This is a genomic window from Micromonospora sp. NBC_01740 (genome assembly GCF_035920365.1).
Taxonomy (GTDB): domain Bacteria; phylum Actinomycetota; class Actinomycetes; order Mycobacteriales; family Micromonosporaceae; genus Micromonospora; species Micromonospora reichwaldensis.
The window spans coordinates 3,404,106-3,517,019 of the sequence record NZ_CP109150.1; the positions used below are offsets into that span (position 1 = coordinate 3,404,106).

A 112,914-nucleotide genomic window follows, 5' to 3' on the forward strand; every position below is an offset into this window, starting at 1 on the left:
CAACTGTTCGACGTCCTGCCGGACGCCGGGCAGCGCGGTGAGCTTCGAGGCGGCGTCATAGGTCGCCGTGCCGAGCACCAGGGCATGCCGACCCATCAGCGGGAATGCTCGATCGCGTCACGGACGAGGTCGATCAGCTGGGTGGTCTCCGCCTTGGTCGCCTGGTCGATGGTCAGCTCGACGGCACCGATCCTCAGGTGTGCCCGGCGACCCTGGTTGCGGTTGAGGAAGCCCACCACCAGGTCCACGAGTGCCTGCGCGTAGCCAGGGTCGGCGCCGGCGACCACGGCCACGGTGGCCAGCACCACCTCACCGACGCCCTTGCTGTCAGGACCGGCGGGCGACTCGAGCCGCCGCACCTCGCCGATGTCGCCCAGGTCCTCCACGAGCTCGTCAGTCAGCTGGTCGAGGACGAAATCGTCGTCCTCCGGCAGCGGCGTGAAACTGACCTCAACGACGACCTCGGACACCCGTGCCTCCCCCAGACCCAATCCGAAAGCACCCGGAACGCTACGGAATGACGGCGCGGCGAGGGAGGACGTGTCGGGTTCCCGACGGGACGCCGTGGGCGGTCCTGCCCTGTCGTCCGCCGTCCACTTCGGATCGGTGTTGTCGGGCCGGGGTTCTGCCGTGGGCAGATCCGCTGACCGTGAACACGGGACCGGGGCGCTGCCCGGAGCGGGCACAGTGGAGCGCATGAGGCTGCTGGTGCTGGGCGGAACGGGATTCGTGGGCGGCGCGACGGTCGCCGAGGGCGTACGGCGGGGTTGGGCGGTGACCGTGTTCAACCGGGGGCTGCACGGCGCGACGCCGGAAGGCGTACACCGGTTGCGGGGTGACCGGACCGCGCCCGGCGGCCTGGCGGCGCTCGCGGACGGCGAGTGGGACCTGGTGGTCGACACCTGGGACGGCGCGCCCCGCGCGGCGCGCGACGCCGCCCGCGCGCTGGTCGACCGGGTCGGCCGGTACGTCTACGTCTCCAGCGGCTCCGTCTACGCGCGGCCCGTCGCAACCGGGGTGGGCGAGGACGCTCCGGTGGTGGACGCGGAGCCGGACGCCGACGAGGGCGGCTACCCGGCCAACAAGGCCGGCGCCGAGCGGGCCGTACGGAGGACGTTCGGCGAGCGGGCGCTGATCGCCCGGGCCGGGTTGATCCTCGGGCCGGGGGAGGACATCGGCCGGCTGCCCTGGTGGCTGACGCGCATCGCGCGGGGCGGGGACGTGCTGGCGCCGGGTCCGGTCGACCTGCCGGTGCAGTACGTCGACGTGCGGGACCTGGCGGGCTGGATGCTGGACCTGGGCGCGGCGGGCCCGGGCGGGACGTTCAACGCGGTGAGCCGCCCCGGGCACGCGACGATGGGGGAGCTGCTCGACGCCTGCGTCGCGGCCACCGGCGCCGACGCCCGGCTGCGCTGGACCGACCCGGGGCCGATTCTGGCCGCCGGCGTGGAGCCGTGGAACGACCTGCCGATCTGGGTCCCGGCCGGGCACGAGTACCGCTGGGTGCAGGAGCGCGGCGTCGAGCGCGCGTACGCGGCCGGGCTGACCTGCCGCCCGGTGGCCGAGACGGTCGCCGATACCTGGGCTTGGCTGCGGGAGGTGGGCTCCGTCCCGCCTCGGGCGGGCCGACCGCAGCGCGCCCCCGTCGGGCTCGACCCCGACCGGGAGGCGGCGCTGCTCTCTGCGGCGGACTGCTGAAGCGGCCTCAACACGGGAGGAAAGCCCGGTCCTCCAACGCCCGTCGCCCATCCGACGCAACCACTGCCAGCTCGTTACCGAACGCATATGTTCGAACACCATGAGTCGTTGGGTGCGGGCCGGTATTCCGTCGGCCGCACCCGTCAACGCCCCCCGACGGGCTCGTCAAAGGGAAGGGTGCATGGCGATGATGCGATCTACAGACAGGACGCGACGGCGGTGGCGCGCGATCGGCGCAACCCTCGGCGCGGCGACGGTGGGCATGGCGGGAGTGCTGGTCGCGCCGACCGGCGCACAGGCTGCCAGCGACCGGGTCGCGGTGGTCGACCAGCGGTACGGGGTCAGGATCTTCAGCGCCGGCGTCAGTCGGTGGACGGCGGGTTCGGCCCAGTGGTCGTGGAAGCGACCCGCCGGTAGTGGCTGGAAGAACCTTTCCGACGTCAAGTTCCGCAAGCAGGGCTCGCGGTACGTGGTCCTGGTGGCCGCTTCGGGCGGCCGGGCCGGGATCGTCGACTACGCCACCCGCAAGGTGCGCTACCAGGTCACGCCGGGCGGCAACCCGCACGCCATCGAGTTGCTGCCCAACGGCGCTGTCGTGGTCGCCTCCTCCGACCCCGGCAAGCTCACCCTCTACGGCAAGGGCCGGACCAGCCCGGCCGCCACGAAGGCGTTCGCCAAGGCCCACGCCGTCTACTGGGACAGCGCCATCAAGCGCCTCTGGGCCGCCGGCGGCACCCGGCTGTGCAGCTACAAGGTGAGCGGCGCGGCCACCGCTCCCAAACTCACCAACGCCGCCTGCCGGAAGGTCACCGGGAACGTGCATGACCTGTCACCGGTCTACGGCACCCCCGCCAACCTGTGGATGAGCAACACCAGCCACGTCTACCGGTACGACATCAACCGCAACCGATTCCAACGGGCACCCGGGTATATCGACACAAGCAAGATTAAGAGTGTCGGTAACCACTCAGGCGGACTGGTCGTCACCACCAAGGTCAGCGGCGCGAACGGCGACGGCACCTACGGCAACGGCAACGTCTGGCTGTATCGGCTGAACGGTTCCTACGTCGGCAACCGCTACCTCTCCGGGGCGGCGATCTACAAGGCCCGGCCGGTGGTCTGGAGCTACCGGTAGTCACGCCCCCGGGGCTGGTGGCGGGTGCGCCCGCCTCCGGCCCCGGTGTGCCCCCTCACAGATCAACTGCCTCCCGGCGCGGGCAGTACTGCGCCTCCGGTCGCTCGGTATGCACGGCATGCTCGCAGGCGGGTGTTACCGAATCCGCGCGGCCCTGCCCGTTCCGCGTCCCGAATGCCAGCGGCCGGATGGAGCCACTGACGTTGCGGCAGACCCGGTCGACCACCGCACATGCCAGCTTGAACAGGCGTCTACGAGCCCTGTCGGTCAGCCCGGCGGGGACTTGTGGACACCGGCGCACAGAAGCGTGCTGTCGAGCCGGCGTCCGGCACCGTGTGTTGTTCAGACTTGGGAAACAGGCAGGTCGAGCACCTCGCCCACGTCGCGGCGTGGGGTCGGCCAGCCCGGCTGGCCGTAGCCGACGCGCAGCACCATCTGCGGCGTGCCGAAGCGCCCCAGCGACAGCCGCAGCTGCTCGCGCGCCGACGGCACCTCGATCGGCTGGGACAGCATCGACGCCGCCAGCCCCGAGTCCGTAGCGGTCAGCAGTACCCGCTGCAACGCCTGCCCGGCGACGACCTGGTCGACGGCCGTGTTGCCGGGCGAGCCGAGCACCGCCACCAGCGGCTCGGGTTCGAAGTCCCGCCCGGGCGCCCGGTCGAGGCCGCCGAAGCCCCGCGACGGCAGCAGGTCCTGCGGCTCGCCCTGCGGGCCGCCGGACGCGGCCGGAATGCCGTCCGGGGCGGGCGCGGAGCGTACCCACTCCTGGCGTTCGGCCCGGTACTGCGGGCTCCGCTCCAGCACCCGGTGGGAGCTGCGGGCGAGTTCGCCGAACGCGTTCACCGCGCTGACGCCGACCACCAGTTCCAGCCAGCACTGCTCGGCGCGGGCCGCCTCCGTGAGGCGCCAGCGGGCGTCGGCGGGCACCGGGTCGGGCCAGAACGGCGCGCGGTTGCTGAACCGGCGGGGGATGGCGGCGTGCAGGGCCTGCTCGCCGGGGGTGGGGCGGCGTGGCACGTCCGGCACCAGCCGGGCCACCACGTCCGGCTCGGCCGGGTAGGGGCGCAGCCGTACCGTCGCCGGGGTGCCGGCAACGGCCAGGGCGAGCCGCAGGTTGAACAGCGCCGCCCCGCAGGCGATCCGCACGCCCCAGCCGGTGGGGTCGGTGGCCGGCAGCCGCCGGTCCGGGTCGACCAGCACCTCGATGCCGCCGTCGCGCAGCCGGAACCGCCACGGCTGGGTGTTGTGCAGCGACGGGGCGCGTACGGCGTCGGTGGCGGCGGCCCGTAGCTGCTCGACGGTGAAGCGGGTGTCCATGGTCGTGCTCCTTCCGTGGCAGATCGTGCGCCGGCGGGTGGTGCGTCTCCACGGTGTGTCACCGGGGCGTGGCCCGGGCAGGGCCGGACGTCCCGTCCCGCCGGGCCCGACCGGCCCGCCGCACGTGCGGGACTTCGGCCCCGACCTGCACTGCCGCCGGTCGGGGACCTGTTGCCGGTTCGGGACCTTCGGCCCGTGCGGGAAGCGGTGGGAAGCGGGTAGAAACGAGGGATGATCCGCGTGTTCCTGCTCGACGACCACGAGGTCGTCCGCCGTGGCCTGGCCGACCTGCTGGAAAGCAGCGGGGACATCGAGGTGGTCGGCGAGTCCGGCCTCGCCCAAGAGGCGGCCCGGCGTATCCCGGCGCTGCGGCCGGACGTGGCGATCCTCGACGCGCGGCTGCCCGACGGCAACGGCATCGACGTGTGCCGGGACGTCCGGGCCGTGGACTCCTCGATCAAGGGCCTGATCCTCACCTCGTACGAGGACGACGAGGCGCTCTTCGCGGCGATCATGGCCGGCGCGTCCGGCTACGTGCTGAAGCAGATCCGCGGCACCGACCTCGTCGACGCGGTGCGGCGGGTGGCGGCCGGGCAGTCGCTGCTCGACCCGGCGATCACCACCCGGGTGCTGGAGCGCATCCGCAGCGGCGTCGAGCAGCCGCGCGAGCTGAAGTCGCTCACCGAGCAGGAGCGGCGGATCCTGGAGTACGTGGCCGAGGGCCTCACCAACCGGGAGATCGCCGGGAAGATGTTCCTGGCCGAGAAGACCGTGAAGAACTACGTCTCCAGCGTGCTGGCCAAGCTGGGCCTGGAGCGCCGCACCCAGGCGGCCGTCCTCGCCACCCGCCTCCTCGGCAAGTCCCACTGACGCCTGCGGGCCAGTCGCGCAGCCGCACCGCCTGCGGGCCCAGCAGTCCAGCACCGCCCGCGGGTCCAGTCGCCCAGCGGCACCGCCTGCGGGCCCAGTCGCGCAGCGGCACCGCCTGCGGACTCAGTCGCGCAGCGGCACCGACCAGCACACCTCGGTGCCCCGGGGCACCGCCCGGCGTACCACGAACTCGCCGTCGTGGCGCTCGGCGCGCTCGCGCAGGTTGACCAGGCCACCCCGCGCGGCGGCCGGGTCGCAGCCCACCCCGTCGTCGGTGACGGTCACGGTCACCCGGCCGGCGTCGACCCGCACCGCCACGGTCACGCGGTCGGCCTGCGCGTGCCGTACGGCGTTGGAGAGCGCCTCCCGCAGCACGGCGGTGAGGTCGGGGCGGACCGCGTCGGGGACGGCGCTGTCGATCGGCCCGCTCAGCTCAAGGCGGGGCCGATGGCCCAGCGACTCGGCGGCCACCTCGATCGCCTCCCGGATCTCGGTGCGCAGCGCCGCGCTCATCGGGGTGCGCAGCTCGAAGATGGTGCGGCGGATGTCCTTGATCGTGGCGTCCAGGTCGTCGACCGCCGCGTTGATCCGCCGGGCGACCTCCGGCTTCGTCGTCATCGGGGCGGCGCTCTGCAACTGCAGGCCGGTGGCGAAGAGGCGCTGGATGACGACGTCGTGCAGGTCGCGGGCGATGCGCTCGCGGTCCTCCAGGACCACCAGCAGCTCCCGTTCCTCCTGCCCGCGGGCCCGCTCCAGGGCCAGCGCGGCCTGCCCGGCGAAGCTGCCCAGCAGGGCCATGTCGTCGTCGTTGGCGACGGGCGCCCGGTCGGGCCGGTGCGCGATCACCAGCACCCCGTGCAGGGTGTCGGCGGTGGCCAGCGGCGCGATCATCGCCGGGCCGGTGCGCAGCAGCGCCGGCCAGGGCGCGGCGTGGGCCAGGTCCGCCACCTGGTCGTGCCGGCCCTCGATGACGGCGGCGGCGAAACTCGTCTCGGCCGCCGGCAGCGCGGTGCCGACCAGGGCGCCGGCCTGCTCGTCGGCCCCGTCGACCACCTCGACGGTGAACTTCTCGCCGTCGGGGTCGTAGAGCAGCACGAGGGCGACCTCCGCCTCGGCGACCTCGCGGGCGCGCCGCGCCACCAGCGTCAACGCGTCGGTACGGCGCACCTCGCCCAGCAGCACGGTGGTGATCTCGGCGGTCGCCGCGAGCCAGCGTTCCCGGCGGTGGGCCAGCGCGTAGAGGCGGGCGTTCTCGATCGCCACGCCGGCGGCGGCGGCGAGCGCGACGACGATCTCCTCGTCGTCCTCGGTGAACTGCGTGCCGCCCTGCTTCTCGGCCAGGTAGAGGTTGCCGAAGACATGGTCGCGGATGCGCACGGGAACGCCGAGGAAGCTGTGCATCGGCGGGTGGTGCGGCGGGAACCCGTAGGACTTCGGGTGCCGGGTGATGTCGGGCATCCGCAGCGGGCGGGGGTCGTCGATGAGCAGGCCGAGCACGCCCCGCCCGTGGGGCAGGTCACCGATCCTGGCGTGCAGCTCCGCGTCGATGCCGTAGGTGATGAAGTCGTGCAGCAGGCGGTCGTGGCCGATCACGCCGAGCGCGCCGTAGCGGGCGCCGACCAGCTCGCAGGCCGACTCCACGATCCGTTGCAGGGTGCTGCGCAGGTCCAGGTCGGTGCCGATGCCGACCACCGCGTCGAGCAGGGCGCGCAGCCGCTCCCGGCTGGTCACCACCTCGCCGACCCGGTCCAGCATCTCCTGGAGCAGCTCGTCGAGCCGTACCCGGGACAGCGGGCTGAGCCCCAGCGAGGGGGTCACGTGCGGTTCGGGGCGGGGACTCGGTTCGCTGGCGGCCACCGGGCGATGGTAGCCGCCCGGTGGCCGTGGTCCTGCCGCCCTACGCGTCGGGGGAGCGGACCGCCGAGGTGTCGACCACCTGCGCGGCCTCCATGCGCGGGGTGTGCGGCGGGCCCGCGTGCGCCGGGTCCGCGAGCCCCAGCCGGATCACGAGGTACGGGTAGCCGAGGCCGGCCAGCAGCCCGCGCAGCGTCTGCCGGGTGCCCGCGACCTCCACCACCCCGCTCAGCGGCACCACGGAGATCCCGAGCCGGGTCGCGGTCAGCCAGGCGGCCGAAAGCGCCTCGCCGGCGCGCAGCCAGCTGTCCGGCTCGTCCTCGTCGCCGTAGAGCAGCCCGTACACGGCGGCCCGGTCGTGCCCGGGACCGACCGGCAGGGTGCCGGGGCGGCCGAAGTCGCGCGCCGGCACGGTGGTCTGCGGCGCCTCCGCGGGCAGCACCTCCGGCGGCAGGCCGGTGCCGGTGCCGGCCCGGCTGGTCCAGTACTCCAACTCCTCGCGCAGCTGCGAGTCCTCCGCCTCGACCGAGGCGGCGCGGCTGGCGACCGCGGCCAGCTCCAGGACGTTGTCGCGGTCGAGGAACTGGAGCTGGCAGCCCTCGGCGGCGACCGCCGAGGCGATCTCCCCGAGAGCGGCGGTCGGCACCGGCTCCTCGCTGACCGGGCGCCGGTCGGTGTGCCGCACCTGCATGCACTGCACCAGGCGCATGGCCTCCGGGTCGGCCTCCGCGCGGGCCATTCCGGTCAGCCGGGCCAGCAGGTCCTCGTCGGTCGGGTCGGGCATCCGCTCCACGACGGCGGTCCAGCCCTCCGCGGTCAGCGCGACCCGCGCGTGGTGCAGCGCCGCCCCGCAGCTGTACGCCAGCAGGCGGCCCTCCGGGTCGGTCGCCGTCAGCTTCGGATCGCGGACCACCCGCAGCTCCAGCGCGTCCGGCAGCACCCGCCACCGCCACGGTTGGCTGTTGTGCACCGACGGGGCGTGCCCGGCCGTCGCGGCGGCCTCCGCGAGTGCGGTGGTCAGCGGACGCTCCGCCGCCGGTGTCTCGTGGCTCATGGTCACGACCTTTCCGTTTCTCCCCATCGTGCCCCAGCCCGAAGGTGCCCCGGGCGGGGTTGCCGCTCCATCCTGCGCCATCCCCTTTGCCGACGCACGGTACGCAGGTCCCCGCGTGGCAGGGCAGCTAGCCCCTGCCGGTTCGCGCGGATGCCCTCCCGGGCGCGGTGGGCGCTGAGACGATCCGCAGGTGGGAACGGAACCGCGGGAGTGCGTGCCGGAGCAGCCGGTACGGCGGGACCGCTCGCGCCTGCTGCTCTGGGCGCCCCTGGCCGGGGTGACGGTGCTGGTGCTGGCCGGGGCGGTGCTGTGGCTCGCCGGCCGCCGGGGCGCGGCCGAGGTGGTGTGGGCGTCCGCCACCGTGGCCGCCCTGCTGCCCGCCGCCTGGTCGGTGCTGCGGCAGCTGTGGCGCCGGCAGTTCGGGGTGGACGTGATCGCCGTGCTGGCCCTGGTCGGCGCGTTGGTGGTGCGGGAGTACCTGGCCGGGGCGGTGATCGCGGTGATGCTGGCCACGGGACGGGCGCTGGAGGCGTACGCCCAGGGGCGGGCGACCCGGGACCTGCGGTCGCTGCTCGCCCGCGCCCCCCGCACCGCCCGGCGGCGCGGCCCGGGCGGCAGCGTCGAGGAGGTGCCGCTGGACCGGGTGACAGCGGGCGACCGGCTGCTGGTCGGGCCGGGCGACGTGGTGCCGGTCGACGGGCAGGTCGACGAGCCGGTGACCCTCGACGAGTCGGTGGTGACGGGCGAGTCGCGGCTGGTGCGGCGCGCGGCCGGCGAGCAGGTCGCCAGCGGCGTGGTCAACGCCGGCGCAGGCTTCGGCATGCGCGCGACACGCGACGCGGCGGGAAGCACGTACGCGGGGATCGTCCGGCTCGCCGAGGAGGCGACCGCCCACAAGGCGCCGATGGTGCGCCTCGCCGACCGGTACGCCGCCGCGTTCGTGCCGTTCACCCTGGTCCTGGCGGGGCTGGGCTGGCTGCTCTCCGGGGAGTTCGTCCGGGCGGTGGCCGTGCTGGTGGTCGCCACCCCGTGCCCGCTGCTGCTGGCCACCCCCATCGCGATCGTGTCCGGGCTGTCCCGTACCGCCCGCCGTGGGGTGCTGGTCCGCGACGGCGGTTCGCTGGAGCTGCTCGGCCGGGCCCGCACCCTGCTGGTCGACAAGACCGGCACGCTGACGGCCGGCCGTCCCCGCGCCGCCGAGGTCGTGGCCGCCCCCGGCGGCGACCGCGACGAGGTGCTGCGTCTCGCCGCCTCGGTCGAGCAGCTCTCCCCGCACGTGCTGGCCCGCGCGCTGGTGGCGCAGGCGCGCGAGCGGGGCCTGTCGCTGACCGAGCCGGCGGGGGTGACCGAGGAGCCGGGCCGGGACGTACGCGGGTCGGTCGACGGGCGGCAGGTGCGGGTCGGCCAGCTCGACGGTGACCTGCCCGACTGGGCGGGGAGCGCCCGGTCCCGGGCCGAGCTGGCCGGCCGCTCGGTGGTCTGGGTCAGCGGCGAGCGGGACCCGCTCGGGGCGATCCTGCTGGAGGACCCGGTACGCCCCGACGCGCGCCGCACCGTGCGCCGGCTGCGCGAGGCGGGGTTGCGGCGCATCGTGATGGTCACCGGGGACCGGCCCGACGTCGCCGCCCAGGTGGCGGGGGTGGTGGGCGTGGACGACGTGGTGGCCAGGTGCGCGCCCGCGGAGAAGGCGACCCGCGTACGCGAGGAGGCGCGCCAGGCCGTCACCGTGATGGTCGGCGACGGGGTGAACGACGCCCCCGCCCTCGCCGAGGCGCACGTCGGCGTGGCCATGGGCGCCACCGGGGCGACCGCCTCGGCCGACGTCGCCGACGCGGTGCTCACCATCGACCGGCTGGACCGGCTCGCCGACGCGGTGGAGATCGCCCGGTACGCCCGCAGGATCGCGGTGCAGAGCGCCAGCGTGGGGATGGGCCTGGCGGTGCTGGCGATGCTGGCCGCGTCCCTGGGCTGGCTTCCGCCGGTCGCCGGGGCGTTCCTCCAGGAGGGCATCGACGTGCTGGTGATCCTCAACGCGCTGCGCGCCCTCGGGGGCGGGCTGCGCCGCCGAGACGTGCCGCCGGGCACCCGGGAGCTGCTCGACCGGTACGCGGCCGAACACGGCGGGATCCGCGACGTGCTCGCCGCGCTGGGGGACACCGCCGACCTGGTCGCCACCGCGCCGGACGCGCCGCAGTGCCTGCCGACGCTGCGCGAGACGCACCGCCGGCTGGTCGGCCAGGTGCTGCCGCACGAGGCGGCCGAGGAGCACCAGCTCTATCCGGCGCTGGCCGACCCGCTGGGCAGCGCCGAGGCGACGTCGACGATGAGCCGCGCCCACGTGGAGATCCGGCGGCTGGTGGACCGGATCGGCGCCCACCTCGCGCAGGCCGGCGACGGCCCGCTGCGCCGGGACCAGCTCACCGACCTGCTCGCCGCCCTCTACGGCCTGGCGGCCATCCTGCGGCTGCACCTCGCCCAGGAGGAGGAGGACTACTTCTCGCTCAGCCCGGCGGAACCGGCCGAGAGCCGGTGAACGCGCCCGCCGGCCGCTCAGCGTTCCCGGACCACCGCCACCGGGCAGTGCGCGTGCTGGATGAGCTGCTGGCTGACCGAGCCGAGCAGCATCCCCTTCAGGCCGCCCCGGCCCCGGGTGCCCACCACCACCAGGCACGCGTTGCGGCTCGCGTCCACCATCAGGGACGCCGGCCGGTCCTCCGCCACCTCGACGGTCACCGGTACGTCGGGAAACGTCGTGCTCCACCGCGCAACCGACTCGTCCAGCTCGGCCCGGTCGGCCGCCGTGGCCTCCCGCGCATCGGGGCCCGACGGCGGACGCTGGCCGGTGGGCGGTTGCCAGGCCCGCACCACGTGCAGGGGCGCCCGCCGGGCCTCGGCCTGCTCGAACGCGAAGCCCAGCGCCAGCAGCGAAGACTCGGACCCGTCGACGCCGACCGCCACGTGCCCGGTGCGCCCACCGGCGGCCGACTCGCCGCGGATCACCACGACCGGACAGTGCGCGTGGGCGGTGACGGCCACCGCGGTCGAGCCGACGAGCAGCCCACCGAAGCCGCCGTGTCCCCGGGTGCCCAGCACCAGCAGGTCCGCCTGCGCCGAACGTTCCTGAAGCACCAGCGCGGGCGGCCCATCGAACACCTCACCCGTGACGGTCAGTTCCGGGTGCGCGGCGGACGCGTCCGCCGCCGCCTTGCGAACCAGCTCCTCGACCTGCCGGCGGGCCGTCTCGTCCGGCCAGACGCCGGGAGCGACGCCGGGACCGATCCAGCCGGCCACGGTGAGCCATTCGAAGACGTACGCCAACCGCACCGGCCGTCCGCTGCGGCCGGCCTCCTCCAGCGCCCACTCCAGCGCGGCGGAGGCGTCGGCGGAGCCGTCGTAGCCGACCAGGATCTCGTTGCCGCTCATCGGGTCCACCTCTCGTTCGCGACTGCGGGGCTCGCAAGCTCACTCCTCGCGCTCACTGGTCCCCCCGGAGTCCCGGGTCCGTCTCGCGGACCCAGCGCCACTCCGCGACCCGGGGGTCGTCCTCGCCGTGTTCGCGGGTGTAGTCCCGGCAGGACTGGCGCGCGTCAACCATTTCCTGCCGCAGGTGGGCGGCCCGGTCGGCCAGCCCCGGCACCCGGTCGATGACGTCGATGACCAGGTGGAAGCGGTCCAGGTCGTTGAGCATCACCATGTCGAACGGCGTGGTGGTGGTGCCCTCCTCCTTGTAGCCGCGTACGTGCAGGTTCTCGTGGTTGGTCCGCCGGTAGGTCAGCCGGTGGATGAGCCACGGATAGCCGTGGTACGCGAAGATGACCTGCCTGTCCCGCGTGAAGATCGTGTCGAACTCCTTGTCCGACAGCCCGTGCGGGTGCTCCGTCGGGGGTTGCAGGCGCATCAGGTCGACCACGTTGACGACCCGTACCTTCAGCTCCGGCAGGTGCCGGTGCAGCAGGTCCGCGGCGGCCAGCGTCTCCAGCGTCGGCACGTCCCCGGCGCAGGCGAGCACCACGTCCGGTTCGCTGCCGGCGTCCGTGCTGGCCCAGTCCCAGATCCCGATGCCGCGCCGGCAGTGCTGCACGGCCTCGTCCATCGACAGCCAGTTCGGGGCGGGCTGCTTGCCGGCCACCACCACGTTGACGTAGTGCCGGCTGCGCAGGCAGTGGTCCATCGTGGAGAGCAGGGTGTTGGCGTCCGGCGGCAGGTAGACGCGTACCACCTCGGCCTTCTTGTTCATCACGTGGTCGATGAAGCCCGGGTCCTGGTGGGAGAAGCCGTTGTGGTCCTGGCGCCACACGTGGCTGGAGAGCAGGTAGTTCAGCGAGGCCACCGGACTGCGCCACGGGATGCCCCGGGTCACCTTCAACCACTTGGCGTGCTGGTTGACCATGGAGTCGACGATGTGGATGAACGCCTCGTAGCTGGTGAAGATGCCGTGCCGGCCGGTCAGCAGGTAGCCCTCCAGCCAGCCCTGGCAGAGATGCTCGGAGAGGACCTCCATCACCCGCCCGTCGGCGGAGAGGTGGTCGTCGCCGGGCACGGTGCCGGCCATCCAGGCCCGGCCGGTGACCTCGAACGCCGCGCCGAGCCGGTTCGAGGCCACCTCGTCCGGGCCGAAGAGGCGGAACGTCTGCGGGTTGGCGGTGATCACGTCGCGTACCCACGGGCCAAGGGCCCCGGTCGCGCCGGCCACGGTCTCGCCGGGCCGCTGCACGTCGACGGCGTACTCGCGGAAGTCCGGCAACGCCAGGTCACGCAGCACCGCCCCGCCGTTGGTGACCGGGTTCGCGCTCATCCGCCGCTCGCCCCGGGGCGGCAGCGCGGCCAACTCGGCGACCGGTGCGCCGGTGGCGTCGAAGAGCTCCTCCGGCCGGTAGCTGCGCAGCCAGCGCTCCAGCTCGGCCAGGTGCTCCGGGTTCTTGCGCACCTCGGACAGCGGCACCTGATGCGCGCGGTAGGTGCCCTCGACCTGCTTGCCGTCGACGTCCCGCGGACCGGTCCAGCCCTTCGGCGTACGCAGGACGATCATCGGCCAGCGGGGGCGCTCGACGGCGCCGCCCGAGCGGGCCCGCCGCTGGATGGCGGCGATCTCGTCCAGCGCCCGGTCCAGCGTGCCGGCGAGCGCCTGGTGCACCGTCGCCGGTTCGTCGCCGGCGACCACGTACGGCTGGTAGCCGAAGCCGCGCATCATGGCGAGGAGGTCGTCCTCGTCGATCCGGTCCAGCACCGTCGGATTCGCGATCTTGTAGCCATTGAGGTGCAGGATCGGCAGCACCGCGCCGTCGCGGGCCGGGTTGAGGAAGACGTTGGAGAGCCAGCTTCCCGCCAGCGGGCCGGTCTCCGCCTCCCCGTCGCCGATGACGCAGGCCACCAGCAGATCCGGGTTGTCGAACGCCGCGCCGTAGGCGTGGCTGAGCGCGTACCCCAGCTCGCCGCCCTCGTGGATCGAACCCGGCACCTCCGCCGCCACATGGCTGGGGATGCCGCCGGGAAACGAGAACTGGCGGAACAGACCGGCCATGCCGGCCTCGTCGCGGCCGATGTGGTGGTACAGCTCGCTGTAGGTGCCCTCCAGCCAGGTGTTCGCGACGATCGCCGGTCCGCCGTGACCGGGGCCGGTGACGAACAGGGCGGACAGGTCACGGGCGACGATGACCCGGTTGAGGTGGGCGTAGAGCAGGTTCAGGCCGGGACTGGTGCCCCAGTGGCCGAGCAGGCGCGGCTTGACGTGCTCGGGCGCCAGCGGCTCGCGCAGCAGCGGATTGTCCAGCAGGTAGATCTGCCCGACGGTCAGGTAGTTCGCCGCCCGCCAGTAGGCGTCCAGCCGGCGCAGCTCGTCATCGGTCAGGGGGCTGTGCAGGTCGAGAGCGGTGTCCATACTGCATGAGCCTCTCGCGGGTAGGGGAATCCTGCATCCTCGGAGCGCGGATTCGTCCGGGCCGGCCCCAGCATCGCCGGTCGACGCCGGTGTGGATCAGGGCCGTTGGTCCCGTGGGCGCTGGGCATCGCGCCCGTCCCCCGAAATCCCCGTCAGCCCGCGCACGACGATCACCGGCGCGGGGGAGTGGTAGAGCAGCGCCTGACTCACCGCACCGAGCATGCCCCGCCACGGCTCGTCGCCCCGGGCGGCGACCAGCACCACCTGCGCCGAACGGGACTGCTCCACCAGGACACCGCCGGGATCGCCGCGGATCGTGTGGCACTCCACGGCCACCGACGGAAACCGGCGCGCCGACCGCGCCACCAACCCGACGAGCAGCTCGGCATCCTCCGCGCCCTGCTCCGACTCGACGACGCGGACCGCCGACAGCCGCGCCTTCCGCCGGGCCGCGCACTCGAACGCCCACTCCAACGCGGCCTGCGAGCTGTCGGAGCCGTCCACCCCGACCAGCACCGGCCCCTGCGGGGGCGGCTCCCGGCGGACCACCAGCACCGGGCAGCCGGCGCGGGCGGCGAGCTGCACCGTGGGCGTTTCCACCGACACGCACTCGCCGCTGGTCGCCATGCCGCCGTCCCCGACGGCGAGCAGGAACGCCGTCTCCGACCGGCGGACCAGGGTGTCGACGAGGGCGCCTTCGACGATCTCGCCGCTCACCGGCAGCCCCGGCTCGACCTCGGCGACGATCTCCGAGGCCCGGGACATCAGCTCCTCGGCGTCCGCGCGTGGTCCCGCGACCGACGGCGCTTGCAGCGCGGCCGCCCAGTTGAACGCGTGCAGCAGGCACAGCGGGCGGTTGTGCGCGGCGGCCTCCTGCGCGGCCAGCCTGACCACAGGCAGGTTGCGCTCCGTGCCGAGCCCGACCAGCACCGCCGCGTCGGTGGGTGCGGCCATCCGAATCACCTCCGCAGGCGTCGCGCCCGGCCCTCCTGTCGAGGCTAGTCGCGCCGGTACCACGGTGGGGCGGGATCGCGGGCGACGGTGGGCGGGGGTTCGGAGCTGGGGTGTCCGCGGGATCGGGCCCGTGCTCGGGATGTGCGTCGGGTGGGTGTGGTGCGTCCGGTGATTGCGGTGCGTGAGCTGATCTGGGGTGCGTCGGGTGCTGCGGTGCGTCGGGTGGTTGCGGTGCGTGGGCTGATGTGGGGTACGTCGGGTGGCTGGGGTACGTCGGGTGGTTGTGGTGCGTCGTGGTGGGGGTGTGCCCGCCGTGCCCGGCTCCGGGCGGTCAGGCTTGATCCCTGCGCCGGGCACGGCGGGCCACACCCCGTCGGTGCCCACTCTCGCGTCCGTCCGCCGGGCTCCTGCCGGAGATCTTGGCAAGAAACGGCCCCTCCAGGGGCACTCTCGTACCAAGATCTCCACCGGGTGCCTCGGTGACCCGGTGTCCGAGGCGACTCCGGTGACCCCAGTGACCCGAGTGACCCCGGTGACCGAATGACCCCGGTGGCCCGAGTGACCCGATTGAGTGACCTGGGTGGCCCGAGTGACTCAAGTGACCTGAGGACCCGGCTCACCCGGGTCACTCGGATGAGCCCGATGAGCCACGTGAGCCGGATAAGCCCGGATAAGCCTTGATGAGCCGGATGAGCGCCAGGTGAGCCGGGTGAGTAGGGAGTCGGTGACCCGTGGACCCGGGTGTGACCGGGTGTCCGGTTTCGTGGTGGCTGTCGGGGGCGGGTTGAGCCGGTGAGTCGTCGGTGGGTGGCGTGACGGTGCCAAGTGTGCGGGTTGTGGGTGTGACCGGGGGCATCCCCTCGGCGTGGTCTTGCTCGGTCGTACGCAGGGTGTAACGACCCCGCCCCGGCCACGATTCCGCCCCCACCACGCCGCCCCGATGGGTTGGCGGGCCCGGGACCCCCGGAATGATGGCGGGCCGGCGGTGGTTGCACATGGTCCGGCCGACGTGAGGGCGTCCCCCGCCCCGCACGACAGCCCGGCCCCCCTCCGGCCCGCACGGGTCATCCGGCCGGCATGGCCGATCTGATCTTTCCTCCGGCTTGATCGTCGGAGATCCTCTCCAGGTTTCGCTGGAGATCCCCGTGAGTTCGTATGAGCGCCGACGGTGCTTGCATCCGCGTGAAGCCGATCCCCCTCGGTGTGGGTGCCAACCCCCGAATGGAGCGTTTCTGATGAACACGATCATTCGTAAGAGCGTTCTTGGTGTTGCTGGTCTCGCGTTCGCTGGTGGCGTGTTCGCCGGCCCGATGACCGACACCGCCCACACCAGTGCCCCGTCCGTGGACGCCACGGCGGTGGCGGTGGCCGTGCAGGCCGACAAGCCGTCGGTCGACAAGGCCAAGCTGATCCCGCACGGCGTGCAGGGCGCCCAGTCGCACGTTGACCTGTCGGACGAGCAGGTCGCCAACGTGAAGGCCATCATCGCGGCGACGAAGAAGGCCGGCATGGACGAGCGGGCCGCGGTGGTGTCGATCGCCACCGCCCTGCAGGAGTCGAAGTTGGAGAACCTGGGTCACCTCGGTGACCGCAACGACCACGACTCGCAGGGCCTGTTCCAGCAGCGTCCGTCCAGTGGGTGGGGCACGGTGGAGCAGATTACCGATCCGGAGTACTCGACGATGGCGTTTCTGAAGGGTCTGAAGCAGGTCGACGGGTGGCAGGACATGCCGCTGACGAAGGCCGCGCAGACGGTGCAGGTGTCGGCGTACCCGGACCATTACGCCCAGTGGGAGCAGCAGGCCGCTGACCTGGTGGCCGAGCACTGGAACAGCTGACAGCAGTAGCCGAATCGCCGCTGGCCGGCACCCCACCTCGGGGTGCCGGCCAGCGGCGTCTGCGGCGGGTGGACCCCTTCAGCGGGGGGCCGTGGCGTGGACCCTGACGATCACGGCGGTGGCGTTGTCGTCGCCGCCGGCTTCCAGGGTGCCGTGGAGCAGGTCCCGCACTGCCTCCTCCGGTCGCGGTGCCGCCAGGAGTTCCCGCATCAGGTGATAGTCGACCTGGTCGCTGACGCCGTCGGTGCAGAGCAGCCAGACGTCGCCGGGGCGCAGCGAAACCGCGAGCAGGTCCGCCTCCGGCTCGTCCGGATGGCCGGCGTAGCGGGTGAGCTGGTAGCGGGCGCGATCGGCGGCGGGGGAGCCGACCGGGTACCAGCCGTGCAGTACGCCCAGCCAGGCCGCAGTGTGGTCGACGGTGAGGAGTTCCAGCAGGCCGTCGCGCAGGCGGTAGGCGCGGGAGTCGCCGAGCTGGACGAGCCAGCCCTGCCCGCCGCCGGGCTCCACGAGCAGGGCGGTCAGGGTGCAGCCGGTCAGCTCCGCCAACTGTGCGCCGGCGGCGCGTACGGCTGACTGGACGTGGCCCACGGCGGCGCGTAACTGGCGCGCGTCGACCGCGGGCCAGGCGGCCCGGACCTGCGCGACGAAAGTGCTCATGGCCGTCGTGCCGGCCCGGCGGCTGCCCTCGCCGGCGCCCATGCCGTCGACCACCGCGGCGAAGGGCAGGGCGGGGTCGACGTGCAGCACGTCGAAGTTGGCCGGGTAGCGGTTGCCGACCACACTGCCGCCGGCAAACTCCAGCGTGACCTCGCCGAGCGGGAGACGGTGCACGTCACCGGGCACGGTGACCTCGGCGCGGCGGCCGGCGGAGGAGGGGCACCGGCGGATCGTACTGTGGGTTGCCGGCGCAGGTGGTCCGGGTTGCCACGTTCGCGGCCACTCAGTCGAGACAGAACTCGTTGCCCTCGACGTCCTGCATCACGAGGCACGACTCGTCGTAGCCGTCGGCAGTCAGTAGTCGCACGCGCACCGCGCCGAGCGCGACCAGTCGTGCGCATTCGGCCTCAAGCGCGGCCACGCGCTCCTCACCCACGAGCCCGGTGCCGACCCGCACGTCGAGGTGCAGCCGGTTCTTGACGACCTTGCCTTCGGGAACGCGCTGGAAGAACAGTCGCGGGCCCACGCCTGTGGGATCGCCGCATGCGAACGCGGAGCCCTGCCGCTCAGGCGGCAGCGCGCGATCGAAGTCGTCCCAGGTGGCAAACCCCTCAGGTGGAGGCGGTACGACGTATCCCAACGCCTCGCACCAGAAACGAGCGACGCGCTCAGGTTCTGCGCAGTCGAAGGTGACCTGGACCTGCTTGACCGACGCCATCGGACCACCATAGAGGCGGGATCTTCCGTCGTCTCCCCGGTTTCGCTGCGCACCCACGCCTGGCACCCGGTGCCCGGACGAAGTTGTCAACATGGGTTGACAGTGCGGCGATGTCAACGTAAGTTGACGACATGAGTCAGGCAACGGAACTCGCGGCGGCAGCCGGCAGCACCGACCCCCGGGTCGGGCTGCGCGCCGTCCGCGCGCTGCGCCGGTTGCTCGAACGGCTCGAGGTGGTCCAGGTGGACAACGCCCGTCGACAGGGCTGGTCCTGGCAGGAGATCGCCGACGAGCTCGAGGTCAGCCGGCAGGCGGTCCACAAGAAGCACGCCGGTCGTCCGGCGGTCGGATCTTCCTGGGAGGCGTGATGTTCGAACGGTTCACCGACCGGGCCCGCACGGTCGTGCGGTACGCCCGGGACGAGGCCCGGACCGAGGGCGAGCGGCCCGTCGGGACCGAGCACCTGCTGCTCGCCCTGCTCTCGGACGGCGACAACCTCGCCGCCCGGGTGCTCGCCGAGGCCGGCCTCCGCGCCGACGACCTGCGGGCCCGCGTCCGCCGGCACACCGTGCGGGGAGCCACCGGCCTCGCCGACGCCGACGCCGCGGCCCTGCACGAGATCGGCATCGACCTGGCCGCCATCGTGGCCCGGATCGAGGAGTCCTTCGGCCCGGACGCGCTGCGCGAGGCCGCGCCGGCGCCGCGCCGCCGCTGGGGTCGCCGACGGTACGCGGGCGGCCCCTTCTCCCCGCGCGCCAAGAAGGTGCTGGAGCTGGCGTTGCGTGAGGCGCTGCGACTGCACCACCGCCACATCGGCACGGAGCACATCCTGCTCGGCGTGCTCCGCGAGGGTCATGGGCTGGGCGCACGGGTGCTCACCGAGGCCGGCGCCGACCTCGACGACCTGCGCCGCCGCGTCGAGACCGCCCTCCGCACCCCCGCCTGACCAAACCCTCACCTCACCCACCCCACGTCCTGCCCACCCCACCCGCGGCTGGGCCCGGCCCACTCCGGCCGGCGCACCCTCGGCCCACCTCACCTCCGGCCCACCCCCACCCCCACCCACGGCCCGGCCCACTCCGGCGCACCTTCGGCCCGGCCCGGTGATCATGAGGTTGGCGGGGATGTCGATCTCAAGCGCCGCGGTCGACCTCATGATCGGCGGGCCGACGGCGGGGTGGAGAGGGGGTGCGGGTGGGGTGGGAGGTGGGGGACGGTCGGGGCGGGGGCAAACGCGTTTGCGCTGCGCGTAACATCACCGCGCCGCCGGGTCGCTGCCGTGCCGGATCTGCTGCACACTGGCGCCGTGGACCCTCGACAGGACAAGCGACGCGCGGCACCCGACGGCGGTGGCCTGCGCTCCGCCGTGGTGGTCAACCCGGTGAAGGTGGCCGACCTCGACGAACTGCGTCAGACGGTCCACGACGCCCTCGCGGCGGCCGGCTGGCCCGAGCCGCTGTGGTTCGAGACCACGGTCGAGGACCCGGGCCGCGGCCAGACGCAGGAGGCGGTGGAGGCCGGCGTGGACGTCGTCTTCGCCTGCGGCGGCGACGGCACCGTGATGGCCTGCGTCAGCGGCCTGGTCGGCACCGAGGTGGCGCTCGCCGTGCTGCCCCAGGGCACCGGCAACCTCCTCGCGGCCAACCTGGGCCTCTCGGGCGACCTGGCCGCCGGGCTGGAGGTCGCCGTCGAGCGTGGCCGCCGGCTGCTCGACGTCGGCGCGGTCGAGGACCACTACTTCACGGTGATGGCCGGCATGGGCTTCGACGCCCAGATGCTCGCCGACACCTCGGAGACCACCAAGAAGCGGATCGGCTGGCCGGCGTACGTCGTGGGGGCCGCCCGGCACCTGCGCGACCGACCGATGCGGGTCTCGATCCGCATCGATGACCAGCAGCCGATCCGCCGCCGGGCCCGCTCCGTCCTCGTCGCCAACGTCGGCCGCCTCCAGGGCGGGGTGCGGCTGCTCACCGACGCCGAACCGGACGACGGCTACCTCGACGTCGCGGTGCTCACCCCGCGCACGCTGCGGCAATGGCTGGCGCTCGGCTGGGCGGTCGTACGCCGGCAGGACCGCGTCCCCCGCATGGAGGTCTTCAAGGCCAGGCGGGTGGAGATCACCAGCAACCGGGCCCAGCCCCGGGAGCTCGACGGCGATCTCATCGAGCCGGGTCGCACCCTGAAGGCCGAGATCCGGCGGCGGGCGCTGTGGCTCTGCGTGCCGCAGCCGGCGCAGGATCCCGACCTGGCCGAGGACGCGCAGGCGGCCGCCGAGCGTGGTGAGCAGTTGATCGAGGAAGCCCGCCGTGAGTAGCACCCGGATCGTGCCGGAGACCCGGCTGATGTCCGACGAGGAACTCAACGCCGACGACGCCTGGCACACACTGCGCCGGCAGGGCGGCTGGCACCTGCTGCGCGACGCGTTCATCCGGTTCCGCTACGGCGACGGGTTCAGCCACTCGCGCGCCTTCGCGCTGCAACTCTGCCTCGCCGTGGTGCCGTTCCTGATCGCGCTGACCGGCCTGATCAGCGAACTCGGCGTGGAGGAGGGCGGCCGGGTGGTCGCCGACACGGTCCTGGCCCTCACCCCCGGGGCGAGCGAACCGATGGTGGCCGAGCTGCTCGGCGAGGGAGACCGCACCGAACGCGCCGGGGAGCTGGCGCTCGGCCTCGGCATGCTCACCGGCCTGGTCGCGCTGACCACCACCATGGCCCAGATCGAGCGCGGCGCCAACCGGATCTACGGCGTGGAGCGGGACCGGCCCGCGCTGTGGAAGTACGTCCGCGCCAGCGTCCTCGCCCTCACCGCCGGCGTACCGGCGCTCACCGGCTTCCTGATCCTCGTCGGCGGCGGCCCGATGGGCGACTCGGTGCAGCGACACTACGCCTGGGGCGAGTTCGCCAACGGCCTCTGGAACGTGGTGCGCTGGCCGCTCAGCCTGGGCCTGACCGTCCTCGCCGTCGCGGTGATCTTCCGGCACGCCCCCCGCCGCAAGCAGCCCGGCCTGTCCTGGCTCTTCTTCGGCGCCGGCATCGCCACCGCGCTGTGGTGGCTGGCCAGCCTGCTGCTCGCCGCGTACGTGCGGTTCAGCGGCGGGTTCGGCCAGACGTACGGGGCGTTGACCGGGATGATGGCGTTGCTGCTCTGGGCCAACCTGACCGGCATGGCGCTCTTCGGTGGACTCTCCTTCGCCGCCCAGCTGGAGGCGCTGCGCATCGGGGCGCGCGAGCCCGCCCAGCCCGACCTCTGGGAGCCCGAGGCCGAGCGCCAGGAGATCCACGACACGGGCGAGATGAGCTCCCTCTAGCTCCGCATCGGACATCCCTCGGTGTACGCGGAGCGCCGATCGGGTAATGCGGCACGCCAGAAGCGAGAGGGAGGCTGCCGTGGGCGCGGTCAAAGAGGCGTTACGACGACCCTTGGGTCACTTCACCGAACGTACGCTCGCCGGACTGGCGATCGTGCTCGGTGCCGGGGTCGGGTTCGGGATTCTCCTCGTCCTCGTCCGGACCCGGTGGTCCCCGCTCCACGACGTCGACCACGGCGTGGCCCAGTGGCTCAACGACCTGGTCGCCCCGCACGGGCCGCTGGTGACCGTGCTCAACGCGCTCACCGACCTCGGCGGGAGGGCGGTCATCATCTGGCTGGTGTCGGTCGCCGTGGTCGGCCTGCTGATCCGCAAGCAGGGCCGGCTGGCGGTGTTCCTGATCGTCACCGGCGTCGGCGCCCTCGTCCTCGACCCGGCGCTCAAGACGCTTGTCGACCGGCTGCGCCCCGAGGTGGACGTGCCCATCGGCACGTACGCCGGGGACAGCTTCCCCAGCGGCCACGCGCTCGGCTCGATGGTCGCGTACGGGGCGCTGCTGCTGGTCTTCCTGCCGGCCATGTCGCGCCGCTGGCGCAAGCCCGCGATCGCCCTGGTCGCCCTCGTCGTCTTCCTCATCGGACTGACCCGGATCGCGCTGGGCGTGCACTTCGTCTCGGACGTGCTGGGGGCCTGGCTGCTCGGCGCCGCCTGGCTCGGCGTCACCGCGTACGCCTTCCGGCTCTGGCGGTTGGAGCGCGGCCGGCCGGTCCCGGCGTTGACCGAGGGGCTGGAGCCGGAGGCCGCGCACGACGTGGCGCCCGCCCCCGACGAGGCGCACCTGCTGCCGCACCCCCGGGCCGCCGTGTTCGAGCTGATCGTCGGATGGGTCCTGATCCTCGGCGCGCTCTACGGCTTCGGCATGTTCGTCAGCTACCACGCCGGCGGCACCTTCTTCGCCACCCTGGACACGGACGTGCCGAGGTGGTTCGCCGAGCACCGCACCCCCGGCCGGGACGACTTCAGCTACTGGTGGAGCAAGGTCGGCGACACCCACGCCATCCTGCTCATCTCGCTGGTCTTCTGCCCGATCGTGCTGGCCGTGTGGCGGCGTTGGCGGCCGGTGCTCTTCGTGGCACTGACCATGTTCGGCGAGCTGAGCCTCTTCCTCGCCTCCGCCGCCGCGGTCGACCGGCCGCGACCGCCCGTCGGCAACCTCGACGGGCCGATGCCGACCTCCTCCTTCCCGTCCGGCCACATCGCCGCCACGCTCTGCGTCTGGGTGGCGATCGCGGTGATCGTCTTTCCGCGTACCGACCGGTGGTGGCGGTGGCTCTTCGTGGCGCTGGCGGTCGTGATGCCGACCGGGGTGGCGATCAGCCGGATGTACCGGGGGATGCACCACCCCACCGACTTCATGGGCGCGATCATCCTCACCACCCTCTGGATCGGGCTGCTCTACTGGGTGCTCCGCCCCAACGAGGACGTCCACGAGGGCAACCGGCCGAGCATCGAGTCCGAGGACGTGCACACCCTCGACGACGAGCTGGCCAAGGCCGGTCGGGCGGACTGACGCCGCCGATGCTGCGGGCGATGACCTGGAACATCCGGACCGGCGGACGGGACTCCGGCGGCGCCGACCGTCGGGACCTGCTGATCCGGGTCGTCGCCGACCAGCGGCCGGACGTGCTGGCGTTGCAGGAACTGCGGCACTTCGACTCCGGCGACGTGCTCGCCGACTTCGCGGGCCGGGTGGGGATGCGTCCCCACCTGGCCCGTTCCTGCTTCGGCCAGCCGGTGGCGGTGCTGCTGCGCCCGCCGCTGCGCGCTTTCACCGCGACCCGGGTACGCCGGCCGTTCCACCATGCCGCGCAGCGGGTCACCGTGGCGACCACCGCCGGCCCGCTGACGGTGCTGAGCGTCCACCTCGACCCGTACTCGGGGCTGCGGCGGCGCGTCGAGGCCGGCTGGGCCGCCGCCGCGCTGCGCCGCGCGCCGGGGGAGCTGGCGCTGCTGGCCGGTGACCTCAACACCCTCGACCCGGTCGCCGACCACACCGACCGCATCGCCCGGCTCCCGGCCGCGTACCGCCGCCGTCACCTGCGCCGGGACGGGCGGACGGTGGAGACCCGGGCGGTGGCCCGGCTGCTCGCCGCCGGCCTGGTCGATCTGTACGCGACGGCGGGGGCGCCCGGCGGCGGGCTGACCGCGCCCACCCGGCACGGCGGCGGGGCGGAGTTCTCCGGGATGCGGCTGGACTACCTGTTCGGCACGGCGGCGCTCGCCGGCCGGGTGCGCGACTGCCGGGTGCCGCGGGGCGGCGAGACCGAGTACGCCTCCGACCACTATCCGGTGGTGGCGGACCTGGACCTGGACCTCGACCCCGCCTGACCGCCCTGCCCCTGCCTACGCCCGGCCTGACCCTCTGCCCTCGCGTGCCCGCCCGGCCTGACTGCTCTGCCCGCGCCTGACCGCCCGGCCTGACCGCTCTGCCCGCGCCTGGCCGTCCGCGCTCACCGTCCGCCCCGCTCGCCCTCACCGCCCGCCCCGCCCGGCCTGACCGCCCGCCCCGCCCGCCCCGCCCGGCCTGGCCGCCCGCCCCGCCCGGCCTGGCAGGGCGACCCCGGTCCGCCCCCGAGGGCCGGGAGGGCGGCGCGTTGTCGGTGCTGACTACCGTGAGCCGGTGATCGACTCGCCGAGCGCGGACCCGGGGAACGCCGGGTCCCCACCCACCCCGTTGCTGGTCGCCGTCGTTCGGGGAATCGCGCTGGTCGTGGTGGTGCCCGTCCGGCTGGCCTGGGAGGTGGTCGCCGCCGTCGGCCGGTGGCTGCACCGCTGGCTGCTCGCGCCGCTCGGTCGGTTCCTGGACCGCTGGCTGCTGCGCCCGCTGGGCTGGCTGCTGCGGATCCTGGTGTGGGTGCCGCTGAGCTGGCTCGGCGGCGGCGTGGCCTGGCTGCTGCGGTGGCTCGGCCTTGGCCTGGCCTGGCTGCTGCGCACGCTGGTCTGGGTGCCGTTGGTGTGGCTCGCACGGGGGCTGGCCTGGCTGGCCCGGACGGTGGTGTGGATACCGCTGGCCTGGCTGGCGTACCACCTGATCTGGGTTCCGCTGCGCTGGCTGGCCCGGCTCCTCGCGCCGCTCGGACGCCTGCTGGTGGCGGGGCTCGCGGCGGTCGGGCGGTGGCTGGCGGCGGTGGGGCGGGTGCTGCTCGGCGCGCTCGGCTGGGCGTGGTGGGCCGCCGGCCGGCTGCTCTGGTGGTGCTACGCGCTCACGCTGCGGCCCTTCGTGCTCGGGGCGGGCTGGCTGTGGCGGCACGCTGTCCGCCCGGTGGGTCGGGCACTGGCGGCCGCGTGGCGGGCGACCGTGTCGCCGGCCGTCCGCTGGGTGCGCCACGCCGTCGTGGACCCGGTTCGCCAGGCGACCCGTGAGGCGCTGACCGCCCTCGGCCTGCGCGGCTGACCCGCCGACGCCGTGACGACGGCGGGGTACCCGATGAGCGCTGCCCGACGAGCGGTGCCCGAGCGAGATCTTGGCAAGAAACGGCCCCTCCAGGGGCACTCCCATACCAAGATCTCGGAGCCGGAGCCGGAGCCGGAGCCGGAGCCGGAGCCGGAGCCGGAGCCGGAGTCCGAGCCCGAGCCCGAGCCCGAGCCCGAGCGCGAGCCCCGGGCAGGGTTACAGGAGCAGGTTGAGCACCACGGTCAGGACGACCGAGGCGACGATCGAGAAGAGGATCATCAGCAGGCAGCCCAGGCCGCCGCCGGCCGGACGGATCTCCGTGTTGCCGATACGCATCTCGTCACCTGTTCGTGAGTGTGGGGGACAGCAGGGCGCGGACCGCGTCGGCGACCTGCGCCGGGGCGGTGGTCACGACGTTGTGCGCGGCGCCCGGCACGGTGACCGTACGGGCGTGCGGCACCAGCCGGCCCACCTGCGCGCGCCAGGACGGCGGCACGACCGGGTCCCGGGAGCCGGCCACGACCAGGGTGGGCGCGGCGATGCGGACCAGGTCCGCCTCGATGCCGTTGCGCACCGAGTGCGACAGCGTCGCGTGGACCCGCCAGGGGCGGGCGTCGAGGACGTCCCGGAGCAGGATCGGCGCCTGCAACGGCGCCTCCCGCAGGGTGTCCACCAGCCAGCGCCCGAACTGTCCCCGTCGGGACCGGGCGGCCGGGTCGCTGGTCGGGCCGGCGAGCACCACCGCCGCGACCGCGTCGGGGTGCCGGGCGGCGAGCGCCGCGACGACCTCCGCGCCGAACGAGTGCCCGAGCAGGCAGACGGGCGGCATCCGGTACGCGGCCAGCCAGGCGGCCAGGTGCGCGGCGTGCCGGGGCACGTCGTACGCGCGGCCGGGGCGCTCGGTCAGCCCGAAGCCGGGCAGGTCGGGCGCGTACACCGGGTGGGTGTCGGCCAGCGCGAGGGCGAGCGGGGTCAGGTAGCGGTGGGACACCGCCAGCCCGTGCACCAGCACGACCGGGGTGGCGGCGGTGCCGGGGTCGCCGGCGCGGCGGGTGTGCGTACGGATCCCGTCGACCAGCCGCCACTCGCTGGTCAGCCCGGCGGCCGGCTTCGGGGCGGCCAGCGCGAGGCGCAGCTCCGCCGGACCGAAGCGGCCCGGCGGGGTCACCCGGGGACGCCGGACCGGTGCCGCCCTCACAGCTCGCGCAGCCTCGGCAGGAGCTGCTCCTGCGCCCAGTCCAGGAACATCGGCTGCGTCTCGCCGCCCACCTGCACGATCGCCACGTGGGTGAAGCCGGCGTCGACGAACTTGCGGAACGCCTCGACGTGCCGGTCCACGTCGGGCCCGCAGGAGATCCCCTCGGCCACGTCCTCCTCGCGGACGAACTGGGTGGCGGCGGCGAACGACTCCGGCCCGGGCAGGTCGGCGTTGACCTTCCAGCCCATCCCGAACCAGCGGAACTGGTCGTGCACGATCTTGCGGCACTCCGCCTCGTCCGGGCCGTAGCAGATGGCCACCTGCCCGTAGCGGGGCTGCCCGGCGCCGCCGGCCTCGTCGTACATCTCGATGATGTGCGGGTCCGGTTCGGTCGCGACGAGGCCGTTGCCGTACTCGGCGGCGAGGGTGACCGACTGGCGGCCGGAGGCGGCGACGGCCATCGGCACCGGGCGGGCCGGCCGGTCCCACACGTAGGCGTCGGGCACGTCGTAGTGGTTGCCTGAGAAGGTCAGCGTCTCCCCGTTGAGCAGGGGCCGGATGATCTGGAGGGCCTCCTCGAACATCTCGTGCCGCTGCTGCACGTGCGGCCAGCCGCCGACCACGTGCTCGTTGAGGTTCTCGCCCGCGCCGAGGCCGAGGGTGAACCGGCCGTCCGAGAGGACCCCGATCGTGCTGGCCTTCTGCGCCACGACCGCCGGGTGGTAGCGGCGGATCGGGCAGGTGACGAAGGACATCAGCTCCGCCCGGCTGGTGGCGTGCGCGACCGCGCCGAGCACGGACCAGGCGTACGGGGAGTGGCCCTGGGAGTCCAGCCAGGGGTAGTAGTGGTCGGAGATGACGAGCTGGTCGAAGCCGGCCGCCTCCGCCCGCACCGCGTAGTCGACCAGTTGCTTCGGACCGGCCTGCTCGCACATCAGGGTGTAGCCGACCTTGACCATGGGTGTCTCCTTCCGACCCGGGCGGATCATCCCCGGATACCCCTGCCAGGTCGGGTCAACCCTCGCGTCCGGTGTCGGCGATCCGCTGCTTAACCGGTTCATTGCGTGACCGGCCCGACCGGCCTACGCTGATCCCTGCGCCGCCGGGAGCCGGGCGGCGGCTGTCGGGCTGCAGCCGCCATCCCCTGTGACGTCCCACCCCCACCTGGGCAGCGGGGGTCCTCCCTTTGAGGAAGGCCATGAAGAAGAGACTCTCCGCCGCCGGCGCGGCCCTGCTCGCGTTGCTGGTCGCCGTGTTGGCGTTCGGGCAGCCCGCGCGGGCCGCGACCGGCTTCTCCGTCGCCGACGGCAAGCTCTACGACGCCAACGGCAGCGAGTTCGTCATGCGTGGCGTGAACCACGCCCACACCTGGTACCAGCAGCAGACCAGCTCCTTCGCCAACATCAAGGCGCTCGGGGCGAACACGGTGCGGGTGGTGCTGGCCAGCGGCCAGCGGTGGGCGAAGAACGACACCGCCGACGTCGCCAACGTCATCTCGCTGTGCAAGGCCAACCGGCTGATCTGCGTACTGGAGGTGCACGACACCACCGGCTACGGCGAGCAGAGCGGGGCGGCCACCCTCGCTCAGGCGGTCGACTACTGGCTCAGCGTCTCCAGCGCCCTCGCCGGCCAGGAGAAGTACGTCATCGTCAACATCGGCAACGAGCCGTACGGCAACCAGGGCTACGGCACCTGGGCCACCGACACCGCCAACGCCATCAAGCGGCTGCGTACGGGCGGCCTGACGCACACCATCATGGTCGACGCCCCGAACTGGGGTCAGGACTGGTCGTTCACCATGCGCGACAACGCCGCGTCGGTGTTCGCGGCCGACCCGCAGAAGAACACGGTCTTCTCCATCCACATGTACGGCGTCTTCGACACCGCCGCCGAGATCAGCGACTACCTGGGCCGGTTCCGCGCCGCCAAGCTGCCGATCGTGGTCGGCGAGTTCGGCTTCGACCACTCCGACGGCAACCCCGACGAGGACACCATCCTCTCCTACAGCCAGGCCAACGGGATCGGTTACCTGGGCTGGTCGTGGAGCGGCAACGGCGGTGGCGTCGAGTACCTCGACATGGTCACCAACTTCAACCCCGCCGCACTGAGCACCTGGGGCCAGCGCATCTTCAACGGGGCGAACGGGATCAAGGCCACCGCGAAGGAGGCGACGGTCTTCGGCAGCACCCCGCCGCCGACCACCCCGCCGCCGACGACGCCCCCGCCCACCACCCCGCCGCCCACCACGCCCCCGCCCACGACCCCGCCGCCGAGCACCCCGCCGCCGGGCGGCTGCACGGCGACGTACACGGTGAGCAACCAGTGGCAGGGCGGCTTCCAGGGTGAGGTGAAGGTGACCGCCGGCTCGGCGGCGATCACCGGCTGGACGACGAAGTGGACGTTCGCCAACGGCCAGACCGTCAGCCAGTCCTGGAGCACCGTCCTGAGCAGCAGCGGGTCGACCGTCACGGCCCGCAACGCCGACTACAACGGCCGGCTGGGCGCCGGCGCCAGCACCAGCTTCGGCTTCATCGCCAGCTGGAACGGCACCAACGCCACGCCCGCGGTGACCTGCACCGCGAGCTGAGTTTCCCCGTACCACCGGTGGCCGGGCCCCGCGCGGGCCCGGCCACCTTTCTTCCTCGTGACATCGGCGAAGAGCCGGGGTGCCGCACGGGCGGTCGCAGGGCGCCGGACGGGTCGGGGCTGGCCGGCCCGATGCGCCGCCCCCGGAGGCCGCTGACCATAGGGGCGGATCGGAGACGACGCAAGACATCGACGATGTGGGATACCGCACCGTTGAGTGGGCAGCGGCCGAAGGCGGGAATGCCTACGGTGACCCTGCAATCGCCTTCTGGTGGTCGCGAGTCCGCAAGGGACACGGGGGTCCTTGTCGTGCATGATCGTTCGCGATCGTGCCCAGCCACACGGTTGGGCACGAGTCTGCATGGTGCCACGCCTGGCTGTACGCGCCGGCCGCTCATGAGAGCGTCGTCCGGCACACCATAGTCGCGCTTCGACGCCTGTCGTCGTCGCACTGTCGTACATCGCCCCCGCCAGTTGATCCGGAAGGGATCGTCTGTGCCATCGTCGTACCGTCGGCGGACAGCCCGGATTGCCGGCCTGCTCGCCACCGCCCTGCTGGCCGGGTTGCTCGGCGTCTCGCCGGCCCAGGCGGTCACCGGAGGTGCCGCCGTCAGCGACGGCTCCTTCGCGTTCGCCGCGAAGATCGAGGTGGGGCCAGGCCTCAAGGCCTGTAGCGGCGCGCTGGTCGACCCGTGGTGGGTGCTGACCGCCAAGAGCTGCTTCAGCGTCGACGGCCAGCCGGTCGTCGCCGGCACGCCCGCGAAGCCGGCCACCGTGACCGTGGGCCGCTCCGACCTCACCGCGTCGAGCGGCGCGGTCGTTCCGGTCTTCCGGATCGTGCCGCACCCCAACCGTGACGTGGTGCTCGTCCGGCTCGCCGCGCGGGTCGACGCGGCTCCGGTGCCGCTGGGCGCCGCCCCCACCGTGGGCGAGCAGCTCACCGTGGCCGGCTTCGGTCGCACCGCCACCACCTGGGTGCCGGACCAGCTGCACACCGGCACCTTCGCCGTGCAGGGCGTGAACGCCGGCACGCTGGCGATCCTGGGCAGCGGGCAGGCCGCCATCTGCCGCGGTGACCTCGGCGGGCCGACCGTCCGCATGGTCAACGGCCAGCCGCAGCTCGTGGCCCTGCACCACACGTCCTGGCAGGGCGGGTGCCTGGCCGAGACCGAGACGCGCCGCGAGGCGGTGGAGACCCGCGTCGACGACCTCGGTTCCTGGCTGACCGCGAACATCCCGCAGGGCCCGGCGCTCGACCAGTACGAGGACATCAACTTCCTCTACGTGTACGCCACCGGCGACGGCGCGCCGCAGACCTTCCCCGCGACCTCCACCGGCGCGTTCACCGCGCCGCTCGGCGAGTGGTCGGGCGGCAACGGGGCCTACAAGGAACAGGTCAAGGTCTTCAACGACGACTTCGACGGCGACGGCGTCAGGGACGTCGCCGTCATGTCGAAGCGCGCCGGGGGCAACTTCTACCTGGATACGTTCATCACCCGACCGGACGGCAAGTACAGCGCGCCGATCAGGTCCTGGACGGACGACAACTTCGGCCACATGGAAAACATGAAGATGGCCTCCGGTGACTTCAACGGCGACGGCCGGACCGACCTGACCGCCTTCTACGGATACGCCAACGGCGACGAGGGATGGTTCAACTGGATCGCCCGACCGGACGGGGGCTTCGAAGAACCGGTCGAGGTGTGGAAGGCGTCCAACTTCGGTAGCTGGACGACCACCTCGGTCTTCGCCGGTGACGTCAACGGCGACGGCCGGGACGACGCGAGCCTCTTCTACCGGTACAACAACAGCACGGCCATGGCGCTGATCACCTGGCCGGGCAAGGCTGACGGCACGTTCGGCACCGGTTACACCTCCTGGTCGACCCCGAACAGCGCACCGTTCACGTCGCTCACCTCGATGAAGGTCGTGGACGGCGACTTCAACGGGGACGGTCGCGACGACGTCGCCGTCCTGCTCAACGACAACGGCCTGCGCCTGTTCACCTGGATCGCCAAGGCGGACGGCAACTTCGAGGCGCCGCTGGCCTCCTGGACGTCGACCATCTTCGGCCAGTTCGCCAGGATCAAGATTGTCTCCGGCGACTACAACGGCGACAAACGCGACGACCTCGCCGTCCTCTACCAGTACCCCAGCGACGGCATCGGGTTGCACACGTTCACCGCGAAGACCGACGGCGGCTTCAACCCGCCGGTGCAGTCGTGGACCGTGGGACCCGCAGAGTACGGCTGGTGGCCGAGCATGAGGTTGCACGGCCAGTGACCCTCTCTGCCTGAGGTGTCCCCCTGCGCCTCACTGCGCAGGGGGACACCGTCCGTTGGCGTGCACGACAACCGCTGCCCGCGAACCGGCTCAGTCGGCGGCGGTGACCTCCAGCAGCAGGGTCTGCTCGGGATGCAGCGCCGGCAGTTGGAGCCCGACCGCCGCCAGCACCGCGCCGCCGAGCGTCACCCCACGGCCACTCGCCAGCCAACCCGGGGCGGCCCGCTGGAGGGTGGCGGGCTCCGGCACGCCCGCGACGGGCCGCACCGCGTACCGCCGGCGGGGGTCGAGACCGGGGAGTCGGACCGGCCCGGGCGCCTGGGTCACCGAGGTGGCCAGCTGCGACACGGCGTACACCGCGTGGGAACCGTCGTGGGCGATGACGCCGTGCGCCCAGACGGCCGGGTCCGGGTGGTCGACCCGGACCACCCGGCCGGCGTGCAGCAGCGGGCGGAGCCGCTTGTGCAGCGCGACCCAGGCGGCCAGTTCGCCGCGCTGTGCCGCGTCGATCGCGCCGATGTCCCACTCGATGCCGTGGTGGCCGAAGAGCGCCGTCGCCGCCCGGAAACCCAGGTCGTGCACGCGGTGGGTGGTGTGCGAGCGCTCTGGCCCGATGTGGCTGCCGACCAGCTCGGGCGGGAGCAGCAGCCCCGTCCAGCGCTGGATGGCCAGCCGCTCCAGGGCGTCGTTGCAGTCGCTGGCCCACACCCGGTCGGTCCGTCGCAGGATCTCCAGGTCCACCCGGGCTCCGCCGGACGCGCAGCTCTCGATCTCCACCCCCGGGTGTCGGCGGCGCAGCTCGTCGAGGAGCCGGTAGACCGCGAGGGTCTGCTCGCGCACCCCGGGGCGGCCCTGGTGCCCCGCCTCGGTCAGGTCCCGGTTGTGGTCCCACTTGAGATAGTCGATGCCGGGGTACGCGGTGAGCAGCGCGTCCAGCCGCTCCAGCAGGTAGGTGTACGCCGGCGCCTGGGCCAGGTCGAGCACCTGCTGGTGGCGCCAGGCGGGCGGCAGCCGGCCCGGTGCCGACAGCACCCACTCCGGGTGGGCCCGGAACACCTCGGAGTCGGGGTTGACCATCTCCGGTTCCACCCAGAGCCCGAACTGCATCCCGTGCCCGCGTACGTGGTCGACGAGCGGGTGCAGGCCGTCCGGCCAGACGGTGTCGTCGACGTACCAGTCGCCGAGGCCGGCGCGGTCGTGGCGGCGGCCCCGGAACCAGCCGTCGTCGAGCACGAAGCGTTCCACCCCGACCTCGGCCGCCTGGTCGGCCAGCGTGCGGAGCCGGTCCAGGTCGTGGTCGAAGTAGACGGCCTCCCAGACGTTGAGGGTGACCGGGCGGGGCGTGGCCGGGTGCTGCGGGCGGGCGCGCAGGTGGGTGTGCAGGACGTCGCTGAGCCCGTCCAGCCCGTCGGCGGAGAAGACCGCGTACAGCAGCGGGGTGGCGTACTCCCCGCCGGGGTCGAGCAGCACCTCGCCGGGGGTGAGCAGCTCGCCGCCGCCGAGGGTGGACTCGCCCGTCGGCCGCCGCTCGGCGACGGTCACGTGGTCACCGCTCCACGCGGTGTGCACCGCCCACACCTCGCCGTTGCCGAAGCCGAAACCCGCCGTGCCGGCGACCAGCAGCAGGGTGGCGTCGTGCCCGGTACGGCCGTGCCGGCCCTCGCGCACCCAGGCGCCCATCGGCCACGGGTGCCGCTGCGGGGACCGCTCCCGGCACCACCGGCCGGTCAGGTCGAGCAGTTCGGTGGCGACCGCCGGCACCGGCAGCACCGGCGTCAGCTCCCGCAGCTCGTACGCCGTGTCGCCGTCGTTGCGCAGCCGGTGCCGCAGCAGCACCAGGCCGGTCGGGTCGAGCGCGATCTCGACGGTCAGCGTCAGCCCGGCCCCGCCGTCGGACGCCCGGACGGTGACCCGGGCGGAGCCGGTGCCGTCGTCGGCGACGTCGAGACCGGTCAGCCGGAAGGCGGTGGACCAGTCCCGGCGCTCGCGGTGCCCGGCGAGCGCCGGCCGGCCGCCCCAGCCGGCGGACGCCTCGGGCAGCAAAGAAAGCACCGTCGGCGCGTCGAAGCTGCTGCGTACGACCGGCGCGACGGTGGCGTCGACCAGGGCGGGCAGGTCGCCGTCGGGGACGGGGCCGAGGTCGGCCCCCCAGTGCGCGACCCGGGGCAGCCCCGGGCCCCGCGCGTCGAGCACCAGGCTGGTCCGGGCACGGCGCAGGTGGACGATGGTCATCCCTTTGAAGCCCCCAGGGTCAGGCCCCGGACGAACTGCCTCTGCAGGAGGAAGAAGATCACCAGGGTCGGGATCGCGACCAGCACCGAGCCGGCCGAGACCAGGTTGTTGTCGGTGAAGAACTCACCGCGCAGGTTGTTGAGCGAACTCGTCACCGGGAACTTGTCCCCCGTACGCATCAGCACGGTAGCCCAGAAGAACTCGTTGTAGATCCAGGTCACCTCCAGGGTGGCCAGCGCGGCCAGGGCCGGCCGGCACAGCGGCAGGGTGACCTGCCAGTACTGCCGCCAGACGCTCGCCCCGTCGACCATCGCCGCCTCGTAGAGGTCGCGCGGGAGCGCCTTCATGTAGTTGCTGAGCACGAAGACGCAGAAGCCGCACTGGAAGGCGACGTTGACCAGGATCAGCCCCCAGTAGCTGTCGTAGAGCAGCTCCGAGTCGCTCATGAACGCCGGCAGCGGCACCTGCGTGAAGAGCCGGAACAGCGGGATGAGCAGGGCCTGCTGGGGCAGCAGGTTCGCCGCGGTGAACAGGCCGAGCAGGACGATGTTGGTCTTCCAGCTGAACCGGGCGATGACGAACGCCACGCACGAGGCGAGGAAGAGGGTCAGCAGCACCGCCGGCACGGTGATGTAGACGGAGTTGAGGAAGTGCTTGCCGAACTCGGCGGTCCGCCAGGCGGTGACGTAGTTGTCGAGGGTCCACCCGCCGAGCGAGACGTAGCCGTTGGTGGCCGTGTACTCGTAGGAGCGCAGCGAGGTCAGCACGGCCCAGAGGATCGGGAAGAGCCAACCGATCGCCACCGCCGCGAGGAACACGTGCAGCACCACCCGGGCCGGGCGCGGCGGCGGGCGGCGTTCGGCCGCGGGGGCGGTCCGGTCCTCCCGGGGCACGGTCGCGGTGCTCATCGGCGTCCCTCCCGCAGCACGGTCGCCAGGTAGACGGTGATGAAGACCAGCGAGACGACGAGCATGATGGTGGCCAGCGCCGAGCCGAAGCCGATGCGGCTCGCCTCGCCGACCACGTTCTGGGTGACCAGCGCCGAGATCAGTTCCAGGCCGTTGCGGCCCTTGTTGATGACCCAGACCAGGTCGAACGCGCGCAGCGACTCGATCACCGTCACCACCAGCACGATGATGTTGATGGGCCGCAGGACCGGGAAGATCACCTTGAAGAACGTCCGGCCCTCCGACGCGCCGTCCACGGCGGCGGCCTCACGCAGCGACGGGTCGACGCCCTTCAGCCCGGCCAGGTAGAGCAGCATGATGTAGCCGACGTGCCGCCAGCCGGCCGCCACCAGCACGGCCCAGATGTTGACGTCCGGGTCGCCGTACCAGTCGACGTCGGTGCCGAGGACGGCGTTGACCAGGCCCTGGTCGCGGGAGTAGAGCAGCTGCCAGACGAAGCCGATCAGCGCCAGGGAGAGCACCACCGGCAGGTAGAGCGCGGTCTGGTAGAAGCGGGTGCCGCGCAGCTCCTTGTCGAGCAGGACGGCCAGGAACATGCCGAACGGGGTGGCCACCACGAACAGCGCCGCCAGCCAGAGCATGTTGTTCTGCACGGCCGGCACGAACGGCGGGTAGTTCTGGACCACGTCGGCGTAGTTGCGGCCGCCGACCCACTCGATCTCGGAGACCGGGCCGATGCCGTCCCAGTCGGTGCCGGAGAGCAGCACGGTGGCGCCCGCCGGCAGCCAGACCAGGCCGACGACGAGCAGCAGCGGTACGGCCACCATGAGCGCGACGACCACGCGGTCGGTGCGGGACAGCAGCCGTACGCGCCGGCGGCGACCACCCGTGGAGGTGGCCGCGGCCGGCGGCGGCGCGGCGCGATCCGCTTGGATCAGGGGCAGGTCGGACACGGTGCCCTCACCCTCTCGCCGTCAGTCGGTGAAGATCGACTTCTTCTGGTTCTCGATGCTCGACGTCAGCCCGTCGATGTCCTTCGGGTCCTTGATGAACTGCTGGAGCGCCGGGATGATCACCGTGGAGGCGAAGTCCGGGCGGGTGTCGCGGTCCAGGAACTGGGCGATCTCGGTGGCTGAGCCGACCAGCTCGGCGGCCTTCTTCTGCAGGGCGCTGTAGCCGCTGGTGTCGGCCTCGCTGTTGGCGACCAGCGTGCTCGGGTCGCTCTTGACGGTGATGTCCGCGGCCGCCTTCGAGCCGACGTACTCCAGCAGCTTCCTGGCGTTGGCTTCCTGCTTCGGCTTGCGGGCCATCATGTAGCCGTCGATGGGCGCGTCCAGGGCCTTGGCGCCGATCGCCGGGTCGATCTCGGGGAAGGTGAAGAAGTCGAGGTCGGCCAGGTCGGCGCCGTCGAACTGCTGGCCGACGAAGAGGCCGAGCAGGTACATGCCGCTCTTCTTCTGCTGCAACGACTGGGCGGCCTCCTGCCAGGTCCGGCCGAGGCTGTCGGGCTGGTGCAGGGGCAGCAGGCCGCGCCAGGTGTCGAAGACCTTCTTCACCTTGTCGGAGGTCCAGGACTCCTTGCCGGCCATCAGGTCGATGTGGAACTGGTAGCCGTTGATCCGCAGGTTGAGGATGTCGAAGGTGCCCATCGCCGGCCAGCCGTCCTTGTCGGCGAAGGCGATCGGGGTGAGCCCGTCCTTCTTCATCTCCCCGGCGAGCGCGGTCAGGTCGTCGAGGGTCTTCGGCACCTGGTAGCCGTTCTGCTGCCAGACCGACTTGCGGTAGAAGACGGCCCACGGGTAGTACGACGACGGCACGAAGTACTGCTTGCCGTCGTCGCCGGTCGACGCCTTGCGGAACGCGTCGGACATCCCGGAGAGCTTGCCCCAGACGTCGCTGAGGTCACCGGCGAGGCCCCGGGCGGCGAAGAAGCGCATCCGGTAGCCGGCGAACCACATGAACACGTCGTCCGGCTTGCCCTGGAGATAGTTGTTGATGTTCTCCTGGAACGTGTTGTGGTCGACGGTGTTGACGGCGACCTCGAGGCCGGACGAGGTCCGGAAGCCGTCCATGACCTTCGCGATCACCTCCTTGGGCTTCGGGTCGGACTGGTTGGAACCCAGCGACACCGTCTTGGCGTCGGAGCCGCCGGAGTCGGAACCGCAGCCGGCGAGCAGGCCCGTGCCGAGCAGCGCGGTGGTGCCGGCCGCGCCGGCCAGCAGCGAACGACGGTTGAGGCCGGCCACTGAGGGGGGTACGAGCCGGGCGAGGTACTCGGCTCGGGTGCGGGGACGGGACATGGTGCCTCCTGCGGATGAAGAGGTGCCCGAGGGCCGTCGGTGGCGGTGTCCCGGCAATCGTGAACACACACCCGGTTCCATCGCGAATCGACATTGGCGAACACGAATTGCCAGTGGCGCCTCAAGCTACTCGTCCTCCGGGTGGTGTCAAGGGGGCGGCAATCTCCCGACAACCCCGTCACGACAAGGCTGTTGAGAGGTAAACGTTGTAAAGATGATCGATGTTGGAACGTGTTGACTTGGCCGCCTCGGCCGGGCACGCTCTGCATTCATGCGGCGATGGCAGGGTGACGACATCTGGTTCGGTGCCGACTACAACCCCGAGCAGTGGCCCGAGTCCACCTGGGCCGAGGACGTCGCGCTGATGCGCCGGGCCGGGGTCAACCTGGTGTCGGTGGGGATCTTCTCCTGGGCGCTGCTGGAGCCCGCCCCCGGCGCGTACGAGTTCGGCTGGCTGGACCGGGCGATCGACGTGCTGCACGGCGGCGGGATCTCGGTCGACCTGGCCACCGCCACCGCCAGCCCGCCCCCGTGGCTGGCCCACCGGCACCCGGAGACGCTGCCCCGGCGCGCCGACGGCGCGATCCTCTGGCCGGGCGGCCGGCAGGCGTACTGCCCCAGCTCGCCCGTGTTCCGCGAGCGGTCGCTGGCTCTGGTCGAGGCCCTCGCCAGCCGGTACGCCGACCACCCCGCCGTGGTCATGTGGCACGTCTCCAACGAGCTGGGCTGCCACAACGTGCACTGCTACTGCGACGTCAGCGCCGAGGCGTTCCGCCGCTGGCTGCGCGAGCGCTACGGCGACCTGGACGGGCTCAACCACGCCTGGGGCACCGCCTTCTGGAGCCAGCGCTACGGCGACTGGGCCGAGATCAACCCGCCGCGCACCGCGCCGACCTTCGCCAATCCCACCCAGCAACTCGACTTCCTGCGCTTCTCCTCAGACGAGCAGCGCGCCCAACTGCGCGCCGAGCGCGAGGTGCTCACGCGCCTGGTCCGCCAGCCGGTCACCACGAACTTCATGATCGGCACCGGCATCAAGTACCTCGACTACCACTCCTGGGCGTCCGACGTGGACGTCGTCGCCAACGACCACTACCTCACCGCCGCCGACCCGCGCGCCCACGTCGGGCTCGCCCTCGCGGCCGACCACACCCGGGGCGTCGCCGGCGGCGACCCGTGGCTGCTGATGGAGCACTCCACCAGCGCCGTCAACTGGCAGCCGCGCAACGTCGCCAAGGCCCCCGGCCAGTTGCGCCGCAACAGCCTGGCGCACGTGGCGCGCGGCGCGGACGGGGTGCTCTTCTTCCAGTGGCGGGCCTCCCGCGCCGGGGCGGAGAAGTTCCACTCCGCGCTGCTGCCGCACGCCGGCCCGGAGACCAAGGTGTTCCGCGAGGTGTGCCGGCTCGGCGCGGACCTGCGGGCCCTCGCCGAGGTACGCGGCAGCCGGGTCGACGCCGAGGTGGCGATCCTGTTCGACTACGAGGCGTGGTGGGGTGCCGAGCTCGACTCGCACCCCACCGTCGACGTCACGTACGCCGACCGCCTCGGCGCGCTGCACGACGCGCTGTGGCGGGCCGGGATCACCGCCGACGTCGTGCACCCGGCCACCGACCTGTCCCGCTACCGGCTGGTGCTGACACCCACCCTCTACCTGGTGCGCGACGCGCACGCCGCGGCGCTGTGCGCGTACGTCGAGGCCGGCGGGACCGCCCTGGTCACGTACTTCAGCGGCATCGTCGACGAGCACGACCACATCCGCCTCGGTGGCTACCCGGGGGCGTTCCGGGAACTGCTGGGCGTCCGCGTCGAGGAGTTCTTCCCGCTGCGGGCGGGGGCGCGGGTCACCCTCGACGACGGCTCGGTCGCCGACGTGTGGACGGAGTGGCTGCATCCCGAGGGCGCGCAGGTGCTCGCCGCGTACGCCGACGGGCCCCTGCCGGGCGTGCCGGCGCTGACCCGGCACCCGGTCGGCGCGGGCGCGGCCTGGTACGTCGGCACCCGGCTGGACGCGGCGGCGACGGACCGGCTGGTGGCCCGGCTGGTGGCCGAGTCGGGGGTACGCCCGGCGGCGCGGGTCCCCGCCGAGGTGGAGGTGGTCCGGCGGCGCGCCGGCGACCGCACCTGGCTCTTCGTCATCAACCACACCGACGCCGACGCCCGGCTCGACGCCACCGGCGTGGAACTGCTGACCGGCACGACCTGCGCCGGTGACCTGGTCGTGCCGGCCGGCGAGGTGGCCGTCATCCGCGAGGCGCCGACCGCCGCCGCGGCCCGCACGTCCGGCGATCCGGCCCCCACGTCCGTGGCGTGACGGCGCGAAGGAGGCCCTCCGGATGCTGGCCCGACAGCGACAGGCCGTGATCCTCGAGATGATCCGGCAGCGCGGCGGCGTGCGGGTCAGCCAGTTGGTGAGCCGGTTCGGCGTCTCGGACATGACGATCCGGCGCGACCTGGAGGTGCTGGCCGAGCGGGGGCTGGTCGACAAGGTCCACGGCGGCGCGACCCTGGTCGGCCCCGGACCCGGCGACGAGCCCGGCTTCGCCGCGAAGTCGCTGCGGCAGCGGGCCGAGAAGCGGGCCATCGCCGAACGGGCCGCCGCCCTGGTCGAGCCCGGCATGGCCGTCGCGCTCTCCGCCGGCACCACGACCGCCGCGCTGGCCACCCTGCTGGCCGACGTACGCGGCCTGACCGTGGTGACCAACTCCATCCCCGTCTCCGAGGCCCTGCACCAGCACCCGGGTGCCGACCAGACGGTCGTGCTGACCGGCGGGATCCGTACCCCGTCGGACGCCCTGACCGGGCCGGTGGCCGAGGCGGCGATCAGCGCCCTCAACGTCGACGTGCTCTTCCTCGGCGTGCACGGGATGAGCCCGCGCACCGGATTCACCACGCCGAACCTGCTGGAGGCGGGCACCGACCGGTGCCTGGTCGGCGCAGCCCGGCGCCTGGTGGTGCTGGCCGACCACACCAAGTGGGAGACGATCGGAATGGCCACCATCGCCCCGCTCTCCGAGGCCGACGTGCTCGTCACCGACGCCGGGCTGCCCGAGGAGGCGCGCGACCAGCTAGCGGGCCAGGTGGGCGAGCTGATCGTCGTCGGAATCGACTGACCGGCCCGAGCTCGTGGTCACGGCACGGCCTTGCGGTTCGCGCGCTCGATGCCGCGCCGGACGAGACCGCGCACACCCGGGAGGGTCATCGCCCGGATGGTCACGTCGCCCATCCACACGTGGAACCGGCTCGGCGGCGCGTACTGGAGCATTCCACGACGGGCGAGCGCCTGCCGTTTCACGGCTTCCGGGCGCAGTCCCGCCTCCCACTCGGTCAGTGCCGCCGGTACGTCGTCGTGCCGTCGTAGGGCGGCGCCGAGCTGGTTCGCGCCGGCGAGCGCGAGGGTCGCCCCGTGCCCGGCGAAGAGCGTGACGCACCAGGCCGCGTCCCCGAGCAGCACGATCCGGCCGGTGCTCCAGCGTGGCATCACCACCTGGCTGATCGCGTCGAAGTAGGCGCCGGCCGGGTCCTTCCCGAGGTGGCGGATCGCGTCGGGGACAGCCCCGCCGAGATCTCCGAACGCCGCGTCGAGCGCCTCCACCGCTCCGCGCCGCAGGTCGGCGGCCGGGTCCGCGCTGCGGTACGTGAAGAACGCCGACGATCGCCGCGCGCCCAGGTTGACGATCGCCGCCGTGCGTCCCGGGCCGATGAACGTGGTGGCTGAGGAGTCCGGCACGCCCGCCACCGGGTCGGCCAGGGGAAAGGCGCCCACGACGTACGGCAGATCGACCTGGAAGCCGGAGCCGAACGCGGCCGTCCGCGTGGCGGAGTGCACCCCGTCGGCGCCGACGAGCAGGTCGGCGTGTTCCGTGGTGCCGTCGCTCAGCACCACCCGCACCCGCTCGGTGTCCTGCTCCAGGGCCGTGACGGTGGTGCCGAAGCGGATGTCGGCGCGGTCGCGCACCGCCTCGTACAGCGTCGACTCCAGGTCGCCGCGGAACACCGACACGGCCCGGTTGCCGAGGGCGGCCTCGGCGAGGCTGGACGGCACTGTGAACTTGGGCCGTCCGTCGGTGCGGACGAGCACGGTGGTGAACAGACCCAGGTCGTACGCGGACAGCGCGGTGAGCAGGCCGAGGCGCTCGGCGGCGTCGTAGCCCGGGCCTATCAGATTGACCATGTAGCCGCTGCTGCGTCGGGCGGGGGCGCGTTCCACCACGACCGTGTGCCATCCGTCGCGTCCGAGTCGCAGCGCGGTGGCCAGCCCGGCTATGCCCGCTCCCACGATCACTGCACGTTTCATCCAGCACTCCCGAGTCAGAATGAGCGTTCGCTCAAACTAGTATGAGCGACTGTTCATACCGGGCGCAACGAGGGACGGCGTCACCGCCTAGACTTCGGACATGCCGCGTGGAGTAGCCATCCCGGAGATTCGGCAGCAGCTCTTCGCCGCCGTCGAGCGGCTGATCGTGCGAGACGGACCGAGCCGGCTCACCGGCAGGGCCGTGACGCGCGAGGCCGGCGTCGCCACCGGGCTGCTCTACGCGCACTTCGCGAACTTCGACGACTTCCTGGCCGGGTACTGGATCGACCGGTCCTTCGTGGTCTCCGGCGCGGTGGCCGGCCTCCCGGAGCGCGCCGGGTCCGGCACGGTCGCCGGCAACCTCAACCAGGCCATCCTGGCTACGCCGATGGAGACGCTGCTGGCACTGGCCCGGCTGATGGCCTTCCGGCCCGACCTGGTGACACAGGTCGAGACGGTGCTGGGCGGTGGGACCGCCGGCCTGCAGGCGGTCGAGCGTGCCGTCGCCGGCTACCTGGCCGCCGAGCGGCAACTCGGACGGGTGGCCGGCGACGCCGACGTGGCGGCGCTGGCCCTGGCGGTGGTCGGCGTGCTGCACCACGTCGCCCTCACGGGCGGCACCGATCCAGCGGCCCCGCTTCGAATCCAGCGGGCAGTGGCCGCACTCACCGGAGACCTTTCCGCCATCGCCGCCCCGAAGGCGTGATCCGCACCCTGACCGTTCCGCTCCTGCGGATGCGCGGGCTACCAGACGGCTCGGCGCTGTCGAGCTGAGCCGTCTACGACATCAGCGCGACGCGCTCCGCTTCCCGGGGAGCCGAATCAACGGGCCACGCCCGCGAGCAACCAGCGTCGTACGGGGATCTCCAGCAACACCCGGAAGCTCTCCGGGGCGACCGGCTCGCGGATGTCCCACCCTGCGTACTTGGTCGCGAAAGCCTTGACGATCGGGTCCGGGAAGTCGGTTCGGCGCACCCGGGCGAGACCCTCGGCCACGACGGGGGCTTCCCCGCCCTCCAGGGCCAGCGACACCCGTGGATCGGCCGCCACGTTGCGGGCCTTGACGCTCTCGCCCCCGCAACCGATCCACCACGTGTCATCGACGTAGACGAACCAGACCGGCGTCACGTGCGGCGAACCGTCGCGGCGCAGGGTGCACAGCCAGACTCTCAACTCCCGGACCAGGCGAGCCGCGACCTCCGGTGGGACCGCTGCCTGCGGCTCAGGCAGCCCGTACGCCCGACGCTCGCCCCCACGCCCGAAACCTCCACGCCCAACCCCCTGCCCAGATCTGCCGCATGCCCGAAAGGTGCCTGACCCCGACGGCGTCTCGTGGCACGGCTGTGGTGCCGCACCGCCGCCCACGGTCCGTCCAATGGTGATCAGGACGCCATGGACGTTATCCCGCCGTTTTAGGGTCCATGGCGTCCTGATCACCGGGAGGCTCGCGGGGATGCCGGTCCACCTGCGGTCTGCGCCGTCGTGGTGCACTCTCACAGGCACTTCACAGCGCTTCCGCGTAGTGTCCCGACGAGTCAGCGACCGGCTCCAGGGTGGAGTGCGGTGTCTTTGCACGGGAGTTCCGATGGTCTTCAAGAAGATGTTGAGCGCGTTCGGAGTGGGCGGGCCGAGCGTCGACACCGTCCTGACCAACCCGAACACCCGCCCCGGTCTGACCCTCGAGGGGCAGGTCAACCTGCAGGGCGGGGACGCCCCGGCCAACGTCGAGCAGGTCGTCGTCAGCCTGGTCACCCGGGTCGAGATCGAGGGCGGTGACACCGAGTACGCCGGCGTGATGGAGTTCCACCGGCTGCCGGTCAGCGGCGCGTTCCAGCTCGCCCCGAAGCAGCAGCTCTCCCTGCCGTTCCAGCTCCCGGTCCCGTGGGAGACGCCGATCACCGACGTCTACGGCCAGCGGCTGCGCGGCATGACGATGGGGCTGCGCACCGAGCTGGCCATCGCCCGGGCGGTCGACAAGGGCGACCTGGACCAGGTCAACGTGCACCCGCTGCCGGTGCACGAGCGGATCCTGGAGGCGTTCCAGCGGCTCGGCTTCCGGTTCAAGCACGCCGACCTGGAGCGCGGTCACATCCGTGGCACGCAGCAGACGCTGCCGTTCTACCAGGAGATCGAGTTCTTCGCCTCGCCCCAGTACGCGAGCACCATCAACGAGGTCGAGCTGACCTTCGTGACCAGCCCGCACGGCGTCGAGGTCATCCTGGAGTGCGACAAGCGCGGCGGGTTCCTGACCCCCGGGCACGACGCCTTCGGCCACTACCGGCTCTCGCACGCCGACGCCGACAAGACGGACTGGGTCCAGGTCGTCGACGGCTGGCTCCGGGAGACCACCTCCCGCTACGGCAGCCTGCGCGGCGCCCACGGCTTCGGCGGCCACGGTCACGGTCACGGGCACGGTCACGGCCGAGGCGTCGGCATGGGTGGCGTCGTCGCCGGTGCCGCGATGGGAGCCGTCGGGGGAATGATCGTCGGAGACATGATCGGCGACGCCTTCGAGGGCGACGGCGAGGACTTCGGCGGCTTCGAGGAGTAGGACCACTCACGACGGTGGCCCCCGGGACCGTAGTCCCGAGGGCCACCGTTGCCGTGGTGCGTCGCCCTGTCAGTGCCGGGCCTTGCGCTCCTCGCCACTGCGCCAGTTGCTGCCGGCCTTGGCCAGACCGCGGCTACCCAGGTAACCGATGGTCAGCAGCGTGATCATGAACCAGGCGTTGTCGGCCCGGAAGATGTCCACGCCGGTCGAGTTCTGGCCGACCAGCTGCGAGGCGGCCAGCACGCCGATCACGGCCGCGATGTAGACCCAGAACTCGGTCGTACGCAGCGACGGCTTGGTCTCCGTGCCGGGTGCCTGCATGGCCTCCCGGTGCCCGTCATGCATCATCGGCATCGGGCGGGTGGGCGTCTCCTGCATGGCCCGGTCCTGCATGGCCCGGTCCTGCATCGCCCGGTTGGGCGCGTCCTGCGTCGGCCGGTTCATCGGCCTGGTGGAAGCAGCCTGCGTGCTCATCTTGTCCTCCTCAGGATGCGATGAGTCGTACCTGCGTTCCCTCGCCCCGCTACCGCGTGTCGGCCACGGCACGGTTCGCGTGCATGGCGGGGGCACCCGCCGTCTACCCGACCTGACGGGGGCAGTAACACCCCCGGCACCCCGGATACCTGCCCCGCTCCCTGCACCCCACCCCCACCAAACCCACCCCCACCCCCGCCCCGCCCCGAAGCCGGCGTCGATCATGCGGTTGTGGTGGGGTGCAAATCGCCTGAATCGGTATCTGACGGGCACCACGACTGCATGATCGACGCCGGGTGCGGGCGGGACGGCGGGGCGACAGGTGGGGCGGGTTTGTCGGTGGGGGTGGCGGGCACGCAGGTCGGACCGACCACTCCTGTGAGGTGATGGACATGCGTGAGGACGACGTGCGACAGGACGCCGCCCGGCGGGCCGAGGAGCGGATCGCCGGTGGTGTGTACGGCGAGGGCGTTCTCGACGAGGTGACCGTGCCCCCTACCGACGTGCAGCGGGTCATCCAGGACGAGGACCCGGACGACCCGGCGCACGTTCCGGTCGACCCGGAGGTGCTGCGCGACGGCGGACCGACCCGGGGGCAGGGCGCCGTGACCACGACCGGCGGCACCGCCGGCCCGGCCAGCGTGCGCCGGGTGGCACGCCAGCCGGAGCGGCACCCGGGCAAGGTGGCCCCGACCACCACGGGCGACGCCACCACCGGCGGCCTGAGCACCCCGGCAGGCGGCTCCACCAGCGACCAGTCCGGCACCGCCAGCCAGGTCGGCGACTTCACCCCGGAGTGACCCGCCGACCAGGTCGTGACCCGCCGACCAGGTCGCAGGGAGCCGGCGGGCGCAACGGCGCCGGCGGGTCAGGCGGGGCGGAGGATGCCCAGGCGTTGGGTGGCGCGGGTGAGGGCGACGTAGAGGTCGCTGCGACCCCGGGGCGACTCCGCCACGATGCGGTCGGGGTCGACCAGGAGGACCGAGTCGAATTCGAGGCCCTTGGCCTGGCCGACGGTGAGCACCACCACGCGGCTCTCCAGCTCCGGGTCCTCGCCGATGGCCGCCTCGGGCAGGGCGGCGGTGAGCGCGGCGCCCAGCTCGTCGACCCGACCGGCCGGCACGATCACCCCGAGCCGGCCGTCGTCCAGTCCGGCGGCCTCCCCGGTGGTGGCGGCGACCAGCTCCGCCGCCAGGCGTTCCGGTGCCACCGCGCGGTCCCACGGCGGGACACCGCTGGAGCGTACGGAGCGGGGTGGGCGCAGCGCCGGGTCGATCTCGGTGAGCACGTCGGCGGCGACCGCCATGATCTCGGCCGGGGTGCGGTAGCTGACCGTCAGCTCCTCCAGCCGCCAGCGCTGCGCCACGTACGGCTCCAGCGCGTCGGCCCAGGACGGGGTGCCGGACAGCGCGCCGGTCTGCGCCACGTCGCCGACGATCGTCATCGAGCGGCTTGGGCAGCGGCGCATCAGCAGCCGCCAGGCCATGGGCGAGAGCTCCTGTGCCTCGTCGACGATCACGTGCCCGAACGCCCAGCCCCGGTCGGCCGCGGCCCGCTGGGCGGTGGTCAGCCGGTCCGCCTCCTCCTGCCGCTCCAGCAGCCGGTCGGCGTCGATCAGGTCGGTGACGCCGAGGATCTCACCGCCGTCGGCCTCGTCCTCCACGTCGATGGAGCGGGAGCCCCGGGCGATCTCCAGCACGCCCTCGGCGTACTCCCGTTGCAGGGCCCGGATCCGCTCCCGGCGGGCGGCGGCGGCCCGCTCGTCCTCGCCGAGCAGCTCGGCCGCCTCGTCGAGCAGCGGGACGTCGGCCGGCGTCCAGCCGCCCGGCTCGCGGTGCAGCATGGCCCGCTCGGCCTCGGTGAGCATGGGCGCGGCGACGGCGATCCGGTCGGGGGAGGCGTACAGGTCGGCGAGCAGGCGCTGCGGGGTGAGCACCGGCCAGAGCTGGTCCAGCACGGCCCGCACCTCGGGCTCCTCGCGCAGCTCGCGGCGGATCTCCGCCACGTCGGCCTCGTCGAGCAGGTTCTCCCCGCCCAGCGGGTCCGCGCCGATGCGCTCGGCGACCTGGGCCGCCAGGGCGTGGACGATCTCGACGTCGAAGAGCGCCCGGGCCAGGTTGTGGGGCCGCTCGGAGCGGCGGACCCGCTCCCGGGCGGCGCGGACGGTCTCCGGGTCGAGCAGCAGCACCTCCTGCTGCGGCAGCTCGATCTCCAGCGGCTCGTCGGGCACCCACTGCCGGTCCCGTACGGCGGCGGCCAGCACCTCGACCAGCACCGCGCGGCCCTTGAGCGCGGCGGTCGCGGCGGGCTCGGCCCGGCGGGCGCTGACCCCCGGGAAGAGGTCGCCCTGCGTCCGCAGGAGCACGCCCGTCTCGGCCAGCGCCGGGAGCACCTGGGAGATGTAGCGCAGGAACGTGGCGTTCGGGCCGACCATGAGCACGCCCCGGGTGGAGAGCTGCTCGCGGTGGGTGTAGAGCAGGTACGCCGCGCGGTGCAGCGCGACGGCGGTCTTGCCGGTGCCGGGGCCACCCTGCACGACCAGTACGCCCGGCAGGTCGGCGCGGATGATCCGGTCCTGCTCGCCCTGGATGGTCTCGACGATGTCGCGCATCCGGCCGGTGCGCCCGGCGTTGAGCGCGGCGAGCAGCGACGCCTCGCCGGTCAGCTCCTCGTGCGCGGTGGGGGAGGCGGTCTCCAGGTCCAGCACCTCGTCGTTGAGGGCGATCACCTTGCGTTCCCGGGTGCGCAGGTGCCGGCGGCGGCGCACTCCCTGGGAGTTGGCCGCGGTGGCGAGATAGAAGGCGCGGGCCGCCGGGGCACGCCAGTCCATCAGCAGCGGGTCGTAGTCGCCGCCGGTGTCGAAGATGCCGATCCGGCCGATGTAGTGCGGGCCGCCGTCGTCGGTGTCGAGCCGGCCGAAGCAGAGGCCGCTCTCGACGGCGGAGAGCTGCTCGACCTGGTCGGCGTACATCCGCACCGCGCTGTCGCGCTGGGAGCGGGCCTGGAGGGTGCCGCCGGTCGCCCGTAGCTCCTCGGTCAGCCGTCGGGACGCCTGCTCGCGCAGCTCGTCCAGCCGGCGGTAGAGCATCGAGACATATTCCTGTTCGCGGCCGATTTCGTCATCGGACTGCAATTCGGCGGAATCGGCGGAATGCCTTGACAAGCCGTCTCCCATTTGGTTAGCATCTCTCTCGGAACGGCTTTCGAGAGCCGTTCTTTTTTGTTGCCTGAACTGAGAAAGATACCGTGCGCCGGCCGTCGCGACCAAGCGCGCCGGGCCACGCCACAGGCCGCCCCGGAGAGACAGCGGGGGCCCGCCGCGTGGCGGGCCCCCGGACTGCCGGTCCTCAGCCCCTGGCGACCTCGTAGAGCCGCTCCGGCGTCACCGCTCCGGCGATGAGCCGGCCGTCGTCGGTGAGCAGCGCGCTGAACAGCTTCCCGGTCAGCAGCCGGCCGCTGCCCCAGTCGCCGCTGACCTTCGGCAGCTTGCCGAGCAGCGCCGCCGGGTCGCCGGTCGACTCGTTTCCGGTGGTCCCGGCCCGGTCGGCGGGCGCGCCGGCGCCGTCGAGCCGCGCGACCACCACCGTGGCCCAGCTCTCGCCGACGGTACGCACGTCCGGCCGCTCGCCGTGCGCCGGTCGCTTCCCGGGCGCGTCGGCGGGCTTGTTCCCGGCGGTCTCCTCGGTCACCTTCACCCCGGGCGGCGGGTTGAAGGTGAACTGCTCGGCGTCCGGCCGGGCGTACGACACCTGGGTGAAGGCCATCTCGAAGGCCGGCTTGTCGCTGCCGTCGGCGAAGACCTCGAAGCGCAGCGGCACGTGCTGGCGCGCGTCGATGGCGATGCGCACCTGGTGCACCAGCGAGGCGGCGTCGCGCGGGGCGAGCACCAGCTCGTACGCGTCCCGGCCGGCGACCGTGGCGGACCGGCCGACGCTCACCTCGGTGCTCGGGCTGATCGCCGCCAGGGCCCGGTCGGCCGCCTCCCCGGGGGTGACCGGCAACTCCGGGCTCCCGGTCCCGCCGGCGCCCTCGGGGAGCGTGCGGTGGGTGGCGGTGTTGGACCGGCTGTTCCAGGCCCACACGTCGCGGCCGTTGCGGATGACGTCCCGCTCGCCGAGCGTGTCCACGAGGGCGATGCGCTGCCGGTCGGGCCCGGAGTGCCAGACCCGCAGCGTGTGCGTGCCGGTCAGCAGGCCGGCCGGGCCGTCGCCGGCGACCAGGCCGGCCAGCGGCGGCAGGCCCAGGTCGGCGCGCTGCACGACCGTGCCGGAGAGCCCCTCCAGCCGGGAGGTCTGCAGGTCGACCAGGAGTTGGGCGGCGGTACGCGGCGGCAGGCTCGGCTCGGCCTGGGCGGCGAACGTGCCGAGCGCGGCACCCCCGCCGATGACGGTCACGACGGCGGTCACCGGGACCAGCCAGCGTAGGACGGGACGGCTCTTCAGGACGGACATGTGACACCTCCTGCCGGACATCCTGCCTCCCCGACGCTGTGAGGGCGCTGAGGACGACCGTACGACCGCCCGCACGGGTGGCACCCTTGACCCCGTGCGGTTGCTGGTGGTGGAGGACGAGTCGCGGCTGGCGTCCGCCCTGCAACGGGGTCTGCAGGCCGAGGGGTTCGCGGTGGACGTGGCGGCGACCGGCCCGGCGGGGCTCGACGCGGCCCGGCACGGCGGGTACGACGCGATGATCCTCGACGTGATGCTGCCCGGCCTCTCCGGCTACGAGCTGGTGCGCCGGCTGCGCGCCGAGGAGCACTGGCTCCCGGTGCTCATGCTCTCGGCGAAGGACGGCGAGTACGACCAGGCCGACGGGCTGGACTGCGGGGCCGACGACTACCTCACCAAGCCCTTCTCGTACGTCGTGCTGCTGGCCCGGCTGCGGGCCCTGTTGCGTCGCGGCGCCCCCGAACGCCCCACGGTCCTCGCGGTCGGCGACCTCCGGCTCGATCCGGCCCGGCGGCGGGTGACCCGGGCCGACGCCGAGGTCGCGCTGACCAGCCGCGAGTTCGCGCTGCTCGACTACCTGATGCGCCGCCCCGGCGAGGTGGTCTCCAAGACGGAGCTGCTCGACCACGTCTGGGACGCCAGCGTCGAGACGGCGCCCAACGCCGTCGAGGTCTACGTCGGGTACCTGCGGCGCAAGATCGGCCGGGAGCGTCTGGAGACGGTCCGGGGCGCCGGCTACCGGCTCGCCCCGTGACGAGGGGGGCGCGCGGGCGCCTGCGTGCCGCGCTCGGGCTGCGCGGGCGGCTGATGGTGGTCGGGGTGCTCGGGGTGTCGGGGGGACTGGCCGTCGGAGGGCTCGTCCTGCTCGCCGTGCTGGGCTGGGCCCTGCAACGCGCCGTGGACACCGAGGCGTTCCAGACCGCCGACGCGGTCGCGCTGCTCGCCGCCGAGGAGGTCCTGCCCGATCCGCTGCCGGTGGCCGGTGGACAGGTCCGGGTGCAGGTGATCGACGCCGAGGGCAGGGTGCGGGCCGCCTCGATCGACGCCGACCGGTTGGTGCCGATGGTGTCGCCGGAACGGATCGACGCCGGCGCGCGGCAGCGGCTGACGGTGTCGGGGGAGCGGGTCGGCCTGGCCGGGCCGGTGCGGGTGGTGACCGTACCGGCGGGCACCGCCGCCGACCCGCGCACCGTCCTGGTGGCCCGGTCGCTGGCGGACGTACGGCACAGCGCGCACGTCGTACGGACCATCCTGCTGGTGAGTTTCCCGCTGCTGGTGGCGGTGCTGGCCGCCGTGGCCTGGCGGGTGGTCGGCGCGACCCTGCGCCCGGTGGAGGCGCTGCGCCGAGGCGCCGAGGAGATCACCGGGCGGGACGGGGGCGGGCGGCTGCCCGTACCGGCGTCGCAGGACGAGATCCACCGGCTGGCGGTCACGCTCAACGGGATGCTGGGCCGGCTGGAGTCCGCCCGGGACCGGCAGCGGGCGTTCGTCGCCGACGCCGCCCACGAGCTGCGCAGCCCGCTGACGAACATCCGTACCGAGCTGGAGGTCGCCCGGCGGCTCGCCGACCGGACGGACTGGACGGAGGTGTCGGCGAACCTGCTCGCCGACACCGAGCGGCTCGGTCGGCTCGTCGACGACCTGCTCCTGCTGGCCCGGCTCGACGAGCGGCCGACGGCACGGGCCACCGGGCCGGTCGAGTTGGGGGCCCTGCTGGCGGCGGTGGCCGCCCGGTATCCGTCGCCGCCGGTGCGCCTCGACGCGCCGGCGATGCCGCTGTGGACCGAGGGCGACCCCGACGAGTTGCGCCGGATCCTCACCAACCTGGTCGACAACGCGGTCCGGCACGCCCACGGCGAGGTGGTGCTGACCGCCGGCCCGGGCATCGACGAGGCGGGCGGCGCCGGCGGGACGGCCGGTCGGGGAGCGGTGGACGGCGGGCTGCCCAGCCGGGGAGCGCCGGACGGCTGGACGGCCGGCCGGGGAGCGGTGGACGGCGGGACGGCCGGCCGGGGAGCGGCGGACGGCGGGGCCGCCGGCAGGGGGACGGGCGGCAGCGGCGCTGGCGACGGGGCGTACCACCTGGTGACGGTGACCGACGACGGGCCGGGGATCCCGGCCGCGGACCGGGAGCGGGTCTTCGGGCGGTTCACCCGGCTCGACGACGCCCGCGCCCGGGACGACGGCGGCGCCGGCCTCGGGCTGGCCATCGTGCGCGAGCTGGTCCGCCGGGCCGGCGGCGGCATCGTCCTGACCGACGCCCACCCCGGCCGGGACGGCGGTCCGGGGCTGCGGGTACGGCTGCTGCTGCCGGCCCTGCCCGACCCGGAGCGGCCCTGACGGACCGGGCCACGCCGGGCGATGGTCCGGCCGGACCGCCCGGCGCGCCCACGATCGGCGCCGCGCCACCCGGGACCCGCGGCGGCCCGTCAGCCGCGACGGGCCGTCAGCCGCGGCGGGTGCAGACCTGCTGGGCGCGGGCGATCGTGTCGGTCGACCACACGACCGCGACCGTGAAGCAGTAGTCGGTGCTGCGGTTCAGTCCGTAGACGACGAAGGCGGTGGTGCCGGCGGGCAGGTTGGCGAAGGCCGTCTGCGCCTGGCCGACCCGGCCGCCCGAGATGACCACCGGGCCCTCGCCGCCGGCCGGGTACGTCCAGCGCAGCGCCACGTTGTCACGGTTGTCCCGCAGCGTCACCGAGCCCGGCGGGCTGCCGGGGGAGGCCACGGCCCCGGCCGTGGGGCCGGCGGCCGACGGGGCGCCCGTGCCGGCCGGGTCCCCGGCCCGCGTGGAGGCCGGTGCGCCGGTGGCTGCCGGGGGCGCCGGGTCGGGGGCACCGTCCATCCCGGCCACCCCGGTGATCACCGCCACCGTGCCCAGCAGCACCACCGCGACGCCACCGACGGCGAGCGGCAGCAGCCGGTTGGTGCGCCGGGACGGCGCGCGGTGCACCGGCACCGGCAGCAGCCGCGACGGCTGGTAGGGCTCCTCGGGCGCGCCGGGCTGGCGGACCCGGTGCACCCCCTCGGCCTCGTCGGTGGCGCCGTTGGCCAGGGGGACGACCGCCAGCGGCACGGCGCTGTCGGCCGGCCCGTCCCCGGCGTCGGCCTCGGGGGGCCACCAGCCGGGCGGCGGGTCCTCCGTCGGCTGCCGGGGCGTCGGCACCACGTGCGGCGGCCCGGCGTACGGGTCCGGCTCCGCCGGGCGGTAGCCCGCCTGCGAGGGGTGCTGTGCCGTCGCCGGCCCGTCGCCCGGAGGCGGGGTGCGCGCGGATGGCACGATCGGACCGTCCCGGCCGACGGGTGCGGTGTCGGCGCAGACGTGGTCCGGGTTGGCCGCCGCCCTGGCCAGCCCCGCCACCTGCGTGGCCAGCGGGTCGTCCGCCGGCAGGTGCTGTCGGCACAGCTCCCGGGCCAGCGCCAGGTTGTCGTGCGCCTCGGCGAACTGCCCGCAGTCGCGCCGCATCGCCCCGAGCCGGGCCAGCATCTTGATGCCGCTGGGGTGCCCGTCGCCGTAGACCTCGCGGTGCAGCTCCCAGGCGTCCAGCAGCCGGTCGCGGGCCACCTGGCACTGGCCGCGCGCGTACTCCACGGTGGCGAGGTCGGCGTGGGCGGCGAGCACCCGCAGCGACTCGGGACCGTCGAGCGCGGTCAGCTCGATGATCACTTCCTGGTAGAGCCGGGCGGCGCGGGACCAGCTGCCGACCCGGTGCAGCACCGCCGCGAGGGTGGCCGCGGCGGCCACCGTGCGCTGGTCGGAGCGCCCGTGCAGCCGGGTCGCGGCCGCGTACGCGAAGGCGGCCCAGCCCCGGGCCGAGTGCGGCTCGCCGAGGGCGACCAGCACGCGGGCCTGGAGGCTGGCGGCCTCGGCCAGTTCGGGTGTGGCGTTGGCCGGACGCGGGTCGGCGTCGGTCAGCGCGTCCGCGAGCAGCCGTTGGGCACCGGCGAGGTCGCCGGAGGACACCAGGTGGTGCGCCTGGTCAGTCAGTTCACCGAAGCCGTAAGGCACGCCCCATCGTGCTCATCCGACGACGGTAAGTACAAGACCCGAGCGGGAGTGTATTGGTCAAGAACCGGTCAGGTGTGCGGCGAGCGTCTCGCTGATCCGACGCAACTGGTCCACCTGGGCCGGGCTCAACGCGTCGAAGAGGTGCCGGCGTACCCCCTCGACGTGGCCGGGTGCGGCGGCGGCGAGGGTGGCGAATCCCTCGTCGGTGAGGACGGCGATCTGCCCGCGCCGGTCGGTGGGGCACTCCTCGCGGCGGACCCAGCCGGCCGCCTCCAGCCGGGCCACGGCGTGCGAGAGCCGGCTGCGCGAGGAGCCGCTGGCCTCGGCGAGGTCGCTCATCCGCAGCCGCCGCTGCGGCGCCTCGGAGAGCCGGACCAGGATCTCGTAGTAGGCGTGCGGCATCCCGGCGTCGCGTTGCAGCTCCCGGTCCAGCGCCTCCATCAGCGCCCGGGAGGCGGTCAGGTACGCGCGCCAGGTGCGCTGCTCGTCGGGGTCCAGCCAGCGGGTCATGACGCCCATCATACGCCAGATAGTTGAACGTTCAACAAAACCGCGCTAGCGTCGGTGGCATGGGAATCCACCGTCTGAACCACGCCGTGCTCTACGTCAGTGACCTCGCCCGCAGCGTCGGCTTCTACCGCGACGTGCTGGGCTTCCGGCCGATCCCGATGACGCCGGACGGCTTCCGGGGCGCCGCCTTCCTCCAGGCGCCCGGCTCCACCAACGACCACGACCTCGGCCTGTTCGAGGCCGGCGCGGGCACCGGCCCCTCCACCGCCGGCCGCGGCACCGTCGGGCTCTACCACCTGGCCTGGGAGGTCGACACCCTCGACGAGCTGGAGGTGACCGCCCAGCGGCTCGCCGCCGCCGGCGCCCTGGGCGGCGCGTCCGACCACGGCACCACCAAGAGCCTCTACGGCCAGGACCCGGACGGGCTGGAGTTCGAGATCGTCTGGCTGGTGCCCGCCGACCGGCTCGACGACGCCGCCCTGGCCGCCCGCAAGCGGATCGGCCGGCTCGACCTGGACGCCGAGCGGCGGCGCTACGGCGGCCAGACCCGTGGCGGCGTCGGCGTCTCCGTCCCGGCCTGACCCGACCGGGATCCGACGGCGTCCCGTCCTGACCGGCTCGGGACGGGACGCCGCCCCGTCCGCGCGCCGCGCCGACCGCGCGCCGCGCCGACCGCGCGCCGCGCTGTCCGGCCCGGATGGGGGGAGCTGTGCCCGGCCCGGGGCGGGCGTGCGGTAGAACGGCAGCATGCCGACCGACGCCGTCCTGCGCGAGCTGCTCGTCCGACACCTGGAGACCTGGCTGCCGGGGGCGCTGCACCGCGCCCGGCGGGCCACCCTGGCCCTGGCGTACGCCGGCGGCGACGCCGGCTCCGCGGAGGCCGCGCTGCGGGTGGTCGCCCGGCACGCCGACCGGCTGCGGGGGCGCCAGCTCACCGTGCTGGTGCTCGCCGACGGCACCGAGGAGCTGCCGGCCCGGCTCGGCGCCGTGGAGGCGGAACTGCCGGCGGGCGTCGCCGTGCACCTCGTGCCCGGCGGACCGGCCCGGCTGCCGGTGGCGGTCAAGGCGGCCGGCGCGGCCGGCGCGCCCCTGCTGTCCGTCGTGGACGACGATGCCGCCGATCCCGCCGTGCTGACCGCTGCGGCGATCGGCAAGCCGGCGGACGTGCTGCTCGCCACCGCCGTCGGCACCCCCGCGCGCGCCGCCCTCGCCGACGCCGGGTTCCCGCTGACGACCGAGCTGGAACTGGTGCCCGCCGACGGGGCTCCGGCGCGGCTGCTCGCCTTCGCGACGGGGTCGGACAAGAGCCTGGAGGCGTTCAAGGAGGCGCTCTGGGCGGTCGACGGTGCCGCCGGCGTGCGCTACCGCGACCCGGCGGGGCGGCTGCTCGACGTCGTCGCGGCCCCGGAGCCCGGCCCGCTGCGCCGCGAGCTGCTGGCGGAGCTGGCGCGCTCCGGCCCGCGTACGGTCACCGAGCTGCGCCGGCACGCCCTCACGGCGACCGTCTACCGGTCGTCCGACGCCGTCCGGGCGCTGACCGGCCTGCTCGACGCGGGGGAGGCGACCCGCGACCCGGAGCACGGCCGGCTCGGCGGGGACGTGGTCGTCTCGGCGCGCGAGGACGGGCCGGCGTCCTGACGCGAACGTCGAGCGGGGTGCCGGTGGATCCACCGGCACCCCGCTCGACCTCGGGACCTCACGCCCGGGACTTGTCCTGCTTCCAGGACAGCGGACCCGGCAGGTCGACCCGGTGCGCCTTGGCCCGCGAGTTCCAGGACCAGCGACCGATCTTGATGCTCCAGGAGGAGAAGCCGTTCTCGGTGAAGTTCAGGATGATCGGACCGTACTTCTTGCGCTTGCGGAACATCAGACCCATCGTCGGACTCCCTTCGATTCCCTTCCCTGCCCTGTCGAACCCGAACATGCCCGGATCGCCGAATCGTGAAACCCCTGTCCGTCCGCTCTGGACGGCGTCGAGGGGCGGTGACGAATCCTGTGCGTCCGAGGGCGTCGAACCCCACCCGCCGGCATAGGGGTCCGGGGCGGTGTCGGCCGACGTCGATCCCGCCCCCGATAGGGGCATTGACCGGGGCCCCGGCCCCCGGCAGCATGGGGCGATGACGCAGCGGGACGATCTTCTCCACGCGGCTCGCCTGCCCGTCGACGGAGGGCTGCCCCGCACCTCCGGCGCCCACCCGACCCCGCAGCCGGCGTGACCACCGTGGAGTGGTCCAGGCAGGGCGATGCCGACCTGCTGCCGGTGGACCGGGACCTGTTCCGGGCGCTGCTGCGCCGGCAGGCCGCCACCGTCACCGTCGTCACCGCGGTCGCCCCGGCCCACCCGGACGCCTCCGGCGGGCCCGTACGGGCCGGCTTCACGGCCACGTCGTTCACGTCGGTCTCGCTGGACCCGCCGCTGGTCTCGTTCTGCCTCGGGACCGCCTCGTCGAGCTGGCCCGTCTTCGCCCGGGCCGAGCACGTCGCCGTGCACCTGCTCGGCGCCCACCAGCGGGAGGCCGCCCGGGTCTTCGCCACCGGCGGGATCGACCGGTTCGCCGCCTATCCGCACTGGACGACGGGGCCGTTCGACGTGCCGCTGCTGACCGGAGCGCTGGCCCGGCTGCTGTGCCGGGTCGTGCACCGGGTGCCGGTCGGCGACCACACCCTCTTCGTGGTCGAGCCGCTCGCGCTCGGCGGCGGCGAGGACGGGGACCCGCTGGTCCACCACCGGGGCGGCTACACCACGACGGGCCCGCTGGCGCGACCCTGACCAGGCCGTACCCCGCCCCACGGTGCGGCCGGCCGGCCCTGGTCAGGCGGGGGCGCGGTCGACGACGAGCACGCGGGTCACGCTGCCGTCGTCCTCGGCGATGTCACGTTCGTGGACGAAGCCGATCCTGCCCAGCAGCGACAGCGAGGCGTGGTTGGCGTCGGCGACCGTCGCGTACACGCGGGGCAGGCCGAGGGTGTCGAAGCCGTGGCGGACCAGGGCCCGGGCCAGCTCCGTGCCGAGACCGGCGCCCCAGGCCGGCTTCGCCAACGCGTAGATGATCTCGTGACCGTCGACCTGGTCCGTCCGCTTGATCTCGGCGTGCCCGACGTAGCGACCGTCCCGGCGCACCGCCCAGACGTCGAAGAGGTCCTCCGCGTAGACCTTCGTGAAGATCCGCCCGAAGAGGGCGCCGGCCGCCTCGGCGCTCAGCGGGCCGTCGCCCATGAACCGGCCCACCTCCGGGTCGGCGAGCAGGGACACGGCGTCCTCGGCGTCGTCCGGCCGGTAGGGCTCCAGCAGCAGGCGGTCGGTGTGCAGGACGGGGGTGGGCATCAGCGCGGCTCCCAGGCGTCGGGCAAAGCCGTCAACCTACGGACGTGGGCGGGCAGCCGGCCACTGATTATCTCCGCGAGGCTCACCTCGTCGACCACCCGTCGCACGGCGGCCCGCACCGCGACCCAGAGCCCGGGCAGGTTCTCCGCCGCGCCCTCGTAGCTGGTCTCCTCCGGGCGCAGCCCGCGCACCCCGGCCAGCGGACCCTCCACGGCGCGCAGCACCGCGCCGACGGTCACCTCGCGCGGCGGCCGGGCCAACGTGTAGCCGCCCTCGGCGCCGCGCTGCGCCCGGACGATGCCGGCCCGCCGCAGGTCGGCCAGGACGGCCTCCAGGAACTTGCGCGGCATGTCCTGCTCCGTGGCGATGGCCTGGGTGGACAGCAGCCGAGGGTACGCGGTGGCGAGGCTCAGGGCCGCCCGTACCGCGTAGTCGCCGCGCGCGGAGATCTGCACCCCGACATCATGCCCCGCGCGGTCGGCCGGTCGCGTCGGCGGGCGGGCGGGGCCGGACGACCGGCCCGGGTACCGGCTGCTCGCGGGCCGCGCGGAACGCGCCCGGGCTCACCCCGACCTCCCGGGTGAAGAACCGGCCGAAGTTCGTCGGCTCGGAGAAGCCCAGCCGCCGGCCGATGCGGGCGATCGGCTCGTCGGTGGCGGCCAGCAGCCGGCTCGCCTGGAGGGCCACCCGCTCGTCGACCACCTGCTTGGCGCTGCGCCCGGTCACCGCCAGGCAGGCCCGGGTGAGCGTACGCACCGAGCAGCCCAGCCGGGCGGCGTAGTCCTCGACCCGGCGGGTGTGCTGGTAGCCGCGTTCGACCTCGCGGCACAGCCGATGGAAGGTGGCGGCCTCCGCCCGGGTCGCCGGGTGGGCGCGTTCGGGCAGCATCGACAGCCGGAGCAGCAGCACGGCGAGCTGGTGGCGGAGCAGTCCGCGCGCGACGGCCAACCCCCGGTGCCGCTGGCAGTCCACCGCCAGCTGGCTCACCTCGTTGATCACCGCGTCCTCGTCCTCGCCGGCGAGCTGGAGCCAGGCCGGGACGGCGTCCGGGTCGACGTCGAGCCCGCGCAGCGCCGCCGGATCCCAGCGCACCACCGTCGCGTCGAGCTGCGGGCCGGCGCAGCGCAGCACCTGGCCGGCGCGCACCCGCAGCAGCGTCCCGGGGCGGCAGGGCAGGGCGCGGAAGTCCAGCTCGGCCGTGCCGTGTCCGCCCGTGGTCAGCACGAGCAGGTCCTTCTCCAGCAGCACCGGACGACGCCAGCGCGGCTCGGGGGCGAGGTCACCGAGGGCGACCGTGTCGATCTCGGCGGGGGCGGTCGCCGGGTTGCCGGGCGGAGCGGGGGAGAGCTGACCGGAAGAGACCATCGCCTGCGACGGTAGCCCGGAGCGACGGCCAATGCATCCCGGGAGCGCCTCCCAGGTAACGCGCGCGGCCGGTCGCACTGCGGGCCCGGCCCGCGGGCGCCCGCCGGCCGGCCGGTGGGCCGGGGCGGGCGGGCGGGCGGCGGGCCGGCCCCGGGCCGACCGACGGGGGTTGTCGAGGTCGTCGAAGGCGGGCTACGTTACCGAACGGTAGCGCCGTCCGGTGGAGGCATGGCCGGAGCCGGTCCGCACCGGACCGGACCGGGCCGCCCCCGCCCCGGCGGCCCCGGCCGACTCGCGATGGGATGGGCATGACGGATCTGTTCTCGGTCGAAGGCAAGACGGTCCTGGTCACCGGCGGCTCGCGGGGGATCGGCCTGATGATCGCCCAGGGCTTCGTCCGGGCCGGCGCACACGTGATCATCTCGTCCCGCAAGGCGGACGTCTGCGAGGCCGTGGCCAAGGAGCTCTCCGCCGAGGGGCGCTGCGAGGCCATCCCCGCCGACCTCGGCGACGACGCCGGCGCCGAGGGCCTGGCCGCCACCGTCCGGGAGCGGTTCGACCGGCTTGACGTGCTGGTCAACAACGCGGGCGCGACGTGGGGCGCGCCGCTGGAGTCGTACCCGGAGAGCGCGTTCGACAAGCTCTGGGCCGTCAACGTCAAGGCCGTCTTCCGGCTCACCACCGCGCTGCTGCCCGCGCTGCGCGCGTCGGCCAGCGCCGACGACCCGGCCCGCGTCATCAACATCGGGTCCATCGACGGCATCCGGGTGCCGATGATGGAGGTGTACGCGTACTCGGCGACCAAGGCCGCCGTGCACATGCTCACCCGCAGCCTGGCCCACCAGCTCGCCGGCGAGCAGATCACCGTCAACGCGATCGCGCCGGGGCCGTTCGAGAGCAAGATGATGGCGTTCGCGCTGGACGACCCCGCGTCCCGGGCCGCCATCGAGGGGCAGGTGCCGCTGGGTCGGATCGGCCGGCCGGAGGACATGGCCGGCACCGCGATCTACCTGTCGTCCCGCGCCGGCGCGTACCTCACGGGTGCGGTGATCCCGGTCGACGGCGGCATCACCACCCACGGCTGAGCTCGGCGAAGGGCGGGAGGCGGTGCGCGTACCCCCTGGTGGGCCGGAGCCGCGCGGACTCGGCAGATCCGCGCGGCCCCGGACGGCCGGTGTGGCCGGTGGTTCAGCGGCCGGCGAGCAGCCGGGTCACCGCGGTGTCGACGTCCAGGTGCTCGGCCTCGCGGCCGCGCGGGACGACGACGTAGGTCCGCCGCAGGAAGCGCACCAGGACGCTGCGCGGCACCTCGAACAGGGCGTTGCCGTCGGGCGACGACAGCGCCAGGGCGACGAAGTCCCCACGCGGGGTGGCCCAGGGCCAGACCCGCACGTCGCCGATGCCGGCCGGCTCGTCGAGGCCCGTGACCAGCAGCTCCCGGGCGAACGACCAGCTGACCGCCTCGCCGCCGGCGGATTCGGCGTGGAACAGGACATGGACCGCATACGGATCAGCAGGGTCGTAACGCAGACTGGCACGCACCGGCAAGGCGGTGGCGTCAGGTGCGACGAGCCTTAGCGACGTCTCGACCTCTACGGTCGTCGGTCGGATGACACTCATGGACGATCTCCCCCCGGCACCGCTGCGGAACGCGCGTGTCCCGCTTTTCCCATACTCAGGTGCTACTCCTGGCTACGCTCCGCCATACGCTGACTTCACCCAGTGGTGGGAAGGGGGTCGGAAAGGCCGCGTGAATGTGAATATTCATGTAGGATTTCCGGTTCTGCCCAGTGCGTGATCCCGCCCGGCATCGGGTGGTTCAGTCGTCGACTTACTCCGGTAACGTCCAGTCGGCCGTTGCAGTGACGGGCGCGAGCCACACTGGGGGAGGAAATGGTTACGAAACGATCCTCAGTGGATCCGATGGCAGTGCCGGGCCCGCCGAACGTCGCGGCCCGAGCAGCCGAAAGGCGGGGGGACGGGGTGCCGACGGAGCAGCACGACCGGCCCGGTCGGCCGACGACCGACCGGGATGGCGCAGGCGGCACGGCGCTGGCCGAGCGACGGCAGCGACCCCGCTGGCGGCAGCGGCTGAGCACCACCCTCGACCTGATCCGGGCCAACCCGACCGGACGGGTCACCCTCAAGATCTTCATCGCCATCGCCGGCGCCCTCGTCGTCACCATCGGCATCGCCCTCATCCCGCTGCCCGGGCCGGGCTGGCTGCTGGTGATCGCCGGGCTCGGCATCTGGGCCGTCGAGTTCCACTGGGCCCGCCGGCTGCTCGGCTTCACCCGTCGCCACGTGCACAACTGGACCCAGTGGGTGAAGGACCGCTCACTGGCCGTACGCTTCGTGCTCGGCTCCGTCGGCCTGGCCTTCGTCGGCTCGGTGGTCTGGCTGTCACTGAAGTACAGCTTCGGCATCGACGTGGTCGCCGAGGCGCTGCACTACCTGGCGACGCACTGACCCGGACCGACCCGGCGCTCCGCCGGGTCGACCGATCGCGGCGCGGCGCGCGGACCCCGGATTTCCGGTCCGGTCCCTCGATCAGGTAGAGTCAGCGGCGCTGAGGGCGATTAGCTCAGCGGGAGAGCGCTTCGTTCACACCGAAGAGGTCACTGGTTCGATCCCAGTATCGCCCACCATCGAAGTAACGCAGAAGAGCCACCCTCGGATGAGGGTGGCTCTTGCTGATTCCATCGTCAGTCGTCGTTGGGCGTCAGCGGATCGTCAGCGAACGCCTGGCGGATGCGTTGATCCCGCCCGTCAGAGCGGTGGGTGTAGAGGTTCAGGGTGGTCGACGGTTTCTCGTGGCCCATCACGCCCTGGACGTCGTTGACCGGGACGCCGCGCGACACCAGCTCCGTGGCGTACGAGTGCCGCAGGTCGTGGAAGCGGAGCCCGCCCGGCGCCATCTTCGCCACGTGCGCGACTGCTTCCCGCTCGGTGGTGAATTCCGCCGTCCACTCGACGCCTTCGAGGTCGAGCCAGGCCGCACGCCACTTGAAGTGCCCGAGCCGACTCACGTTCCCGAGTAGGCCGGCGCGGACCAGCGATGGCCGCCAGACGCGAGCGCGGAACAACGTCCGGCGTAGCGGACCGGCGGATGAGTTGGTGAAGACCTCACCGCGGGGACCGGCGGGGAAGACCTCGCGATGTGCCGTCAGCAGCTCGACCGCGAAGTCTGGCACCGGGACGGTACGCCGACCTGCCCGCGACTTCGGATAGGGCTTGCTGGTGACGGTGCCGGCGACCTCGACGGCGACCCGGACGACCTCGACCGTCTTCCTGGTCAGGTCGAGCGACTCCCAGCGGAGCCCGGTGCACTCGCCCCAACGCAGCCCGGTGCCGCCGGCAAGCGCGACCAGGGCGCGATAGCGGTCCGGTACGGCCGGCAGGAGTCTGGCGACCAGATCAGCGCGGGACAGGACGTGTCCGTCGGTGTCCTTCCTGCGGCGCGCTGGCACCTTGACGCCCTCGCACGGGTTGGTGCCGATGAGCCGATCACGGACGGCGGAGCGAAGGACAGTCGAGAGCAGTCGGAAGCACTCCGCGACTGTGGCGGGCGACCGCCGGGTGCCGAGTTCCGTCACCCAGGTCTGCACGGCAAGGTGATCGATCCGGTGCAATGGCACATCGGACCAGCGTGGGAGCACGTGAGTTCGCAGGATCGAGGCATCCCGCGCCTTCGTGGTGAGTTCGTCATTGCGCGACTCCCGCCACCGTTCCGCGTATTTCCCGAACGGCAGCCGACCGGCGTGAGGATCGACGTAACCGCCCCGCGCGATGGCAGTTTCCGTCTCAGCGAGAAAGGAAGCCGCCTGACGCCTGGTCGGAAAGGTCTTGGCCTTCTGCCGGCCGCTCCCGTCACGCCAGTTGGCGCGGAAGTTGCCAGCAGGGGTCTTGATGATGTGTCCCATCAGGCCCAGCCCTCCCGATCGTCGGCCGGCTGCTCGGTGCATTCGTCGAGCCAGGCGTGGAAGCGCTTCTTGGGGATGACCCAGCGTCCGCCGAGCTTGCGGGCGGGTATCTCACCCTCGCGAACCAGGGCGTAGGTGCTGCCGAGGGAGAGCGAGAGCAGCCGGGCGACCTCGCGGACGGAGTAGACGGCCCGGCTGTCGGCCATGTGGAGCAGGCGGCCGGGGGCATCAGGTTCTGTGGTGGAGGGACGGGGACGGTCGGTGAGGGAGACGACGGAGCGTTGCATCATTCCTCCGGTTCAGCGGGTGGCGGGACGGATGGCGCGTTGGTGTCGGTGGTGGCGGCACGGTCTCTGGCGGCGAGGAGGGCGGCTTTCCATTGGGCGCGTTGGGACAGCGCCCGCAGGAGTCGGTGTTGCAGGGGTGGGATGTCGGGGTCGTCCGGGCGGGCGAGTTCCCAGGCGTAGGCGGGTGCGTCGTCCTGGTCGACGGGGTCGGCGTCGTCGGCGCCGGTGCTGACGCCGAGGAGTTTGCGGACCCATGCACGGGCGTCGGCGCGGTGGTCAGCGAGGGTCTTGCCGGACCAGTCGCGGGAGACGAGGATGCGTCGTCCGCCGATGCCGAGGGTGGCGCGTTGGTGGACCTTGCCCTTGCAGCGTCCGGCTTGTAGGCGGCCGTGGGCCTTCTTGGGTTGGATGCCGTAGAGCAGCCAGTTGGCGCACCGTTCGTTGCACGGTGTGATGCGCAGTTGGTGCCAGAGCCGGTCGAGGTGGTCACGCTGCCGGTCCGTCTCTGCCTTGTGGCAGTCAGCCGCGCTCTTGGTGATGTACTTCGTGATGTAGCCGATGGTCCGGTCAGCGTGCACGGTGCCCGGAGTGACGCCCTCGGCGTGCACCTGTCGGCCAAAGCGGACGACGTGCACAGGCGTGGCGTCGGGGTCGGCGTCGAGCAGGTCCAGGGCGTCAGCCCACGTCGTCAGCGGCTCTCGGGTATCGGGGTCCACCCAGGCGTCAGCGTCGTTGTCCCACACCGGCAGCCGATCCAGCGAGTACATCAACTCATCAGCCGGGGGCCACCAGACCTGGTGGTAGGTGGCGGCGGCGACCTGGCGCAGCAGGGCGCGGGGGATGGTGCCGCGGATGGCGAAGTGCGCGTGCGGCGCCAACCGGCGCTGTGGCTCGACGCAGCCGGCGTACTGGACGTTCCAGCCGACGCACCGCCTGAGGTTCTGCCAGAACCGGTCGAGCAGCCGGGCGAAGTGCACGGCATCCCAGGCGGCCCGCCGGTAGTCGTACGAGCCGGGGTCAACGGGCGTGCCGTCAGGCAGGACCCGGCCGTAGGAATCGAGGGTGAGCGACAGCCACATCGACGGCCGGTGCTGGGTGCCGTCGGGGGCGGTGTAGACCTTCCCGACCGTGCGCGGTTCGACCTTCTTGCGCGGCAGGTCGGGGGCGTCCTGGCGCCGTTTGGTCGACCGCTTGCGCCGGCCACTGTCGGAGTCGTCGTCGTGGGGCGGGGCGACCTGCCCGCGCATCCCTTCGGCGGCGATGGCTTCCTCTACCTCGGCGATGGCCTGATCGATGCCGGGGACCTGGTCGAACTGTGCGGAGCGTTGTGCTTCGTCGCGGGCGAATTCGAGGTGTGCCCGCAGGAGGATGAGTTCGCGTTGGGCGTCGGTGGCGGGGTTGGCGTCGGTCGGGTTGGGTTCGTCGGTGCGGTGCCAGCCCTCGCGGATCTGGGTCTGGCGTAGCCGGCGGGCACGCTTCGCGCACGGGGAGCACTTGTCTTCCCGCGTCGTGCCGCAGGGCAGGTCGATCACTTCCGTCTGTCCGGTGTGCAGGTCGGTACGGCGCAGGGTGACCGGGCGCAGGCACACGCCGTACTCCGCGGCCATCTCCTTCAACACCTGCCGGGACATGGGCAGGGCGAGGCGGGCAGCACGCGATCCGGGCGCGGGCGGGGCAGCCGCGGCCGGGGTCGGTTCGGTGGTGGTGTCGGGGGTGAGGCCGGGCAGGGTCGGGGCGATCATCGGGTCACCTCCGGTAGGTCGAACAGGGCGGCTTGGGTGGAGCCGATCGGGGTGGTGCGGGTCGGGCCGAGGCGGCCGGCCCAGCGGTGGGCGGCGGCCTGGTGGCGGTGGCAGGCGGTTTCGGCGCGGTAGTGGCCGGTGCCTGGGTGGCCGGATTCGATGAGGGCGGTGGCCCACCTACGGCAGCGCGCGCAGTAGGTGGGCCAACCAGCCGTCATCAGTGGCCGCAGCCGGGGCAGTGCAGTCCGGGGCAGCAGCGGCCGGAGCGACGCAGCAGCAGGGCGACGACGATGAGGACCAGGACGACGCCCGCGATAAGCGGCACTGCGGAGCGGGCGGCGTCAACGAGCTGCGCGGCGAGGTAGCCGGTAGCGGCGAGCGCGCCCACGGCGGGGACGGCGACGGCGGCGACGAGGTGTCCTCGGCGCAGCCGGCGGACCGCAGCGGGGGCGGGGCCGTTGTTGTCGAGGAACCGGATGGTGACGGTGACGCGGGTGTCGCCGGGCATCTGTTGGGGCTTGGTCATGGAGACGAGGCGGCCGGAGTCGCGGACGAGGGCGACGGTGGCGGCGACCTCGGCGGGGGTGCCGACGACGCGGCGGGCTATCACCGCCGGGTGGGCGAGGTTGCGGCGGGCGAGTTGGGTGCGGGTCATCGGACAACCTCCGAGGTGAAGACCTGACCGTTGCGGGGGGCCTGGACGACGGACGAGATGAGCGCGGACCGAACCGGCGTAGCCGGGGCCGGGACGACGGCGGGCGGGGGTGCTGGCGGGACGTAGGCGGGTGCCGGGTCGGTGGGCAGGTCGACCGGTTCCAGGTCGGCAGGCTCCTCGACCGGTACGGGTTCGGGCTTGGGCTTGGCCGGGGCCGACTCCCGGGCCGGGCGAGCGGCGGGAGCGGTGAGGACGAGCTTGGACAGGGCGAGGAACGCCAGCGCCGGCACCGACGACAGCAGCCGCGACGAGAAACTGTCGTTGGCCACGGCGATCTGCGCCGCCAGGGACAGAGCGACCGCGCCGACGAGGATCGACAGCGGATAGAACACCGAGGCGTCCGGATCAAGACGGCGCCGGCGACGAATCACCAGCAGGGCGGCGGCCGGGGTGAGTTCGGAGATGACGGCGTTGGACCAGCCGAACCACTCGTGCGTGCCGGCGGGAGCGTGGATCATCGTCCAGTCCTTGACGTGGGTGAACGACGCGGCACCCGCCATCCCGCCGACGGCGAGGAGGATCACGACCAGGGCGACGCCCTCCAAGCGCTCGGAGTTGACGAAGCGGCGCATCAGCGCACCTCCCCACCGACACGCAGCGCGGGGTTCATGTCGCGGTCCAGGTAGTAGGCGGCGAACTCCGCCGACGAGCCGGGAACCGGGCTGAAGCCGTTGCGGCCCTCTTCCTCAATCGCGTTCCAGGCGCAGGGCTCGCACCGGGGCGCACCGTCGTGCCAGTGGGTTGCCGGCCGGGTGCAGTACGAGGTGAGGCAGCGCACCGGTCCCGAGTGCTCCCGCAGCGGCGACTCCCGCACCACCAGCGGCCGGTCGACCCGGACGGGGGCAACTACCGTGGTGGGATCCGGAGCAGCCACGTTGACCGCCACCGCCGGAATGGGGCGGAGCCAGGCGCGCAGGTTGCGGACGTAGACCGCGCCGTAGACGAAGCAGGAGGCCAGGAAGCCCCACTGCTCAGTCACGAGGGAGTACGCCAGCCACAGCACCTGGGCGCCCAGGCCAACGGCCCATCCGGTCCACGAGCGCTCACCCGCCAGCCACAGGCCGGTGACGCCGACAGTCATCAGGAGCCAGGACCACAGTTGGTAGCTCATTGCGGGGCCTCCCAGGTGGCGAAGTCGACGGGGCGGCAGACGGGGCAGGGGATCTTCCACATGCGGTGTGCGGGTGGGGTGCGTTCGTGGGTGAGGGGGTCGCGGATCTCGGGGTTCCAGATCTGCACTTCGCCGCGGGTGCGGCAGAGGGAGCAGTCCTCGGGGTTGATGACCAGGTGCAGCAGGCCGGCGGAGGTGACGGCGAAGACGGCGACGGGCTGACCGAACGGGTGCAGGCGGCGGGCGGTCATGCGGCCCATCCCCAGGCTTCGGCGTCTTCGGCGGCGATCTCGGCGTGCCGGGCAAGGGCGGCGTCGAGGATCGCGGCGGCGTGCGTGTCGGTGCAGTAGGGGCAGTCCTGGTCGGGGTCGGTGTGGTTGAGGTCGAGGCAGGTACGGCGGATCGGGCGCAGGGTGAGGCGACGGGCAGCCATCACAGGACTCCTCGTTGACGTTCGGGCGGGGAAGGTCAGCGGTGGGTGGGGGTGACGTGCACGCGGATCCACTCCGGCGGCTCACCCGTGGAGGCGACCGCTTCGGAGAGGCAGCGCCACAGCGCCCACGCCTCGTTGGGGGTGAGGTACATGCGGCGCCGGCCGGCACCAACAGCGACGTATAGATCGGAGTCGGGGGTGACGCGGACGGTGACCGGCACCGAGGCCTTGTCGACGTGCGGTGCACGTAGCCGGTAGAAGCGCCGCGGCTCCTCGGCGGTGGTGCCGTCGGGTTGGTCGGCGTAGGGCATCCGGGCCGGGGTGCCCTCGGGCAGCTCGGTCATCGGGGCTCGCCTCCGTTCGGGGTGGCGTCGAGGTCCAGGGCGTGAAGCAGCGACGGCGGCAGCAGCGGCGCGGCCTGCTTCGGCGCGGTGGTGGGTCGGTAGGTGTGCCGACCGTTGCCGTTAGACCGGGCCTTGACCGCAGCCGGGGCCGGGGTGTCGGCGGGTTCGGGCTGGACCTCGGGCGGGGCGGGGAACGTCGCGGCCATCTCCCGGATCACGTCATCGGAGATGTACGAGAAGCGGACCCGCGCCGGTTCCGGCTGACCGTCAAGCAGGACGTACGCGACACCCTTTGCCGACAGCGGGATTTGGTCAGCGAGTGCTCCGCGGTCGCGGGCGCCGTCGCCGAGGAGTAGGTCGACGTGGCCGCGTTCGGTGACGCCGAGGGCGATGCGGGTGGGGAAGAAGTCGCGGACCGAGACGACTTCCTTGCGGGGATCCTGGGTGGCAGCGACCACCAGCACCCCGAGGCCGGCGCCCTGGGTGAGCAGCAGCCCGAGGGCTTGGGTGATGCGCTGGCGAATGTCGCTGTCAGGCAGGAACGCCAGGAGTGCGGCGATCTCGTCGATGACGATGACGATCAGCGGCTCATCGACGGTCGGGGTGTGCACCCGGACCTTGCCCCTCAGCACCCGTTGACGCGCCCGCATCCGAATTACGGCGTCATCGAGCATGTCTGCCATGCGGGTCCAGTCGTCATCGACGTAGCGGGAGAACAGCGGCCGACCGATTGACAGCTCCATGCCGCCCTTCGGGTCGATGGCCCACACCCGCACCAGACCCGACCGGATACCGGCCGCGAGGGAACGCAGCAGGGACCAGATGACCGAGCCCTTGCCCATTCGGGTAGCCCCGCCGATGAGTACGTGCGTGGCGAGTAGGCGCAGGCAGTACACGGCAAGGTCTTCGCGCAGGCCGAGGGGCAGGGCGGTGAAGTCCGGGCGTGCCGGCACGGGCAGCGGCTTGACGATGCGGGTGAGCGGGTCGCGGCGGATCAGCACCAACCACACGTGCCGAGGCCGGTCCCGGAACCGGATCGCATCCACCCGACGCAGCAGCCACGCCAGCTGACCGGTACGGGCCGGAGCGACCTGACGACGGCCGGAGAAGACGCGGCAGTGCCGGGTGCCGAACGAGTACGCCAGATCCCGGGCCGCCTTGTGGTACGCCTCCGGGTTCTGCCCCCGAGGCATCCGCAACACGACCTCATCCGTGGCATACGTGCAGCGCACCGACAGTAGCTCGGGCAGCTTCTCGCCACCGTCGTACTTCTTCACCAGCCCACACAGCGACATGACCTCGTGCCACTGACGCCGATACACCCACAGGCGCCGCCACCACGACAGCCCCCGCAACACCACCAGGCGTTCGAAGGACTCCCGAGACCGCCACCACCAGAAGCCAGCCGCGGCGGCGACGACGATGAGGACCAGGAGGTGAGGCCACCAGCCGTGCGAGCGGTGCACGTCGACGGCGAGCAGGACCAGGGCGACAGCCGGCCAGGCCCGCCAGTGCCGCACCACCGCAACAGCAGCACGCACCACCAGCACGACGAGGCGAGCGAGGAGGATGAAGAACGTGACCGTCCAGACCAGGGGCCACGGCGCGGCGACCTGGAGGCGACGGAAGTTGACCAGCGGAGCGCGCATCACGCCACCGCCTTCGGCATGGTGTGCTGGTCGATCCACGCCTCAGCGCAGACCTTGTGCACCGGCTTACCGGCCGGGCTACGGCAGATCGCCGGCTTACCGCAGATGACGCACGGGACCGGGTCTCCGGCGCTCCCGTCGCGTCGCCAGTCCAGAGAAGTTGGCATGATGAACTTGCCCTTCCAGGCCGAGAGGGTTGAGAGGGGCAGCGGGGCGGCCGGCTTTCCTAGGGCATGGGCCGCCCCGCGCCACATCTAGTAGCCGTGCCGCCGGAGCGCGTCGATCGCCGCGTTCTTCTCCGCCTGCGTCGACTTGCCAAGCGCCGCCTCGAACGCAGCCTTGGCCTGGTCGAACTCCGGGCTATCAATGTCCATGTCGGCGGCGTCGGTCTCCCGCATCCCGAGGGAGATCAAGCGCATTACCTGGTCCTTGCGCACCGGCTCCGGCTCGGAGCGCTTCCGGCCGAACATCAGGCAGCCTTCCCGCGCGTCTCCGCCAGGGTCTTCGGCGCCACGATCCCGGTAGCCCGGAACGAGTACGCCAACCGACCGTTGCTGCCGACGTACGGCGTCACGGTCAGGTTCTCGAACTCCACCTGCTGAAACGGACCCACCGGCGACACCGGCTGCACATCCGCCAGGATCTTGATCGACACCTCACGCGAGCGCGAGCCCAGCTCCGGGTCCATGTCCATCACCCGGCACTGCCACACCCGCTGACCCGTGACCTTGTCCTTCGCCGGCGTCCGCTGCCGAGTCGCCTCGTTGAAGTCCTGCGCCTCCGCGATCGAGTCCGGCACGAATACCGCACCGTGCGGGAAGACAGCCTCGAACGGAACCGTGAACCGAGTACCACCACGAAGAGCCATAGCCCTGCCTCCTTCAGCGCCCAAGGCGCTCTCTGCTCTGCGACCCAAGAGCCGCTGCTTAGTGCCCCTAAACAACTGGATCGCGCCTGTTCGGGTGATGTTTAGGGGGTGTAAGCGAGCATACACTGAGCGCCATGTCTGTCAAGGGGGCCTAAGCTATGGCGATGAGTAGCCCTGACGAGCAGTTCGACCGCGTACGGCGAGAGCCGGACCCGCTGCGTCAGGCGAAGCTTGCAGGCGAGTTGATCGCCGTCTACCAGCAGCGATCGGTGGAGCTAGCGCGGTTACGGAAGGAGGCGATCAACCGTGCAGCCGTGGAGCGGGGGATCTCTTTCAGCGCCATCGCGGCCGAACTCGACCTCACGCGAGGCCGCATCACCCAGATTCGGCAGGGAGCGCCCCCCGCGGAGCGCGCATTCTTCGGCGTGGGACCGGTTTCAGTGGCGGTGCCACTGAGGCAGGTTGGGGAACGAAGCTTGCCCGTGATCTCCTCGGAAGACAGCCGGGCAGCGGAGGTGCTGACCACTCTCTTGACGGGACTCGCCTTCCAGGTCAAGCCGCAACGCATCCCCGTCGATGGGAACTGGGCGCCCGGCGAAGACACTGTGGCGATCTGCGGTCCGAAGTCCTCACCCGTCACCGCGGCAGCGATCGAGTCGGATCCTTTCCTGACCTTCGCGCCGGACCAGGCGGGGAAGTGGACGATCCGTGAACGCGATGGGAGCCGCGTCTACGAGTCGCGCATGGATACCGACGCCGGCTCCCTAGGTAGCGATGTCGCGTACGTGGCCCGGCTGATGCTTCCCGGCGGCTCCGGAACTCTGCTGGTGATCGCGGGGGTTCATGCTCTCGGCTCAGTTGGGGCTGCCGCCTACCTCGCACGACATCTCAAGGATCTCTACGCCCAGGTCGGCACACGACGATTCTCCATGGTCGTTACGAGCGACCATGACGGCGAGACCGTGACAAGGAGCGAGTTGCTATGCCCGCCCCGGACACACGAGTAGTCACAGTTCGATGGGCTGAGCGCCGCGGCCCCGAGCGTCCTACAGAAGATCGCGTTTTCACCACACCCACCGCAGTGATCGTGCTCGACGGCGCATCCCAGCCCGACCCCACCGAGCGCGACGGCGGATGGCTCGCGGACACCCTGGGGCGCACTGTGCGGGACAACCTCGCCCAGCGCACCGACAGCCTGGCGGCCATCCTGGCCGATTCGATCGATGCGGTCAGCCGGCGGTACGGCCTGAAGCCGGGATCGAGCCCGTCCACCACTGTGAGCATCGTCCGATGGGACGCCGACAGCGTTGACGTCCTGGTCCTCGGGGACAGTCCGGTGGTCGCACTCACGACCGATGGGAACGTGCACGAGGTGCGCGACGACCGGTTGCAGGACTCGGCACGGCATCAGCGCGAACGCCTCCGGTCCGGCACTGCCGAGCAGCACCACGAGCTGTGGCGGTCATTGGTGGCTGCCGAGCGCAGCCGACGTAACCAGCCGGGCGGCTACTGGATAGCGGAAGCCGACCCGACCGCCGCGTGGAACGCCTACGCGTATCGCTGGCACCGACAGGAGCTGCGAGCAATCCTGGCCGTCACGGACGGAGTTTCAGCCGGAATCGACCGGTACGGCATCCCGCCGGACTGGCCGTCCGCCTTCTACCTCGCCTTGGAGAACCCTCAGACACTCGTCGACGCGGTGCACGAGGCCGAAGAACGCGACCGCGAGTGCCGGCAGTGGCCACGCAGCAAGCGGCACGACGACAAGGCCGCAGCGATCATCGGATTCGGGTGCGAGGAGGAAGGACGGAGAGGGGACGGGGGAGGGGCCTGACGGCCGGAGTATTGGTCTCAGGTGTTGCGGGCGTTGACTTGTCCGGGCGAGCTGTCGGGGATTGCGATGCGGGGTTGCTCGCCCAGGGCAGCCCTGTGCGGTCCGGGCGGCGGTGTCAGGTCGCTGCGGGTGGAAGTGCGGGGCGGTGGGTGGTGTCGTGTTGGCCTTGGTCGGCTCGGAGCTGCCTGTGATCTGTTGCCGAATTGGCCTGTACTAGATCAAGGCGCTCCGCGCGGCGCGGGCCGGGGCGCGGCAACCGGCTCCTACGGAGCCGCCGCCCCGGCCGCCTACGGCGCCGGGGCGGAAAGTCAGCCGGCCCGCAAACCACGCCCCGCCCCGCGCGTCACCCCTCGGTCCGTGAAGGGACCCGGTGACGAGTCCCGGGACTGACCGGGACCATGCGACAGCTCTACCTTCGTCTCTTCCAGCCTGGTGACGTCTCACCGCGGACCGGTCGACGGTCGGCCGGATCGAGTTGCCGAACGGAATCCGTCGGGCCGCTCACGGGTCCGAGGTGGGGAAGAGGTGGAGGCAGGAGGAGGGGCGGAGGGTGAGGGCGGGGTTGGGGTTAGAGCTGCCTCCGGCGGGGGCGCAACGACTCCAGGATGGAGTTGCCGAACGGTTGCGGTCGTGGGTGGTTGGGGTGGGATGCCATCCCGCCAGCCACCGACCCAGGCGAGCCGAGCAGACCAGGGCCAGGGCGACAAGGTCGTACGTCCGGTAGGGCGCTCCACCTTGTCGCCCTGGCCCTGGCCCGCTCCACGGTGTGTGGGTCGGCGGCAGACGGGATGGCAGTAGGGGGCCTGCTCGGTGGGTTAGAGGCCGAGCTCACGCCTATCATAAAGCTCCTGGTTCATTGCGTAATCTGCCATCGCGCGAAGGAGAGAGCCCATCTGGAGAATGGCGTAGAATAGCATTGCAGTCATTAGAAAAAGGCCCAGGCTGGATCGACGGCAATGGGAGCAGTCAACCATATTGAGGTCGCCGGCAATCACAAAATACACTACACCGACAATTCCTAGACTAAGCTGCGTTCCAAGAGTCCATGTGAAGGTAAAGATGAGATCGCCGTAGAAGGACCTGAATAACGGCCCGTATTCTTTTGAGCTCAGTAGCGGCTGCTCGGCTGCGTTGGAGGCCTCCGCCCTCATGCCGGAGGCGGTTTTCTTGACCTTGACCCGGGGTGCCTTTGGGCCATTTGTGATCATTGTGAAATAGAGATGGCCCTTCGGTATTCCGAGAGCTAGGACTGTTGCTGCGGTAGCGGCTCCGAACCCGAGAGCGGAGAATGCCAGGATGCCTGCTACAAGATCTTTAACGGCGACCTTCTGGAGGGCGGGCATCCAGTGCAGGCGGAAGGATGCAAAAACTAGCAGTCCGGCGAATAGCGTGCTTAATGCTACATTCCTGTGCAGCAGCGTCTCGTGCAGTCGGGGAGCGAGGTAGCGACGACTGAAACGGAATAGATCTTGTTTGGGTTGTCCAGGACTTGCCTTCTTCTCATTGCCTGAGGCTTCCGGGATCCCGCTCATGACTCAAGCCTAGACTCCAGGTATGACAAGTTAGCCTACGTTGACTCAGCTTGGGGCGTGGCGTCTCCTTGTCGCCGGACGACGGGAAGCGCCTGCTGGGCAAGCCTGCGAACGGCTTCCCGCACGCTCTCGTCCTGCTCGTCCAAGGGAGCCTCGTCATCCACTCGTGCAACCGCGCGCATTTGATGTTTCTCTAGAGATACAGTGTGATCAGTTGGCTCTCCTAGTCGACGACCTACCACCTTCATGTCGCGGATGTTTGGCAAACGTCGTCGAATATTAGAAACAATCACATTGATGATCCCCTCGCTTTTGCTTAGGGATTGGCCGCGAGGCGCATGCACTACGACCGCCGCGTCTTTTCCGCCGGAACTTCCCGCGAGCTCTGAAAGGACATCGCTCGCATCGTTCCAGTCGGTGTTCGGCCTGTTCACTACAATTGACGCTTCCTTGATCCTAGTCAAATCAAGAATCTCGCGCTCAAGGGACGGGGCGGGAAGCGGGTCGAGGTCCAGATCGACCGCTCCATAGCCGTTCTTTTGACTGACGCCGAAGAAGTATCGCTCTAGGCTCGATGAACTTACACCTCGGCGTCGATTCTCGATGAAGATCAAACGGTCTTTCGGGATGACTGAGACTCTCGTTGGCTGCGCAAGCCACGTATTTTCCGGTGTGCGAGCTTGCTGAGTAGTGCCTGTTTGCCTATTGAATAACAGTGGAATGCCCCGAGGGTTCCCGCTGACGAAGCGGAAATGAATGAACTCCCCGTCAATGGCAGAGGCTGCGACGGCAAGCACCTGGTCCTGAGCGACGGGTGCCTCGGTTGCGGGCGTCGGTAGATCGGCGAGCCACCGAAAGAACCCGTCGTAGTTGAGAAGCGTTCTAGGCGTTCGACCGTGCATGACGAATGCCTTGACCTGCCGTGCTTGCTTGCGGGGCATGCAACCTCCATAACCTGTAGCCGCACCACCCTACAGGTGAGGGAGACTAGCTAGGTAACACGATCTGGGTGGGACAGTGGGCTCTTTCGCAGAAGTAATCATCGTTGAAATCTCATATCTAAGGTTTTGGCAGCATTGAAGTCAACTGGGCATCGACTAGGACTCGTCTAGTGTCGGTTACCTGACATCGCGCCTGCGCGACGGGCTTAGCTAGCATTGCTTGCAATTGGTGTTTAAATCCACTTTTGGGCTATATCGTTTATAGCGGTACGAAGGGGTTGTGCGAAGGTAGTTGAGCGTGAGCATTCGCGATATGCCCGCGGGGCCTCCCGAGTTAGCGGCCCCCCGGACTCGAAGCCGGCCGACGGACGCGGTCCGAGGCCGACGGTGGACGACATGATGAGCAGGCTAGCGCCAGTTACCGACGCCGACCGACAGAAGTCTTGATCTTTGCAGGGCAGAGGCAGCACGAAGGCAGCGAAACGGCCGCCAGCCGCTGACGACGCCCAGTGCGGGCCGGCACGAAGATCACGCTCAGCGGCACCAAATGGCAACGGCTGGCAGCCGATGGTGCGCCCTCTCGGCGTTCGGAACGAAGGGGTTCAGTCGTCGCCTGGCATGATCAGCGCGTCATGTTGCTCCCCAGGGCGGGCGAACCAGGCGGCGCCATCGAGGTTGTTCAGGGTGGTCTTAATCCGGAGCTTGGCGGTTTCTTCCATCTCTGGCAGTGCCCGGGCGGGGAACCATCCGACGGCTGATGTCTCGTCGTCGTTGACCCGTGCCTGGCCGCTCTTGGGGCGGCAGCGGAACCACACGTTCAGGTACTGGCAGGAGTCCCCGTTGGGGTAGGTGCGTGGGTAGAGTGCTACGCCCGCGATGCTCTGGACAGCAACCCGTACGCCGGTCTCTTCCTCTACTTCACGGATAACGGCGTCTGCGGGCTGCTCGCCCGGCTCGACTGCTCCTGCTGGCAGCGACCAAGAGCCGTTGTCAGAGCGCCGGACGAGGAGGACTTCGTCGTCGTCGTTGCAGACGATGCCGCTGACCGAGGGCAGCATCAGTAGCTGTTGCCCGACCTTGGCACGCAGTTCCCGGAGATAAGAGGAGATCGCCATCGATGGAGACTACCGCCCGAATGATCATGTGACGGGGCAAAACGGGGTCTGTTGTACAGCCATCCGTACAGCCAAGCCGGCCGACGGACGCGGTCCGGAGCCGACGATGGGCGGCATGGCGAGCAGGTCAGCGGCAGTCACTGACGCCGGCCGACACGAGTCTTGATCTTTGCAAGGCAGGGCTACCTGCCTCCGGCAGGAGGGGCATGATGTGCAGGTGCTCAAGGAGCAGCAAGCAAGGGGGACGGCGGAAGCGGTGCTGCGGGACATGTCCTCGGAACCCGGCGTACCACCGCTGGTGATCACCTGCGTGGAGGAGCACCCCGTTTGCTGGGTCTTCTACTACCAGTCCGCGCGGCACATCGAGTCGGGATCCTTCCTCGACTCGGTCATCGGAAACGCGCCGATCATTGTGGACCGAAGCACGGGCCAGCCTCACGAGACAGGTACGGCTCGTTCGATCGAGTACTACGTCGCCGAGTACAGCAGCGGGCGGCACACCTGCGCGCTCTGCGCGACTGCGCAGCTGTAAGTTCGAGCCTCTCGAAGCTACCGCTTGTGAGCCAGCGTGCCGGCGATGGGACCGACATCCAGGCTGAGGTGGTACGTCAGCGAGAAGTCAGCAAGAGGTCCGGCGCTAACCCTTGCTGTGTGACCTCTGACGGTGGCCGTGGCGCAAGCAACGGCACTAGATGCCGCGGGTTGCTGCGCGACGGGAGGCCGGAGCAACATTCACACCGAAGAGGTCACTGGTTCGATCCCAGTATCGCCCACCGTAAGTATGTGCAGGTCACGAGGCCCGTTTCCGGAACTCCGGTAACGGGCCTCGTGGCGTTCGGCCCTTATTATGGGAGCAGATTGGGAGCAGGCGTTCGTCCGGTGGCTGACCGAGGCAGGCGTGCCGGCGGCCACTACTACCGGGGCAACGGCTTAATCGTCGCTCCTCACCTGATCAAGGAGCTGAACATGCCGCTGACAGCCCCAGGTTAGGACAAGGCTCCCCGGCTACGGGCCAGCAGCCTGGCCGACGGCTGCTGGTCCGGTGGGCCGCCCACACGCCGGTCCACCAGGCTAGGTCGTGTACCCACTTCTCGGTGCTCTGGCGGGCCTTGGCCGACCACTTTGACGCGTCAATTGCTGCGAAGTCGTTCAAGGCTTAGCGGTCGGTTGTGGCTGTTGCCGATCAACCATGGGACGAGCAACGCGAGCTCGACCCATGGGAGCGGCCCTGGTTGCCCACGCCCATTCGACGATTCGTAGGCCGTGTGGTCACGATCAGGTGCGGCGTTTCGGCAATGGATAGCAAACACTACGTACATGGTCCATCACGACAAGCGGGTGCCTGAGCACCTGCTGATCACCATCGAGCAGCGGGACGATCCGGTATCGGCGGTCTCCGAGGATGATGCCCAATGCCGTTCGGTCACCTATCCCACGCTGATGTGAGCCCTTCACCTCTTCGGCGCGGCCGAAGAGGTGAAGGGCCGGTGGCGGATCGTGCGGCTCGACGCCGACGAGCCGCAGCACGCCCGCGACTGTCTCGCATCGCACTTCGGCGCCTGTTCGGCGAGACGCCGCAGACCGTCGAGAACGCGGCCGTGCGGGTCGCGTACGAGAGGGCGTACGAGGTGCGTGACTGGGAGCCGGTCAATGAGCTGACCGTCAGTGGCCGTCCTTACCGGATCATCCGGGCGCAGCCGTTCATCCGGATGGACCGGAGCCGCCCCGGCCCACCGATGCCGACCCGTACCCGCCGGGCCAGGCGGAGCGGACCACGTCGCCGATGGACGGCCTCGTCATCGACCCGACCGCGGGCACCGGGGCTCACCGACGCCCTCGTCCGGATGGAGTTGGTCTCGGCGTCCTAACGGCGACCTCCTTCCCTGAGGACGTGTACGCCGGCTCGTGCCGGGCGGTGTCCACGCACCCGAACGTGGTGCTGCTCCCGGTCGGGTTCATCGTCGGGAAGCACGTCGACGGCAGGTGGCGTCCCCGCTCGTTCACCACCTACCCGACGCCGCAGACCGCCCGGGACGCGGAGTCCTTCGCCATTGCCGACATTGCACGCGACGTCGACACCCCGATCGAAGAGTTCATGGCGGCTTACGTGCGCGCCCGCGCGGGCGCATCGTCCGCAACGGACCGACGACTTCGAGGTCAGCGGTGTGGCGTGCCGGGTGACCCGGGTTCGAAACCTTTATCCGGTAAGGCCCGGACGCCCGGAAGGACCCCGCCCCTCCGACCACGACCCGCTGCCACCACCAGCCAGTCAGGTGGAACAACTCCGCGCGCAAGGCCTGATGCCCGAACCAGACTGACCCGAACACGGCGGGCCCGGAGGCACGTACGCCGTACGCCCTGAAGCGGCCGAGGTGACCGTGTAGGTGGCCAACCAAGACAGGAAGACGGCGGTACCCCGTGGCAATTACGAACAAGATCGTGAGGACTTCGCCGCCCTCGTCAGCGTCAGGAGGGCCAGGTAACCTCGTGATAGGTCACCGACGAAGTGATCGAGATGAGGTACTTCTGCCCCCGCAGCGGACCGTTCCATAGCGAGTCCAGGTCGACCGGGTGGTCGTCCTGAAAGACCAGGGGCCAGCGGGGTTCCACGGGATATTGACTGGCTCTGGAGTCAGTCGCCTGCGACCAACTGACGTGGAGCGGACCGTCGTACCCCGGCGCGACGTAGGTCCACGTCGGCGGCGACAGGAGCTGCCCATCATCAGTCGTGCCGCCGGCCGCGAGGTTGGCCTCCACGTCCTGCAACGACTCGCCGCTGACCGCCATCAATCCAATCTGCTTCGCCGCCGCATCCAACTGGCGCCGTACATCGGGCAGGTCTCCCCGGACGGCGAAGTACCTCGTCTCACCCCAGCTGCACTGCAGGCGGTAGGAGTCATGCGGGAAGACGCCGTTCGTGTCGCCGGCTAGGCAGCTGTCGGATGTCGATGCCGCCACCGGCCGCATCCCCGGTGTCCGCTCGGCGACACCTGTCAGGATCTTGTCGAGCTGGGATACAACGGACGCGCTTGCCTGCCGGACCACGCCGGAGTTGGCCGCTCGGTTGGCATCCTCCGGGGCGGGGGCATCGGACCCGCATCCCGCCAGGGCGAGCGCCACGAGCAGAACAGTCGCCAGCTTGACCGGGAGCGAGGAAGCCACAATCACCAGCATGTCGGGCCTGCCAAAGTCGGCGCTTGAGCTGCCGTACTCATCCTGTGACAAGCGGTCTTGGCCGCCTCGCTGACATCGCTACTACCCATCCGAGCCAGAAAGGTGCCTGTACGCGCCCGGCGGTACGGCCTCATTTCCGCATGGGGGGACAGAACCGTGATCAGTCGCGGTACTCGGATCCGTCGACGATGCCCTTGAGGAAGGTCTCGAAGTCGGGAGCGAGGACGGTGATCTGGTAGTTCCACTCCTGATCGACGTGCACGACTGTCGGCTCCCCGGGGCAGCGGTAGTCGAGGGCGATCATGTCGTGGCCCGCTGACGGGCAGTCGACGATGTAAACGCCGATGTCAGGGTAGCCCCATTCGGCTATCCAGAACCCGCTGCCGAGTTCGCCGCACAGGCTGAAGGCGGATCACCGTCAACGCCGCCGCATACAAGACGCTGACCGACTGGGCCGCCCGCTGGCCGCAACGCTGTCGGCGTACGGGGGTTCCGGTGCAGAGCCAGGTACGCCAAATGTGCAGAGGCCTGGGCGAGTGGCCCTGGGGGACCTTGCGGCGCCGGTCGCCCCGGCGACGCACGTCCGTTGCTCACGATGAGTAACCGGTGGACGTGGGCGCCGCCCGAATCGCGGCTACTTAGAGACTTGGTTCAGGATCGATGTCCGGCCAGACTCGGTCCAGGTGCCCGGCGAGACGCTCCCACATTGCGGCTGCCCACCGGTGTCATTGGTGTGGCTCTCTCATGGCCTGCGGTCTCGCCGGGCACCGCGCGAGGAGAGGCTGGAAAGGGGTTTGTCCTGCTCGAAGTAGCGGTGCCCTCCTTGCTGACAACCCCATCCGGTTCAGCCAAGGGAGGCGCCGATGTCTGTGATCATCGGGATGGACCCGCACAAGCGCTCGGCCACCATCGAGGTCGTTGACGAACGTGCCCGGGTGCTCGCAGTGGGCAGGTACGGCACCGACAAGACCGGCTACGCGCAGATGCTCGCCGCCGGCCGCCAGTACGCCGATCGGGTGTGGGCGGTCGAGGGTTGCAACGGCATCGGCAAGCACATCGCCCACCGCCTGCTGCATGACGGTGAGACGGTGCTCGACGTACCCGCGAAGCTGTCGGCGCAGGTGCGGGTGTTCGCCAGCGGCAACGGCCGCAAGACCGACCCGGTGGATGCGCACTCGGTCGCGATGGTCGCACTGCGCACCCCGAACCTCGTGCAAGTCCAGCTCGACCCGGACCTGCAGGTGATGGGAATGCTGGTCGACCGTCGCGACGAGTTGGGCCGCGCCAGGACGCAGACCATCAACCGGCTGCACCGGCTGCTGCTGGAGCTTTTTCCCGGCGGGGCAAAGCAATTCCTGTCCGCACGACAGGCACGGGCGCTGATCGCGACCATCAAACCCCGCGACATCGTGGGCAAGACCCGGCGCCGTCTCGCCGTCGAGCTCATCGGTGAACTCGAGGGCATCGACAAGAAGATCAAGACCGCGGAGAAGGACCTCAAGGAACTGGTGGTCGCCCGCAGCTCCACCCTGATGGACCTGCACGGCATCGGCCCCTCAGGTGCAGCCCGGCTGCTGGCAGACGTCGGCGACATCCGCCGCTTCGCCGACCGCGACCGGTTCGCGTCCTGGAACGGCACCGCCCCGCTGGACGCCTCCTCCGGCGACCAGAAGCGTCACCGACTCTCCCGCGCCGGCAACCGCCGCATCAACCGCACACTGCACATCATGGCCGTCGTCCAGCTGCGCAACCGCACCGAAGGCCGCGCCTACTTCGACGCGAAGAAGGCCGCCGGGAAGACCTCCATGGAAGCCATGCGCGCCCTCAAACGCCGACTGTCCAACGTCGTCTACGCCCGCATGATCACCGACCAGAAACGCAGGCAGGCGGCGGATCCGGGAGGGCACTCGGGGACGACTCTGCAATCCAGCGTGACCGACCTAACCCCGGACATCGGCCCTTCGGACAAGCCACTTCCCGGACCCGCCACCAACCACCCTAAACCCCTGGTGTCAGCGGCGCCTTGACATAAAGGGGTGCCATGAGCGACTGCGTCGGGCCAGTGACTAACGTCCCTGTCATGACAGCAATAGCAGCGGGAACGTTTCGTCGGACGCCGATCGAGCGATCGGACCAGCGCGTCGCATGGGAGCGGACAGACCAGGCTTTCTTCGCTGCCGGGGCGTGTCATGTCCTCGCCTGGGTATGCCGAGAGTTCTACGCGGACCGGTCGATTGAGATAGCGGCGGTGCGCTTCGCTGCCGAGCGGCAGGTCTTCCACGTCTACGCGGTCTGGGACGGCTGGGCGTTCGACCACTCAGGCTGGCATCCCGAGCCGCAGTTGCTGGCGGTCAACACAGAGTTCGAAGGCCGCCCGCTGGAGCGTGTCAAGATCACAGTTGGTCTCGCTGAGTTCTGCGAGGAGCACCACTCCCGTATGCCGTATCAGTATTGGCGCGACCCGCTTCCTCGTGCTCGCGAGTACGTGAGCCGGTACATCCCACCGTGGGCGTAGCGCCTCCGGTGCTCGCCTGTTGGCGGAAGCGAGCGCGTCACCTGATCTCACTCAGGTGATGCACCCTGACGCCCGGTCGGCGGCATAGCGTGCGTCTACCGCTGGAGGTGCGTACGAGGGCCACGATTGTCACGAGGCGGCGCCGTAGCCCGCATCATCCGTCGTTGGTGCATCATGGTCTCTCATGTTCGTGGATCAGCGGCATTTTCCCTTCCTGGCCGATCTTCGGGCACGGTGGGAGGCCATCCGGGATGAGTGCCTTGCTCTGCCGCGGGAGACCTATCAGCCGTGGGTGCAACGCGAGATGTACGGCCAGGGCTGGAGCGTGTACGGGCTTGTCGCCTTCGGGGAACGGATTGAGGGCGCGCTCGAAGCGTGCCCGGATACTGCCTCCGCGTTGACGAAGGTTCCTCACCTGACGACCGCTGGGTTTTCTCGGATGGTTCCTGGCACCCAGATCAAGCCACATCAGGGGTGGGTTACGACCGTTTACCGTGCGCATCTCGGGCTGGTCGTGCCGGAGGACTGCGCACTGCGAGTGGGCGACGAGACCCGACAGTGGCGCGAAGGTAAGACCTTTGTCTTCGACGACACCGTCACGCATGAGGCGTGGAACTACGGCTCCAGCGACCGCGTCGTGCTCTTGTTTGATTTCGCCCGTCCTGGCTACGAGGGCATGCCGCAGGACGAACTGCCGGCCTCGGTGGCAGGCTTCGTACGACGCGGTGGATGAGCGAGGCACCCCAGCGCACCTTCACCGCCCTGTCTTATCCCGCCGTTCGGAGAACCTGGCGAACGCCGGGTGAGCACTGCAGCATCCGAGGGCATCACGCTCCGCGCAGCGCCGTACGCGGCAGAAGAGCGCACCGCGACAGGAGGGCCATACTGGTGTGGTGACAGCGTGGTTCGACCAGGCATCGGCGGAAGCGGCCGAAGCGCGCGGTGACTGGACTACGGCGATCGCCCTGGTTGGCGAGTTCGCCGAGTGTTACAGCCACGACCCTTACCGGCACAACGCACACCTGTGGCACATGGATCTGCTCGTCAAGGCCGGATTGCTGCACGAGTTGGTTGATCGGGCCGAGATCGACGTGCACGCGCGGCGCCAGCTGAACCGGTTCCTGTACGAGGAAGGCCGCGACGGTGTACTACATGAGCGTGCCCAGCGCGGTGACAAGATCGCCCTGTATCTTCTGGCGCGCCTGCTTCGCGACCGAGGTGGGTCCGCGGCCGCTATGCAGGCGATCGCCGACATTGACATGACCAACACCTACGCCATCGAGCTGGCACACCGGCCGCAGTCGGACAGGTAGGACTGCTGGAGGAGTTCGGTGCGGCCCTCTTTGGCAGGAGATCGCACGACGCACTGATCTCGGCACGACCGGACGGGTTCAGTGCTGCGGTCGGTTACTCAGCGCGCTGCCGGCCGGTGGCAGAAGTGTGGGCCTCGTTTCTCGAAGAGCGTTTCTCGCTGCTTCGGGTCGAGGATATTCCGTAGCGCGATAATGTTCCGGCGCCATTGCTCTCCTTTCGAGGCATCGTTCCATTCGACGGCACGCCAGGGAGACGTTGCGAGGACGTTATCGAGGGCGACGATGGCCAGTTCCTTCACGTTACCGTTGCCGGTGTCTCGAAGGTGTGCTCAGCCATCGCTCCGCCCGGCGGCGTTTGTCGTCGTCGCCTGACTCCCTCGCTGCCATCAGCAGGCGTATCCGTAGCTCCGCTGGGACTTTGGCGATATCCCTCGCCTGCTGTTTGCGGGTCTTCCAGCCGCACAGGTGCCGCACGGCGCCAGCGTCGATGCGAGCGTCCGTGGGGTAGACCTGCATGGCTTGGATGAGGTAGGCGATCGGTGTTTCGGCGAGCGCCGGTTCCGGCAATGCTTCGTGTACTGGGAAGCCGGAACAGCGCCCTGTTCCCGAGCCAAACCAGGCAAGCATGAGGCCAGCCCGCTCGACCCGATCCGGAATCGCTTCTTCAAGGCGCTGGGCGACCAGCCGGTGTATCCCCTCGGGAAGAAGTCCGTCGGTGCTGCCGGCGGCCACTGCCACATCAAGTAGGTCACTTACTGCGGCGGGTGCAGCGGCCCTCCACCGCTGCTCCGCGAGCCGCTGCTCGTGGCGTTCCCATTGCTGCTGTTCCTCCTGCGCCAACGGACCTTCGACCCCCTGCTCAGCGAGCCAGCGCAGCACCGCGCCGCCATCGCACAGCGTGGCGTCGTCGTCCCAGCCCGACCAGCGCAGGTAGGTGGCGTGATGAAATCCCACGGCTGCAGTCAGCCGCCCGCTTCGGTCGAAGAACTCGAAGGCGAGGTCGCCGTGACACATGCAGTACCCGTCGGTCGTCTGCTTGACGGCCAAGGCCTGGATCAGCTGGCGAACTGCCGCCGGCTCAGCCACCTCCAGCAGCACATCCTCGCCCAGCACCCGGACACCAGACACCCCACCATTGGTCACCCGAACTCGGGCGGCGCTGCGCAACACCTCGCCGAGGGCGGCCTCCGAAGTCACCCCACTATTCTGCGGTTGCAACGCCCCGGTGGCGAGACCCGCCCCTCACGACGTCGTCTTCTAGTCTAGAGCCGCTGATCAGGCGTTGGTCGTGCCGGACGCGATGCACGGTCATGCCGGTGAGGGGGCGTCGCGGTCGCTGTTGTACCGATGTGAGTTCGCCGAGAAGTGGCCGTCAGCGCCGGCCTGGCCGCACAGGTCTTGCATGGCGACCGTACTTCTCGGCGATGTGCGGGTCCGCTGGCAGACGCTGATTGTCGGCGGGCTACAGGTTGTTGATTCGGGCCAGTAGGTCTGCCTCGGTCAGGTTTTCCAGGACCGCGTCCTGCTTGCGGGCCAGGACCGCCAGCAGCTTCTCCTTCTCCAGCTTCTTGGCCGCCGCCGCCTTCGCCGCCTGGTCCTCCGTGAGGCGGACGGCGATGACGTGCTTGACGACCTCCAGCTTGGTCTCCAAGGTTGCCTTGGCCGGATTGGCCTCGGTGGCCACGAACGACTCGGTGTCGACGGCCTTGAGTTCAGCATTGACCGCCTTGGCCACATCATCGAGGCTGAAGCCGGACTTGGCGGTCAGCGGAAGCTCCCACAGCTGTTCCGTGGTCAGCAGTCCCTTGGCCGACGGATAGCGGAACTTCTCCCGTGTGGCCTTCTCGAAAATGGTCACGGTAGCCTCTCTGAAATATCTGGGTAGGGAATCAGAACTGGATGCTGATGAGGCGGCGCCGGCCGCCGGTCATGGTCACCTTGGCGACCACAGAGCTGCGGACCGTGGAGCTGAAGCCGAGGCCGGAGAGCTGATCCGGAGACGGCTCGCACTTGGTGCGGTCGCCGAGAACCTCGAACACCTTGCGGTGCGGTTGCAGGTCGCTGCGGAGGAACTCGTTGTAGATCCCCCGCGTCGGCTGGTCGTTCACGCACCCCTTCAGAATGAAGAAGTAGTGCCGGTTGCCAACCTCGTTGTCGTCGAAGTAGTTCGGCGAGTACATGATGGTGGACACCGGTACGAACTGTTCGGTGGTGATGCCCCACAACTCCTTGCCCGCACTGCCCGGCAGCACGTCCTTACCCGGCCGGAAAGCGGTGATCACCCCGCCGGCAACCGTCATCCGGCCCACCTCGACGGTCTCCTTGTGGCCGACCGCGCGCTCGTGGCTGTAATGCTCGGTCTTTCCGTTGCTCTCGGTCTCGATCACGAAGCCGACCTGGGTGCTGTCCCGCTTGCGGTACTGGTTCACCTCGATCCGGTACTCACCGTCGGGGACACGGTCGGTCCAGGTGACGTTCTCCACCGGCTCGCGGGAGAGCGTCCCGCCGGCGTTCATGTCGACGTCCAGCTTGTTGCGCTTCTCCTGGTACCAGATGTGGTCGCCGTTGGGTTCGTACACGTGCAGGTCCAGGTCGTCGTGGTTGAACCAGGACAGGCTCACCCGCAGCTTGCCGGTGACGTTGCCGCCGGCCCGCTTGACCTTCTCCCTGATCGAGTCGGTGACGTTGCCGCCGTACGACCAGCCGAAATCGTTGTCCCACTTGAACAACCGCGGAGCAGCCGGGCACCTGCCGGTGGTGAGGCTGACGAGGTGCGGCTCGTAGGTGTTGGCAACCCACAGGTCGATGGTGGCGGCGCCGGGCAGGATGTCCTTCATGAAGGAGACCACCGGAATCTCCTCCGGCTTGGCGTCGCGAAGGAGCACACCTGACGACCGGGTGGTGGCCGCCTGCATGAGCAGCCCTTCGATGCCGTCCTTCATCCGTGCCTGGGCGTCGTTGTCGACCCACAGCACATTGGTGACCGACACGTCGGACAGCCTGGCGAACCGTCGCTGCAACGACTCCTCGATACCCAGCTCGGCAATGGTCCTCATGGCGGCCTTGACCATGCCCGGGGTGATCAACGCCGTGGGGCGCTGGTAATTCTGCGGCGCCACCTTAGCCTCGAACGACCGGACCGCCTGCTCCAGGTCGACGCCCGCGGAGAGATCCTGGACGAGGGTGCCGATCACCGTGTTGCGGAACCGGGCCGCCGGGTTCATGGCGTTGGCGAAGACGAAGGCACGTCGATCGGTCGCCTGGGTCCACCGGTTCTGCAGCGAGCGGAACTCGGTCACCGCCCGGCGATGCTCCGCGCCGCGGTAGAGGGCGTTGTCGTCGACGAGGTCGACGACGGTGTCCAGAGCGTGCCGGGTCAGCTCGGCCAGGCCACGCTGGAAGACCTGCACCGCGGCGTCAAAGTTGCCCTGTGCCGCGCCGACGTCCTCGATGCGATGCCGCTTCTCCACCCGGCCGTGCAGGTGGTGCCACACCTCGACCTGGCCGTCGCGCAGCGTTCGGGTGGTCTTCGTCCCGTACTGCGCCTGAGTGGACCGGAAGATCGTGGACAACGGCAGCGAAAGAACGAACTCGTCCAGAGCGGCGGCGACGGGGGAGAAGACCGGGTCGGATGCCGACACGCCGGACCAGACGGTACGGACCCGCCCGTCGTGGATCTCGACGACGTTGCCGAAGTGCTTGATGAAACCGCGGCAGGTCGAGCAGTCGTACTCGGATCGCTCACGGAACCGCAGATTGGTGCCGGCGGGGAAGGAATCGAGAAAGGTGAGCCAGAGTGAGTCCCGGTCGAGACCGTCGCCGACGACGTACAACTCACCCCTGGACATCGTGGACAGACGCGAAGTCACATCCGTCACGAACTGCTGGAAATCGCCCACCGTTCCATCCCCCTTGATCGCCGGAGATCCTACGCAGCGAACGCCAATCGGAGAAACGGCGTTTCCGGCTGTCCGCACGGTCACGGACGGGCGCCGGTGGCCGTCGGTCAGTCGACCGGAACGCGTACGGCGGTGGGGTGCCGGGCCGGCGGTCAGCATTTCCGCCAGTTGGCCGGCGGCGCCGTTGAGTACATCCCGGCTCACGCTGTGGTTGCCTTCCCGTGCACCGACAGGCCTGGGTGGTCGAACAACTTCTCAGGCACGCCAGGCTCGCACCGAGGGACCGTGTGAACACGTGCTCGATCAGGTGCTCGCTCATGCCGCTGATCGGGTGTGTCGACGCTTCGCGGATGGTGAAGCCAACGCAATCGGTTTGCTAACCGTGGTGGGTCGATCGGTGTGAGCATCGCGGACAAAGGGGCAAGTCAGCTTCTCCGTACCGTGGCCCCGGCTCGAATCGCCCGCGGGATCTCGGCGACATCGTCGACGCGATCCAGCAGCACGGCAAGTTCCTCGACGGACGCGGGTGAGCTCAGCTCGACCTGATAGGTGATGCCGCTCGATATCCACGTCTGCGTGTCGAACCCACCCTCAGCCGATACACGTACCCCGTCGATGCGGATGCCAAGTTCGCCTGCCTCCCGGTATATGTCGTTCAGGACGCATCCAGCCGCAGCGAGGTGCAACAGGTGGGCCCCGGTGAAGTCCGCCTCGACCGTGACGCCCTCAGGGGTCCACCGGTGTGGGAACCGGATCGCACCACCGTCACCTGAACTGAACGAGCCGGCGCTGACCATGACTGCAAATTGCTCCACCGCTTGCTCCCTGCCCGATTTTCCTCGCCGACCGGCTCATTGTGATCCGTCACCGGCATCACCACCAGATGTCGAGGCATCCGCTTCTGCCGCGATCAGCTCATCTTCCAGGGCTCGGTGCGCTAGACGGGCGGTCAGGAAAGGGCACGACGGCGAATGGTGGGCGGCGAAGTCGGAGACCGCTGCCATACTCCCGCGCCATGAGTGTTGACGAGTTCTGGAACGTGGTGGCGAAGGCACGGGAGTCTGCGGCCGACCCCTCGGACGCCGAGGACGTCGCCGAGCAGACACTGCGGCTGCTGGCTGCCCTGCCAGCCGACAGGATCGCGGAACTGGCGCAGCCGCTGTGGGATCTGCGTGCGCAGTCGTACGGGTGGGATCTGTGGCAGGCGGCCTATCTGATCAACGGCGGTTGCTCCGACGACGGCTTCGAGTACTTCCGCGGCTGGCTGCTCACGCAGGGGCGTGAGACGTTCGAACGCGCTGTGGCAGACCCGGATACGCTCGCCGACCTGCCGGTGGTCCAACGCGTTGCCGTCGACGGCGGGTTCGATCTTGAATGCGAATCCATGTATGGCGTCGTATGGGACGCGTACGCGGTCGTATCAGGGAGCATGGAGCTGCCCAGCGCGGTCACTGGCAGATACCCGGAGCTCGGCCAGGGCTGGGACTTCGAGGACGACGGCGAGGTCCGTCGGCGTCTGCCGAGGCTCGCCGCGCTCTTCACGGATTAGTCGCGTCAAGCGGATCTGCCACGGAGCGCCGTCATGCCGAGATCAGTGCTGTGGCTGTTTCGCTATCGTGTTTCGTCGACGAGCGTGGAAATGGGGTTGCTTCAGGCCCGGCCTCGCCTCCGTAATTGTTGGATGATCGCAGACGACGTGACGCGCGCTGTCGAGCTTGCCCGCGAGACTCTGGCGGCGGCCACCCATCTCGACTGGCAGAAGCCAGCTGGCGGACTGGAGTGGAGCTGCTGGGAGACGGTCGAGCACATGAGCGACGATCTCTTCGGGTACGCCGCGCAACTCGGTCCCGCGCATCCGTCCACGCGTACCCACGTACCGTTCGGCTGGCAGCGACGCCGCGAGGGTGGCCCGCCCTTGACGATCTTCGTGGACCCGGCTGAGGGGCCATCCGGGCTGGTGCAGGTCTTCGAGGCGTGCGGGGCGATGCTGGCGGCCATGATCGATGCCGTGCCGCCGGACCGGCGGTCGTTTCACGCGTACGGTCTATCCGACCCTTCCGGGTTCGCCGCGATGGGCGTGGTCGAGGTCCTGGTCCACATGTACGACGTGGCCGCCGGGTTGGACCTGACGTGGTCGCCCCCTGCCAATCTGTGTACGGGAGCGCTGCGCCGGCTGTTCCCCTCCGTGCCGTCAACCGGCGAGCCGTGGTTGACGCTCCTCTGGGCTACCGGCCGGGCGGACCTACCCGGCCTGCCGGCGCGGACATCTTGGAGGTGGGACGGCACTCCACGCCCCTGAACGCCGGCACAGACCAAGGTCAGGTGCACTGATCTGCCGCTGACCGTGCGCGCGCCGCGGTGCTCTCTCCTGGACCTGCCGAAGTGCCGAGGCGCCGGGCGACGCCGCGGTCGCCCGCCGGGGATCGGGGAGCACGTGGGGAAGGCGGGCGCGCTGAACGGCGTTCAGCTGCATCCAACAGCACGCAACGGCACTCAACTGCACCCGCGCCCACCTGCGAGTTCTCGTTTCTGCAGGTCAGAGTCGGTGTGGCGTCCTGCTTCACACCGAAGAGGTCACTGGTTCGATCCCAGTATCGCCCACCATCGAAATAACGCAGAAGAGCCACCCTCGGACGGGGTGGCTCTTGCTGATTCTGTCGTCAGCCGTCGTTAGGCGTCAGCGGATCATAAGCAAACGCGTCGCGGATGCGTTGATCCCGCCCGTCGGCCGCGGCCGGTGTTCGTCGAGTACGCGTCGGAGGGCGAGCACGTGACGCCGCGCTTGGGCGGTGAGGTGGTCCAGGCAGCACGAAGTGGCCCCGCCCACCCGGAGGTGAGCAGGGCCGCTGGGTTGGTGGGCCAACAGGATGAGAGCCACCCAACCGTTCGCATGAGGGACGCCCGCGAACCCCGCCGCTGGAGGTGACGGTTGGTCCAGCCCGCAGGCTGCGTCGGCGTTGGTCGTTACCCGACGCAGCTGCTACACGAAGCGTTCCCCGGAGCCGGGCGAGACTGCCCCCGAAGGCTCCTGATTTGGATACTCAGCGGGTGCAGTTGATCTGCGCCAGCACCGAGTAGAGGCCCGGCCACGGCTGCGTCGTGAAGCTTCCCCCGTGGCTGCACTGCGTGTCCGGGTCGAAGCCGTCGGCGCTGGCAAGGGAGCGCGCAGCGTTGTTGGCGTTGGTCAGCGCCGTGAAGTAGTTGTTGTTCATTCCCCGGCCGTAAAAGGACTTGGTTTCGGCGGCGACCGCAGGCCCGGAGAGCAGGACGGACGCGGACACCGCCCCGACCAGCGCTGTGGCTGCGACGACCCGACGAAGTGCAGACATGCGAGCTCCACTCTGTTCGATCCGAATGCCGAGCCTGCCAGAGAAATTGACGTACATCAACTACAGCGCGAAACGGGCCCCCGGTCCTCCCGAAGGAGAGCGGGGGGCGCTCGCACGTTGATCGGTGCTGACCGGGGCGTTACCGGGTTACCGCGCCAGCGAGCCTATTGGCGGCGAGCCAGCAGCCGGGGAGCGACGGTGGCACCGCAAAGGCTTCCGGCAGCGGCTCGGTCCACTACTGATCTACAGACCTGTTGAGGATGCGCGAAGGCGATTCGCCTCCGCGCATCCTTGCGTCGGCGGGGCGCCGTCAGGGGGCGGATGGCGTCATGATCGACAATCTGGTCAGGTTGGCAAGGTCGGCTGTTGGCGTAAGCTCCACCGTGGTCGCGCCTGCCGCCTTGTCCGCAGACGCTCGCCCGATCGTGACAGCGCCAACCTGATTGCTCTGCTGGGACGGATCCGGCATCAAGACACGGTTGGTCTGGTAAACCTCACCGTTTGCGGGAACGCCCTCCATGACCAGCTTTCCGCCGGTGCCCCGTACGGAACCCGGAACATTACTGATATTCGTGTACACCTGGCCGGCGAACCCGGTGCTGGTAACGAGGTCGACAGTGGCTTCACCGCGGACGGTATCGACTGCCGTTACGCGTCCGACCAAACCTTCGGCGACGACGGCCAGTTGCCCTCGCCGGACTCCCTGGTCCTTCGGGAACGCCACGATTATCTGTTGGCCGTTCCTGCCAACCACCTCAGCGGGTACGGCTCGCGGGTCGCCGTCCACACCGTCCTCACCGGGCACCTCGAATACTCTCGTGAGGCTGGCGAACGGTCGCTTCGTCTTGATGAACCCCGCGATCGTCGTCGTCTGCGCGGTCGCAGCGAGCGGGAACCGTTTTACCACAAGACGACTCGTGGGTCCGTCCGGTTCTTGGATCATTTCATCATCGACTGCGGTACTCGACACCCGCACCGCTGTCACGCCCGGCATGGCGAGGGCAATGGCATAGGTACCCGCGGAGTCATCACTGACTTCGCCGACGGCTCCGGACAACCGTGGACTGACCAGACTTATCACCTGAGTCTTCACCGGGTCGGGCACCGGCCGATCAACCCGCATCCGCAAGGCGTCCGCCGCACCGGAATCACCGGTGAAGAACGCCAACCGCGCGTCGCCCTGCTTGTCGTATCCCTGCAGGACGACCACCGTCGAGCGCAGGCGTGGATGGCGCGTCGCGACAAGGGCCCGAACATCAGTGTGCGGCCCTGCCGAGTTGGTACGGTCCCAGACGCTGGTGGCCTCACGTACCAGGCCAGCGTCCACGTCTCCCACCGGGGACCACCCCAGAAACGGGCCATCCGGCAGCGGTGCAGCGAGTTGCGGTGTGGACCCGAATCCGACAGCCCGAAACATCGTGACCAGCACCGCCAAGCACACGGCTGTCGCGGCTCCTACAGCGATACGCCGCCGCCCTCGACGCCGGTCCGCCCGCCGCATGATCTTGCCTTCATAGCCCTCGGTCGGTACCACCGACTCGGCCAGGTCCGCCAGGCCGTCACGCAACTTGGTCGTGTTATGCATAGCGCACCTCTTGATCAGCAGCAGCATCGGCCTCAACCCACTGCCTACGCAGAGTCTGCAGACCCCTTGATGAAAGACTCTTGACCGTGCCAACCGAACAACCCAGTACGTGCGCCGTGTCCTGCTCGGACAGGTCCTCGTAGAAGCGCAGTACGACGGCAGCACGCTGTCGTACTGGCAGCCCGTCCAACGCCCGGCGCAGCAGGTCCCGCTGTTCCACCCCCACGTACTCGTCGCGTGCCTGACTCTCCACCAGCCGACCCAAGGGCTGTTCCCACCAGGATCGGCGCCGCCTCCAGGTCACGAAGGTGTTGACTAGGATGCGCCGAACGTAGTGATCGACGCCTTCTGAGCGTTGCAGTCGAGGCCACGCCACAACCGTCTTGGCCAACGTCGTCTGGACTAGATCCTCGGCTTTCCCTTGGTCCCCGCACAGCAGGAAGGCGGTCCGGAGCAGCGATCCGTAGCGCGCCCGTACAAAGGCTGACACCTCCCTATCCTCGCGATCATGCATCAGCCACCCGCACCCTCAGTTCCAATCTCACGGCCACTACCTACGCTCTCGACCCCGGCAAACGTTGCCGTGACTCCGGAACTTTTGACGATCGATTAACTCGACCCGCGGGTCGGTGAGAGTGGCGACCAGCCCGGCTTCTTCGGTCAGCTCCCGGGCCCGCCGGGTCGGCCGCGGTCTTCGCGCCCGGCTCGATGTGGCCGTCGGGCAGCGCCCACCCGCCGCCGTCGCGGCGCTCGATCATGAGGTTCCAGCGGCGAGCTGGTCGCGCCGTGCCTGCAGTTGCTTGAGGGTCAGGGTGAGGTTCACCATGCGGATGCCCGTCGCCGGCTTCCAGGCTGAAGCCGTGCTCGTGCTCGAAGTCGGACCAGTCGACGTACCGCTCGTCGTTCTCCTTGGGCCAGTAGGCGCCGGGCGCGTCGGCGAAGTCGTCAGCGGTGATGGTGGCGGTGAGCGCGTCGTGCAGCTCCCGCCTCTGGTTGGGGTTGAGGTCGAAGTCCACCGTGTCGGCACCGTCGCCGATCTCCAGGTTCCGCCCGCGCCGGAGGTCCGCACCGAGTCCAGGTACCGGACGTTAACGCCGTCACGGAGGTGCAGCGCCCCTCGGGCCGCCTCCCGGGCGCCGGTGGCGAAGCCCGACGGCTACGAGTGTCAGTGTTGCCGTCGGCGGCGGACCTTGATGTCGTCGAGGTCGGTCGAGACCGACTTGAGGTCGCGGTAGTCGGCACCGATTCCCGAGACGGCGGCTGCCGCGAGCGCTTCCGCCTTGCCAATCACGATTGCTTCTTCGTCCTCCCCGTTGGCCGAGACCAGGCAGCGGAAGGTGAAGGCGAGTAGGGACCGCTCGTAGGTCACGGTGCCTTCCTCGGTGAACTTCGCCCGAAACACGTCGTGTTCGTCAGCCTTGGCGAGCAGCGCGGCCCGCTGCTCGTCATCGAGTGGCGCGAACTTGCCACGCACGATGACCTGATATGTCTTTCGGGCCATCGCTGGGGCCTCCGGTTTCGGCTGAGCATCACGACATCGGTCGGCGGCTGCGGCCGGAAGGGCTGCGGGCCGATCGCCGTCGCCATGCCCTGGCCGACCAGTGCGGCGGTGGCGACCCTACCCGGAGGAACACAGAAACGCATGGGCATTTCACAGCGGGTCAGAGACCGTCAGGGTTTCCGGGTGTAGCTGACGGTCGGCGCTTGCTTCCTGTCGCGCGCGCCGAGGACCTCGTTGACGAAGTCGTCCTTGTTGCGTGCGTAGGCCATGAGGTCAGCGCCGTGCGCGTGCGCGAGATCGCGCTTGAGGCGCTCGTACCGGGACCGGTAATCCGCCCGGCACCGCAGCGCATCGCGGAACGCGACTCGTCGCCGCCACAGCAGGGAGGTCGGCTCGGTGAGATGGAGTTGGTAGGTGCGCTCCCACCAGTTGTCGGTCTCCGGCTTGAAGAAGTAGTGCGCTTCCTCCGGACGGTGCATGCCGTTGCAGTAGCCGAGAGCGATGACCACCTCGATGGCGGCTACCGCCTCTGACAGACTGCGCACCGGCGCCATCATGTCGATGATCGGCTTTGCTGCCAGGCCGGGAACCGATGTGGAGCCGATGTGCTCGACTGGCCCGACCAGCCATTGCGCCAGAGCGGCTTCGAGGATGACCTGCTCCTGCTCGAACAGCACAGCCCATTGCGGGTCGTACGGGCTGAGGGTAACCGGTGCGCCGTCCACGAGAACTGCCTTCCAGTATGAAGTACGGGTCGGGCGTTGCCTCTCATCGTCCCCTTCTCTTCATCGATCCCTTCTCGAGGGATCTACTCACCGCGGATCTGCACATCATGGTGCAGTACGGCATCGAGGAAGCGTCGGGCGGCGGCGGGGATCCGGATGCCGAGGATGCACCCCACATGCTGCGGCACACGTTCGTGACGACGACGCTCGACGCCGGCGTCAGCCTCCGCGACGTGCAGATCGCCGCCCGCCACACCGACCCGAGAACCACCATGCGCTACGACCGAGCACGCAAGGACCTCGACCGCCACCCCAACTACATCCTCGCCGCGTACATGGCCTCCGGGGCATAGCCAGCGCTCACGGCTCTGCCGAGTTGTGTGCATTTGATCAAGCCAGAATGCGGTAGACGGCAACGATCGGATGTTGTCAGAAGTGGGGACATGGGCGAGCCGGCCTATGTCCCCACTTCTGATTCCCGCTGTATGCGTATGTGGCGTGGTAACGGCTGTGACTCCCACCGCTGGGAGTGCAAATCAGTTCATCGAGTCCCTCATCATCACGACAAAAGTGAATCCGGCGCTCGTCGGACGGCGCAGGGAAATGCCACACTTGACCCGGCGCAGTACCTCGTTTCTGCTGAGGCCGAGCCCTTGCGCGATGAGCCGCTCCGGGCGGACCGGCACCGGATCCTCGAAGTCGACCTCCACTTGCAGTGGCCACGCCTCGTCGAGCGGTGCCGGCGGAGTGTCCAGGTGCCAGGCCCCCTGCCAGTCCAGGGCGTACCGGTTGCGCCGGGCGAGCAGCGGATCCAGCAGCGTGGCCGCCACAAGCTCCGGATCGTTGGCGTGGTAGCCGTCGAGTAACGCCGGATCGAAGGATCTGACCGACGCTCGCTCGTGCACGGTGAGCTTGCTCGTCCGATTGCAGGACACGCAACGGACCAGCAGCCACACGTCCAGCAGCTTGCCGTTGGCGTTGACGCGGAACCTGCCCTCGCCGGTGGTGGCCGACTCCGACCGGCAGTCCACGCACCGCAACGACAGCAGAGGCAGCCTGGTCCGGCGAACGATCCAGGGCAGCACAGTATGAGGTTGTGAAGACATGATGATCTCTCTAAAGACCTGACACGAGGCCGATTGCGCGCGGCCTCAAACGCTGCATGAACGGGCGCACGCGGGCAGCCCGGCAGAACCGACGGGAGGGTCGGCCTGTAGATGCGCGGAAGAAGGCGTCAGGTTTAAAGAGCGGGCGGGGTCACGCGGTTTGTCCTCTGTCCTCGCTGCGACGGGGCATCGGCAACCTACGGGAACGCGGAAGGAGGGCTCAAACGGTTTTCCGGCTCGAAAGTGATCCGCCTGCGGGGGGCACGTCGGGAACTCGTTGGACCAGGAGTGTGCCTTGCTCACGGAGGCGGAAAGCGGCGACAGCGAAGCCGTGACCGAGGTCGTCGAGGAGCGTTTCCGCGGACAGCTCGAAGGCCAGGTCGGCTGCCCGCCCATGCTGCGATCAGCGCGCTGAGGCGTCGCAGATCAGTCGGCGGACGACTGACACACGATCAGTCGACGGAGGACACGGCCGGCTGCCGGCGGTCTTGAAGAACTCTCTGTATGTCTAAAAACGGCCCGCAACGGGCCGCGCGCGCCGCCGCCTGGGCGCGCGCCGGCCGCGCCGCGCCGGGGAAGGTGCGCGCCGGGACCGCGCGGCAAGGCCCGAGCATGGGGGCGGTGTCCGCCGAGGGGCGCGGTCCGTGACACGGGAGCCGACTCAGTCTGTTCCGGCAGCGGCCGTACGAGCAGTCGAGGCCCGCTTGACGTGGCGGAACGAGCAGCCGGCCTGCTCCCTCGAAGGGCGGGTCGGTGGTCGAGACGAAGCTGCCTACTTCACCGTCTTTATCGGCTCACCGGTCAAGGCGCTGTAGCTGACAGCAACCAAAATCATCACGCCGGCCACTGCGAAAGCTACGCCTATCACCCGTTCCAGCAGGATGAAGCGCGCTAGACGCTCCTCATGCGGGACGTCGGGTAGCGAGCGCCACGGTGGGACTCGCCGTAGCACGCTCGCCGTGGACATCGATCGCCGAATATGCCACTCCGTCACCCCGCGAAAGTTGGTGGCCAGGGCGACGCCTAGGAGGCTCACAGCCGGGCCGATGATGACAGCCGCCAGGACACGCCAGGTCTCCATCTGACCCCTCTCGGTGTGTGACGGCGGGCGCGGGCAGCGCGGGACGCCTGTGGACTCCGGTGGGCCGTTCGAACAGCTCAGCCCTGCTGATGACACAGCTCAACGACGGCCGGTGCTTCCTAGGGACGAAGCAGTCACGAGAGTTTTTGCGAAGCAGGGCCGACGGCCCGATCGCATTGCGGTCCCGCCCATCACCGTGTGGACGCCCCTGCGGCCTGCCGGCCGGTTGTCTCCTGTTGCTGTCGGCCGCGTCGGTGACAGCAGCCAGCCGGGACGAGGGCAGCCGCTGGCGGCCGAGTGCGAACCATCGCCCTGAGGGTGCGTACGCGGATGGACGTTGCCGCACGGAGCGCACAGGACCTACATGCGAGGAGCAATCGTCAAATCCTGTGGTTGACCCAGGCTGCGTGTAGCCATTGATCGAGGGCTGCGAAGTCGTCGTCGGTGAGGCCCCGCGATGCCACGACGTGATGGAGGAGGGCTCGGCCGGGATGGTGCGCGGACACCCAGTCCCGATCAGCGTCGCTGATCTCGTCGTCGACCCAGGCGAACGGGCGTCCCTCCGCCCACGCCACCACGGTCCGGGTCTTCCAGTGAAGTCCGAACCACTGGTCCTCACGTTCGTGCTTGTCCGAGGCCTCCGGCCAGCGCACGACTGGTAGGCGTGGCAACCCGATCCGGGGCGCGATCTCGGTGTTCGCCTCCTCTTCCCAGGTCGTGGCCCAGACCAACGCACATGGCAGCGCCGCCAGACGATGCCCGACTTGTGGGTCGAGCCGCGACAGATGCGAGGTCGACACGTCGCCTGCCAGTTCGCGCTGCGGGCCGTCCCCGAACGGAAGGAGCGGCCCATCGACATCGAGGAACAGCAGTGGACTCTCCGCAGGGTCGGTCATGCCGCAGCGAACTGTTCGCGCTCGACGAGCACGCCCTTGTCGGATCGGGCCCCGGCCCGCACGAGAGCGACCTGGTGAGGGGCGTTGACCGCGCGCCAGCGTTTCTGGGCGGATTCGATGAGCTCGAACGTCATCGCAAAGGCGGCTGCGCGGGATCCGGCACCGCGTGACCTTGGTGCGCAGCCGCACGCCGATGGGGTGTCGGCAGAGGGGGAGGGAGTCCCGGCCGTCACCACGCCGATCATGTCACCGCAGTTCACGCGACTGTCCGTCCATTTCCGCATCGACGTTTGATCCCTTCCGATAACCAGTGCAGGAACGAGCAGCCCAAGGTCCGCATTCAGCGCCTCGTGTGAGGCCAGCAGTACAGCAGGGAAGTGCCGCAGCCGTGCCAGCCGACCCGGCCCGAGACGAGCTTCAGCAGGCTGGATGACCTCGGACGGGGGCGCCGCGCGAGACCAGCCCTGTGGCGTACGAGTGCCGCAGGTGCGCTACGGGCTGGTGGACCGTGAAGACGGCGCCATGAGATCTACGCCCTTGATTGACTTGTCGCAAGGCTTGACGCGGCAAGCCGCGCCGCCGGCGAGTACGCCGCCGTCATCGCCAGCGTCGGCATCGACACCAACGAGGCCATCCGCATCGTCCAGGCGGCGCTGACCAAGGGCATCGCAGCAGCTCCCGCCACAGGGGAGCCGAAGGAGGCATGACGTGGCCGTACCCGACAGCCTTCCCGAGCGCATCTTCGTGCTGGCCTACGACCCGGACAAAGGCGGCGTCGGCCTGGGTACCAACCTGGGCGCCATGCTCCGTGCCGCGGCCCTCGCCGACCTCCACCGGGGCGGCCACCTCACCGACGCATGTGGCCGCGTCGCCATCGACGTTCGGCACCCCTGCCGCGATCCCGTCCTCGACGCGCTCCTCGAAGAGATCGCCGGCTCCAAGCCGCACACATGGCAGTCCTGGATCGGCCACAGGCAGGGCACCACCGTCCGAGCGGTACGCCAGCAGCTCAGCGACGGCGGTTGGGTCCACCTCCAACCCGCAAGATTCTCGGGCTGTTCCCCACCACCAGGGTGCCCCTCCGCGACCCCCGCGTCCGCACGGAACTCCTCGACCTGGTCAACGCCGCCCTGCACCAACCCGTCGGCAGCATCGACTCCGCCGACGCCGCACTCGTGGCCATCGTTGCCGCCGGCGACCTGACGCTCGTCCTCGACCGTGGGACCAGACGCGCCAACAAGCAGCGCATCCAGGAACTCACCAAGCTCAGCGGACCGATCGGCCCCGCCCTGCGCAAATCGATCCAGGCCGCCGCGGTCGGTGAGGTCTAGTCGTCACCGGGATGAGGGGATCGACAGGACCGACAGGCTCGACATCGACAGGCTGTCGAAACGCCACGGCGAGGCGGAACTGTCTCCAGCGGCCACCTGACGCGCGAGGTGGTACGGCGGGGGAGAACGCGCCGTCCGATCGCCGCCAGACGGCGGGTCTCCTGTCGGCCAGGCTGCTGTCATGAACAACGCACTTGACGGCAAGGTGGCTCTGGTTACTGGTGGTGGTCGCGGCATCGGCGCTGCGGTGGCGCTGCGCCTGGCGGAGGACGGCGCCGATGTGGCGTTGACGTTCCAGCAGAATCAGCAGCGCGCCGATGACGTGGTGGACCAGATCAAGGCTGCGGGACGGCGGGCCATCGCCGTGCAGGCGGACAGCGCCGACCCGGCGGCCGTGGTCGGCGCGGTCGACCGGGTCGCCGGCGAGCTGGGCCGGTTGGACATCCTGGTCAACAACGCCGGCGCGTTCCTGCTCGGACCGTTGGAGCAACTTAAGCTGGAGGAGTTCGAACAGACCGTCGCGGTCAACGTCCGGGCACCGTTCATCGCCTCCCAGGCTGCGGTGCGACACATGTCGGCCGGTGGGCGGATCATCAACATCGGCAGCAACGTGGCAGAGCGGGCTGTCTTCCCGGGCTTCGCGCTGTATGCGATGAGCAAGACCGCCCTGATCGGCCTGACCAAAGCGCTCGGACGCGAACTCGGCGGCAGGGCGATCACCGTGAATCTGGTGAATCCAGGGGCCACGGACACGGAGCTGAACCCGGCCGACGGCCCCAATGCCGACACGATCAACGGGTACACCGCCCTCGGCCACTACGCGGACCCGGCCGATGTGGCAGCAGCGGTGGCGTTCCTCGCCGGCGCCGGCGGGCGCTACGTCACCGGGGCGACGATCAACGTGGACGGCGGCTTCACCATCTGATCGCCGCCGTCCCGGCCACCCTTGCACGCGGCTACGGCCCGTTCCTCCGCCGGGAACGGGCCGTAGCCTTTGCCGGTCAATCAGCACCCGAGCCGGACCACCTCCATCCGGCACGTCCGGATGCCGTACACCGGTGGGCCGATCAGCGTGCGCCGGATCTGCGTCTCGCGCCCGGATGCCGCAGGGCGGCTCAGGCCACGAGCAGGCGGAGGCCGAGCTCTGCCGTGTCGAGGGCGAGGAGGTCGCGGTTGCGCTCGGCCCACCGGCCTGAGGCGAGGTCTTCGCGGAGATTGCGGACTGCCCGTTGCTCAGCCTGCGGTCCGACCCTGGTCCACACCGAGACCGCGCGGCGGACATGTTCGTCGAGGTACGCCTCGGGCCGGCGCCAGTGTGCCTCGAAGAAGCCGTCGGCGCAGTTCCACGGGACGAGCAACGGCTCCGCGCGTCCTCCGATCGCGCTGGTCAGGTCGGCCAGTGAGGGCCAGCCGACGAGAAGGTTCGCGAACTCGGGCAGGTAGTCACGGGTGAGCCAGAACCGTTCACGCCAGCCGGTGTCATCGGCGTCGTACGTGAACACCACCACGCGGCGGGCCACCCGCCGCATCTCACGCAGCCCGGCGACGGGGTCCGGCCAGTGGTGGACGGTGCTGACGGCCATCGCGGCGTCGAAGGACTGGTCCTCGAACGGCAGATTCTCCGCATGGGCGGCCACGCACGGCGCGGCGCCCACGGGACGCTGCGCCCGCATGACCGCCGACGGTTCCACCGCCGTGACGTCCCGGTCGGGTGGTTCGTAGGAGCCGGTGCCAGCCCCGACGTTCAGCACCGTTCGTGCGTCCCCCAGCGCATCCCAGATGCGTGCGGCGATCCGTGGCTCGGTGCGTCGCGTCGCCGGGTAGGCAGATCCGATGGCGTCGTACAACTGTGCCCCGAACACCTTCAGTTGCTCCTCCGGCGTCGTCCTGATCCCGATCGCCCGTGCCTCCAGTTCCCTGTCTATGGCCGTCACCATGGCGGCAGCACGGTCGCGCTGGTCCATCAGCAGGCCACGCAGCCGGCACAGGTGCGCGACCGCGTCGGTGGCCGGGTCGTCGACCAGAGCCGCGATCTCCCGCAGCCCGAAGCCGAGCCGCCGGTAGGCGAGCACCTCCCGCAGCCGCTCCACATCGCCCGCCGAGTAGGCCCGGTGCCCGGCCGCGGTCCGCGTGGACGGCTCCAGGAGGCCGATCTCGTCGTAGTGATGCAGGGTGCGGACGCTGACCCCGGCCAACTCCGCCACGCGCCCCACCGTCAGGTGCTCCGCCACGCCCCCGACTATGTGGCATGACGTCGCGTGAGGAGCAAGCGCTTCGCCGCCGGCGCGTGGCGGGCGGCGACTGACCGTGGAGCCGTCGTCCCTACGACAGGGCCGAGGAACGCGAATCACCCCGGTGCCGGTCCGCCCTGCATGCCGATTACGGACCGACCGGGAAAGCGGGAAGCGGGGCCAGGAGCGGTCGACCCAACCCGGTGAGGAGCTTCGCGAGCCGATCGGCGAAGTGCAGCCATTCGGCAGGGCGCAGCGCCTGATCGGCGTCGCACCGCGCCGTCGCGGCGTCGCTGTGGACGTCGATGAGCAGGCCGTCGGCGCCGGCGGCTGCGGCAGCCAGTGCCATGGGCTCGACGAGCCCCCGGTTACCGGTGCCGTGGCTCGGGTCGACGAGGACGGGGAGGTGACTGAGCTGCTTCACCATGGGGACCGCGCTCAGGTCCAGGGTGAAGCGGGTCGCCCCTTCGAAGGTGCGGATCCCCCGCTCACAGAGCACGACGTTGGGATTGCCCCGAGCCAGCACGTACTCGGCCGCGTAGAGCCATTCCTTGATCGTGCACCCGAAGCCCCGCTTCAACAGCACCGGGAGGCCGGTCTCGGCGACCGCCGCCAGGAGCGAGAAGTTCTGCGCGTTGCGGGTGCCGATCTGCAGCATGTCGGCGTGTTCGGCGACCAGCCGGGCATGCCCGGGCTCCACCACCTCGGTGACCACCGGCAGCCCCACCTCGCGGCCGGCCTCCGCGAGCATCCGTACGCCCTCGATGCCCAGGCCCTGGAAGTCGTACGGGGACGTGCGCGGCTTGAAGCCGCCGCCGCGTAGCGCCCCGGCGCCGCCCCGGCGCACCAGGTCGGCGCAGTCGGACACCTGTTCGCGGCCCTCGACCGCGCAGGGCCCGGCGATCACGACGAACCCCTCACCACCGATGCCCAGTTGCGGGCCGAGGAACACGACCGAGCCGTCCGGCACGACGTCCCGGCTGGCCAGCGGTGGGTTCGCGTGCGACATGAGCACCTGCTCGACGCAGTCCAGCGCGGACAGCCGGTGGGTCAGCAGCACGTCCCCGTCGGGGAGGAACGCCACGGGCCGACCGCCGAGCACACAGGTCACGGGTGAGTGGGGGAGCGCGGCGACGGCCCGTAGGGAGGATGCGTCGGGATGCGTGCCACTTTTCATGATGACGAGCACTGTGCCTCCGTGCCGATGCGCTGGATGGGCGGAAGGGTGGGTGGACGGGTTCAGGACGCCGCTGCGGGCAGGTGCAGTGCGCCGCGGAAGAACGCCCCGATCTGTTCCTCGAGCCGGGCGAGCGCGTAGCCGCCCTCCTGGATGACCAGGAGCGGCCGACCTAGGGCGACGAGGCTCCTGCCCAGGTGCCACAGATCCTCGTCACCGACGTCGAACGTGCCGACCGGATCGTCGGCGGCGATGTCCAGCCCGAGCGACACCACGACCGTCGCCGGATCGAACCTGAGCACCCGCTCCAGCAGCCGGTCGACGGTGGCGCGGTAGCGGAGGCCATCGGTGCCGTCGGGCAGCGGCAGGTTGAAGGTGGTGTCGCGGGCGTCGCCGACGCCCACCTCGTCGGGGAATCCGGAGAAGAACGGGAAGTGCCGGTCGGGGTGGCCGTGCACGGACCCGTAGAACACCTGGGGGTCGGCCCAGAAGACGTCCTGGGTGCCGTTGCCGTGGTGGAAGTCCAGGTCGACGACGGCAACCCGGCCCAGCTCCCGCAGGCTCGCTGCAGCGAGCGCGGTGTTGTTGAGGTAGCAGAACCCGCTGAAGTCCGCCACCGCCGCGTGATGCCCCGGCGGCCGGCAGAGCCCGTAGACCAGCCCGGTGCCGCTGCGGATCAGGTCGGCGCCGGTCAGCGCGAGGTCTGCCGCCTCCCGGGCGGCCGACCACGTCGACGCCATGATCGGTGAACAGGTGTCCCGGCAGTAGTATCCGGCCAGCACCCGGGCCGAGGCGTCCGCCCCGATCCGGGCCGGGCCTCCGCGCGGGCCGAAGCTGTCCGGTATGACCGGACCGGGCCGACCCTCTTCGCTCCAGCGGGCGTAGGCGGTGGCGAGGAAGCGCAGCATTCCCGGGTCGTGCACGGTCAGCAGGGACTCCTCGCCGTGCGCGGTCGGTGCGACGACGCGGGTGCCCACGGAACGAACGCCCCGCAGCAGCGCGTCGACCCGTTCCGGCCGGTCCAGCACGTCGACGATCTGCCCGTCGTCCACCTGGTGCGAGGGATCGTGCTTGCGGTGCTCTCGCCCCAGCACCGTCGTCATGTTCGACACGGCACCCCCTCCTCGTGTTGGTGCAGGGAAATCTCCTCGAGCACGTGCAGGAGCCGTTCCGTGTCCGGGCTGGTGGTGGCGGTGATCCGGATGCCGTGCCCGGGGTAGGCGCGTACCGCTATGCCGGCGGTGGCCAGCCGCAGCGCGACCGCGGCGGCGTGTCGCCCGAGTGCCAACCAGACGAAGTTCCCCTGGGAGGGCACGACCGGCCAGCCCGCCGTGTGGAGCCGCGCGGTCATGCTCTCCCGCTCGGAGACGATGCGGCGTACCCGGCGGGTGATCTCGGGTTCGTCGTGCAGCGCGGCCACCGCCGCGGCCTCGGCGACCCGGCTCAGGCCGAACGGCAGCATCACGTTACGTAGCGCCGCGCTGACCACGGGGTGGGCGATGGCGTACGCCACCCGGAGCCCGGCCAGACCGTACGCCTTGGAGAAGGTGCGTAGCACGCACAGGTTGCCCCGGTCGGGCAGGGCCCGCAGCCCGTCCGCGAGGTCCGGCGCCGTACCGAACTCGTGGTACGCCTCGTCGAGGACGACGGTGACCCGCGGGGGGACCGCGTCCAGGAACCGCTCCAACGCCTCCTGCGTGAAGGCCGTACCGGTGGGGTTGTTCGGATTGCACAGGAAGACCAGGCGGGTCCTCGGGCCGACCCGGTCGGCGATGTCGTCGAGGTCCAACCGGTGCTCGCGGAGCGGGGACCGCACGGGCACCGCCTCGTGCAGCAGGGCGTCCACGAGATAGTCGTCGAACGAAGGCCAGGGGAGGACCACCTCGTCACCGGGGCCGGCGGTCGCGTGGACCAACCCGCGGCACAGGGCGACCAGTCCGGGACCGGCGACGACCATCTCCGCCGGCACCTCGCGACGGCTGGCCAGCAGGGCGGTCAGCTCCCCGTTGTCCATCGAGGGGTAGCGGTGGCCGTCCCGGCAACTGCGCAGTATCGCCTGCTGCACCGCCTCGGTGGGACCGTACGGGTTCTCGTTGAGGCCCATCCGGTGCGTGGGGCCGGCAAGCGCCAGGGGCGGCATCGGTTCGTCGGGCTCGGCGAAGGAACGCAGGGCGGGATGGTGGCGCGGCCGGTCCGTCACCGCGGTCCCTCCGCCCGGTCCCCGGGGTCCGGGTCCGCGCCGATCACGGGCAGCGGCGGCAGCCGGTGGGCCACCCGCTGCGGGCGGCCGAAGACCAGCCAGCAGCAGACGACCGGGCCGATCGTGGCCACCAGGTCCAACTCGTCGCGGTGCTCGTGGTAGCCCGGCATCGACACGATGGCCGCATCCGACCGCCCGGCGAGTGTGTGTCGCAGGGCGATCGGCTTGGCCGAGACGTAGTCCACCCGCGAGAAGTCGGCGAGATCCAGGTAGCCGCGGGTGGCCGGCATGAGGGCGATGCTGGTCGGGCGGGCCACGTCGGCCCGCTTGACCAGCGCCAACGGCATCGTGGGCAGCGCGAAGAAGTCCACCATCGCGACCCTCCGCCAGTCGCGGGTCACCAGCAGGTCCACGTCCTGGTGCGCACTGTTGACCACCAGCAGCCGGAGGCCGTCGCCAGCGAGGAAGTCGCCTGCCGCCGCGAAGTCGGTGAGCAGGTGGATGGAGTGCCGGCCGTCCAGGCGGGTGCGGGCGTACTCGCGGGCGGCCCGTTCGTGGTCCGTCCCGGCGGGACCGAGCGTGCCGAGCGACCAGGTGGTGGGCAGGGTGGGCGACGCCGCCGGCGCGGTCACTGCTGTGTTCCTGCCGGATCGTTGGCCATCAGCTCGTCCTCGAGGCGGCAGGCCGTCTCGATCAGCTCCGCCGCGATCCGATCCAGCAGGTCGTCGGGGATGCCGTGGGCGAGGCCGTAGGCGGCGTACCGGCTGCGCACGAACGAGACGCGGTCGCTCTGCATCATCGGTACGCCGCTGGCCTGCTTGTGCCGCGCGATCCTGCGGATCACGTCGAACCGGCTCTTGATGGCCTCGAGAATGCGGAGGTCGACCACGTCCAGCTCGTGACGCAGCCGGTCCAACTCGTCCAATGGGGATCCTTCTCTCGAGTAGCGATCCTCGTGCCTCATGCCGTGTCACCGCTCTGTAGACGCATTCGCAGGCCGATCGAGCGGAAGCCCTGCCGGGAGTAGAAGGAGCGGGTTCGCGGCTCCTGCGCGAACCGGTGCGAGGGAAGACCCACCTCGACCGTCCGGATGCCCGCGGTGGCGAGTTCCCCGAGGAGACCGGAGACCAGCGCCGCGCCCACGCCGGCACCGCGGGCCTGCGGGCTCACGAACAACTCCTCGATGAGCGCGTAGCGGCCCGCCGTCCGCACCGCGAACGGGAAGCTCGCCGTGAGGATGCCCACCGGCACGGCGGCACGGGACGCCCGCGCCGGGGCGTGGTCCAGGTCGGCGAGGAGTACGAGTCCGCGGGACGGGTCGCCGAGCAGTTCTTCGGCGGCGCTCCGGCTCGCTTCGGCGAGCGTACGGTCGGGGACGCCCGAGAGCTCCCGGAGCAACCGGGTGACCACCTCCATCACCAGGTCGACGTCCGAGGGGGCCGCCCGTCGTACGACCGTCTCCTGCCGGCGCGGCTCGCCGGGCCGGTCGGTGCCGGTCACGGGTGCGGCCTCTCGTCCATGGCCGTGGCGTTGACCGCGTTGAGCACCGACTGCGCCTTGAGCGTGACCTCCGCCCATTCCCGTTCCGGGTCGGAGAGGATGGTGAGGGCGCCGCCGGCCCCGACCGTGGTCGTTCCGTCGTGGTGTACCAGGGTGCGGATCACGATGTTGAAGTCGGCCGAGCCGTCGAGGCCGAAGTACCCGATCGTCCCGGAGTAGATCCCCCGCGCCTGTCCTTCGAGTTCGTCGATGATCTGCATGGTGCGCACCTTCGGCGCGCCGGTCATGGATCCGCCGGGGAAGGACGCCCTCATGCAGTCCACGGCGGTCCGGCCCGGTGCCAGTCTTCCTTCGATCTTCGACACCATCTGGTGCACCGTCTCGAACGACTCGATCAACATCAGGGCGGGCACCCGGATCGAACCCGGCTGGCAGACCCGCCCGAGGTCGTTGCGGATCAGGTCCACGATCATGAGGTTCTCGGCGCGTTCCTTGGGGTCGGCGGCGAGCGCCCCGGCCAGCCGCCGGTCCTCGGCAGGCTCCGGGCTGCGGGGGCAGGTGCCCTTGATGGGCTTCGCGGTGACCGTGCCGTCCGCGCAGACCTTCAGGAAGCGTTCAGGGGACGACGACGAGACCTTCGTGTCGCCGAAGTCGAGGTAGGAGGCGTACGGTGCCGGATTGATCCGCCGTAGTCGCCGGTACGCCGTGAACGGTTCGAGGGCGAGTTCGACCTGGAACTGGGTGGTCAGGCAGACCTCGTAGGTCTCGCCCTCGCGCAGCAGTTCCCGGGACGTGTGGATGTCCTTCAGGTACTGGGCGCGCCCGCGCAGCGGATACGCGGGCGTCGCCGCCGGCGTGGCAAGGTCCGTCAGCTCCGGCGGCCGCACGCCCCGCAGCGGCTCCAGCAGCGCGGTGGTGCGGTCCAGCCAGTCGGCGGCATCCTCCTCCTGCCCGGCGATGGCCAACGCCAGCAGGTGGACCTCGTCGCGTTCGTGGTCCAGGACGACCAGTCGGTCGGCCATGATCAGGGCGGCATCGTCCGTGGCCGTGCTGTGCAGGCAGCCCGTCGCCTCGTCGGTGGTGCACTCGTAGCCCAGCCAGCCGACGTAGCCGCCGACGAAGTCGAACGGAAGGCCGGCGGTGTCCTCGGCGTCGAGCTGAAGTTCGGCGAGGCGCCCGGCAAGGTAGTCGAGCACGTGGGTGTCGGGCAGCACGCGGTGCCGGCCGCCGGCCTCCACCCGGGTCGTCCGCGTCGTCGTCCTGTAGCGCACGACCTCGCTCAGCGGCCCACCCGGGGAGCAGACCAGGTAGGAGAAGCGTCCGGTGTCGTGACCGGTGCGGGCGCTGTCCAGCCACGCCGCCGCCGAGCCGACGTGCAGCCGCAGGAAGGCCAGCTCGGCGTCGATCGGTCCGCTGAGCGTCCGGCGGGCGACCCGTAACCGCTTCGCCCCGCCCGCCGTGGGCCGGGCGTCGGCGCGGACGCGTTCCGGCAGCGCCCAGGGCCGTCTCGTCCGGAGCCCCGCCCGGTGCTGTCGCCGTGCCCAGGACCGGGTCAGGTCGTGGAAGTTGCGGATGATCCGGTCGCCGTGCTCGGTCAGGATCGACTCCGGATGGAACTGCACGCCGTACCGGGGACGGTCGGTCGCGGCGAGCCCCATCAGCGTTCCGTCGTCCGCCCAGGCGGTGGCGCGCAGCCCCGGTGGCAGCGGCTCCCCGATGGACAGGGAGTGGTAGCGGACCACCGCGAAGTCCTGCGGTATGCCCGCGAAGAGCTCACCCTCGTGGCGGACGGTGCTCAGCCGGCCGTGCATGACCTCGCCCGCCGGCGCGGTGCGGGCGCCGTAGCTGACGGCGATGCCCTGGTGCCCCAGGCAGATCCCGAGCACGGGCACCGTCGCCTCGGCGATGGCCTCGTGACACACGCCGAAGTCGCCGGCGTTCTCCGGGCGGCCCGGACCGGGGGAGATCACGATGTTGTCCGGGTCGAGCGCGACCAGTTCCGCCCAGGTGAACTCGTCGTTGCGCACCACGATCGGGTCGCGGCCGTTCACCGAGGCGAGCTGGTGGAAGAGGTTGTACGTGTACGAGTCGTAGTTGTCGATCAGGAGGGTCCGGATCGGCTCGTCTGTCACGGTCATCCTCTAACCACCGCTCACCTTGAGCTCCGGGGCAGCCTCGGTCAGGAACTGATCGAGGCGCTCCAGCGCCTCCGGCATGTTGCTGCGGCCGTAACCGATCCGGACGTACCCGTCCGGTTCGTCGAACACGTCACCCGGCAGCAGCAGCACGCCGGCCCGGCGTCGCACGAGGTCCACGAACTCGCGACTCGACATGCTGATCCTGAAACGGGGGAACGCCACCGTGCCCGCGCCCGGTCGGTTCCAGCTCACCAGGTCCCGGTGGCGGGCGAAGAACTCGTCCAGCAGCGGCAGGTTCGCGCGGACGATGCCCCGCGGACGGGCCAGCACCTGTTCGGCGTTGCGCAACGCCATCAGGGCCAGCAACTCGCTCGGCGCGGCGGCGCAGATCGTGGTGTAGTGCTTCATTCCCGCGGCCCGCCGCAGCAGGTCCGAGTTCTTGCTGGCCAGCCAGCCGATCCTGGCCCCCGGCAGCCCGTAGACCTTGGAGACCACACCGATCGAGACGCCGGTGTCGGACACCTCGACCGCGGCCGGGAGCCGGTCGGCCACGTCGTGTTCGAGCAGCCGGTAGATCTCGTCGCTCACGAGCGTCGCACCGATGTCGTCGGCGAGCTGCCTCAGCCTGGTGAACTCGGCCTGGGTGGGCAGTGCCCCGGTCGGGTTGTTCGGGGCGTTCACCACGATCATGCGGGTGTCCTCCCGCACGGCGTCGACGATCCGGGAGACGTCGAAGCCGAAGCCGTCGCCGACGTCCATCCGTACCCGGGTGACGTCGGCGCCGGCCGCCTCCGCCACCTCGTACAGGGGCTGCCAGCACGGCGTCGCGACCACCACGTGGTCCCCGGGGCTCAGCTCGGCGTTCATCATGCAGAAGATCGCGTCCTGGGCGCCGGAGAAGACCAGGACGTTCTCTGCCGTCACCCCGTCGTACTGGGCGGCGATGGCCTCGCGCAGCAGCGGGTGGCCCCACGTCTCGGTGTAGCCGAGGACGAGGTTGTCCCAGAGCTTCCGGCTCTCCGGGTCGGCCATCTCGACCAGGTCCCGCATCGGCAGTGCCTCCGCGTCGGAACCGCACATCACGTACCTGGTCACGAATTCGTACTCGGCGAAGAAGGTCTCGATTTTCAACTCGGCGATGCGCACGAGGGTCTCCTGTTGCGAGAGGTTTCACGGACGTGGAGGGGCGCGGGACGCGTCACAGGTGGGGTGGCCGACGGGCCACCTCGCAGCTCGCGTCCGCCGACGGGGATACGGGGGATCAGCGCGGGTCGAGCCGGACGTGCAGGTCGCGTAGCCCGTTGATCGTGGTCGACGCCATCCGCCGTGGCGGAGTGAGGATCTCCGCGCTCGCGACGCGCGCGACCAGTTCCTCGAGGAAGACCGAGAGTTCCAGCCTGGCCAGGGCGGAGCCCAGGCAGAAGTGCGAGCCACTGCCGAGGGCGAGGTGCTCGTTGGGCGTGCGCCCGAGGTCGAGTCGGTCGGGGTCGGCGAACGCCCGCTCGTCGAAGTTCGCCGAGGCGTACCAGATCACCACGTCGTCGTTCGCGCGGATGGTGCGCCCCTGGAGTTCGAGGTCGTGGCGCGCCCGCCGGATGACGTGCTTGCTCGGCGTGGTCCACCGCAGGATCTCGTCGACCGCCGGCCGTACCAGCCGAGGGTCCTGGCGCAGCCGGTCCCACTGGTCCGGGAACTCGATCAGGGCCAGCAGGGCGCCGGCGGCGGCGTGCCGGGTGGTCTCGTTGCCGCCGAGCATCAGCAGATCGAAGAAGAGCAGCACCTCCTCCTCGGTGAGCTCACCCTTCTCCTCCGCCTGGATGAGCTGGCTGATGACGTTGTCCCCGGGCTCCGCCGGGGCCTGCGTCATCAGCTCGCGGCAGTAGAGCAGCAGCGCGCTGTGCGCCTGGGTCACGGCGGCGCGGCCCACCTCGTCGGTGGCCTCCACCGTGGCGCAGGCGGCGCTGGTCATCTCCAGCATCCGGTTCCAGTCGTCGGGCGGCACGTCCAGCAGGGCGGAGATGGCCGCGACCGGCAGCACCGAGATGACCTTGACGAGGTCGCAGCTGGTCGTCTCCAACGCGGTCTCGATGGCGTCGGCAGCCACCGCCCGCAGGTACGGCTCCAACTGGTTGATCCGACGCGGGGTGAAGCTGCGGCTGACCAGCCGGCGCAACTGCGTGTGCCGGGGAGGGTCGCTGACGTTCATGACCTTCCCCGCGGCCGGGTCACCATGCACGCGCTGCGGTCCCAGGACGTTGGCCTGCACGGACGTGAAGGAGGCGGTGTCCTTCTGCACCCGTACGCAGTCGTCGTACCTGGTCACGGACCAGAAACCGGGCTCCAGACGCGGCGGAGTCCACATCACCGGCGCGTGGTCGCGCAGCTCGCGAAAGGCGGGCCGCAAATCGTCCACATGTACGCCGGCATCAGCGAGATTGATGGTGTTGTCGTGCATTCCCCGTTCCTCCCCGTGGGCAGACCGGTCGCGTCGAACGGAATTACCGATTGTTCCCGGAAGGGTCAAGGCGTGACCGCCTGCCGCGAACGTTCGAATTGCCGCACCGTTCGATGGAATCAGCAGGGCGGACCGATGGTGGCACGAAATTGTCCCGGCAAGCGGTGGATGGCTGACGCAATCTGCTTGCCGAGGCGTGCTGACCGTATGTCGCCGCGCTACTCCTCGCGCCGCTGTCGAGATCCCATCATGTCCAAGCCGTGCAGTGCTGTCAATATGAAGAAACGGGCACAACGGCGTTTCCGCGGGTGCGGTGCGCCACTTCGGCACCGGGAGGGATCGGTCCGATACGCGAGGATCGCGCTCGCGCGGCGTGGCGGCGCCGGTCGGGATCGAACCCCTGCTCAGGCCCTTTACACAGGGCCGATCCGGAGGTTGCCGGCCGGCGACCGCGCGGCCCGGGCGCCCTGCAACGGAGGCTTGCGGAGGCTATGGGGCGGCGGTATCGTCAGCGCCGCACAGAGGGCGTTGAAGGTTGACGATGCGCTGCTGCGCCGCCGGACGAACCATTTCATGGCAGTCCTGCGCTGCGGTGCCGGCGACTCCCTTCTCTCGCCCCGAGTGCTTCAACGGGGAGGAAGTGTTGTGGGTGTTTTTGTCTTGCGTCAGCCGGTGTCGAAATCCCGTGGCGGATGCCCGCCTGTTTCCCTGACGCATCGTCGTCGTACGAATGGCCCTTCGCACTGATCGGTCGGGCTTCGTCGAACCAGGGTCGTTCCCGGTTCAATTATCGTCGAGTGGCCTTTTTGGGCCGCCGCGGATGTCTGTGATCGTCGGTTCCTTCGGGGTGCCCGTATTCGGGGCCCGCCGTCCGGCATCCGTCGGCTTCCGTATCTCCCGCTGAATCAGCGCCCCCGTCATCGGGCACCATTTCGCCCGTGGCGGACCGGACCGTGCGCGGATTTCCGTCTGGAAAAGACCTTCCAGTCGACGTCCGCCTGCCAGAAGGGACCCCCAGCACATGTCGCCACAGGAGAAACGACTTGCCGCGCCCGCGGCGGCCGACCGCCGAGCACTGGAGGCGGAACTCCTGTTCAGGGCAGCTCGCCGGCAGCGGGGGGACCAGCTCGTCGCCCGCGAGGCCGACGAGCCCGTGCCGCTGGCGCTGCCGCAACGTCGCCTGTGGTTCTTCCATGAACTGACCCGCGGCCAGTCCCTCTACCAGTCGTCGGTCTGCTTCCGGCTACGTGGCCGCCTGGACCTCGGCAGCCTCCGGGCGGCCATCGAGGCGGTGGTCCGCCGCCACGAGGCACTGCGCACCAGGATCGACACCGGTCCGGCGGGCGAGCCGGTCCAGCAGTTCCCCACCGACCGACCGGTTCCCGTGATCGTCACCGATCTGCGTGACCGGCTGCCGGAGGACCGCCCGCAGGCTCTCCGGGAGGAGATGACCGCCACCGTCCAGGAACCGTTCGACCTGCACCGGGACCTCCCGGTACGGGCGCGCGTCGTCCGGGTGGACGAGGACGAGCACCTGTTGGTGATCGCGCTGCACCACATGGTCTCCGACGGGCGTTCCCTGGAGGTCCTGTGCCGGGACCTCGCCGCCTACTACCGGGCCGGCGTCCTGGGCACCGACCCGGAACTGCCCGTTCTGCCCGTGCAGTACGGCGACTTCGCCCGGTGGCAGCAGCGCCAGCAGGATTCCCCGTCGTGGCGCAAGCAGGTGGAGTACTGGCGGACCCGACTGGCCGACGCTCCCCGTGTCCTGGCCCTGCCGCTGGACCGCCCCCGCGGTCAGCGCCAGAGCTACCGCGGCCGGGTGGTGCCGATGAGTCTTCCGGCCGACCTGGTCCAGCGGGCGCGGCTGCTCAGCGGCCAGTCCGGTTGCACGCTCTACATGACCCTGCTCACCGCGTTCCACGTCCTGCTGCACCGCTACAGCGGGGACGACACCGTCGTGGTGGGTATGCCGGTCGCCGGCCGCAACCAGCGCAAGGTGGAGAACCTGGTCGGGTTCTTCGTCAACTCGCTCGCCATCCGGTTGGACTTCTCCGCCGACGACTCCTTCCTGGACCTGCTCGACCAGGCCCGCGACACGATCGTCGCCGCGATGGACCACCAGGACGTGCCCTTCGACATGGTCGTCGAGGCGCTCGGGGGCGAACGGGACCTCTCGCACAACCCGGTCTTCCAGACCATGTTCCAGGCCAACGTCGACCCGGTCGCGGGAGTGGAACTGAAGGGGCTGACCGCCGAGAGGGTGTGGCCGGGCGCGGCCATGAGCGACTTCGACCTGAGCGTCTACCTCTCCGGTGCCGGGGACGGCGGCCTCACCGGCTGGTTCGAGTACGGCACCGACCTGTTCGACCACTCCACGATCGAGCAGATGGTCGCCCACTACGTGGCACTGGTGGGCGCGCTCCTCGCGCGGCCCGACCGCCCGGTCACCCAGGTCGCCTTCCTCTCCGAAGAGGAACGACGCCGCATCGTGCGGGAGTGGGGGGAGACCGGCCGGGCCGAGACGCCCGACCGGTTCTGCCACGAATACCTGGCCCTGCACGCCCGCCGGTCACCGGAGGCGACCGCGCTGGAGTGCGGCGACCAGCGCGTCACGTACGCCGAGTTGGCCGCTCGCACCGACCGCCTGGCCGCGGCGCTGCGGGACCGCGGCGCGGTTCGTGACGGCGTGGTGGCGGTGATGTTGGCGCCCTCGATCGAGGCGATCACGACCATCATCGCGATCCTCAAGTCGGGGGCCGGCTACCTGGCGATCGATCCGAAGTACCCGGCGCCGTGGATCGAGTACGTGCTCAGCGACTCGGGCGCGGCGATGGTCGTCACCGACGACGCGCACGCCGAGGCGGTCCGGGGACTGGCGCCCACGGTCCTGTTCAGCGCGCTCGACGCACCGGCAGACGGCTCCGCAAGCGCACCGGCAGACCGATCCGGGAGCACACCGGCAGACGGCACCGGGAGCGCGCCGGCCGGCGGACGGGTGGCCGGCGGCGACCTCGCCTGCGTGCTCTACACCGGCGGCTCGACCGGCCGGCCGAAGGGCGTGCTCATCGAGCACCGGAACCTGGCACACCACGCGGCCTTCGGCTTCACACCCATGGGGATCAGCGCCGCGGACCGGTGCCTGCAGTTCGCGTCCCTCAGCTTCGACGCGTCGCTGGAGGAGATCCTCTTCGCGGTGACCACCGGAGCCACCCTCGTGCTCCGCGGCCCCGACTTCGACCTCAGCCCCTCGCGGTTCGCGCAGTGGTGCCTCGACCGGCGGATCAGCGTGCTGTCGCTGCCGACGTCCTACTGGCACGAACTCGTCGATTCGGGCGCCACGGCGGCACTCGTCGCCTGCCCGGAGCTGCGGGTGATCACCATCGGCGGCGAGGCCGCCGCGGCGGACCGCATCCGCCGCTGGCACGACGAGGGAGGGGGCCGTGTCCGCCTGCTCAACGGGTACGCGCCCAGCGAGTGCACGATCTCCTCCTCGTGGTCCGAACTGACCCCGGACCGGATCGGCGGGCACGTCCCGATCGGGCGGCCGGTCACCAACTGCCAGATGTACGTCCTGGACGAGGCGGGCCAGCCGGTCGGCGCCGGGGTGGTCGGCGAGCTGTACGTGGGCGGCGGAGGAGTGAGTCGCGGATACGTCGGGCGTCCGGACCTGACCACCGCGGCCTTCCTGCCCCACCCGTTCAGCGACCAGCCCGACGCCCGGTTGTACCGGACCGGTGACCGCGCCCGCTACCTGCCCGACGGCAGCCTGACCGTGCTCGGCCGGCTCGACGACCAGATCAAGTTGCGCGGCTACCGGATCGAGCCCGGCGACATCGAGGCCACTCTCCGGCACCACCCGTTGGTGCGGGACGCTCTGGTACGCGTCCGCGAGGACAACCCGGGTGACCGCCGCCTGGTGGCCTACGTGGTCCCGGACTCCGGCACGTCGGTGGCGGAGCTGGAGTCGATGTCGGCGGTCCTGCGCGACGGGCTGCTCGACCAGTTGCCCGGCTACCTCGTCCCGTCGGTGTTCGTCGTCCTCGACAGGCTGCCCCGTACCCCCTCCGGCAAGCTCGATCCGAGCCGGCTGCCCGCACCACGGCGTGAGGGCGGCGGGCGGCAACGGGCGGCCGTCCGGAGCACCACGGAACTTCGCCTGCTGGCGCTCTGGCGGCAACTGCTCAACAAGCCGGACGTGGGCGTACAGGACGACTTCTTCCAACACGGCGGTCATTCGTTGCTGGCGGTGCAACTGGTGGCCCGCATCGAGCGGGACTTCGGTCGCAGCATGCCGGTGAGCGCCCTCTTCCCCCAGGCGACGGTCGCCCGGGTGGCGCGGAAGCTGGAGGAGGAGGAGCCCGCGACGGCCAGCTCGGTGGTCGTACCCCTGCGGGTCGCCGCGGAGGCCGGCACCGTCGTGCTGGCACCCCCCGTGGGTGGCGACGTCGTGGCGTACACCGCACTCGCCTCGGCCCTGCCGCCGCTCAACGTGCTGGCCCTGCGCTCGCCGGGCCTCGAGCCGGACGGCGTCCTGCACCGAGACCTGGAGTCGCTGGCGGCCAACTTCGTGACGGAGATGCGGGCGGCCGGCGTGTCGCAGCCGACGTTGCTCGGTGGCTGGTCCCTGGGGGGCGTGACGGGACTGGCGATGGCGCAGCAGCTCGCGGACGAAACGGGTTTCGCGCCGACCGTGCTGGTCATCGACGGGGTGTGGGGTCTCCGCGAGGGCGTGCTCTCCGACGGCGAGGTCGAGGCGTTCATCCTCTCCGCATTCGTCCGGGACGTTCGGCGGACCCTCGGCGCGCTCCTGCCCGGCGCGCAGGCGGACACCGCTCAGCCCGACACGCTGGACGGCCTGGAGCGGGAGTTGGTCACCGCCGGCCTCGTCGACCCGGAGACCAGCACGGAGTGGATACGACGGCGGTTCGACGTCTTCGCGGCCAACGTCCGCGCCGTGGCCGAGCACCGGCCCCGCCGCTACCCCGGACACGTGCTGCTGCTGCTGGCTGAGGAGCGCACCGATCATGAGCAGGTCGTCGCCGA

General features: G+C 70.9%; 108 protein-coding genes, 1 tRNA gene and 4 pseudogenes (2 of these 113 running past the window's edge). 44 read left to right on the plus strand and 69 right to left on the minus strand.

The window, feature by feature from the left end; translation table 11 throughout:
• On the minus strand, positions 1-96 hold the 5' end (the start) of the coding sequence (locus OG989_RS15940; protein WP_327030933.1) for an AAA domain-containing protein. It extends 3,471 nt beyond the left edge of the window; the window shows 96 of its 3,567 coding nt (coding positions 1-96); its start codon is at positions 94-96; its stop codon lies beyond the left edge, outside the window.
• Positions 96-470, minus strand: a complete 375-nt coding sequence (locus OG989_RS15945; RefSeq protein ID WP_327030934.1) for a hypothetical protein — start codon at positions 468-470, stop codon at positions 96-98. The genes OG989_RS15940 and OG989_RS15945 overlap by 1 nt, the downstream gene beginning before the upstream one ends.
• Positions 471-696: 226 nt before the next feature.
• Between OG989_RS15945 and OG989_RS15950 the strand changes: the two genes are divergently transcribed.
• A complete protein-coding gene (locus OG989_RS15950) occupies positions 697-1,698 on the plus strand; it encodes an NAD-dependent epimerase/dehydratase family protein (protein WP_327030935.1) in 1,002 nt (333 codons plus the stop codon).
• A gap of 187 nt (positions 1,699-1,885) precedes the next feature.
• Complete coding sequence (locus OG989_RS15955; protein ID WP_327030936.1) at positions 1,886-2,833, plus strand: DUF6528 family protein; 948 nt, start codon at positions 1,886-1,888, stop codon at positions 2,831-2,833.
• A 342-nt stretch (positions 2,834-3,175) separates the two neighbouring features.
• Here OG989_RS15955 and OG989_RS15960 read toward each other — a convergent pair whose 3' ends face one another.
• On the minus strand, positions 3,176-4,150 hold the full coding sequence (locus OG989_RS15960; RefSeq protein ID WP_327030937.1) for an Acg family FMN-binding oxidoreductase: 975 nt from the start codon (positions 4,148-4,150) through the stop codon (positions 3,176-3,178).
• Positions 4,151-4,381: 231 nt separating this feature from the next.
• On the opposite strand from OG989_RS15960, the gene OG989_RS15965 reads away from it, so the two are divergent.
• Positions 4,382-5,020: a response regulator gene (locus OG989_RS15965; RefSeq protein WP_132233210.1), complete on the plus strand. Its 639-nt coding sequence runs from the start codon at positions 4,382-4,384 to the stop codon at positions 5,018-5,020.
• A 123-nt stretch (positions 5,021-5,143) separates the two neighbouring features.
• Here the strand turns inward: OG989_RS15965 and OG989_RS15970 are convergent, their stop codons facing one another.
• Both OG989_RS15970 and OG989_RS15975 read right to left on the minus strand, forming a co-directional pair.
• The gene (locus tag OG989_RS15970; protein ID WP_225852405.1) at positions 5,144-6,775 is read right to left on the minus strand and encodes a sensor histidine kinase; all 1,632 of its coding nucleotides are present in this window, start codon (positions 6,773-6,775) and stop codon (positions 5,144-5,146) included.
• A 142-nt stretch (positions 6,776-6,917) separates the two neighbouring features.
• Positions 6,918-7,928 carry an Acg family FMN-binding oxidoreductase gene (locus tag OG989_RS15975; RefSeq protein WP_327030938.1) on the minus strand — a complete coding sequence of 337 codons (1,011 nt, stop codon included), beginning with the start codon at positions 7,926-7,928 and terminating at the stop codon, positions 6,918-6,920.
• A gap of 190 nt (positions 7,929-8,118) precedes the next feature.
• On the opposite strand from OG989_RS15975, the gene OG989_RS15980 reads away from it, so the two are divergent.
• Positions 8,119-10,461 carry a heavy metal translocating P-type ATPase gene (locus OG989_RS15980; RefSeq protein ID WP_327030939.1) on the plus strand — a complete coding sequence of 781 codons (2,343 nt, stop codon included), beginning with the start codon at positions 8,119-8,121 and terminating at the stop codon, positions 10,459-10,461.
• Positions 10,462-10,478: 17 nt separating this feature from the next.
• On the opposite strand, the gene OG989_RS15985 is transcribed toward OG989_RS15980, so the two are convergent.
• From OG989_RS15985 to OG989_RS15995, 3 genes are all read right to left on the minus strand, one after another.
• Complete coding sequence (locus OG989_RS15985; protein ID WP_151456548.1) at positions 10,479-11,351, minus strand: universal stress protein; 873 nt, start codon at positions 11,349-11,351, stop codon at positions 10,479-10,481.
• Between the two features lie 52 nt (positions 11,352-11,403).
• The gene (locus OG989_RS15990) at positions 11,404-13,806 is read right to left on the minus strand and encodes a phosphoketolase family protein (protein WP_327030940.1); all 2,403 of its coding nucleotides are present in this window, start codon (positions 13,804-13,806) and stop codon (positions 11,404-11,406) included.
• 96 nt (positions 13,807-13,902) lie between these two features.
• Positions 13,903-14,760 carry a universal stress protein gene (locus tag OG989_RS15995; protein ID WP_327030941.1) on the minus strand — a complete coding sequence of 286 codons (858 nt, stop codon included), beginning with the start codon at positions 14,758-14,760 and terminating at the stop codon, positions 13,903-13,905.
• A gap of 1,235 nt (positions 14,761-15,995) precedes the next feature.
• On the opposite strand from OG989_RS15995, the gene OG989_RS16000 reads away from it, so the two are divergent.
• The gene (locus tag OG989_RS16000) at positions 15,996-16,598 is read left to right on the plus strand and encodes a hypothetical protein (protein WP_327030942.1); all 603 of its coding nucleotides are present in this window, start codon (positions 15,996-15,998) and stop codon (positions 16,596-16,598) included.
• 78 nt (positions 16,599-16,676) lie between these two features.
• On the opposite strand, the gene OG989_RS16005 is transcribed toward OG989_RS16000, so the two are convergent.
• Both OG989_RS16005 and OG989_RS16010 read right to left on the minus strand, forming a co-directional pair.
• Complete coding sequence (locus OG989_RS16005) at positions 16,677-17,429, minus strand: PP2C family protein-serine/threonine phosphatase (RefSeq protein ID WP_327030943.1); 753 nt, start codon at positions 17,427-17,429, stop codon at positions 16,677-16,679.
• Between the two features lie 109 nt (positions 17,430-17,538).
• On the minus strand, positions 17,539-17,973 hold the full coding sequence (locus OG989_RS16010) for a VOC family protein (protein WP_151457780.1): 435 nt from the start codon (positions 17,971-17,973) through the stop codon (positions 17,539-17,541).
• A gap of 131 nt (positions 17,974-18,104) precedes the next feature.
• On the opposite strand from OG989_RS16010, the gene OG989_RS16015 reads away from it, so the two are divergent.
• The 7 genes from OG989_RS16015 to OG989_RS16045 all read left to right on the plus strand — a co-directional run bounded on the left by OG989_RS16015 (position 18,105) and on the right by OG989_RS16045 (position 24,735).
• The gene (locus OG989_RS16015; protein WP_089001290.1) at positions 18,105-18,341 is read left to right on the plus strand and encodes an HTH domain-containing protein; all 237 of its coding nucleotides are present in this window, start codon (positions 18,105-18,107) and stop codon (positions 18,339-18,341) included.
• Positions 18,341-18,919, plus strand: coding sequence for a Clp protease N-terminal domain-containing protein (locus OG989_RS16020; protein ID WP_151457779.1), 579 nt, complete (start codon positions 18,341-18,343; stop codon positions 18,917-18,919). The genes OG989_RS16015 and OG989_RS16020 overlap by 1 nt, the downstream gene beginning before the upstream one ends.
• Positions 18,920-19,279: 360 nt before the next feature.
• Complete coding sequence (locus OG989_RS16025; RefSeq protein ID WP_151457563.1) at positions 19,280-20,287, plus strand: diacylglycerol/lipid kinase family protein; 1,008 nt, start codon at positions 19,280-19,282, stop codon at positions 20,285-20,287.
• Positions 20,280-21,281 carry a YihY/virulence factor BrkB family protein gene (locus OG989_RS16030; protein ID WP_151457564.1) on the plus strand — a complete coding sequence of 334 codons (1,002 nt, stop codon included), beginning with the start codon at positions 20,280-20,282 and terminating at the stop codon, positions 21,279-21,281. The genes OG989_RS16025 and OG989_RS16030 overlap by 8 nt, the downstream gene beginning before the upstream one ends.
• 79 nt (positions 21,282-21,360) lie before the next feature.
• A complete protein-coding gene (locus OG989_RS16035) occupies positions 21,361-22,851 on the plus strand; it encodes a phosphatase PAP2 family protein (RefSeq protein WP_151457565.1) in 1,491 nt (496 codons plus the stop codon).
• Positions 22,852-22,859: 8 nt separating this feature from the next.
• On the plus strand, positions 22,860-23,669 hold the full coding sequence (locus OG989_RS16040; protein ID WP_327030944.1) for an endonuclease/exonuclease/phosphatase family protein: 810 nt from the start codon (positions 22,860-22,862) through the stop codon (positions 23,667-23,669).
• Positions 23,670-23,961: 292 nt separating this feature from the next.
• Positions 23,962-24,735, plus strand: a complete 774-nt coding sequence (locus tag OG989_RS16045) for a hypothetical protein (protein WP_327030945.1) — start codon at positions 23,962-23,964, stop codon at positions 24,733-24,735.
• Between the two features lie 340 nt (positions 24,736-25,075).
• Here the strand turns inward: OG989_RS16045 and OG989_RS16050 are convergent, their stop codons facing one another.
• Both OG989_RS16050 and OG989_RS16055 read right to left on the minus strand, forming a co-directional pair.
• Positions 25,076-25,933, minus strand: a complete 858-nt coding sequence (locus OG989_RS16050; protein WP_327030946.1) for an alpha/beta fold hydrolase — start codon at positions 25,931-25,933, stop codon at positions 25,076-25,078.
• Positions 25,930-26,892 (minus strand): TIGR03557 family F420-dependent LLM class oxidoreductase, encoded by a 963-nt coding sequence (locus OG989_RS16055; RefSeq protein WP_327030947.1) that lies wholly within the window; start codon positions 26,890-26,892, stop codon positions 25,930-25,932. Before OG989_RS16055 ends, OG989_RS16050 begins: the two co-directional genes overlap by 4 nt.
• Positions 26,893-27,131: 239 nt before the next feature.
• Here OG989_RS16055 and OG989_RS16060 point away from each other — a divergent pair, with 239 nt between their 5' ends.
• Together OG989_RS16060 and OG989_RS16065 are read left to right on the plus strand one after the other, a co-directional pair.
• The gene (locus OG989_RS16060; protein ID WP_327030948.1) at positions 27,132-28,520 is read left to right on the plus strand and encodes a cellulase family glycosylhydrolase; all 1,389 of its coding nucleotides are present in this window, start codon (positions 27,132-27,134) and stop codon (positions 28,518-28,520) included.
• A 494-nt stretch (positions 28,521-29,014) separates the two neighbouring features.
• Positions 29,015-30,802, plus strand: a complete 1,788-nt coding sequence (locus OG989_RS16065; RefSeq protein ID WP_327030949.1) for a trypsin-like serine protease — start codon at positions 29,015-29,017, stop codon at positions 30,800-30,802.
• 90 nt (positions 30,803-30,892) lie between these two features.
• Here the strand turns inward: OG989_RS16065 and OG989_RS16070 are convergent, their stop codons facing one another.
• Genes OG989_RS16070 through OG989_RS16085 form a run of 4 tightly spaced genes read right to left on the minus strand, consistent with a single transcriptional unit; the run spans position 30,893 to position 36,242 of the window.
• On the minus strand, positions 30,893-33,034 hold the full coding sequence (locus OG989_RS16070; protein WP_327030950.1) for an alpha-galactosidase: 2,142 nt from the start codon (positions 33,032-33,034) through the stop codon (positions 30,893-30,895).
• Positions 33,031-33,942, minus strand: a complete 912-nt coding sequence (locus OG989_RS16075) for a carbohydrate ABC transporter permease (protein ID WP_327030951.1) — start codon at positions 33,940-33,942, stop codon at positions 33,031-33,033. Before OG989_RS16075 ends, OG989_RS16070 begins: the two co-directional genes overlap by 4 nt.
• Positions 33,939-34,895, minus strand: a complete 957-nt coding sequence (locus OG989_RS16080) for a carbohydrate ABC transporter permease (protein ID WP_327030952.1) — start codon at positions 34,893-34,895, stop codon at positions 33,939-33,941. The genes OG989_RS16075 and OG989_RS16080 overlap by 4 nt, the downstream gene beginning before the upstream one ends.
• Positions 34,896-34,916: 21 nt before the next feature.
• Positions 34,917-36,242 (minus strand): ABC transporter substrate-binding protein, encoded by a 1,326-nt coding sequence (locus OG989_RS16085; RefSeq protein ID WP_151455869.1) that lies wholly within the window; start codon positions 36,240-36,242, stop codon positions 34,917-34,919.
• A 271-nt stretch (positions 36,243-36,513) separates the two neighbouring features.
• Between OG989_RS16085 and OG989_RS16090 the strand changes: the two genes are divergently transcribed.
• Positions 36,514-38,553, plus strand: coding sequence for a beta-galactosidase (locus OG989_RS16090; RefSeq protein ID WP_327030953.1), 2,040 nt, complete (start codon positions 36,514-36,516; stop codon positions 38,551-38,553).
• 22 nt (positions 38,554-38,575) lie between these two features.
• A complete protein-coding gene (locus OG989_RS16095) occupies positions 38,576-39,352 on the plus strand; it encodes a DeoR/GlpR family DNA-binding transcription regulator (RefSeq protein ID WP_327030954.1) in 777 nt (258 codons plus the stop codon).
• A 17-nt stretch (positions 39,353-39,369) separates the two neighbouring features.
• Here OG989_RS16095 and OG989_RS16100 read toward each other — a convergent pair whose 3' ends face one another.
• Entirely contained in the window at positions 39,370-40,536 is a 1,167-nt protein-coding gene (locus OG989_RS16100) for an FAD-dependent oxidoreductase (RefSeq protein WP_327030955.1), read from the minus strand.
• Positions 40,537-40,636: 100 nt separating this feature from the next.
• On the opposite strand from OG989_RS16100, the gene OG989_RS16105 reads away from it, so the two are divergent.
• Positions 40,637-41,242 (plus strand): TetR/AcrR family transcriptional regulator, encoded by a 606-nt coding sequence (locus tag OG989_RS16105; protein ID WP_327030956.1) that lies wholly within the window; start codon positions 40,637-40,639, stop codon positions 41,240-41,242.
• Positions 41,243-41,358: 116 nt separating this feature from the next.
• Here the strand turns inward: OG989_RS16105 and OG989_RS16110 are convergent, their stop codons facing one another.
• Positions 41,359-41,766 carry a pyridoxamine 5'-phosphate oxidase family protein gene (locus tag OG989_RS16110; RefSeq protein ID WP_327031175.1) on the minus strand — a complete coding sequence of 136 codons (408 nt, stop codon included), beginning with the start codon at positions 41,764-41,766 and terminating at the stop codon, positions 41,359-41,361.
• A 355-nt stretch (positions 41,767-42,121) separates the two neighbouring features.
• Between OG989_RS16110 and OG989_RS16115 the strand changes: the two genes are divergently transcribed.
• A complete protein-coding gene (locus OG989_RS16115) occupies positions 42,122-43,087 on the plus strand; it encodes a sporulation protein (protein WP_327030957.1) in 966 nt (321 codons plus the stop codon).
• Between the two features lie 69 nt (positions 43,088-43,156).
• Here OG989_RS16115 and OG989_RS16120 read toward each other — a convergent pair whose 3' ends face one another.
• Complete coding sequence (locus OG989_RS16120; protein ID WP_151455875.1) at positions 43,157-43,561, minus strand: hypothetical protein; 405 nt, start codon at positions 43,559-43,561, stop codon at positions 43,157-43,159.
• Positions 43,562-43,953: 392 nt separating this feature from the next.
• Between OG989_RS16120 and OG989_RS16125 the strand changes: the two genes are divergently transcribed.
• On the plus strand, positions 43,954-44,361 hold the full coding sequence (locus tag OG989_RS16125) for a hypothetical protein (protein WP_151457334.1): 408 nt from the start codon (positions 43,954-43,956) through the stop codon (positions 44,359-44,361).
• A 68-nt stretch (positions 44,362-44,429) separates the two neighbouring features.
• Here OG989_RS16125 and OG989_RS16130 read toward each other — a convergent pair whose 3' ends face one another.
• Positions 44,430-46,736, minus strand: coding sequence for a HelD family protein (locus tag OG989_RS16130; RefSeq protein ID WP_327030958.1), 2,307 nt, complete (start codon positions 46,734-46,736; stop codon positions 44,430-44,432).
• 172 nt (positions 46,737-46,908) lie between these two features.
• Positions 46,909-48,012, minus strand: coding sequence for a LolA family protein (locus OG989_RS16135; protein ID WP_327030959.1), 1,104 nt, complete (start codon positions 48,010-48,012; stop codon positions 46,909-46,911).
• A 94-nt stretch (positions 48,013-48,106) separates the two neighbouring features.
• On the opposite strand from OG989_RS16135, the gene OG989_RS16140 reads away from it, so the two are divergent.
• Positions 48,107-48,763 (plus strand): response regulator transcription factor, encoded by a 657-nt coding sequence (locus OG989_RS16140; RefSeq protein WP_132240027.1) that lies wholly within the window; start codon positions 48,107-48,109, stop codon positions 48,761-48,763.
• A gap of 53 nt (positions 48,764-48,816) precedes the next feature.
• Positions 48,817-50,349, plus strand: coding sequence for a sensor histidine kinase (locus tag OG989_RS16145; protein WP_442791953.1), 1,533 nt, complete (start codon positions 48,817-48,819; stop codon positions 50,347-50,349).
• Positions 50,350-50,455: 106 nt separating this feature from the next.
• Here OG989_RS16145 and OG989_RS16150 read toward each other — a convergent pair whose 3' ends face one another.
• Positions 50,456-52,018 carry a tetratricopeptide repeat protein gene (locus OG989_RS16150; RefSeq protein ID WP_327030961.1) on the minus strand — a complete coding sequence of 521 codons (1,563 nt, stop codon included), beginning with the start codon at positions 52,016-52,018 and terminating at the stop codon, positions 50,456-50,458.
• A 57-nt stretch (positions 52,019-52,075) separates the two neighbouring features.
• Positions 52,076-52,537 (minus strand): MarR family winged helix-turn-helix transcriptional regulator, encoded by a 462-nt coding sequence (locus OG989_RS16155; protein ID WP_132240103.1) that lies wholly within the window; start codon positions 52,535-52,537, stop codon positions 52,076-52,078.
• Between the two features lie 50 nt (positions 52,538-52,587).
• Here OG989_RS16155 and OG989_RS16160 point away from each other — a divergent pair, with 50 nt between their 5' ends.
• Both OG989_RS16160 and OG989_RS16165 read left to right on the plus strand, forming a co-directional pair.
• On the plus strand, positions 52,588-53,109 hold the full coding sequence (locus OG989_RS16160; protein ID WP_327030962.1) for a VOC family protein: 522 nt from the start codon (positions 52,588-52,590) through the stop codon (positions 53,107-53,109).
• 166 nt (positions 53,110-53,275) lie between these two features.
• Positions 53,276-54,166 carry a hypothetical protein gene (locus OG989_RS16165; protein WP_327030963.1) on the plus strand — a complete coding sequence of 297 codons (891 nt, stop codon included), beginning with the start codon at positions 53,276-53,278 and terminating at the stop codon, positions 54,164-54,166.
• Positions 54,167-54,224: 58 nt separating this feature from the next.
• Here OG989_RS16165 and OG989_RS16170 read toward each other — a convergent pair whose 3' ends face one another.
• On the minus strand, positions 54,225-54,404 hold the full coding sequence (locus OG989_RS16170) for a DUF4236 domain-containing protein (protein ID WP_007075522.1): 180 nt from the start codon (positions 54,402-54,404) through the stop codon (positions 54,225-54,227).
• Between the two features lie 336 nt (positions 54,405-54,740).
• On the opposite strand from OG989_RS16170, the gene OG989_RS16175 reads away from it, so the two are divergent.
• Positions 54,741-55,298 (plus strand): flavin reductase family protein, encoded by a 558-nt coding sequence (locus OG989_RS16175; protein WP_425857756.1) that lies wholly within the window; start codon positions 54,741-54,743, stop codon positions 55,296-55,298.
• Positions 55,299-55,340: 42 nt separating this feature from the next.
• On the opposite strand, the gene OG989_RS16180 is transcribed toward OG989_RS16175, so the two are convergent.
• The 3 genes from OG989_RS16180 to OG989_RS16190 are packed head-to-tail and all read right to left on the minus strand — an operon-like array spanning position 55,341 to position 57,218.
• Positions 55,341-55,853, minus strand: a complete 513-nt coding sequence (locus tag OG989_RS16180) for a GNAT family N-acetyltransferase (RefSeq protein WP_151457288.1) — start codon at positions 55,851-55,853, stop codon at positions 55,341-55,343.
• The gene (locus tag OG989_RS16185; RefSeq protein ID WP_121398934.1) at positions 55,853-56,308 is read right to left on the minus strand and encodes an RrF2 family transcriptional regulator; all 456 of its coding nucleotides are present in this window, start codon (positions 56,306-56,308) and stop codon (positions 55,853-55,855) included. Before OG989_RS16185 ends, OG989_RS16180 begins: the two co-directional genes overlap by 1 nt.
• A 7-nt stretch (positions 56,309-56,315) precedes the next feature.
• The gene (locus OG989_RS16190; protein WP_327030964.1) at positions 56,316-57,218 is read right to left on the minus strand and encodes a helix-turn-helix transcriptional regulator; all 903 of its coding nucleotides are present in this window, start codon (positions 57,216-57,218) and stop codon (positions 56,316-56,318) included.
• 308 nt (positions 57,219-57,526) lie between these two features.
• Between OG989_RS16190 and OG989_RS16195 the strand changes: the two genes are divergently transcribed.
• A complete protein-coding gene (locus tag OG989_RS16195) occupies positions 57,527-58,303 on the plus strand; it encodes a glucose 1-dehydrogenase (RefSeq protein WP_151457604.1) in 777 nt (258 codons plus the stop codon).
• Between the two features lie 103 nt (positions 58,304-58,406).
• On the opposite strand, the gene OG989_RS16200 is transcribed toward OG989_RS16195, so the two are convergent.
• Positions 58,407-58,838, minus strand: a complete 432-nt coding sequence (locus tag OG989_RS16200) for an SsgA family sporulation/cell division regulator (protein WP_053653619.1) — start codon at positions 58,836-58,838, stop codon at positions 58,407-58,409.
• 303 nt (positions 58,839-59,141) lie between these two features.
• On the opposite strand from OG989_RS16200, the gene OG989_RS16205 reads away from it, so the two are divergent.
• Positions 59,142-59,687 carry a TIGR02611 family protein gene (locus OG989_RS16205; RefSeq protein ID WP_327031177.1) on the plus strand — a complete coding sequence of 182 codons (546 nt, stop codon included), beginning with the start codon at positions 59,142-59,144 and terminating at the stop codon, positions 59,685-59,687.
• A 104-nt stretch (positions 59,688-59,791) separates the two neighbouring features.
• Positions 59,792-59,866 (plus strand) — tRNA-Val (locus OG989_RS16210).
• A 57-nt stretch (positions 59,867-59,923) separates the two neighbouring features.
• Here the strand turns inward: OG989_RS16210 and OG989_RS16215 are convergent.
• The 13 genes from OG989_RS16215 to OG989_RS16275 all read right to left on the minus strand — a co-directional run bounded on the left by OG989_RS16215 (position 59,924) and on the right by OG989_RS16275 (position 68,290).
• Positions 59,924-61,141: a tyrosine-type recombinase/integrase gene (locus tag OG989_RS16215; RefSeq protein ID WP_327030965.1), complete on the minus strand. Its 1,218-nt coding sequence runs from the start codon at positions 61,139-61,141 to the stop codon at positions 59,924-59,926.
• The gene (locus OG989_RS16220) at positions 61,141-61,347 is read right to left on the minus strand and encodes a helix-turn-helix domain-containing protein (RefSeq protein ID WP_327030966.1); all 207 of its coding nucleotides are present in this window, start codon (positions 61,345-61,347) and stop codon (positions 61,141-61,143) included. The genes OG989_RS16215 and OG989_RS16220 overlap by 1 nt, the downstream gene beginning before the upstream one ends.
• An 80-nt stretch (positions 61,348-61,427) precedes the next feature.
• Positions 61,428-63,170 (minus strand): replication initiator, encoded by a 1,743-nt coding sequence (locus tag OG989_RS16225; protein WP_327030967.1) that lies wholly within the window; start codon positions 63,168-63,170, stop codon positions 61,428-61,430.
• Positions 63,171-63,387: 217 nt separating this feature from the next.
• Positions 63,388-63,825, minus strand: coding sequence for a hypothetical protein (locus OG989_RS16230; protein ID WP_327030968.1), 438 nt, complete (start codon positions 63,823-63,825; stop codon positions 63,388-63,390).
• The gene (locus tag OG989_RS16235) at positions 63,822-64,457 is read right to left on the minus strand and encodes a hypothetical protein (RefSeq protein WP_327030969.1); all 636 of its coding nucleotides are present in this window, start codon (positions 64,455-64,457) and stop codon (positions 63,822-63,824) included. Before OG989_RS16235 ends, OG989_RS16230 begins: the two co-directional genes overlap by 4 nt.
• On the minus strand, positions 64,457-64,996 hold the full coding sequence (locus OG989_RS16240) for a hypothetical protein (RefSeq protein WP_327030970.1): 540 nt from the start codon (positions 64,994-64,996) through the stop codon (positions 64,457-64,459). Before OG989_RS16240 ends, OG989_RS16235 begins: the two co-directional genes overlap by 1 nt.
• Positions 64,993-65,247 (minus strand): hypothetical protein, encoded by a 255-nt coding sequence (locus tag OG989_RS16245; protein ID WP_327030971.1) that lies wholly within the window; start codon positions 65,245-65,247, stop codon positions 64,993-64,995. The genes OG989_RS16240 and OG989_RS16245 overlap by 4 nt, the downstream gene beginning before the upstream one ends.
• On the minus strand, positions 65,244-65,429 hold the full coding sequence (locus tag OG989_RS16250) for a hypothetical protein (protein WP_327030972.1): 186 nt from the start codon (positions 65,427-65,429) through the stop codon (positions 65,244-65,246). The genes OG989_RS16245 and OG989_RS16250 overlap by 4 nt, the downstream gene beginning before the upstream one ends.
• Before the next feature lie 35 nt (positions 65,430-65,464).
• The gene (locus OG989_RS16255; RefSeq protein WP_327030973.1) at positions 65,465-65,773 is read right to left on the minus strand and encodes a spread protein; all 309 of its coding nucleotides are present in this window, start codon (positions 65,771-65,773) and stop codon (positions 65,465-65,467) included.
• Positions 65,770-67,422, minus strand: a complete 1,653-nt coding sequence (locus OG989_RS16260) for an FtsK/SpoIIIE domain-containing protein (RefSeq protein ID WP_327030974.1) — start codon at positions 67,420-67,422, stop codon at positions 65,770-65,772. Before OG989_RS16260 ends, OG989_RS16255 begins: the two co-directional genes overlap by 4 nt.
• A complete protein-coding gene (locus OG989_RS16265) occupies positions 67,422-67,589 on the minus strand; it encodes a hypothetical protein (protein WP_327030975.1) in 168 nt (55 codons plus the stop codon). The genes OG989_RS16260 and OG989_RS16265 overlap by 1 nt, the downstream gene beginning before the upstream one ends.
• Positions 67,590-67,676: 87 nt before the next feature.
• A complete protein-coding gene (locus OG989_RS16270; RefSeq protein ID WP_327030976.1) occupies positions 67,677-67,841 on the minus strand; it encodes a hypothetical protein in 165 nt (54 codons plus the stop codon).
• A gap of 50 nt (positions 67,842-67,891) precedes the next feature.
• Entirely contained in the window at positions 67,892-68,290 is a 399-nt protein-coding gene (locus OG989_RS16275; protein ID WP_151457232.1) for a transcriptional regulator, read from the minus strand.
• A gap of 164 nt (positions 68,291-68,454) precedes the next feature.
• Here OG989_RS16275 and OG989_RS16280 point away from each other — a divergent pair, with 164 nt between their 5' ends.
• Together OG989_RS16280 and OG989_RS16285 are read left to right on the plus strand one after the other, a co-directional pair.
• Positions 68,455-69,297, plus strand: a complete 843-nt coding sequence (locus OG989_RS16280; protein ID WP_327030977.1) for a hypothetical protein — start codon at positions 68,455-68,457, stop codon at positions 69,295-69,297.
• Positions 69,298-69,371: 74 nt separating this feature from the next.
• On the plus strand, positions 69,372-70,124 hold the full coding sequence (locus OG989_RS16285; protein WP_327030978.1) for a protein phosphatase 2C domain-containing protein: 753 nt from the start codon (positions 69,372-69,374) through the stop codon (positions 70,122-70,124).
• An 815-nt stretch (positions 70,125-70,939) separates the two neighbouring features.
• Here OG989_RS16285 and OG989_RS16290 read toward each other — a convergent pair.
• The 3 genes from OG989_RS16290 to OG989_RS16300 all read right to left on the minus strand — a co-directional run bounded on the left by OG989_RS16290 (position 70,940) and on the right by OG989_RS16300 (position 73,712).
• Positions 70,940-71,656, minus strand: a complete 717-nt coding sequence (locus OG989_RS16290) for a hypothetical protein (protein ID WP_327030979.1) — start codon at positions 71,654-71,656, stop codon at positions 70,940-70,942.
• A gap of 35 nt (positions 71,657-71,691) precedes the next feature.
• Complete coding sequence (locus tag OG989_RS16295; RefSeq protein ID WP_327030980.1) at positions 71,692-72,597, minus strand: hypothetical protein; 906 nt, start codon at positions 72,595-72,597, stop codon at positions 71,692-71,694.
• A 602-nt stretch (positions 72,598-73,199) separates the two neighbouring features.
• Positions 73,200-73,712, minus strand: coding sequence for an NUDIX hydrolase (locus OG989_RS16300; RefSeq protein ID WP_327030981.1), 513 nt, complete (start codon positions 73,710-73,712; stop codon positions 73,200-73,202).
• A gap of 217 nt (positions 73,713-73,929) precedes the next feature.
• Here OG989_RS16300 and OG989_RS16305 point away from each other — a divergent pair, with 217 nt between their 5' ends.
• The 5 genes and pseudogenes from OG989_RS16305 (at position 73,930) to OG989_RS16320 (ending at position 76,030) form a co-directional block, all read left to right on the plus strand.
• Complete coding sequence (locus OG989_RS16305; protein WP_327030982.1) at positions 73,930-74,244, plus strand: YrhB domain-containing protein; 315 nt, start codon at positions 73,930-73,932, stop codon at positions 74,242-74,244.
• Between the two features lie 785 nt (positions 74,245-75,029).
• Positions 75,030-75,158, plus strand: a complete 129-nt coding sequence (locus OG989_RS16310; protein WP_255474685.1) for a hypothetical protein — start codon at positions 75,030-75,032, stop codon at positions 75,156-75,158.
• Positions 75,159-75,188: 30 nt separating this feature from the next.
• The gene (locus OG989_RS16315) at positions 75,189-75,371 is read left to right on the plus strand and encodes a hypothetical protein (RefSeq protein WP_327030983.1); all 183 of its coding nucleotides are present in this window, start codon (positions 75,189-75,191) and stop codon (positions 75,369-75,371) included.
• Positions 75,293-75,759 (plus strand): annotated as a pseudogene (locus tag OG989_RS31940) (DUF5954 family protein); the annotation flags it as partial. The gene OG989_RS16315 and the pseudogene OG989_RS31940, both read left to right, overlap by 79 nt.
• A 118-nt stretch (positions 75,760-75,877) precedes the next feature.
• Positions 75,878-76,030, plus strand: a complete 153-nt coding sequence (locus OG989_RS16320; RefSeq protein ID WP_327030984.1) for a DUF5954 family protein — start codon at positions 75,878-75,880, stop codon at positions 76,028-76,030.
• A 148-nt stretch (positions 76,031-76,178) separates the two neighbouring features.
• Here the strand turns inward: OG989_RS16320 and OG989_RS16325 are convergent, their stop codons facing one another.
• The gene (locus tag OG989_RS16325; protein ID WP_327030985.1) at positions 76,179-76,886 is read right to left on the minus strand and encodes a hypothetical protein; all 708 of its coding nucleotides are present in this window, start codon (positions 76,884-76,886) and stop codon (positions 76,179-76,181) included.
• A gap of 160 nt (positions 76,887-77,046) precedes the next feature.
• Positions 77,047-77,292, minus strand: a pseudogene (locus tag OG989_RS16330) (SMI1/KNR4 family protein); the annotation flags it as partial.
• Positions 77,293-77,749: 457 nt separating this feature from the next.
• On the opposite strand from OG989_RS16330, the gene OG989_RS16335 reads away from it, so the two are divergent.
• From OG989_RS16335 to OG989_RS16350, 4 genes are all read left to right on the plus strand, one after another.
• A complete protein-coding gene (locus tag OG989_RS16335; RefSeq protein WP_327030986.1) occupies positions 77,750-78,913 on the plus strand; it encodes an IS110 family transposase in 1,164 nt (387 codons plus the stop codon).
• Between the two features lie 53 nt (positions 78,914-78,966).
• Positions 78,967-79,401, plus strand: coding sequence for a hypothetical protein (locus OG989_RS16340; RefSeq protein WP_327030987.1), 435 nt, complete (start codon positions 78,967-78,969; stop codon positions 79,399-79,401).
• Between the two features lie 184 nt (positions 79,402-79,585).
• Positions 79,586-80,134 carry an aspartyl/asparaginyl beta-hydroxylase domain-containing protein gene (locus OG989_RS16345; RefSeq protein ID WP_327030988.1) on the plus strand — a complete coding sequence of 183 codons (549 nt, stop codon included), beginning with the start codon at positions 79,586-79,588 and terminating at the stop codon, positions 80,132-80,134.
• A 160-nt stretch (positions 80,135-80,294) separates the two neighbouring features.
• Complete coding sequence (locus tag OG989_RS16350) at positions 80,295-80,714, plus strand: hypothetical protein (RefSeq protein WP_327030989.1); 420 nt, start codon at positions 80,295-80,297, stop codon at positions 80,712-80,714.
• A gap of 300 nt (positions 80,715-81,014) precedes the next feature.
• Here OG989_RS16350 and OG989_RS16355 read toward each other — a convergent pair whose 3' ends face one another.
• The 4 genes from OG989_RS16355 to OG989_RS16370 form a co-directional block, all read right to left on the minus strand.
• A complete protein-coding gene (locus OG989_RS16355) occupies positions 81,015-81,911 on the minus strand; it encodes a hypothetical protein (RefSeq protein WP_327030990.1) in 897 nt (298 codons plus the stop codon).
• 265 nt (positions 81,912-82,176) lie between these two features.
• Complete coding sequence (locus OG989_RS16360; protein ID WP_132407173.1) at positions 82,177-82,572, minus strand: hypothetical protein; 396 nt, start codon at positions 82,570-82,572, stop codon at positions 82,177-82,179.
• Positions 82,573-82,603: 31 nt separating this feature from the next.
• Entirely contained in the window at positions 82,604-84,613 is a 2,010-nt protein-coding gene (locus tag OG989_RS16365) for a hypothetical protein (RefSeq protein WP_151453077.1), read from the minus strand.
• Positions 84,614-85,038: 425 nt separating this feature from the next.
• Positions 85,039-85,428 (minus strand): OsmC family protein, encoded by a 390-nt coding sequence (locus tag OG989_RS16370; protein ID WP_151453048.1) that lies wholly within the window; start codon positions 85,426-85,428, stop codon positions 85,039-85,041.
• A 200-nt stretch (positions 85,429-85,628) separates the two neighbouring features.
• Here OG989_RS16370 and OG989_RS16375 point away from each other — a divergent pair, with 200 nt between their 5' ends.
• Positions 85,629-86,162: a DUF4240 domain-containing protein gene (locus OG989_RS16375; protein ID WP_151453049.1), complete on the plus strand. Its 534-nt coding sequence runs from the start codon at positions 85,629-85,631 to the stop codon at positions 86,160-86,162.
• 132 nt (positions 86,163-86,294) lie between these two features.
• Positions 86,295-86,912 (plus strand): maleylpyruvate isomerase N-terminal domain-containing protein, encoded by a 618-nt coding sequence (locus OG989_RS16380; RefSeq protein WP_151453050.1) that lies wholly within the window; start codon positions 86,295-86,297, stop codon positions 86,910-86,912.
• A gap of 742 nt (positions 86,913-87,654) precedes the next feature.
• On the opposite strand, the gene OG989_RS16385 is transcribed toward OG989_RS16380, so the two are convergent.
• From OG989_RS16385 to OG989_RS16410, 6 genes are all read right to left on the minus strand, one after another.
• Positions 87,655-87,942: a hypothetical protein gene (locus tag OG989_RS16385; RefSeq protein ID WP_151453051.1), complete on the minus strand. Its 288-nt coding sequence runs from the start codon at positions 87,940-87,942 to the stop codon at positions 87,655-87,657.
• 310 nt (positions 87,943-88,252) lie between these two features.
• The gene (locus OG989_RS16390; RefSeq protein ID WP_327030991.1) at positions 88,253-89,554 is read right to left on the minus strand and encodes a rod shape-determining protein MreC; all 1,302 of its coding nucleotides are present in this window, start codon (positions 89,552-89,554) and stop codon (positions 88,253-88,255) included.
• A complete protein-coding gene (locus OG989_RS16395) occupies positions 89,520-90,041 on the minus strand; it encodes a SigE family RNA polymerase sigma factor (RefSeq protein WP_327030992.1) in 522 nt (173 codons plus the stop codon). Before OG989_RS16395 ends, OG989_RS16390 begins: the two co-directional genes overlap by 35 nt.
• 40 nt (positions 90,042-90,081) lie before the next feature.
• Positions 90,082-90,543, minus strand: coding sequence for a hypothetical protein (locus OG989_RS16400; protein ID WP_327030993.1), 462 nt, complete (start codon positions 90,541-90,543; stop codon positions 90,082-90,084).
• A gap of 149 nt (positions 90,544-90,692) precedes the next feature.
• Complete coding sequence (locus tag OG989_RS16405) at positions 90,693-91,028, minus strand: DUF6204 family protein (protein ID WP_327030994.1); 336 nt, start codon at positions 91,026-91,028, stop codon at positions 90,693-90,695.
• A gap of 170 nt (positions 91,029-91,198) precedes the next feature.
• Entirely contained in the window at positions 91,199-91,753 is a 555-nt protein-coding gene (locus OG989_RS16410) for a GrpB family protein (protein WP_327030995.1), read from the minus strand.
• A 17-nt stretch (positions 91,754-91,770) separates the two neighbouring features.
• Here OG989_RS16410 and OG989_RS16415 point away from each other — a divergent pair, with 17 nt between their 5' ends.
• Positions 91,771-92,106 (plus strand): site-specific integrase, encoded by a 336-nt coding sequence (locus OG989_RS16415; protein WP_327030996.1) that lies wholly within the window; start codon positions 91,771-91,773, stop codon positions 92,104-92,106.
• A gap of 183 nt (positions 92,107-92,289) precedes the next feature.
• On the opposite strand, the gene OG989_RS16420 is transcribed toward OG989_RS16415, so the two are convergent.
• The 3 genes and pseudogenes from OG989_RS16420 to OG989_RS16430 all read right to left on the minus strand — a co-directional run.
• On the minus strand, positions 92,290-92,838 hold the full coding sequence (locus tag OG989_RS16420; protein ID WP_327030997.1) for a DUF1062 domain-containing protein: 549 nt from the start codon (positions 92,836-92,838) through the stop codon (positions 92,290-92,292).
• 1,482 nt (positions 92,839-94,320) lie between these two features.
• On the minus strand, positions 94,321-94,836 hold the full coding sequence (locus OG989_RS16425) for an HAD domain-containing protein (RefSeq protein ID WP_327030998.1): 516 nt from the start codon (positions 94,834-94,836) through the stop codon (positions 94,321-94,323).
• A pseudogene (locus OG989_RS16430) lies at positions 94,833-95,025 on the minus strand (IS256 family transposase); the annotation flags it as partial. The gene OG989_RS16425 and the pseudogene OG989_RS16430, both read right to left, overlap by 4 nt.
• Positions 95,026-95,580: 555 nt before the next feature.
• Here OG989_RS16430 and OG989_RS31945 point away from each other — a divergent pair.
• Positions 95,581-96,167 (plus strand): annotated as a pseudogene (locus OG989_RS31945) (GOLPH3/VPS74 family protein).
• A 181-nt stretch (positions 96,168-96,348) separates the two neighbouring features.
• Positions 96,349-97,092 carry an SDR family NAD(P)-dependent oxidoreductase gene (locus OG989_RS16440; protein WP_327031000.1) on the plus strand — a complete coding sequence of 248 codons (744 nt, stop codon included), beginning with the start codon at positions 96,349-96,351 and terminating at the stop codon, positions 97,090-97,092.
• A gap of 190 nt (positions 97,093-97,282) precedes the next feature.
• Here the strand turns inward: OG989_RS16440 and OG989_RS16445 are convergent, their stop codons facing one another.
• The 10 genes from OG989_RS16445 to OG989_RS16490 form a co-directional block, all read right to left on the minus strand.
• Positions 97,283-98,398, minus strand: a complete 1,116-nt coding sequence (locus tag OG989_RS16445) for a MerR family transcriptional regulator (protein WP_327031001.1) — start codon at positions 98,396-98,398, stop codon at positions 97,283-97,285.
• A gap of 148 nt (positions 98,399-98,546) precedes the next feature.
• Complete coding sequence (aroF, locus tag OG989_RS16450; protein WP_327031002.1) at positions 98,547-99,482, minus strand: 3-deoxy-7-phosphoheptulonate synthase; 936 nt, start codon at positions 99,480-99,482, stop codon at positions 98,547-98,549.
• Positions 99,483-99,637: 155 nt separating this feature from the next.
• Positions 99,638-100,678 carry a histone deacetylase family protein gene (locus tag OG989_RS16455; RefSeq protein ID WP_327031178.1) on the minus strand — a complete coding sequence of 347 codons (1,041 nt, stop codon included), beginning with the start codon at positions 100,676-100,678 and terminating at the stop codon, positions 99,638-99,640.
• On the minus strand, positions 100,675-101,775 hold the full coding sequence (locus OG989_RS16460) for an aminotransferase class I/II-fold pyridoxal phosphate-dependent enzyme (RefSeq protein WP_327031003.1): 1,101 nt from the start codon (positions 101,773-101,775) through the stop codon (positions 100,675-100,677). The genes OG989_RS16455 and OG989_RS16460 overlap by 4 nt, the downstream gene beginning before the upstream one ends.
• Positions 101,772-102,407: a hypothetical protein gene (locus OG989_RS16465; RefSeq protein ID WP_327031004.1), complete on the minus strand. Its 636-nt coding sequence runs from the start codon at positions 102,405-102,407 to the stop codon at positions 101,772-101,774. The genes OG989_RS16460 and OG989_RS16465 overlap by 4 nt, the downstream gene beginning before the upstream one ends.
• Positions 102,404-102,700 carry a chorismate mutase gene (locus OG989_RS16470; RefSeq protein WP_327031005.1) on the minus strand — a complete coding sequence of 99 codons (297 nt, stop codon included), beginning with the start codon at positions 102,698-102,700 and terminating at the stop codon, positions 102,404-102,406. The genes OG989_RS16465 and OG989_RS16470 overlap by 4 nt, the downstream gene beginning before the upstream one ends.
• Before the next feature lie 35 nt (positions 102,701-102,735).
• Entirely contained in the window at positions 102,736-103,275 is a 540-nt protein-coding gene (locus OG989_RS16475) for a GNAT family N-acetyltransferase (protein ID WP_327031006.1), read from the minus strand.
• Positions 103,272-105,413 (minus strand): aminodeoxychorismate synthase component I, encoded by a 2,142-nt coding sequence (pabB, locus tag OG989_RS16480; RefSeq protein WP_327031007.1) that lies wholly within the window; start codon positions 105,411-105,413, stop codon positions 103,272-103,274. Before pabB ends, OG989_RS16475 begins: the two co-directional genes overlap by 4 nt.
• Before the next feature lie 3 nt (positions 105,414-105,416).
• Positions 105,417-106,559 (minus strand): aminotransferase class I/II-fold pyridoxal phosphate-dependent enzyme, encoded by a 1,143-nt coding sequence (locus tag OG989_RS16485; protein WP_327031008.1) that lies wholly within the window; start codon positions 106,557-106,559, stop codon positions 105,417-105,419.
• A gap of 115 nt (positions 106,560-106,674) precedes the next feature.
• Entirely contained in the window at positions 106,675-107,736 is a 1,062-nt protein-coding gene (locus OG989_RS16490) for a cytochrome P450 (protein ID WP_327031009.1), read from the minus strand.
• A gap of 1,153 nt (positions 107,737-108,889) precedes the next feature.
• Here OG989_RS16490 and OG989_RS16495 point away from each other — a divergent pair.
• A protein-coding gene (locus OG989_RS16495; RefSeq protein WP_327031010.1) for a non-ribosomal peptide synthetase crosses the window boundary here: on the plus strand, positions 108,890-112,914 show its 5' portion. It continues 178 nt past the right edge of the window; 4,025 of the gene's 4,203 nt are visible here — the first part of the coding sequence; the start codon lies at positions 108,890-108,892; its stop codon lies beyond the right edge, outside the window.

Coding starts and splice junctions, on each gene's coding strand:
- OG989_RS16220 (WP_327030966.1), bottom strand. CDS start 61,347: ATGGCCGACAGCCGGGCCGTCTACTCCGTCCGCGAGGTCGCCCGGCTG.
- OG989_RS16170 (WP_007075522.1), bottom strand. CDS start 54,404: ATGGGTCTGATGTTCCGCAAGCGCAAGAAGTACGGTCCGATCATCCTG.
- OG989_RS16095 (WP_327030954.1), top strand. CDS start 38,576: ATGCTGGCCCGACAGCGACAGGCCGTGATCCTCGAGATGATCCGGCAG.
- OG989_RS15955 (WP_327030936.1), top strand. CDS start 1,886: ATGATGCGATCTACAGACAGGACGCGACGGCGGTGGCGCGCGATCGGC.
- OG989_RS16200 (WP_053653619.1), bottom strand. CDS start 58,838: ATGAGTGTCATCCGACCGACGACCGTAGAGGTCGAGACGTCGCTAAGG.
- OG989_RS16190 (WP_327030964.1), bottom strand. CDS start 57,218: ATGGTCTCTTCCGGTCAGCTCTCCCCCGCTCCGCCCGGCAACCCGGCG.
- OG989_RS16405 (WP_327030994.1), bottom strand. CDS start 91,028: ATGGCCCGAAAGACATATCAGGTCATCGTGCGTGGCAAGTTCGCGCCA.
- OG989_RS16105 (WP_327030956.1), top strand. CDS start 40,637: ATGCCGCGTGGAGTAGCCATCCCGGAGATTCGGCAGCAGCTCTTCGCC.
- OG989_RS16395 (WP_327030992.1), bottom strand. CDS start 90,041: ATGCATGATCGCGAGGATAGGGAGGTGTCAGCCTTTGTACGGGCGCGC.
- OG989_RS16230 (WP_327030968.1), bottom strand. CDS start 63,825: ATGACCCGCACCCAACTCGCCCGCCGCAACCTCGCCCACCCGGCGGTG.
- OG989_RS16070 (WP_327030950.1), bottom strand. CDS start 33,034: ATGACCATCGTCCACCTGCGCCGTGCCCGGACCAGCCTGGTGCTCGAC.
- OG989_RS16340 (WP_327030987.1), top strand. CDS start 78,967: ATGACAGCAATAGCAGCGGGAACGTTTCGTCGGACGCCGATCGAGCGA.
- OG989_RS15970 (WP_225852405.1), bottom strand. CDS start 6,775: ATGCTGGACCGGGTCGGCGAGGTGGTGACCAGCCGGGAGCGGCTGCGC.
- OG989_RS16195 (WP_151457604.1), top strand. CDS start 57,527: ATGACGGATCTGTTCTCGGTCGAAGGCAAGACGGTCCTGGTCACCGGC.
- OG989_RS16300 (WP_327030981.1), bottom strand. CDS start 73,712: ATGGCGATCTCCTCTTATCTCCGGGAACTGCGTGCCAAGGTCGGGCAA.
- OG989_RS16310 (WP_255474685.1), top strand. CDS start 75,030: ATGGTCCATCACGACAAGCGGGTGCCTGAGCACCTGCTGATCACCATC.
- OG989_RS16135 (WP_327030959.1), bottom strand. CDS start 48,012: ATGTCCGTCCTGAAGAGCCGTCCCGTCCTACGCTGGCTGGTCCCGGTG.
- OG989_RS16205 (WP_327031177.1), top strand. CDS start 59,142: ATGGCAGTGCCGGGCCCGCCGAACGTCGCGGCCCGAGCAGCCGAAAGG.
- OG989_RS16235 (WP_327030969.1), bottom strand. CDS start 64,457: ATGCGCCGCTTCGTCAACTCCGAGCGCTTGGAGGGCGTCGCCCTGGTC.
- OG989_RS16055 (WP_327030947.1), bottom strand. CDS start 26,892: ATGGTCAAGGTCGGCTACACCCTGATGTGCGAGCAGGCCGGTCCGAAG.
- OG989_RS15965 (WP_132233210.1), top strand. CDS start 4,382: ATGATCCGCGTGTTCCTGCTCGACGACCACGAGGTCGTCCGCCGTGGC.
- OG989_RS16295 (WP_327030980.1), bottom strand. CDS start 72,597: ATGCCCCGCAAGCAAGCACGGCAGGTCAAGGCATTCGTCATGCACGGT.
- OG989_RS16240 (WP_327030970.1), bottom strand. CDS start 64,996: ATGAGCTACCAACTGTGGTCCTGGCTCCTGATGACTGTCGGCGTCACC.
- OG989_RS16165 (WP_327030963.1), top strand. CDS start 53,276: ATGCCGACCGACGCCGTCCTGCGCGAGCTGCTCGTCCGACACCTGGAG.
- OG989_RS16455 (WP_327031178.1), bottom strand. CDS start 100,678: ATGACGACGGTGCTGGGGCGAGAGCACCGCAAGCACGATCCCTCGCAC.
- OG989_RS16380 (WP_151453050.1), top strand. CDS start 86,295: ATGATCGCAGACGACGTGACGCGCGCTGTCGAGCTTGCCCGCGAGACT.
- OG989_RS15975 (WP_327030938.1), bottom strand. CDS start 7,928: ATGAGCCACGAGACACCGGCGGCGGAGCGTCCGCTGACCACCGCACTC.
- OG989_RS16120 (WP_151455875.1), bottom strand. CDS start 43,561: ATGAGCACGCAGGCTGCTTCCACCAGGCCGATGAACCGGCCGACGCAG.
- OG989_RS15950 (WP_327030935.1), top strand. CDS start 697: ATGAGGCTGCTGGTGCTGGGCGGAACGGGATTCGTGGGCGGCGCGACG.
- OG989_RS16020 (WP_151457779.1), top strand. CDS start 18,341: ATGTTCGAACGGTTCACCGACCGGGCCCGCACGGTCGTGCGGTACGCC.
- OG989_RS16260 (WP_327030974.1), bottom strand. CDS start 67,422: ATGCGCGCTCCGCTGGTCAACTTCCGTCGCCTCCAGGTCGCCGCGCCG.
- OG989_RS16145 (WP_442791953.1), top strand. CDS start 48,817: ATGGTGGTCGGGGTGCTCGGGGTGTCGGGGGGACTGGCCGTCGGAGGG.
- OG989_RS16115 (WP_327030957.1), top strand. CDS start 42,122: ATGGTCTTCAAGAAGATGTTGAGCGCGTTCGGAGTGGGCGGGCCGAGC.
- OG989_RS16130 (WP_327030958.1), bottom strand. CDS start 46,736: ATGGGAGACGGCTTGTCAAGGCATTCCGCCGATTCCGCCGAATTGCAG.
- OG989_RS16225 (WP_327030967.1), bottom strand. CDS start 63,170: ATGATCGCCCCGACCCTGCCCGGCCTCACCCCCGACACCACCACCGAA.
- OG989_RS15960 (WP_327030937.1), bottom strand. CDS start 4,150: ATGGACACCCGCTTCACCGTCGAGCAGCTACGGGCCGCCGCCACCGAC.
- OG989_RS16245 (WP_327030971.1), bottom strand. CDS start 65,247: ATGACCGCCCGCCGCCTGCACCCGTTCGGTCAGCCCGTCGCCGTCTTC.
- OG989_RS16415 (WP_327030996.1), top strand. CDS start 91,771: ATGAAGTACGGGTCGGGCGTTGCCTCTCATCGTCCCCTTCTCTTCATC.
- OG989_RS16425 (WP_327030998.1), bottom strand. CDS start 94,836: ATGACCGACCCTGCGGAGAGTCCACTGCTGTTCCTCGATGTCGATGGG.
- OG989_RS15985 (WP_151456548.1), bottom strand. CDS start 11,351: ATGAGCGGCAACGAGATCCTGGTCGGCTACGACGGCTCCGCCGACGCC.
- OG989_RS16280 (WP_327030977.1), top strand. CDS start 68,455: ATGAGTAGCCCTGACGAGCAGTTCGACCGCGTACGGCGAGAGCCGGAC.
- OG989_RS16275 (WP_151457232.1), bottom strand. CDS start 68,290: ATGGCTCTTCGTGGTGGTACTCGGTTCACGGTTCCGTTCGAGGCTGTC.
- OG989_RS16155 (WP_132240103.1), bottom strand. CDS start 52,537: ATGGGCGTCATGACCCGCTGGCTGGACCCCGACGAGCAGCGCACCTGG.
- OG989_RS16375 (WP_151453049.1), top strand. CDS start 85,629: ATGAGTGTTGACGAGTTCTGGAACGTGGTGGCGAAGGCACGGGAGTCT.
- OG989_RS16160 (WP_327030962.1), top strand. CDS start 52,588: ATGGGAATCCACCGTCTGAACCACGCCGTGCTCTACGTCAGTGACCTC.
- OG989_RS16040 (WP_327030944.1), top strand. CDS start 22,860: ATGCTGCGGGCGATGACCTGGAACATCCGGACCGGCGGACGGGACTCC.
- OG989_RS16335 (WP_327030986.1), top strand. CDS start 77,750: ATGTCTGTGATCATCGGGATGGACCCGCACAAGCGCTCGGCCACCATC.
- OG989_RS16215 (WP_327030965.1), bottom strand. CDS start 61,141: ATGGGACACATCATCAAGACCCCTGCTGGCAACTTCCGCGCCAACTGG.
- OG989_RS16250 (WP_327030972.1), bottom strand. CDS start 65,429: ATGGCTGCCCGTCGCCTCACCCTGCGCCCGATCCGCCGTACCTGCCTC.
- OG989_RS16100 (WP_327030955.1), bottom strand. CDS start 40,536: ATGAAACGTGCAGTGATCGTGGGAGCGGGCATAGCCGGGCTGGCCACC.
- OG989_RS16000 (WP_327030942.1), top strand. CDS start 15,996: ATGAACACGATCATTCGTAAGAGCGTTCTTGGTGTTGCTGGTCTCGCG.
- OG989_RS16345 (WP_327030988.1), top strand. CDS start 79,586: ATGTTCGTGGATCAGCGGCATTTTCCCTTCCTGGCCGATCTTCGGGCA.
- OG989_RS16075 (WP_327030951.1), bottom strand. CDS start 33,942: ATGAGCACCGCGACCGTGCCCCGGGAGGACCGGACCGCCCCCGCGGCC.
- OG989_RS16015 (WP_089001290.1), top strand. CDS start 18,105: ATGAGTCAGGCAACGGAACTCGCGGCGGCAGCCGGCAGCACCGACCCC.
- OG989_RS16265 (WP_327030975.1), bottom strand. CDS start 67,589: ATGCCAACTTCTCTGGACTGGCGACGCGACGGGAGCGCCGGAGACCCG.
- OG989_RS16010 (WP_151457780.1), bottom strand. CDS start 17,973: ATGGCGTCGGTCAAGCAGGTCCAGGTCACCTTCGACTGCGCAGAACCT.
- OG989_RS16085 (WP_151455869.1), bottom strand. CDS start 36,242: ATGTCCCGTCCCCGCACCCGAGCCGAGTACCTCGCCCGGCTCGTACCC.
- OG989_RS15990 (WP_327030940.1), bottom strand. CDS start 13,806: ATGGACACCGCTCTCGACCTGCACAGCCCCCTGACCGATGACGAGCTG.
- OG989_RS16060 (WP_327030948.1), top strand. CDS start 27,132: ATGAAGAAGAGACTCTCCGCCGCCGGCGCGGCCCTGCTCGCGTTGCTG.
- OG989_RS16325 (WP_327030985.1), bottom strand. CDS start 76,886: ATGCTGGTGATTGTGGCTTCCTCGCTCCCGGTCAAGCTGGCGACTGTT.
- OG989_RS16125 (WP_151457334.1), top strand. CDS start 43,954: ATGCGTGAGGACGACGTGCGACAGGACGCCGCCCGGCGGGCCGAGGAG.
- OG989_RS16270 (WP_327030976.1), bottom strand. CDS start 67,841: ATGCGCTTGATCTCCCTCGGGATGCGGGAGACCGACGCCGCCGACATG.
- OG989_RS16290 (WP_327030979.1), bottom strand. CDS start 71,656: ATGAGCGGGATCCCGGAAGCCTCAGGCAATGAGAAGAAGGCAAGTCCT.
- pabB (WP_327031007.1), bottom strand. CDS start 105,413: ATGACCGTGACAGACGAGCCGATCCGGACCCTCCTGATCGACAACTAC.
- OG989_RS16180 (WP_151457288.1), bottom strand. CDS start 55,853: ATGCCCACCCCCGTCCTGCACACCGACCGCCTGCTGCTGGAGCCCTAC.
- OG989_RS16090 (WP_327030953.1), top strand. CDS start 36,514: ATGCGGCGATGGCAGGGTGACGACATCTGGTTCGGTGCCGACTACAAC.
- OG989_RS16390 (WP_327030991.1), bottom strand. CDS start 89,554: ATGCTGCTGCTGATCAAGAGGTGCGCTATGCATAACACGACCAAGTTG.
- OG989_RS16385 (WP_151453051.1), bottom strand. CDS start 87,942: ATGTCTGCACTTCGTCGGGTCGTCGCAGCCACAGCGCTGGTCGGGGCG.
- OG989_RS15995 (WP_327030941.1), bottom strand. CDS start 14,760: ATGGCCGCACCCACCGACGCGGCGGTGCTGGTCGGGCTCGGCACGGAG.
- OG989_RS16440 (WP_327031000.1), top strand. CDS start 96,349: ATGAACAACGCACTTGACGGCAAGGTGGCTCTGGTTACTGGTGGTGGT.
- OG989_RS16255 (WP_327030973.1), bottom strand. CDS start 65,773: ATGACCGAGCTGCCCGAGGGCACCCCGGCCCGGATGCCCTACGCCGAC.